108 protein-coding genes, 5 tRNA genes and 3 pseudogenes (1 of these 116 only partly in view) are annotated in these 110,724 nt (G+C 64.3%); 56 read left to right on the plus strand and 60 right to left on the minus strand.

What is annotated here, in order from left to right:
* Nucleotides 1–24: 24 nt before the first annotated feature.
* Both N0B28_RS21605 and N0B28_RS21610 read right to left on the minus strand, forming a co-directional pair.
* Nucleotides 25–1,419, minus strand: a complete 1,395-nt coding sequence (locus N0B28_RS21605) for a PhoH family protein (RefSeq protein WP_275728653.1) — start codon at nt 1,417–1,419, stop codon at nt 25–27.
* Between the two features lie 337 nt (nt 1,420–1,756).
* Nucleotides 1,757–2,875, minus strand: coding sequence for a polysaccharide deacetylase family protein (locus N0B28_RS21610; protein ID WP_054914928.1), 1,119 nt, complete (start codon nt 2,873–2,875; stop codon nt 1,757–1,759).
* A gap of 132 nt (nt 2,876–3,007) precedes the next feature.
* Here N0B28_RS21610 and yaaA point away from each other — a divergent pair, with 132 nt between their 5' ends.
* The 17 genes from yaaA (at nt 3,008) to N0B28_RS21695 (ending at nt 23,462) form a co-directional block, all read left to right on the plus strand.
* Nucleotides 3,008–3,787 (plus strand): peroxide stress protein YaaA, encoded by a 780-nt coding sequence (yaaA, locus tag N0B28_RS21615; protein WP_275728657.1) that lies wholly within the window; start codon nt 3,008–3,010, stop codon nt 3,785–3,787.
* Nucleotides 3,788–4,583: 796 nt separating this feature from the next.
* Nucleotides 4,584–5,900, plus strand: coding sequence for a UDP-glucose/GDP-mannose dehydrogenase family protein (locus N0B28_RS21620; RefSeq protein WP_043861007.1), 1,317 nt, complete (start codon nt 4,584–4,586; stop codon nt 5,898–5,900).
* A 71-nt stretch (nt 5,901–5,971) separates the two neighbouring features.
* Nucleotides 5,972–7,453 (plus strand): mannuronan synthase, encoded by a 1,482-nt coding sequence (gene alg8, locus N0B28_RS21625; RefSeq protein WP_043861006.1) that lies wholly within the window; start codon nt 5,972–5,974, stop codon nt 7,451–7,453.
* Between the two features lie 36 nt (nt 7,454–7,489).
* Complete coding sequence (locus N0B28_RS21630) at nt 7,490–8,656, plus strand: alginate biosynthesis protein Alg44 (protein ID WP_043861005.1); 1,167 nt, start codon at nt 7,490–7,492, stop codon at nt 8,654–8,656.
* A 103-nt stretch (nt 8,657–8,759) separates the two neighbouring features.
* Nucleotides 8,760–10,148, plus strand: a complete 1,389-nt coding sequence (gene algK / locus N0B28_RS21635; protein ID WP_185061899.1) for an alginate biosynthesis TPR repeat lipoprotein AlgK — start codon at nt 8,760–8,762, stop codon at nt 10,146–10,148.
* Entirely contained in the window at nt 10,145–11,629 is a 1,485-nt protein-coding gene (locus N0B28_RS21640; RefSeq protein ID WP_275728666.1) for an alginate export family protein, read from the plus strand. The genes algK and N0B28_RS21640 overlap by 4 nt, the downstream gene beginning before the upstream one ends.
* An 18-nt stretch (nt 11,630–11,647) precedes the next feature.
* Nucleotides 11,648–13,207, plus strand: coding sequence for a mannuronan 5-epimerase AlgG (algG, locus tag N0B28_RS21645; protein WP_058540862.1), 1,560 nt, complete (start codon nt 11,648–11,650; stop codon nt 13,205–13,207).
* A gap of 11 nt (nt 13,208–13,218) precedes the next feature.
* Entirely contained in the window at nt 13,219–14,661 is a 1,443-nt protein-coding gene (locus tag N0B28_RS21650) for an alginate O-acetyltransferase (protein ID WP_058540861.1), read from the plus strand.
* A 7-nt stretch (nt 14,662–14,668) separates the two neighbouring features.
* On the plus strand, nt 14,669–15,775 hold the full coding sequence (locus N0B28_RS21655; RefSeq protein WP_275728669.1) for a mannuronate-specific alginate lyase: 1,107 nt from the start codon (nt 14,669–14,671) through the stop codon (nt 15,773–15,775).
* Between the two features lie 127 nt (nt 15,776–15,902).
* A complete protein-coding gene (locus N0B28_RS21660; RefSeq protein WP_058540860.1) occupies nt 15,903–17,360 on the plus strand; it encodes an MBOAT family protein in 1,458 nt (485 codons plus the stop codon).
* Between the two features lie 11 nt (nt 17,361–17,371).
* The gene (locus N0B28_RS21665) at nt 17,372–18,535 is read left to right on the plus strand and encodes an alginate O-acetyltransferase (RefSeq protein WP_054914853.1); all 1,164 of its coding nucleotides are present in this window, start codon (nt 17,372–17,374) and stop codon (nt 18,533–18,535) included.
* A gap of 12 nt (nt 18,536–18,547) precedes the next feature.
* Nucleotides 18,548–19,195: an alginate O-acetyltransferase AlgF gene (locus tag N0B28_RS21670; RefSeq protein WP_043860998.1), complete on the plus strand. Its 648-nt coding sequence runs from the start codon at nt 18,548–18,550 to the stop codon at nt 19,193–19,195.
* A gap of 33 nt (nt 19,196–19,228) precedes the next feature.
* The gene (locus N0B28_RS21675) at nt 19,229–20,680 is read left to right on the plus strand and encodes a mannose-1-phosphate guanylyltransferase/mannose-6-phosphate isomerase (protein ID WP_043860997.1); all 1,452 of its coding nucleotides are present in this window, start codon (nt 19,229–19,231) and stop codon (nt 20,678–20,680) included.
* Nucleotides 20,681–20,816: 136 nt separating this feature from the next.
* Nucleotides 20,817–21,281 carry a hypothetical protein gene (locus N0B28_RS21680; RefSeq protein WP_043860996.1) on the plus strand — a complete coding sequence of 155 codons (465 nt, stop codon included), beginning with the start codon at nt 20,817–20,819 and terminating at the stop codon, nt 21,279–21,281.
* Between the two features lie 76 nt (nt 21,282–21,357).
* The gene (locus tag N0B28_RS21685; protein ID WP_158255577.1) at nt 21,358–21,837 is read left to right on the plus strand and encodes a thioredoxin family protein; all 480 of its coding nucleotides are present in this window, start codon (nt 21,358–21,360) and stop codon (nt 21,835–21,837) included.
* Nucleotides 21,728–22,552, plus strand: coding sequence for an SDR family oxidoreductase (locus tag N0B28_RS21690; RefSeq protein WP_054914855.1), 825 nt, complete (start codon nt 21,728–21,730; stop codon nt 22,550–22,552). Before N0B28_RS21685 ends, N0B28_RS21690 begins: the two co-directional genes overlap by 110 nt.
* Nucleotides 22,553–22,793: 241 nt before the next feature.
* Nucleotides 22,794–23,462 carry a TetR/AcrR family transcriptional regulator gene (locus N0B28_RS21695; RefSeq protein ID WP_052504232.1) on the plus strand — a complete coding sequence of 223 codons (669 nt, stop codon included), beginning with the start codon at nt 22,794–22,796 and terminating at the stop codon, nt 23,460–23,462.
* On the opposite strand, the gene N0B28_RS21700 is transcribed toward N0B28_RS21695, so the two are convergent.
* Nucleotides 23,451–24,356 (minus strand): CoA ester lyase, encoded by a 906-nt coding sequence (locus N0B28_RS21700; protein WP_043860993.1) that lies wholly within the window; start codon nt 24,354–24,356, stop codon nt 23,451–23,453. The two genes, N0B28_RS21695 and N0B28_RS21700, sit on opposite strands and share 12 nt — an antisense overlap.
* 45 nt (nt 24,357–24,401) lie before the next feature.
* On the minus strand, nt 24,402–25,142 hold the full coding sequence (locus N0B28_RS21705; RefSeq protein ID WP_088515553.1) for an SDR family NAD(P)-dependent oxidoreductase: 741 nt from the start codon (nt 25,140–25,142) through the stop codon (nt 24,402–24,404).
* Between the two features lie 465 nt (nt 25,143–25,607).
* On the opposite strand from N0B28_RS21705, the gene N0B28_RS21710 reads away from it, so the two are divergent.
* From N0B28_RS21710 to N0B28_RS21725, 4 genes are all read left to right on the plus strand, one after another.
* Nucleotides 25,608–26,021: an acyl-CoA thioesterase gene (locus N0B28_RS21710; protein ID WP_275728675.1), complete on the plus strand. Its 414-nt coding sequence runs from the start codon at nt 25,608–25,610 to the stop codon at nt 26,019–26,021.
* 71 nt (nt 26,022–26,092) lie between these two features.
* Entirely contained in the window at nt 26,093–27,235 is a 1,143-nt protein-coding gene (locus N0B28_RS21715) for an acyl-CoA dehydrogenase family protein (RefSeq protein ID WP_275728677.1), read from the plus strand.
* Between the two features lie 114 nt (nt 27,236–27,349).
* Entirely contained in the window at nt 27,350–28,711 is a 1,362-nt protein-coding gene (gene paaK / locus N0B28_RS21720; protein WP_054914859.1) for a phenylacetate--CoA ligase PaaK, read from the plus strand.
* A 40-nt stretch (nt 28,712–28,751) separates the two neighbouring features.
* On the plus strand, nt 28,752–30,443 hold the full coding sequence (locus N0B28_RS21725; RefSeq protein WP_043860987.1) for a thiamine pyrophosphate-binding protein: 1,692 nt from the start codon (nt 28,752–28,754) through the stop codon (nt 30,441–30,443).
* Nucleotides 30,444–30,488: 45 nt separating this feature from the next.
* Here N0B28_RS21725 and N0B28_RS21730 read toward each other — a convergent pair whose 3' ends face one another.
* The 5 genes from N0B28_RS21730 to N0B28_RS21750 all read right to left on the minus strand — a co-directional run bounded on the left by N0B28_RS21730 (nt 30,489) and on the right by N0B28_RS21750 (nt 36,599).
* On the minus strand, nt 30,489–31,283 hold the full coding sequence (locus tag N0B28_RS21730; protein WP_043860986.1) for an SDR family oxidoreductase: 795 nt from the start codon (nt 31,281–31,283) through the stop codon (nt 30,489–30,491).
* A 75-nt stretch (nt 31,284–31,358) separates the two neighbouring features.
* Nucleotides 31,359–32,849 (minus strand): efflux transporter outer membrane subunit, encoded by a 1,491-nt coding sequence (locus N0B28_RS21735; protein ID WP_275728681.1) that lies wholly within the window; start codon nt 32,847–32,849, stop codon nt 31,359–31,361.
* On the minus strand, nt 32,846–33,922 hold the full coding sequence (locus tag N0B28_RS21740; protein WP_043860984.1) for an HlyD family secretion protein: 1,077 nt from the start codon (nt 33,920–33,922) through the stop codon (nt 32,846–32,848). Before N0B28_RS21740 ends, N0B28_RS21735 begins: the two co-directional genes overlap by 4 nt.
* Before the next feature lie 20 nt (nt 33,923–33,942).
* Nucleotides 33,943–35,496: an MFS transporter gene (locus N0B28_RS21745; RefSeq protein ID WP_043860983.1), complete on the minus strand. Its 1,554-nt coding sequence runs from the start codon at nt 35,494–35,496 to the stop codon at nt 33,943–33,945.
* A gap of 191 nt (nt 35,497–35,687) precedes the next feature.
* A complete protein-coding gene (locus N0B28_RS21750) occupies nt 35,688–36,599 on the minus strand; it encodes a LysR family transcriptional regulator (RefSeq protein WP_043860982.1) in 912 nt (303 codons plus the stop codon).
* Between the two features lie 170 nt (nt 36,600–36,769).
* On the opposite strand from N0B28_RS21750, the gene N0B28_RS21755 reads away from it, so the two are divergent.
* Together N0B28_RS21755 and N0B28_RS21760 are read left to right on the plus strand one after the other, a co-directional pair.
* On the plus strand, nt 36,770–37,222 hold the full coding sequence (locus N0B28_RS21755; RefSeq protein WP_043860981.1) for a universal stress protein: 453 nt from the start codon (nt 36,770–36,772) through the stop codon (nt 37,220–37,222).
* Nucleotides 37,223–37,260: 38 nt separating this feature from the next.
* On the plus strand, nt 37,261–38,037 hold the full coding sequence (locus N0B28_RS21760) for an enoyl-CoA hydratase (RefSeq protein ID WP_043860980.1): 777 nt from the start codon (nt 37,261–37,263) through the stop codon (nt 38,035–38,037).
* A 26-nt stretch (nt 38,038–38,063) separates the two neighbouring features.
* Here N0B28_RS21760 and N0B28_RS21765 read toward each other — a convergent pair whose 3' ends face one another.
* From N0B28_RS21765 to N0B28_RS21780, 4 genes are read right to left on the minus strand one after another with little or no spacing between them, the layout of a single operon-like run.
* The gene (locus N0B28_RS21765) at nt 38,064–38,921 is read right to left on the minus strand and encodes an HlyD family secretion protein (RefSeq protein ID WP_043860979.1); all 858 of its coding nucleotides are present in this window, start codon (nt 38,919–38,921) and stop codon (nt 38,064–38,066) included.
* Nucleotides 38,922–38,932: 11 nt separating this feature from the next.
* On the minus strand, nt 38,933–39,133 hold the full coding sequence (locus tag N0B28_RS21770; RefSeq protein WP_043860978.1) for a DUF1656 domain-containing protein: 201 nt from the start codon (nt 39,131–39,133) through the stop codon (nt 38,933–38,935).
* Nucleotides 39,123–41,309 carry an FUSC family protein gene (locus tag N0B28_RS21775; protein ID WP_054914863.1) on the minus strand — a complete coding sequence of 729 codons (2,187 nt, stop codon included), beginning with the start codon at nt 41,307–41,309 and terminating at the stop codon, nt 39,123–39,125. The genes N0B28_RS21770 and N0B28_RS21775 overlap by 11 nt, the downstream gene beginning before the upstream one ends.
* Complete coding sequence (locus tag N0B28_RS21780; RefSeq protein WP_043860976.1) at nt 41,306–42,817, minus strand: efflux transporter outer membrane subunit; 1,512 nt, start codon at nt 42,815–42,817, stop codon at nt 41,306–41,308. Before N0B28_RS21780 ends, N0B28_RS21775 begins: the two co-directional genes overlap by 4 nt.
* Nucleotides 42,818–43,003: 186 nt before the next feature.
* Here N0B28_RS21780 and N0B28_RS21785 point away from each other — a divergent pair, with 186 nt between their 5' ends.
* On the plus strand, nt 43,004–43,951 hold the full coding sequence (locus tag N0B28_RS21785; protein WP_043860975.1) for a LysR family transcriptional regulator: 948 nt from the start codon (nt 43,004–43,006) through the stop codon (nt 43,949–43,951).
* 73 nt (nt 43,952–44,024) lie between these two features.
* Nucleotides 44,025–44,996, plus strand: a complete 972-nt coding sequence (locus N0B28_RS21790) for a D-glycerate dehydrogenase (protein WP_058540854.1) — start codon at nt 44,025–44,027, stop codon at nt 44,994–44,996.
* Nucleotides 44,997–45,033: 37 nt separating this feature from the next.
* Here N0B28_RS21790 and N0B28_RS21795 read toward each other — a convergent pair whose 3' ends face one another.
* Entirely contained in the window at nt 45,034–45,948 is a 915-nt protein-coding gene (locus N0B28_RS21795) for a DMT family transporter (protein WP_054914866.1), read from the minus strand.
* A gap of 136 nt (nt 45,949–46,084) precedes the next feature.
* Here N0B28_RS21795 and N0B28_RS21800 point away from each other — a divergent pair, with 136 nt between their 5' ends.
* Nucleotides 46,085–46,960 carry an AraC family transcriptional regulator gene (locus tag N0B28_RS21800; RefSeq protein WP_058540853.1) on the plus strand — a complete coding sequence of 292 codons (876 nt, stop codon included), beginning with the start codon at nt 46,085–46,087 and terminating at the stop codon, nt 46,958–46,960.
* Nucleotides 46,961–47,025: 65 nt separating this feature from the next.
* Here N0B28_RS21800 and N0B28_RS21805 read toward each other — a convergent pair whose 3' ends face one another.
* The 6 genes from N0B28_RS21805 to N0B28_RS21830 all read right to left on the minus strand — a co-directional run bounded on the left by N0B28_RS21805 (nt 47,026) and on the right by N0B28_RS21830 (nt 53,294).
* Complete coding sequence (locus N0B28_RS21805; RefSeq protein ID WP_275728687.1) at nt 47,026–49,440, minus strand: TonB-dependent receptor; 2,415 nt, start codon at nt 49,438–49,440, stop codon at nt 47,026–47,028.
* Between the two features lie 103 nt (nt 49,441–49,543).
* Nucleotides 49,544–50,524: a FecR domain-containing protein gene (locus N0B28_RS21810; RefSeq protein WP_275728689.1), complete on the minus strand. Its 981-nt coding sequence runs from the start codon at nt 50,522–50,524 to the stop codon at nt 49,544–49,546.
* Nucleotides 50,521–51,084 (minus strand): RNA polymerase sigma factor, encoded by a 564-nt coding sequence (locus tag N0B28_RS21815; protein WP_054914869.1) that lies wholly within the window; start codon nt 51,082–51,084, stop codon nt 50,521–50,523. The genes N0B28_RS21810 and N0B28_RS21815 overlap by 4 nt, the downstream gene beginning before the upstream one ends.
* Before the next feature lie 4 nt (nt 51,085–51,088).
* Complete coding sequence (locus tag N0B28_RS21820) at nt 51,089–51,415, minus strand: DUF3325 domain-containing protein (RefSeq protein ID WP_043859708.1); 327 nt, start codon at nt 51,413–51,415, stop codon at nt 51,089–51,091.
* Nucleotides 51,415–52,992 (minus strand): PepSY-associated TM helix domain-containing protein, encoded by a 1,578-nt coding sequence (locus N0B28_RS21825; RefSeq protein WP_275728693.1) that lies wholly within the window; start codon nt 52,990–52,992, stop codon nt 51,415–51,417. Before N0B28_RS21825 ends, N0B28_RS21820 begins: the two co-directional genes overlap by 1 nt.
* Nucleotides 52,989–53,294, minus strand: coding sequence for a DUF3649 domain-containing protein (locus N0B28_RS21830; protein ID WP_043859706.1), 306 nt, complete (start codon nt 53,292–53,294; stop codon nt 52,989–52,991). Before N0B28_RS21830 ends, N0B28_RS21825 begins: the two co-directional genes overlap by 4 nt.
* A 201-nt stretch (nt 53,295–53,495) precedes the next feature.
* Here N0B28_RS21830 and N0B28_RS21835 point away from each other — a divergent pair, with 201 nt between their 5' ends.
* From N0B28_RS21835 to N0B28_RS21855, 5 genes are all read left to right on the plus strand, one after another.
* Entirely contained in the window at nt 53,496–53,996 is a 501-nt protein-coding gene (locus N0B28_RS21835) for a sigma-70 family RNA polymerase sigma factor (protein WP_054914873.1), read from the plus strand.
* Nucleotides 53,993–54,922 carry a FecR family protein gene (locus N0B28_RS21840; protein WP_275728698.1) on the plus strand — a complete coding sequence of 310 codons (930 nt, stop codon included), beginning with the start codon at nt 53,993–53,995 and terminating at the stop codon, nt 54,920–54,922. The genes N0B28_RS21835 and N0B28_RS21840 overlap by 4 nt, the downstream gene beginning before the upstream one ends.
* An 89-nt stretch (nt 54,923–55,011) precedes the next feature.
* Nucleotides 55,012–57,342 carry a TonB-dependent Fe(3+) dicitrate receptor FecA gene (gene fecA, locus N0B28_RS21845; RefSeq protein ID WP_275728701.1) on the plus strand — a complete coding sequence of 777 codons (2,331 nt, stop codon included), beginning with the start codon at nt 55,012–55,014 and terminating at the stop codon, nt 57,340–57,342.
* A 248-nt stretch (nt 57,343–57,590) separates the two neighbouring features.
* Entirely contained in the window at nt 57,591–58,004 is a 414-nt protein-coding gene (locus N0B28_RS21850) for an HPF/RaiA family ribosome-associated protein (RefSeq protein ID WP_043860410.1), read from the plus strand.
* A 136-nt stretch (nt 58,005–58,140) separates the two neighbouring features.
* Nucleotides 58,141–58,449 (plus strand): DUF3509 domain-containing protein, encoded by a 309-nt coding sequence (locus N0B28_RS21855; protein ID WP_054914876.1) that lies wholly within the window; start codon nt 58,141–58,143, stop codon nt 58,447–58,449.
* 7 nt (nt 58,450–58,456) lie between these two features.
* Here N0B28_RS21855 and N0B28_RS21860 read toward each other — a convergent pair whose 3' ends face one another.
* Nucleotides 58,457–58,927 (minus strand): phosphate-starvation-inducible PsiE family protein, encoded by a 471-nt coding sequence (locus N0B28_RS21860; protein ID WP_043860412.1) that lies wholly within the window; start codon nt 58,925–58,927, stop codon nt 58,457–58,459.
* A 255-nt stretch (nt 58,928–59,182) separates the two neighbouring features.
* On the opposite strand from N0B28_RS21860, the gene N0B28_RS21865 reads away from it, so the two are divergent.
* Nucleotides 59,183–59,446 (plus strand): YebG family protein, encoded by a 264-nt coding sequence (locus N0B28_RS21865; protein WP_043860413.1) that lies wholly within the window; start codon nt 59,183–59,185, stop codon nt 59,444–59,446.
* 3 nt (nt 59,447–59,449) lie between these two features.
* Here N0B28_RS21865 and N0B28_RS21870 read toward each other — a convergent pair whose 3' ends face one another.
* Nucleotides 59,450–60,472: a Glu/Leu/Phe/Val dehydrogenase dimerization domain-containing protein gene (locus tag N0B28_RS21870; protein ID WP_054914877.1), complete on the minus strand. Its 1,023-nt coding sequence runs from the start codon at nt 60,470–60,472 to the stop codon at nt 59,450–59,452.
* Nucleotides 60,473–60,588: 116 nt separating this feature from the next.
* Here N0B28_RS21870 and N0B28_RS21875 point away from each other — a divergent pair, with 116 nt between their 5' ends.
* Entirely contained in the window at nt 60,589–61,395 is an 807-nt protein-coding gene (locus N0B28_RS21875) for a tetratricopeptide repeat protein (protein WP_043860415.1), read from the plus strand.
* A 77-nt stretch (nt 61,396–61,472) separates the two neighbouring features.
* On the opposite strand, the gene maiA is transcribed toward N0B28_RS21875, so the two are convergent.
* The 3 genes from maiA to hmgA are packed head-to-tail and all read right to left on the minus strand — an operon-like array spanning nt 61,473 to nt 64,708.
* Nucleotides 61,473–62,099, minus strand: coding sequence for a maleylacetoacetate isomerase (gene maiA / locus N0B28_RS21880; protein ID WP_275728709.1), 627 nt, complete (start codon nt 62,097–62,099; stop codon nt 61,473–61,475).
* Nucleotides 62,100–62,111: 12 nt separating this feature from the next.
* Nucleotides 62,112–63,404, minus strand: coding sequence for a fumarylacetoacetase (gene fahA / locus N0B28_RS21885; RefSeq protein WP_043860417.1), 1,293 nt, complete (start codon nt 63,402–63,404; stop codon nt 62,112–62,114).
* Between the two features lie 2 nt (nt 63,405–63,406).
* The gene (gene hmgA, locus N0B28_RS21890) at nt 63,407–64,708 is read right to left on the minus strand and encodes a homogentisate 1,2-dioxygenase (protein ID WP_043860418.1); all 1,302 of its coding nucleotides are present in this window, start codon (nt 64,706–64,708) and stop codon (nt 63,407–63,409) included.
* 118 nt (nt 64,709–64,826) lie between these two features.
* On the opposite strand from hmgA, the gene N0B28_RS21895 reads away from it, so the two are divergent.
* Entirely contained in the window at nt 64,827–65,606 is a 780-nt protein-coding gene (locus N0B28_RS21895) for an IclR family transcriptional regulator (protein ID WP_275728714.1), read from the plus strand.
* Between the two features lie 293 nt (nt 65,607–65,899).
* Here the strand turns inward: N0B28_RS21895 and N0B28_RS21900 are convergent, their stop codons facing one another.
* From N0B28_RS21900 to N0B28_RS21915, 4 genes are all read right to left on the minus strand, one after another.
* Entirely contained in the window at nt 65,900–66,811 is a 912-nt protein-coding gene (locus N0B28_RS21900) for an SDR family oxidoreductase (protein ID WP_054914880.1), read from the minus strand.
* 111 nt (nt 66,812–66,922) lie between these two features.
* A complete protein-coding gene (locus N0B28_RS21905; protein WP_275728718.1) occupies nt 66,923–67,828 on the minus strand; it encodes an alpha/beta hydrolase in 906 nt (301 codons plus the stop codon).
* 192 nt (nt 67,829–68,020) lie between these two features.
* Entirely contained in the window at nt 68,021–68,707 is a 687-nt protein-coding gene (locus N0B28_RS21910; protein ID WP_043860422.1) for an LrgB family protein, read from the minus strand.
* On the minus strand, nt 68,697–69,083 hold the full coding sequence (locus tag N0B28_RS21915) for a CidA/LrgA family protein (RefSeq protein ID WP_275728721.1): 387 nt from the start codon (nt 69,081–69,083) through the stop codon (nt 68,697–68,699). Before N0B28_RS21915 ends, N0B28_RS21910 begins: the two co-directional genes overlap by 11 nt.
* A 96-nt stretch (nt 69,084–69,179) precedes the next feature.
* On the opposite strand from N0B28_RS21915, the gene N0B28_RS21920 reads away from it, so the two are divergent.
* Nucleotides 69,180–70,067 carry a LysR family transcriptional regulator gene (locus tag N0B28_RS21920; protein ID WP_043860424.1) on the plus strand — a complete coding sequence of 296 codons (888 nt, stop codon included), beginning with the start codon at nt 69,180–69,182 and terminating at the stop codon, nt 70,065–70,067.
* Here the strand turns inward: N0B28_RS21920 and N0B28_RS21925 are convergent, their stop codons facing one another.
* Nucleotides 70,068–70,523: a flavodoxin gene (locus N0B28_RS21925; protein ID WP_043860425.1), complete on the minus strand. Its 456-nt coding sequence runs from the start codon at nt 70,521–70,523 to the stop codon at nt 70,068–70,070. It abuts the gene before it with no gap.
* A 150-nt stretch (nt 70,524–70,673) separates the two neighbouring features.
* Here N0B28_RS21925 and N0B28_RS21930 point away from each other — a divergent pair, with 150 nt between their 5' ends.
* Together N0B28_RS21930 and N0B28_RS21935 are read left to right on the plus strand one after the other, a co-directional pair.
* Nucleotides 70,674–71,135 carry a PAS domain-containing protein gene (locus N0B28_RS21930; protein WP_275728726.1) on the plus strand — a complete coding sequence of 154 codons (462 nt, stop codon included), beginning with the start codon at nt 70,674–70,676 and terminating at the stop codon, nt 71,133–71,135.
* Between the two features lie 69 nt (nt 71,136–71,204).
* The gene (locus tag N0B28_RS21935; protein WP_043860427.1) at nt 71,205–71,813 is read left to right on the plus strand and encodes a hypothetical protein; all 609 of its coding nucleotides are present in this window, start codon (nt 71,205–71,207) and stop codon (nt 71,811–71,813) included.
* A gap of 85 nt (nt 71,814–71,898) precedes the next feature.
* Here the strand turns inward: N0B28_RS21935 and N0B28_RS21940 are convergent, their stop codons facing one another.
* Nucleotides 71,899–72,849, minus strand: a complete 951-nt coding sequence (locus N0B28_RS21940) for a MerR family transcriptional regulator (RefSeq protein WP_043860428.1) — start codon at nt 72,847–72,849, stop codon at nt 71,899–71,901.
* Nucleotides 72,850–73,078: 229 nt separating this feature from the next.
* On the opposite strand from N0B28_RS21940, the gene N0B28_RS21945 reads away from it, so the two are divergent.
* The 4 genes from N0B28_RS21945 (at nt 73,079) to N0B28_RS21960 (ending at nt 75,093) form a co-directional block, all read left to right on the plus strand.
* Nucleotides 73,079–73,651: an antibiotic biosynthesis monooxygenase gene (locus N0B28_RS21945; protein WP_043860429.1), complete on the plus strand. Its 573-nt coding sequence runs from the start codon at nt 73,079–73,081 to the stop codon at nt 73,649–73,651.
* 86 nt (nt 73,652–73,737) lie between these two features.
* Entirely contained in the window at nt 73,738–74,436 is a 699-nt protein-coding gene (gene folM / locus N0B28_RS21950; RefSeq protein ID WP_054914885.1) for a dihydromonapterin reductase, read from the plus strand.
* A gap of 26 nt (nt 74,437–74,462) precedes the next feature.
* Nucleotides 74,463–74,759, plus strand: a complete 297-nt coding sequence (locus tag N0B28_RS21955; RefSeq protein WP_043860431.1) for a DUF1244 domain-containing protein — start codon at nt 74,463–74,465, stop codon at nt 74,757–74,759.
* Entirely contained in the window at nt 74,752–75,093 is a 342-nt protein-coding gene (locus N0B28_RS21960; RefSeq protein WP_275728732.1) for a HopJ type III effector protein, read from the plus strand. The genes N0B28_RS21955 and N0B28_RS21960 overlap by 8 nt, the downstream gene beginning before the upstream one ends.
* A 42-nt stretch (nt 75,094–75,135) precedes the next feature.
* On the opposite strand, the gene N0B28_RS21965 is transcribed toward N0B28_RS21960, so the two are convergent.
* The 3 genes from N0B28_RS21965 to N0B28_RS21975 all read right to left on the minus strand — a co-directional run bounded on the left by N0B28_RS21965 (nt 75,136) and on the right by N0B28_RS21975 (nt 77,102).
* The gene (locus N0B28_RS21965; RefSeq protein ID WP_275728736.1) at nt 75,136–76,068 is read right to left on the minus strand and encodes an alpha/beta fold hydrolase; all 933 of its coding nucleotides are present in this window, start codon (nt 76,066–76,068) and stop codon (nt 75,136–75,138) included.
* 14 nt (nt 76,069–76,082) lie between these two features.
* Nucleotides 76,083–76,223 (minus strand): nucleotidyltransferase family protein, encoded by a 141-nt coding sequence (locus N0B28_RS21970; protein ID WP_116055232.1) that lies wholly within the window; start codon nt 76,221–76,223, stop codon nt 76,083–76,085.
* Between the two features lie 90 nt (nt 76,224–76,313).
* Nucleotides 76,314–77,102 (minus strand): SDR family oxidoreductase, encoded by a 789-nt coding sequence (locus tag N0B28_RS21975; RefSeq protein WP_275728738.1) that lies wholly within the window; start codon nt 77,100–77,102, stop codon nt 76,314–76,316.
* Between the two features lie 138 nt (nt 77,103–77,240).
* Between N0B28_RS21975 and N0B28_RS21980 the strand changes: the two genes are divergently transcribed.
* Together N0B28_RS21980 and N0B28_RS21985 are read left to right on the plus strand one after the other, a co-directional pair.
* Nucleotides 77,241–77,810, plus strand: coding sequence for a TetR family transcriptional regulator (locus N0B28_RS21980; protein WP_275728740.1), 570 nt, complete (start codon nt 77,241–77,243; stop codon nt 77,808–77,810).
* A 109-nt stretch (nt 77,811–77,919) separates the two neighbouring features.
* On the plus strand, nt 77,920–78,693 hold the full coding sequence (locus N0B28_RS21985; RefSeq protein WP_054914890.1) for a ParA family protein: 774 nt from the start codon (nt 77,920–77,922) through the stop codon (nt 78,691–78,693).
* 27 nt (nt 78,694–78,720) lie between these two features.
* On the opposite strand, the gene arsH is transcribed toward N0B28_RS21985, so the two are convergent.
* The 10 genes from arsH to N0B28_RS22035 form a co-directional block, all read right to left on the minus strand.
* Entirely contained in the window at nt 78,721–79,422 is a 702-nt protein-coding gene (arsH, locus tag N0B28_RS21990; RefSeq protein ID WP_043860437.1) for an arsenical resistance protein ArsH, read from the minus strand.
* 12 nt (nt 79,423–79,434) lie between these two features.
* A complete protein-coding gene (locus N0B28_RS21995) occupies nt 79,435–79,905 on the minus strand; it encodes an arsenate reductase ArsC (RefSeq protein WP_043860438.1) in 471 nt (156 codons plus the stop codon).
* Nucleotides 79,906–79,936: 31 nt separating this feature from the next.
* Nucleotides 79,937–81,220 (minus strand): arsenic transporter, encoded by a 1,284-nt coding sequence (locus N0B28_RS22000; protein WP_275728744.1) that lies wholly within the window; start codon nt 81,218–81,220, stop codon nt 79,937–79,939.
* A gap of 15 nt (nt 81,221–81,235) precedes the next feature.
* Nucleotides 81,236–81,583 carry a metalloregulator ArsR/SmtB family transcription factor gene (locus tag N0B28_RS22005; protein ID WP_043860440.1) on the minus strand — a complete coding sequence of 116 codons (348 nt, stop codon included), beginning with the start codon at nt 81,581–81,583 and terminating at the stop codon, nt 81,236–81,238.
* A 98-nt stretch (nt 81,584–81,681) separates the two neighbouring features.
* Entirely contained in the window at nt 81,682–82,380 is a 699-nt protein-coding gene (locus tag N0B28_RS22010) for an epimerase (RefSeq protein WP_275728748.1), read from the minus strand.
* A 41-nt stretch (nt 82,381–82,421) separates the two neighbouring features.
* Nucleotides 82,422–83,279 (minus strand): SDR family NAD(P)-dependent oxidoreductase, encoded by an 858-nt coding sequence (locus N0B28_RS22015; protein ID WP_043860446.1) that lies wholly within the window; start codon nt 83,277–83,279, stop codon nt 82,422–82,424.
* A 62-nt stretch (nt 83,280–83,341) separates the two neighbouring features.
* Entirely contained in the window at nt 83,342–84,187 is an 846-nt protein-coding gene (locus tag N0B28_RS22020) for an SDR family NAD(P)-dependent oxidoreductase (protein ID WP_275728752.1), read from the minus strand.
* 58 nt (nt 84,188–84,245) lie between these two features.
* Nucleotides 84,246–84,815: a TetR/AcrR family transcriptional regulator gene (locus N0B28_RS22025; protein ID WP_275728755.1), complete on the minus strand. Its 570-nt coding sequence runs from the start codon at nt 84,813–84,815 to the stop codon at nt 84,246–84,248.
* Between the two features lie 144 nt (nt 84,816–84,959).
* A complete protein-coding gene (locus tag N0B28_RS22030) occupies nt 84,960–86,405 on the minus strand; it encodes a DUF6765 family protein (RefSeq protein WP_054914895.1) in 1,446 nt (481 codons plus the stop codon).
* A gap of 212 nt (nt 86,406–86,617) precedes the next feature.
* Nucleotides 86,618–86,830, minus strand: a complete 213-nt coding sequence (locus N0B28_RS22035; protein WP_275728757.1) for a hypothetical protein — start codon at nt 86,828–86,830, stop codon at nt 86,618–86,620.
* 547 nt (nt 86,831–87,377) lie between these two features.
* Here N0B28_RS22035 and N0B28_RS22040 point away from each other — a divergent pair.
* Nucleotides 87,378–87,854 carry a hypothetical protein gene (locus N0B28_RS22040; RefSeq protein ID WP_275728759.1) on the plus strand — a complete coding sequence of 159 codons (477 nt, stop codon included), beginning with the start codon at nt 87,378–87,380 and terminating at the stop codon, nt 87,852–87,854.
* Between the two features lie 791 nt (nt 87,855–88,645).
* On the opposite strand, the gene N0B28_RS22045 is transcribed toward N0B28_RS22040, so the two are convergent.
* Together N0B28_RS22045 and N0B28_RS22050 are read right to left on the minus strand one after the other, a co-directional pair.
* Nucleotides 88,646–89,008: a hypothetical protein gene (locus N0B28_RS22045; protein ID WP_275728761.1), complete on the minus strand. Its 363-nt coding sequence runs from the start codon at nt 89,006–89,008 to the stop codon at nt 88,646–88,648.
* 199 nt (nt 89,009–89,207) lie between these two features.
* Nucleotides 89,208–90,369, minus strand: a pseudogene (locus N0B28_RS22050) (IS3 family transposase).
* Nucleotides 90,370–90,514: 145 nt separating this feature from the next.
* On the opposite strand from N0B28_RS22050, the gene N0B28_RS22055 reads away from it, so the two are divergent.
* The 3 genes from N0B28_RS22055 to N0B28_RS22065 all read left to right on the plus strand — a co-directional run bounded on the left by N0B28_RS22055 (nt 90,515) and on the right by N0B28_RS22065 (nt 92,780).
* Nucleotides 90,515–91,099: a hypothetical protein gene (locus N0B28_RS22055; protein WP_275728763.1), complete on the plus strand. Its 585-nt coding sequence runs from the start codon at nt 90,515–90,517 to the stop codon at nt 91,097–91,099.
* 308 nt (nt 91,100–91,407) lie between these two features.
* Nucleotides 91,408–91,794, plus strand: coding sequence for a TIR domain-containing protein (locus tag N0B28_RS22060; RefSeq protein WP_275728764.1), 387 nt, complete (start codon nt 91,408–91,410; stop codon nt 91,792–91,794).
* Nucleotides 91,794–92,780, plus strand: a complete 987-nt coding sequence (locus N0B28_RS22065) for a caspase family protein (protein ID WP_275728767.1) — start codon at nt 91,794–91,796, stop codon at nt 92,778–92,780. Before N0B28_RS22060 ends, N0B28_RS22065 begins: the two co-directional genes overlap by 1 nt.
* A gap of 615 nt (nt 92,781–93,395) precedes the next feature.
* Here N0B28_RS22065 and N0B28_RS22070 read toward each other — a convergent pair.
* The 4 genes and pseudogenes from N0B28_RS22070 to N0B28_RS22085 form a co-directional block, all read right to left on the minus strand.
* Nucleotides 93,396–93,488 (minus strand): annotated as a pseudogene (locus N0B28_RS22070) (integrase); the annotation flags it as partial.
* Nucleotides 93,489–94,415: 927 nt separating this feature from the next.
* Nucleotides 94,416–95,351: pseudogene (locus N0B28_RS22075) on the minus strand (site-specific integrase); the annotation flags it as partial.
* Between the two features lie 250 nt (nt 95,352–95,601).
* Nucleotides 95,602–95,677, minus strand: a tRNA-Thr gene (locus tag N0B28_RS22080).
* A 56-nt stretch (nt 95,678–95,733) separates the two neighbouring features.
* Nucleotides 95,734–96,162 carry a pilin gene (locus tag N0B28_RS22085; protein ID WP_275728770.1) on the minus strand — a complete coding sequence of 143 codons (429 nt, stop codon included), beginning with the start codon at nt 96,160–96,162 and terminating at the stop codon, nt 95,734–95,736.
* Nucleotides 96,163–96,378: 216 nt separating this feature from the next.
* On the opposite strand from N0B28_RS22085, the gene N0B28_RS22090 reads away from it, so the two are divergent.
* The 4 genes from N0B28_RS22090 to yacG are packed head-to-tail and all read left to right on the plus strand — an operon-like array spanning nt 96,379 to nt 99,279.
* Entirely contained in the window at nt 96,379–97,587 is a 1,209-nt protein-coding gene (locus N0B28_RS22090; protein ID WP_275728772.1) for a type II secretion system F family protein, read from the plus strand.
* A 2-nt stretch (nt 97,588–97,589) separates the two neighbouring features.
* Nucleotides 97,590–98,459 carry an A24 family peptidase gene (locus N0B28_RS22095; RefSeq protein WP_275728775.1) on the plus strand — a complete coding sequence of 290 codons (870 nt, stop codon included), beginning with the start codon at nt 97,590–97,592 and terminating at the stop codon, nt 98,457–98,459.
* Nucleotides 98,456–99,079: a dephospho-CoA kinase gene (coaE, locus tag N0B28_RS22100; protein ID WP_078479476.1), complete on the plus strand. Its 624-nt coding sequence runs from the start codon at nt 98,456–98,458 to the stop codon at nt 99,077–99,079. Before N0B28_RS22095 ends, coaE begins: the two co-directional genes overlap by 4 nt.
* Nucleotides 99,076–99,279, plus strand: a complete 204-nt coding sequence (gene yacG, locus N0B28_RS22105; protein WP_043860325.1) for a DNA gyrase inhibitor YacG — start codon at nt 99,076–99,078, stop codon at nt 99,277–99,279. The genes coaE and yacG overlap by 4 nt, the downstream gene beginning before the upstream one ends.
* Here the strand turns inward: yacG and N0B28_RS22110 are convergent.
* The gene (locus tag N0B28_RS22110) at nt 99,276–99,965 is read right to left on the minus strand and encodes an energy-coupling factor ABC transporter permease (RefSeq protein ID WP_043860324.1); all 690 of its coding nucleotides are present in this window, start codon (nt 99,963–99,965) and stop codon (nt 99,276–99,278) included. The two genes, yacG and N0B28_RS22110, sit on opposite strands and share 4 nt — an antisense overlap.
* Before the next feature lie 129 nt (nt 99,966–100,094).
* Here N0B28_RS22110 and N0B28_RS22115 point away from each other — a divergent pair, with 129 nt between their 5' ends.
* The 3 genes from N0B28_RS22115 to N0B28_RS22125 all read left to right on the plus strand — a co-directional run bounded on the left by N0B28_RS22115 (nt 100,095) and on the right by N0B28_RS22125 (nt 102,452).
* Nucleotides 100,095–100,724 (plus strand): DUF1780 domain-containing protein, encoded by a 630-nt coding sequence (locus N0B28_RS22115; RefSeq protein WP_043860323.1) that lies wholly within the window; start codon nt 100,095–100,097, stop codon nt 100,722–100,724.
* 168 nt (nt 100,725–100,892) lie between these two features.
* Nucleotides 100,893–101,066 carry a DUF3094 family protein gene (locus tag N0B28_RS22120; protein WP_043860322.1) on the plus strand — a complete coding sequence of 58 codons (174 nt, stop codon included), beginning with the start codon at nt 100,893–100,895 and terminating at the stop codon, nt 101,064–101,066.
* Nucleotides 101,067–101,156: 90 nt separating this feature from the next.
* Complete coding sequence (locus tag N0B28_RS22125; RefSeq protein WP_236176793.1) at nt 101,157–102,452, plus strand: NAD(P)/FAD-dependent oxidoreductase; 1,296 nt, start codon at nt 101,157–101,159, stop codon at nt 102,450–102,452.
* Nucleotides 102,453–102,679: 227 nt separating this feature from the next.
* Here N0B28_RS22125 and N0B28_RS22130 read toward each other — a convergent pair.
* From N0B28_RS22130 to rluD, 7 genes are all read right to left on the minus strand, one after another.
* Nucleotides 102,680–102,756 (minus strand) — tRNA-Pro (locus tag N0B28_RS22130).
* 99 nt (nt 102,757–102,855) lie between these two features.
* A tRNA-Lys gene (locus N0B28_RS22135) sits at nt 102,856–102,931 on the minus strand.
* 5 nt (nt 102,932–102,936) lie between these two features.
* A tRNA-Pro gene (locus N0B28_RS22140) sits at nt 102,937–103,013 on the minus strand.
* Nucleotides 103,014–103,023: 10 nt separating this feature from the next.
* Nucleotides 103,024–103,099 (minus strand) — tRNA-Asn (locus N0B28_RS22145).
* A gap of 302 nt (nt 103,100–103,401) precedes the next feature.
* A complete protein-coding gene (gene clpB / locus N0B28_RS22150; RefSeq protein ID WP_043860320.1) occupies nt 103,402–105,966 on the minus strand; it encodes an ATP-dependent chaperone ClpB in 2,565 nt (854 codons plus the stop codon).
* 125 nt (nt 105,967–106,091) lie between these two features.
* Nucleotides 106,092–106,832, minus strand: coding sequence for a peptidoglycan editing factor PgeF (gene pgeF, locus N0B28_RS22155; RefSeq protein WP_100633439.1), 741 nt, complete (start codon nt 106,830–106,832; stop codon nt 106,092–106,094).
* Nucleotides 106,829–107,791 (minus strand): 23S rRNA pseudouridine(1911/1915/1917) synthase RluD, encoded by a 963-nt coding sequence (rluD, locus tag N0B28_RS22160; RefSeq protein WP_043860318.1) that lies wholly within the window; start codon nt 107,789–107,791, stop codon nt 106,829–106,831. The genes pgeF and rluD overlap by 4 nt, the downstream gene beginning before the upstream one ends.
* A gap of 150 nt (nt 107,792–107,941) precedes the next feature.
* Between rluD and N0B28_RS22165 the strand changes: the two genes are divergently transcribed.
* Entirely contained in the window at nt 107,942–108,964 is a 1,023-nt protein-coding gene (locus tag N0B28_RS22165) for an outer membrane protein assembly factor BamD (protein ID WP_043860317.1), read from the plus strand.
* A gap of 98 nt (nt 108,965–109,062) precedes the next feature.
* The gene (locus N0B28_RS22170; RefSeq protein ID WP_043860316.1) at nt 109,063–109,299 is read left to right on the plus strand and encodes a PP0621 family protein; all 237 of its coding nucleotides are present in this window, start codon (nt 109,063–109,065) and stop codon (nt 109,297–109,299) included.
* A gap of 40 nt (nt 109,300–109,339) precedes the next feature.
* On the opposite strand, the gene thiO is transcribed toward N0B28_RS22170, so the two are convergent.
* Complete coding sequence (gene thiO / locus N0B28_RS22175; RefSeq protein WP_275728792.1) at nt 109,340–110,437, minus strand: glycine oxidase ThiO; 1,098 nt, start codon at nt 110,435–110,437, stop codon at nt 109,340–109,342.
* Between the two features lie 29 nt (nt 110,438–110,466).
* Nucleotides 110,467–110,724: the 3' portion of a type IV pilin protein gene (locus tag N0B28_RS22180; protein WP_043860314.1), read on the minus strand. The gene runs 153 nt beyond the window's last position; the window shows 258 of its 411 coding nt (coding positions 154–411); its start codon lies beyond the right edge, outside the window; its stop codon occupies nt 110,467–110,469.

Raw genomic sequence — 110,724 nt, forward strand, 5'->3', positions numbered from 1 at the left:
ACAAGGCCGCCCGGTGGGCAGGGGTTACAGGTGGGATTCGGCGTATTCGGCCAGGATCGAACGCGGCACGCCCTGCAGGGTGATGTGCACGCCGTTGGGGAAGTCCTTGAAGCGCTCGGTCAGGTAGGTCAGGCCCGAGCTGGTGGCGGACAGGTAAGGGGTGTCGATCTGCGCCAGGTTGCCCAGGCAGATCACCTTGGAACCGGCCCCGGCACGGGTGATGATGGTCTTCATCTGGTGCGGGGTGAGGTTCTGGCATTCGTCGATCAGGATCAGGCTCTGCTGGAAGCTGCGACCGCGAATGTAGTTGAGCGACTTGAACTGCAACGGCACGCGCTCGAGGATGTACTCGACGCTGCCATGGGTGTTCTCGTCGTCCATGTGCAAGGCTTCGAGGTTGTCGGTGATCGCCCCCAGCCAGGGCTCCATTTTTTCCGCTTCGGTGCCCGGCAGGAAGCCGATTTCCTGGTCCAGCCCCTGCACGCTGCGGGTGGCGATGATGCGCCGGTAGCGCTTGCTGACCATGGTCTGCTCGATGGCAGCGGCCAGTGCCAGGATGGTCTTGCCCGAACCTGCGGCACCGGTGAGGTTGACCAGGTGGATGTCGGGGTCGAGCAGGGCGAACAGCGCCAGGCCCTGATGGATGTCACGCGGTTTCAGGCCCCAGGCTTCCTGGTGCAGCAGTGGCTCCTGATGCAGGTCGAGCAGCAGCAACTCGCTGTCACGGATGCCCTTGACCCAGCCGACGAAGCCCTGCTCGTCGATGATGAACTCGTTGATGTGAACCGCCGGCAGGTTGTCGGCCAGCTGCACGCGGTGCCAGGTGCGCCCGCGCTCCTGGCGGGTCTCGACCTTGTTGACGCGGTCCCAGAACGAGCCGCTGACCGAATGGTAGCCCTTGGGCAGCAACGAAACGTCGTCGACCAGCTGATCGGTACTGTAGTCCTCGGCGGCGATACCGCAGGCGCGGGCCTTGAGGCGCATGTTGATGTCTTTGGTCACCAGCACCACGTCCAGTTCCTTGCGCCGGCTACGCAGCTCGAGCAACTGGTTGATGATGATGTTGTCGTTGAGGTGTTCTGGCAGCAGCCGGTTGGGTTCGGCGCGTGGGGTCATCAGGATCGACAGGAAGCCCTTGGGGCCGCTCTTGCCGCGCTGGATCGGTACGCCCTGCTCGACATCCTCGGGCGTGGCATCGCCCAGGGTCTGGTCGATCAGACGAATGGCCTGGCGGCATTCGGCGGCGATCGTGTGTTTGCCGGTCTTGAGTTTGTCGAGCTCCTCGAGCACGGTCATCGGCAGCGCGACGTGGTGTTCCTCGAAATTCAGCAAGGCGTTCGGATCGTGAATCAGAACATTGGTATCGAGCACGTAAAGGATTGGCTGGTTGGAAGAAACGTTACGTCCTTGATCATCCATACTCGGTCACCTTTGTAGGGGCCAGACGACGCAATACCTGGGCGGTGCTGCGCCGCGAAGTGACCGCCGGTCTCCCCCTGGCCGCGTCGTTACGGTAGGGAAGCTGCGAACAAAGGAGGGGCCATTAGTACGCCACCTGTGCTGCAGGGTTCGGCGGTCTGACTTCTTGATACCGCAAAACCCGTGACGATAAAAAGCGTTTTTACGTTTTTTTGAAGTTTATTTTTCGTTGTGCGGTCAAGCCCTTGGCGTGAGCCGCAAGCACCACTACAGTTAATGATCAAACCCCGATGAACGCCTGGCGATTTTTTCCGCCGGGTGCCGCCGCGCCCAGCGATTACGGGGTTTCGGCAAATTCCCGGCAGTTGCCCCAGCCAATCCCGCTCTGGGCCGTGTGCTGCAGCAACCAGTCGATCGCCGCCTGGGCCCTGGGCTGGCCGTCATGAAACTGGATCACCCCGCGGCGCCACAGCAGCATCAGGCTCAGCACCCGCTGCGCCGACTGCTCGGCATTCAACCCGGCCTGGTCCTGGGCGTCGATATCCCACAACATCACCTGCAGCTGCTGGCCGGCGAAAAACGCCGCACTGTCGGCGCGGCGCTGCCCGTAGGGCGGGCGAAACAGCGGCACGAATGCCTCGGGCAGGCTGCTCTGTACCAATGCCCGGCTGGAGACCACCGAGTCCTGCCAGCCGGTCCACTGCGCATGCGAGCTGTACTGCCAGCCCTGCAGCCCCACGCACTGCCCGGCATACAGTTGTTGCAGCGCCGCGGCCGAGGTCTGGTCGCGGCGCGCCTGCAGGTTCTTGCCCACCACGAAGAACAGCCCGCCAAGCTTCTGCCGGCGCAGGTAGTCGGTCAGCGCCTCGGTAGCCGGCCCCGGGCCGCCATCGAAGCTGAGCACGAACAGCCGGTCGTTGAGTGCCTGGCCATCGCGCTCCTGGTCGGAAAACCGCTCCACCTCGCTGGAGGTCTGGGTAAACAGCGCCGCCTTGCGCAACTGCTCGTTCAGGTAGTACTCGTGAAAACGCCGGCTTGGCTGCGCCCAACCGGCGTAGAACGAATCGTCTGCAACACTGAACTTGCCCGCCTGCTGGCGCAGGTCCGGCAGGCTGTCGATGGCGTAGCAGAACGAGGCGTCCTGCTCGCAGCTCTGCTGGGCCAGGTCATAGTTGCGCCACAGCCGCTGCCACAGGCGCTGACGCAAGGCATTTAGCGTCACCAGGTTGACCTGGCGAAGGTTCAGGCGCTCGGCCAGCTGCGCCTCGCTCAGGGCCTCGCTGTCATACAGCACGCGGGCAAAGCTGAGGATTTCGGCACGCGAGGCCACATCGAACAGGGCCGGGCTGTCGAGTTGTTCGGGCCACACGCTGCGGTCGAACCGGGCCAGCTCGACCGGGGCAGCGTGCACCAGCGTGCTCAGCAGGCCGGCCAGTAAAAGAAGGGCTATGCGCACGATCACACTCTCCATTTTCTCGCCGCGCACTATAGCGCCAAGCGCCGCCAGGGTCTTGGCTATTGGCGCGATAGCTGGAGATCGGCGCCCCCCGCCCGTAGAATCGACGCCACGATTCAAGGAGCCGACCTCATGCTGACGGTGATCTCACCCGCCAAGACCCTCGATTACGACACCCCGCCCGTTACCCAGCGGCACACCCTGCCGCAATACCTGGACGACTCCCAGGAACTGATCCTGCAACTGCGCGAACTTTCGCCGCAGCAGATCAGCGACCTGATGCACCTCTCGGACAAGCTGGCCGGCCTCAATGCCGCGCGCTTCGGCAGCTGGACCCCGAACTTCACTCCGGCCAACGCCAAGCAGGCGCTGCTGGCGTTCAAGGGCGACGTGTACACCGGCCTGGATGCACAGAGCCTGAGCGAAGACGACTTCACCTATGCCCAGCAGCACCTGCGCATGCTGTCGGGGCTGTACGGCCTGCTGCGTCCGCTGGACCTGATGCAGCCCTACCGGCTGGAGATGGGCACCAAGCTGGCCAACGCCCGCGGCAAGGACCTCTACGCCTTCTGGGGCACGCGCATCAGCGAGTGGCTGAACCAGGCGCTGACCGAGCAAGGCGACGACCTGCTGCTGAACCTGGCCAGCAACGAGTACTTCTCGGCGGTCAAGCGCAGCGCATTGAAGGCGCGGGTGATCAACACCGAGTTTCGCGACTTCAAGAATGGCCAGTACAAGATCATCAGCTTCTATGCCAAGAAGGCGCGGGGCATGATGACCCGCTTCGTGACCCAGGAGCGCATCAACGACCCCGAGCGGCTCAAGCAGTTCGACGTGCAGGGCTACTACTACAGTGCCGAGCAGTCCAAACCGGACAACCTGGTGTTCCTGCGCGACCACCCGGCCGAGTAGAAAGCATCGCGGGTCCCCCCGCTCCCCCCGGGATCACCTGAATCCTTGCGGGCGCGGGCTTGACTCGCGATGGCGTCCTCACAGCCCGCCAGGCGCCAATCCCGTGGCGCCAAAAAACCACCCCCTCTAGCCATATCGCCAAACGTCATAAGACCGTTCGTAGTTTTCTGACGAAATATCCTGAAATTTTTTTTCATGCTGGCATAAAAACATCCCCCTCCAAGTTTGCCCTACAGACACGGGACGAAACTGCCGTGTGCTATCAAAGTGAAAGTATCGTCAACTGTTGAAATATTAAAAAATCCTTCACGGCGACTCGGGCGAGCCTGGAACTTATCCCCTTGAGGCTCGCTCATACCACCGGTACGGATTATCTCGTGATGGATGTGAGAGATGACGTACATGACAAATGGACAGTATCAGGAAGTTTTGAAAGCACTTTTTTGTCCGCGCAATTGTTCGACAAGATTACGCGTCCAAGCCAGGAGAGAGCACCCTTAAAAATCGTCCTAGTGGTTGATTTCAAAGGATTTAATCCACTTGAAATAACAAGCACAGCAGTACGCGCAGTGGGTACTGCAATAAAGACGGATACCGTCCAGGGCTCACCCCCTAATGTAAATGGCCATTAGCCGCCAACTTGAGTGCCTTTTATTTTTCGCACTCCAATTTAATTTGCCTGCCGGCAGTTAGCGGTTTAACCGTGACACTTCCGTGCACCCTGAATTTGCTGGTTAACCAACCCGGTCTGGCGCTTAGTTGTGCGCCGACATGATAAACACATGAGGTGAATGCGATGCGTATCAGCATCTTTGGTTTGGGTTATGTAGGTGCGGTCTGTGCGGGCTGCCTGTCCGCCCGGGGCCATGAAGTGATCGGCGTGGATGTATCGGCGACCAAGATCGACCTGATCAACCAGGGCAAATCCCCCATCGTGGAACCGGGCCTCGAAGCCCTGTTGCAGCAAGGCATTGCCAACCAGCGCCTGCGGGGCACCACCGATTTTGCCCAGGCCATTCGCGACAGCGACGTGTCGATGATCTGCGTCGGTACGCCGAGCAAGAAGAACGGCGACCTGGGCCTGGAATACATCGAGTCGGTGTGCCGCGAAATCGGTCTGGTACTGCGCGACAAGAGCAGCCGCCACACCATCGTGGTGCGCAGCACCGTACTGCCGGGCACCGTCAAGAACGTGGTGATCCCGATTCTCGAAGACTGCTCGGGCAAGAAGGCCGGCGTCGATTTCGGCGTGGCGGTCAACCCCGAGTTCCTGCGCGAAAGCACCGCGATCAAGGACTACGACCAGCCGCCGATGACTGTCATCGGCGAACTCGACCGCGCCAGCGGCGACGTGCTGCAGGCCCTCTACGAAGAGCTCGACGCCCCGATCATCCGCAAGGACATCGAAGTGGCCGAGATGATCAAGTACACCTGCAACGTGTGGCACGCCACCAAGGTCACCTTCGCCAACGAGATCGGCAACATCGCCAAGGCCTGCGGCGTCGATGGCCGCGAAGTGATGGAAGTGGTGTGTCAGGACAAGGCCCTGAACCTGTCGCAGTACTACATGCGCCCAGGCTTCGCCTTCGGCGGCTCGTGCCTGCCCAAGGACGTGCGCGCCCTCACCTACCGCGCCGGCAGCCTGGACGTGAAGGCGCCGCTGCTCAACTCGCTGATGACCAGCAACGAGTCCCAGGTGCAGAACGCCTTCGACATCATCGAAAGCCACGACAAGCGCAAGGTTGCCCTGCTGGGCCTGAGCTTCAAGGCCGGCACCGACGACCTGCGCGAGAGCCCGCTGGTGGAACTGGCCGAACGCCTGATCGGCAAGGGCTACGAGCTCAACATCTACGACAGCAACGTCGAGTACGCCCGCGTGCACGGCGCCAACAAGGACTACATCGAGTCGAAGATCCCCCACGTCTCGTCCCTGCTCAACGCCGACTTCGAGCAAGTGATCAACCACGCCGACGTGATCGTGCTGGGTAACCGCGACGAGAAGTTCCGTGCGCTGGCGCAACAGGCCCCGGCCGGCAAGCAGGTCATCGACCTGGTCGGCTTCATGGGCAAGCCGACCTGCCCCACCAGCCGCACCGAAGGCATCTGCTGGTAACAGCAGCCACTGCACGGGGTCGCCCCAGCCCCGTGCAGTTCCTTCCCATTCATTCGCTACGGATGCACACCATGCAAAGGCTCAAGCACGGCCTGCTACAGGTCGCCGGATGGCTGTTCTACGTGAGCCTGCTCATGCTGATCGCCCTGGCCTTGCCCAAGACCGTTTTCGACCCCGACTCCAAGGACTTCATCTTCCTCATCGGCGCTGTCGGAATCTGGCGCTATTCCATGGGTGCCACGCACTTCGTGCGGGGCATGCTGTTCCTCTACATCGTCTACCCGATGCTGCGACGCAAGGTGCGCAAACTGGGCAGCGCGGCCGACCCGTCGCACGTGTACCTGATGGTCACCAGCTTTCGCATCGACGCCCTGACCACCGCGCAGGTGTACAGCTCGGTGATCCGCGAGGCAATCGACTGCGGCTACCCCACCACCGTGGTCTGCTCGCTGGTGGAAATGAGCGACGAACTGCTGGTGAAAAGCCTGTGGGCCAAGTTCAACCCGCCCGACCGCGTGGCCCTGGACTTCGTGCGCATCGCCGGCACCGGCAAGCGTGACGGCCTGGCCTACGGCTTTCGCGCCATCTCGCGCCACCTGCCCGACGAGAACGCGGTGGTCGCGGTGATCGACGGCGACACCGTGCTCGGCGAAGGCGTGGTGGCCAAGACCGTGCCCTGGTTCAAGCTCTACCCTAATGTCGGTGGCCTGACCACCAACGAATTCTGCGAAGTGCGCGGCGGCTACATCATGAGCGAGTGGCACAAGCTGCGCTTTGCCCAGCGCCACATCAACATGTGCTCGATGGCCCTGTCCAAGCGCGTGCTGACCATGACCGGGCGCATGTCGGTATTCCGCGCCGCCGTGGTGACCAACCCCGAGTTCATCAAGGACGTCGAGAACGACTCGCTGCAGCACTGGCGCCTGGGCCGCTTCAAGTTCCTCACCGGCGACGACAAGTCCAGCTGGTTCAGCCTCATGCGCCTGGGCTACGACACGTTCTACGTGCCGGATGCGGCGATCAACACGGTCGAGCACCCGCCGGAAAAGAGCTTCATCAAGGCCAGCCGCAAGCTGATGTACCGCTGGTACGGCAACAACCTGCGCCAGAACTCCCGCGCCCTGGGCCTGGGCGTTCGCCGCCTCGGCCTGTTCACCAGCGTGGTGCTGTTCGACCAGCGCGTGTCGATGTGGACCAGCCTGCTCGGGCTCACCGTGGCGCTGATCGCCAGCCTCAAGTTCGGCCCTGCCTTCCTGCTGGTGTACCTGCTGTGGATCGGCATCACCCGCCTGATCCTGACCCTGATGCTGATGTGCTCGGGGCATGCCATCGGCCCGGCCTACCCGCTGATTCTCTATTACAACCAGATCGTCGGCGCAATCATGAAGATCTACGTGTTCTTCCGCCTCGACAAGCAGTCCTGGACCCGCCAGCCCACTGCGCTCAAACGCGACCTCGCGAGCTTTCAACAATGGTTCAACACCTGGTCTTCGCGGACCATGACCTTCTCGGCAGCCAGCATCTTCGTCGCTGTGCTGTTCATGGTCGTGTGAGCCGCCGCCCTACGGAATAAACAGGAACATATCGCCATGAATACCGCCGTGAATGCCAATGTCGTGCATGAGTCCGAAGCCCAGCGTCAGCACGCCCGGGTAAAGATCCCCGCCAAGCTGCGCTACCTGGGGGCCAACCGCGAGACCCTCGAAGTCAAGGTCGAGGACCTCTCGGCCGGTGGCCTGAGCTTCTACACCCGCCACCCGCTGAAGGTCGGCGAAGTGGTGCGCGGCCGCCTGCAGTTCGTGGTCGACAACCTGGGCCTGGCCATCGACATCGAGTTCCAGGTGCGCTCGCACAACGTCGCCGACGGTCGTACCGGCGTGCAGTTCCAGAACCTGGAACAGCGCGACATCGCCACCCTGCGCCACATCATCACCTCGCACCTGTCGGGCGAGCTGATCAGCATCGGCGACGTGCTCAGCACCCTGCAACGCGACAACTTCACCAAGGCGCGCAAGCAGAAGGACACCGGCGGCGGCCTGAGCGCTTTCGGCCGCCTGCGTGCGGTCACCTTCAGCCTCGGCGTGTTCGTGGTCGGCGTGGCCGCGTTCGGCTTCATCGCCAAGTCGGTGTACGGCCTGTACTTCGTCAGCCATGCCGAGGCCGGGGTGGTCAGCGTCCCCACCACCAACGTCACCATGCCGCGCGACGGCACCGTGCAGAGCCTGGTGAAGGCGGACGGCCCGGTGGTCAAGGGCGCGCCGCTGGCCTCGTTCAACACCAGCATGCTCGACCTGCTCAAGGGCCACCTGGACGACCAGCAACTGGAGCCGGCGCGGGTCGAGGAACTGTTCGGCAAGCAGCTCAGCGGCACCCTCACCAGCCCGTGCGACTGCGTGGTGGCCAGGCAACTGGTTGATGACGGGCAATACGCGAGCAAGGGCGCAGTGATCTTCCAGCTGATCCCGCGCACCACCAACCCGATCATCGAGGCCCGTTTCAGCTACCGCCAGTTCGACGAAGTGCAACCCGGCACCCGCGTCAACTTCCAGGTGGCCGGCGAAGACGACGTGCGCCAGGGTCGCATCGTCAGCAGCACCAGCCAGAACAGCGACGACCTGTCTTCGGACATTCGCGTGCAGATCAAGCCGGATGCGCCGATGCCCAGCGAGCTGGCCGGGCGCCCGGTGTCGGTCAACAGCGACCGGGGCCCGTCGATGGACTGGCTGATCGACAAGGCCGTGGCCCGTGGGCTTTGAAGAGGACATGCCGGTGACTACCCAACACACCGCGATCCCTGTAGGAGCCGGCCTTGCCGGCGAATCGTGCAGCCCCCTTCGCCGGCAAGGCCGGCTCCTACCGATGGGTGCACTGGCCCTGGCCGTCAGCCTGGCCGGTTGCGCCGGCCTGCCCGACCAGCGCCTGGCCAACGAAGCCCTCAAGCGCGGCGACACCGCCCTGGCCGAGCGCAACTACCAGCAACTCGCCGACCTGGGCTACAGCGAGGCCCAGGTAGGCCTGGCCGATATCCAGGTCGAAACCGGTGACCCGGCCAAGCTCAGGCAGGCCGAGGCCACCTACCGCGCCGCCGCCCGCACCTCGCCCCGCGCCCAGGCCCGCCTCGGCCGTCTGCTGGTGGCCAAGCCCGACAGCAGCGAGGCCGAGCGCCACGAGGCCCAGGGCCTGCTCAAGCAGGCCTTCGCCGCCGGCGAAAGCAACACCCTGATCCCGCTGGCCATGCTCTACCTGCAATACCCGCAGAGTTTCCCCGACCTCGATGCCCAGCAGCAGATCGACCAATGGCGCGCCGCCGGCTACCCCGAGGCGGGCCTGGCCCAGGTGCTGCTGTACCGTACCCAGAACACCTACGACCAGCACCTGGACGAGGTGGAACGTATCTGCAAGGCCGCACTGGCCAGCACCGACATCTGCTATGTGGAACTGGCCAGCGTGTACCAGAAGCGCGCCCAGCCCGAACAACAGGCCGCGCTGATCGACCAGCTCAAGGCCGCCTATGCCCGCAGTGCGGTACCGGCCAGCCGGGTCGACAGCGTGGCCCGCGTACTGGCCGACCCCAGCCTGGGCCAGACCGACGAGAAAACCGCCCAGGCCCTGCTCGAACAGGTCGCACCGAGCAACCCCGCGTCCTGGGTCAGCCTGGCGCAACTGCTCTACAGCTTCCCCGAGCTGGGCGACAGCGACCAGTTGCTGGCCTACATCGACAAGGGCCGCGAGGCCGCACAACCGCGCGCCGAGCTGCTGCTGGGCCGCCTCTACTACGAAGGCAAGGCCGTTCCGGCCGACGCGAAAAAAGCCGAGACGCACCTGCAGTCCGCCGCCGATGCCGGCGAAATCAGCGCCCACTACTACCTCGGCCAGCTCTACCGCCGTGGCTATCTGGGCCAGGTCGAACCGCAGAAAGCCGTCGATCACCTGCTGCGCGCCGCCCGTGGTGGCCAGCTCAGCGCCGACTACGCGCTGGCCCAACTGTTCAGCGAAGGTCGCGGCATTCGCCAGGACCTGGTCAACGCCTGGGTGTTCGCGCAACTGGCGCAGGCCAACCCCAGCGAGCAATCGACGGCGATGGCCGGCGAGCTCGACCAGCAGCTATCCGCCCCGCAGAAGGCCCAGGCCCAGCGCCTGTTGCAACAGGAGCGCCAGGCCCGTGGCGCCATGGGTCAGGGCCCCGGCGCCCAGGCCATGCAGGCCCTGCAGGACACCACCGAACAAGACGGCGAGGAATCCCTATGACACTCAACCCGTGGATGAAGGCCGGCCTGGGCCTGGGCTGTGCCCTGCTCTGGTCGTGCCCGACCCTGGCCGCGATGACCGCCGAGAAGAACTTCGGCCTGGAAGTGAAAGTCACCGGCCAGTCCGAGGATGACCGCGACCTGGGCACCCGCTCCGGCGGCGACGTCAACGGCCTGGGCCTGGACCTGCGCCCCTGGGTGTATGGCGAGCGCGGCAACTGGAGCGCCTACGCCATGGGCCAGGCGGTCACCGCCACCGACACCATCGACACCGACACCCTGCGCCAGGCCGACGACGACAGCCAGGTCGAAACCCGCCGCGCCAGCGGCCGCGAGCAGGACAAGAGCTACCTGGCCATGCGCGAGTTCTGGGTCGGCTACAGCGGCCTGACCGCCTACCCCGGCGAGCAACTGCGCCTGGGCCGCCAGCGCCTGCGCAGCGACGACGGCATGTGGCGCGACACCAACATCGAGGCGCTGAACTGGACCTTCGACACCACCCTGCTGCGCGCCAACGCCGGCGTGGCCCAGCGTTTCAGCGAGTACCGCACCGACCTCACCGACCTGGCCCCCGAAGACAAGGACCGCCTGCACGTCTACGGCGACGTGGCCGCGCAATGGACCCCAGGCCACTGGGTCGGCCTGCGCGCGCACCGCACCCACGACGACGGCAAGCTGAAGAACCCGGGCGAGACCCTCGACCCGCTGGACAAGACCCGCAACGGCGACCTCACCTGGCTGGGCCTTGAGGCCAACAGCGACGCCTACAACTGGCGCAACCAGAACACCGTCAACTACTGGGGCAGCGTCACCTGGCTCACCGGCGACCGTGATCGCCTGAGCGCCACCACCCTGGCCAACGGCGACCAGCTGGCCACGCAAAAGCAGAGCGGCGATGTCAACGCCTGGGCCACCGACCTGGGCATCCGCCTGCGCCTGGACCCCAACTGGCAGGTCGGCGCGGCCTATGCCCGCGGCAGCGGCGGCGGTGGCAGCGACGGCTCGGGCAACTTCGAACAGACCGGCCTTGAGAGCAACCGCTCCAACTTCACCGGCACCCGCTCGCGTGTGCACCGCTTCGGCGAGGCCTTCCGTGGCGAGCTGGGCAACCTGCAGGCCGCCACCCTGTTCACCTCCTGGCAACTGCGCGACGACTACGAAGCAAGCCTGGTGTACCACAAGTTCTGGCGCGTCGACGGCAAGCAGAACATCGGCAGCAGCGGCATCAACGCCGTGGTCGATGATGACGGCATCAACCGCCCGCTGATCCAGGGCGAAAAAGACCTCGGCCAGGAGATGGACCTGGTGGTCACCAAGTACTTCAAGCAGGGCCTGCTGCCGGCCGCGCTGAGCCAGTCGATCGACGAACCGTCGGCACTGGTGCGCTTTCGCGGTGGGGTGTTCAAGCCAGGCGACGCCTATGGCAAGGAAGCGGACTCGTACATGCACCGCGCCTTCATCGACGTGATCTGGCGTTTCTGATGCCTGGAGTGCATTGACATGAACCTTTACCCGCTCAACACGCTGATCGCCGGCAGCCTGCTGCTGGCCAGCAGCATCGCCCTGGCCAACGGCCTGCCCGTGGCCAGCCCGGCCAAAGAGCTGCAGCACGCCAAGACCTACACCGTCAGCAGCGCGCCGATCGAGCCGTTGCAGATCCCGGCGCCGACCCTGCCCGACCTCAGCGGCTACACCGCCGAAGCGGTGCAGGCCAAGATCCAGCGTGCACGCAAGGGCAAGGTCACGGTACGCCGCATGCTGCAGGAAGACGCCCTCAAGGAGTTCATCGGCGGCGACAACAAGATGGCCGAATGGGTAGCCCGCCAGCACGGCATCCCGCAGGCGATCTTCGTCGATGACGGGCATGTCGACTTCACCGAGCTGAGCAAGCACGTGCCGGCCCAGTACCTGCGTGAAACCGCGCCGGGGGTATACCTGTCGCGCCTGCCGATCGTGGTGGGGCAAAAGGGCGTGCTCGAGATCGATGCCAAGGTCAAGGAACTGCGCCTGTCCCAGGAAGGCGGTGCGTTCATCGTCAACGACGGCAAGCTGTTCGTCAGCCACACCCGCGTCACCGGCTGGCGCGAAAAGGACAACGGCCCGGCGACCTTCCGCACACCCAAGGAATTTCGCCCGTTCCTGCTCTCGTGGGGCGGCACCGAGACCTACATCGTCAACACCCGCATGGCCAGCTTCGGCTATGCCCAGAGCAAGTCCTACGGCGTGAGCATTTCGCAGTACACGCCCAACATGGCCAAGCAGATGGGCCGCCCCGAACCCACCGGCTGGATCATCGGCTCCGAGTTCAGCGACATGTGGTACGGCTTCTACTGCTACGAGACCAGCGACTTCGTGGTCAAGGACAACACCTACCGCGACAACATCGTGTACGGCATCGACCCCCACGACCGTTCGCACCGCCTGATCATCGCCGGCAACACCGTGCATGGCACCAAGAAGAAGCACGGCATCATCGTCTCGCGCGAGGTCAACGACAGCTGGATCATCAACAACAAGAGCTACGACAACAAGCTCTCGGGCGTGGTGATCGACCGCAACAGCGTCAACAACCTGATCGCCTACAACGAGATCTACCGCAACCACACCGACGGCATCACCCTGTACGAAAGCGGCGACAACCTGATCTGGGGCAACAAGGTCATCAGCAACCGTCGCCACGGCATCCGCGTGCGCAACAGCGTGAACATCCGCCTGTACGAAAACCTCGCCATGGCCAACGGCCTGGTGGGCGTGTACGGGCACATCAAGGACCTGTCCGATACCGACCGCGACATCGACCTGGACCCGTTCGACACCAAGGTGTCGTTGATCGTGGTGGGCGGTGAACTGGCGGCCAACGGCAGCGGCCCGCTGTCGATCGACTCGCCCCTGAGCGTGGAGCTGTACCGGGTGTCGATGCTGGCCCCGAGCAAGTCCAGCGGCATCAGTTTCTCCGGGGTGCTGGGCGATCGCCAGGACGAGATTCTCGACCTGATGGTTCGCCAGGGCAAAGCCGTACTGATCGACCCGGTCGAACGCCAGACCGACATGGCGGATTGAGGAAACCTGACATGACCCCACACCTGATGAAACTGCTTGGCCTGAGTGCGGCGCTGCTGGCGATCAGCAACGGCGTGCGTGCCGACGAGGTGCAGGCGCCCAGCTTCACCGCCCAGCCGTGCTGCCAACTGTGCCCCGAAGCCCACGATGCCAGCCGCTACACCACCCGCTACCAGCAGAACTTCACCACCCTGGTGCAAGCCCAGGGCGACTGGCTGTTCCGTACCCGCGAAGACCTGCGCACCGAATTCAGCACCACCCCGGCCGGCTACAAACGCCTGCAGCAGGTGCACGATGCGTTCAAGGCGCGCGGCGTGGAACTGGTGGTGGTGTACCAGCCCACCCGTGGCCTGGTGAACCGCAACATGCTCAACCCGGCCGACAAGGCCGCGTTCAACTACGAGAAGGCCCTGCGCAACTACCAGGCCATGCTCAAGCGCTTCGCCCAAATGGGCTACAACGTGCCCGACCTGTCGCCGCTGACCAACGAACAGTTGCCGGCCGCGCAGCAGGGCAAGGACTTCTACTTCCGCGGCGACCAGCACTGGACGCCCTATGGCGCCGAGCGTGCGGCAAAAATCGTGGCCGACACCGTGCACAGCATGCCGGCCTTCGCCGACATCCCGCGGCGTGAATTCGAAAGCCACCCGTCCGGCCGCATGGGCAAGACCGGCACCCTGCACAACGTCGCCGGCCAACTGTGCGGCACCAGCTACGCAGTGCAGTACATGGACCAGTTCGTCACCGAGCCCAAGGGCGAGAGTGGCGGCGACGACCTGTTCGGCGACTCGGGCAACCCGCAGATCACCCTGGTGGGCACCAGCCACAGCGGCAAGAACTACAACTTCTCGGGTTTTCTGCAGCAGTACATCGGCGCCGACGTGCTCAACGTCGCGTTCCCCGGTGGCGGCCTGGAAGGTTCGATGATCCAGTACCTGGGCAGCGAGGAGTTCCAGAACAACCCGCCCAAGATCCTGGTGTGGGAGTTCTCGCCGCTGTACCGCCTGGACCAGGAAACCATCTGGCGCCAGATGCTCGCCCTGCTCGACAACGGCTGCGAAGGCAAGCCTGCGCAGATGAGCGTCAGCACCTCGCTCAAGCCGGGCACCAACGAGCTGCTGGTCAATGGCAAGAACGGCGTGATCAAGAACCTGGTCAACGGCCGTCATCAACTGGACATCCAGTTCGAAGACAAGTCGGTCAAGACCTTGCAGGCCACCCTGTGGTACCTCAATGGTCGTCACGAGGACCTGAAGATCGAAAAACCCGAAACCTCCGACACCGACGGACGCTTCGCCTTCCAACTGCGCGAGGACGAGGACTGGGCCAACCAGACCTTGCTCGCGGTGGAAGTGCAGGGTCCCGAAAGCGGCAGCCAGAAGGTCCAGGCCAGGCTGTGTACACGCAACCCGATCGCCGGCGCCGGGCAGCATGCTGCCCAGGCCGGCCTGTGAGGCGCACATGACATCCATCCGCACCCTTGCCACCCCCGCCCTGCTCGCCCTGGCCCTGTTCGGCCCGGCGGTGCAGGCCGGCGGGCTGGTCCCGCCGCAGGGCTACTACGCCGGCATCGAGAAACCCAAGACCAGCCCCAACGACTTCACCTGTGAGGCCGTGCCCAAGCCCTACACCGGCGCGCTGCAGTTTCGCAGCAAGTACGAAGGCTCGGACAAGGCCCGCGCGACGCTGAACAAGGCATCCGAACAGGCCTTTCGCGATTCCACCGCCAGCATCACCACGCTGGAGCGCGGGGTCAGCAAGCAGGTGATGCAGTACATGCGCGACGGCCGCCCGCAGCAGCTGGACTGCACCCTGCAGTGGCTGGGCACCTGGGCGCAGACCGATGCGCTGATGTCCACCGACTACAACCACACCGGCAAGTCGATGCGCAAATGGGCGCTGGGCAGCCTGAGCTCGGCATACCTGCGCCTGAAGTTTTCCAACGCACAGCCACTGGCGGCGCACCAGGCCCAGGCCGAACAGATCGAGAAATGGTTCGCGCGCCTGGCCGAGCAGACGGTCAAGGACTGGAGCGACCTGCCGCTGGAAAAGATCAACAACCACTCGTACTGGGCCGCCTGGTCGGTGATGGCCACGGCGGTGGCGACCGATCGCCGCGACCTGTTCGACTGGGCCGTGAAGGAGTACCGCGTGGGTGCCAACCAGGTCGATGCGCAGGGCTTTCTGCCCAACGAGATGAAGCGCAAGCAGCGCGCCCTGGCGTACCACAACTACGCACTGCCGCCGCTGTCGATGATCGCCAGCTTCGCCCAGGCCAACGGCGTGGACCTGCGCCCGGAAAACAACGGCGCGCTCAAGCGCCTGGGCGAGCGGGTGTTGTCCGGGGCCAGAGACCCGAGTGCGTTCAAGGCGCGCAATGGCCAGAAGCAGGACATGGACGATCTGAAGATCGACAGCAAATACGCCTGGCTTGAGCCGTGGTGCAGCCTGTACCAGTGCGACGCCGATGCGCTCAAGCGCAAGCACGCGATGCAGCCGTTCAAGAGTTTCCGCCTGGGCGGCGACCTGACGCGCGTCTACGACCCGCAGGCAGAACAGAAGAAGTAGCAACGACCGCAATCCCTGTGGGAGCGGGCTTGACCCGCGATGCGTTTGATCTGGTTCCCCCGCAATTTCAGCGGGGGGTTTGGGGGGCTGCTGCCCCGATTGTGGATAACGACAAGGAGAGATCGGGATGGTGTTCTCGTCCAATGTGTTCCTGTTCCTGTTCCTGCCGATCTTTCTCGGCCTGTACTACCTGAGCGGGCAACGCTACCGCAACGCCCTGCTGCTGCTGGCCAGCTACGTGTTCTACGCCTGGTGGCGGGTGGACTTCCTGGCGCTGTTCGCCGCGGTCACCCTGTGGAACTACTGGATCGGCCTCAAGGTGGGCGCCGCCGGCGTGCGCACCAAGCCGGCCCAGCGCTGGCTGCTGCTGGGGGTGGTGGTCGACCTGGGTATCCTGGGCTACTTCAAGTACGCCAACTTCGGCGTCGACAGCATCAACGCGATCATGACCTCGTACGGCCTGGAGCCGTTCATCCTCACCCACATCCTGTTGCCCATCGGCATCTCGTTCTACATCTTCGAGTCGATCAGCTACATCATCGACGTGTACCGCGGCGACACCCCGGCCACCCGCAACCTGATCGACTTCGCCGCGTTCGTGGCGATCTTCCCGCACCTGATCGCCGGCCCCGTGCTGCGCTTTCGCGACCTGGCCGACCAGTTCAACCACCGCACCCACACCCTGGACAAGTTCTCCGAAGGCTGCACGCGGTTCATGCAGGGCTTCATCAAGAAGGTATTCATCGCCGACACCCTGGCGGTGGTCGCCGACCACTGCTTCGCCCTGCAGAACCCGACCACCGGCGACGCCTGGCTGGGCGCACTGGCCTACACCGCGCAGCTGTACTTCGACTTCTCCGGCTACAGCGACATGGCCATCGGCCTGGGCCTGATGATGGGCTTTCGCTTCATGGAGAACTTCAAGCAGCCCTACATCAGCCAGTCGATCACCGAGTTCTGGCGGCGCTGGCACATCAGCCTGTCCACCTGGCTGCGCGACTACCTGTACATCACCCTGGGCGGCAACCGCGGCGGCACCTTCGCCACCTACCGCAACCTGTTCCTGACCATGCTGCTGGGCGGCCTGTGGCACGGCGCCAACTTCACCTACATCATCTGGGGCGCCTGGCACGGCATGTGGCTGGCGATCGAGCGCGCACTGGGCCTGGACACCAACCCGCAGCGCTTCAACCCGGTCAAGTGGGCCTTCACCTTCCTGCTGGTGGTGATGGGCTGGGTGATCTTCCGCGCCGAAAACCTGCACGTGGCCGCACGCATGTACGGCGCCATGTTCAGCTTCGGTGAATGGCAGCTGTCGGAACTCAACCGCGCCAGCCTCACCGGCCTGCAAGTGGCCACCCTGGTGATCGCCTACCTGAGCCTGGCGTTCTTCGGCCTGCGCGACTTCTACCGCAATGCCAAGCCCACGGCCAAGGCCAGCCCGGTGGCCGTGCATGGCGACGGCAGCGTGAGCCTGGACTGGGGCCTGTACATGACCCGCGCGCTGGTGCTGCTGCTGTTCGTGGCCTCGATCCTCAAACTCTCGGCGCAAAGCTACTCGCCGTTCCTCTACTTCCAGTTCTGAGCGAGCCGACCATGACCCGATCATTACGCAAACTCTACGCCGTGCTGTTCATGGCCCTGCTGCTGGGCCTGGGCATCTGGTCGCTGGGGGGCCTGGGCAGTTTCCAGCGCACCGCGCAGATGTCCCTGCTCGACGGCAAGCTGGCCAAGGCCGCCGAAACCCACTACGACGCGCAGTTCCCGATCAAGCGCCTGGGCACCAACCTCTGGGCGGCGCTGGACTTCAAACTGTTCAACGAAGGCCGCCCGGGTGTGGTGCTGGGCCGCGAGCAATGGCTGTTCAGCGATGAAGAGTTCAAGCCGGTGGCCGGCAGCGAACAGTTCGAGGCCGAGAACCTCGCACTGATCCGCGGCGTGCGCGACACCCTCAAGCAGCACGGTGTGCAACTGGTGCTGGCGATCATTCCGGCCAAGGCCCGCCTGTACCCGGAGTACATCGGTGAGCAGACGCCCGCCAGCCTGCATGCCGACCTGTACAACCAGTTCCATGCCAAGGCGCGCCAGGCCGGCGTGTTCGCCCCGGACCTGCTCGGCCCGCTGCAGGCGGCCAAGGCCCAGGGCCAGGTGTTCCTGCGCACCGACACCCACTGGACACCACTGGGCGCCGAGGTGGTGGCACGCCACCTGGCCGAAGCCGTGGCCCGCCAGACCCTGCTCAGCGGCACGCCGCAGCAGTTCGTCACCGAAGCCAAAGCCGCCACACCGTACAAGGGCGACCTCACCAACTTCCTGCCGCTGGACCCGTTGTTCAGCCACCTGCTGCCGGCCCCGGACAGCCTGCAGCAACGCACCACCCGCCCTGCCCGGGCCCAGGACCAGGCCGACAGCGACGACGCGCTGTTTGCCGACAACGAGATCCCCGTGGCGCTGATCGGCACCAGCTACAGCGCCAACCCGCACTGGAACTTCCTCGGTGCGTTGCAGCAGGCGCTGCGCAGCGACGTGGTCAATTACGCCGAGGACGGCCATGGCCCGCTGCTGCCGATGCTCAAGTACCTGCAGACCGACGCCTTCAAGACCAGCGCCCCACAGGTGCTGGTATGGGAGTTCCCGGAACGTTATCTGCCAATGAAAAACGACCTCAGCGCCTTCGATCCGCAGTGGATCGCCCAGCTGAAGCAAACCCGTACCGCCAATCAAGACATGGCCCTGTCGTCCAATCGGACGCAACACTGAGAGGAACTGCACATGACCACCAAGCACCGCATTGCCAAAGCATTCGCCCTGACCGCCGGCATGAGCCTGCTCTCGCTGCAGGCCTGGGCCGGCGCCGATGCCGCACTGTATGGCCCCAGCGCGCCCAAGGGCTCGACCTTCGTGCGCCTGTACAACGCCGGCAACCAGCCGGTGGCCGCCAGTGTCGGCAACACCCAGATCAGCGAAGTGGCCGCCCAGGGCAGCAGCGATTTCAGCTTCATGCCCCAGGGCGACTACAGCGCCAAGGTCGGCAGCCAGACCGTACCGGTCAAGCTGGCGGGCGATCACTACTACACCCTGGTCAACCACGGCAGCGGCCAGCCGCAACTGGTCGAGGAACCGCCGTTCAAGAACAAGCAGAAATCCCTGGTACGCGTGCAGAACCTGAGCGACCAGGCCCTGACCCTGAAGACCGCCGATGGCAAGACCGAAGTGGTCAAGCCGGTGGCGGCCAAGGCTCGCGGCGAGCGCGAGATCAACCCGGTCAAGGTCAGCCTGGCGCTGTATGAAGGCGACAAGAAAGTCAGCGACCTCAAGCCCGTTGCGCTCGAACGTGGCGAAGCGGCCGTGCTGTATGTGACCGGCAGTGGCAGCAACCTGTCGCCGGTCTGGGTCAAGCGCCCTGTGTCCACCCGTTAATCAACTGCCCCTTTCAACGTTCGGAGATTACCCATGATTCCAGTCATCCTGTCCGGTGGTAGCGGCTCGCGTCTGTGGCCCCTGTCGCGCAAGCAATTCCCCAAGCAGTTCCTGGCCCTGACCGGTGAACACACGCTGTTCCAGCAAACCCTGTCGCGCCTGGTGTTCGACGGCATGGACGCGCCCATCGTGGTGTGCAACAAGGACCACCGTTTCATCGTCAACGAGCAGTTGGCCAACCTGAACCTGGACACCCAGGCGATCCTGATGGAACCGTTCGGGCGCAACACCGCGCCGGCCGTGGCGCTCACGGCCATGAAACTGGTCAACGAAGGCCGCGACGAGCTGATGCTGGTGCTGCCGGCCGACCACGTGCTGGACGACCAGAAGGCCCTGCAACGCGCCCTGGCCCTGGCCACGGTGGCCGCCGAACGCGGCGAAATGGTGCTGTTCGGGGTGCCGGCGACCAAGCCGGAAACCGGCTACGGCTACATCAAGTCGAGCCAGGACGCCCTGCTGCCCGAAGGCATCAGCCGCGTGGCACAGTTCGTTGAAAAACCGGACGAAAAACGCGCCACCGAGTTCGTCAAAAGTGGCGGCTACTACTGGAACAGCGGCATGTTCCTGTTCCGCGCCAGCCGCTTCCTCGAAGAGCTGAAAAAGCACGACCCCGACATCTACGACACCTGCCTGCTGACCCTGGAGCGCAGCCTGGAAGACGGCGACAGCATCAGCATCGACGAGGCCACCTTCGCCTGCTGCCCGGACAACTCCATCGACTACGCGGTGATGGAAAAGACCCAGCGCGCCTGCGTGGTGCCGCTGAGTGCGGGCTGGAGCGATGTGGGCTGCTGGTCGTCGCTGTGGGACGTGCACGAGAAGGACACCAACGGCAACGTGACCAAGGGCGACGTGGTGGTGCAGGACAGCCACAACTGCATGATCCACGGCAACGGCAAGCTGGTATCGGTGATCGGCCTGGAGAACATCGTGGTGGTCGAGACCAAGGACGCCATGATGATCGCGCACAAGGACAAGGTTCAGGGGGTCAAGCAGATGGTCAACACCCTGGACGCCCAGGGCCGCAACGAAACCCAGAACCACTGCGAGGTGTACCGCCCGTGGGGCTCGTATGACTCGGTGGACATGGGCGGGCGCTTCCAGGTCAAGCACATCACGGTAAAACCCGGCGCCAGCCTGTCGCTGCAGATGCACCACCACCGTGCCGAGCACTGGATCGTGGTGTCGGGCACGGCCGAGGTGACGTGCGACGAGAACGTGTTCCTGCTGTGCGAGAACCAGTCCACGTACATCCCGATCGCCTCGGTGCACCGCCTGCGCAACCCGGGCAAGATCCCGCTGGAGATCATCGAGGTGCAGTCGGGCAGCTACCTGGGCGAGGACGACATCGAGCGTTTCGAGGACATCTACGGGCGCTCCACGCCAGTGGAGCGCGGGGTGTCGATCAAGACCATCGCACAGTGATCTGAAGCCCGGAGGGCCCTTTCGCGGGTCAAGCCCGCTCCCACAACGGTCGCCATCGAACCTGTGGGAGCGGGCTTGACCCGCGATGCTTTTATCAGGGTAGGATGATCCTTCATCCGCACCCAAGGCGCCCTCCATGTTCATCGGTATCCTGCTCATCCTCACCTGGCTGGTCCTGCTGCTGCGCTACCCGGCCAAGGCCTTGCCGATCTCCATGGCCGCGCTGCTCGGCCTGGGCCTGGTGGGCCTGTGGGTGGTGTGGCTGGACAACCGCGAGGCCAGCCAGCTGGCCCGCCTGGAACTGCGCCTGGACTACGCCCCCGACGCCTGCCCGGCCGACCGGCCGCTGCGCGTACAGATAAAGAACGCCAACCGCGTGCCGCTGGTCGAGCTGCGCTGGCGCGTGGCCGCCTACGCCCCCGGCGACACCGTCAACCTGGCCGAGAACACCTACGCCGCACCGCGCTACCGCGGCCCCGGCGACCTGCAGCCCGAGGCCAGCTGGCACGACTGCCTGCCCCTGCCCCCCCTGCGCTCAGGCTACCGCCCGCAAACCCTGGAATTTCGTGCCGAGCACCTGCAGGGTGGCTTTGCCAACTAGTATTTTTGCCAGTTACCTGAGACACGCCAGCCGGGGTTGAATGGAGCGCACCGCAATTCTTGCAGGAGGCACCACCATGTCACTCAGGCCCGTGACCCGCCTCGACCAGCTCCAGGCGCTGCTCGACGATTGCACACGCCAACGCCCGGCCATGGTCATGGTGGGCTCGGCCAGTTGCCCGCCTTGCCGCACGATGCATCCCGATGTTGCACGGCTTGGCAGTCAACATCCTCAGGTCGACTTCCACTATTTCAACGTCGACCTGTTCGAGGATCACCCGCAAGAACCGGCCCTGACCTGCCTGTTCCAGAGCCTGTCGCTGCACTACCTGCCTTCACATATCCTGTTGCCCGTCGCCGGCCCCAACCTCGTGGTGTGCGCCACGAGCATCACCCGGCTGATCGACGCCCTGACCGAACACCACATTCTGAGGAGAGCCCCCTTCCATGCCCGTCGTCCTGATCACCGGTTGCTCCAGCGGCATCGGCCGCGCCCTCGCCGACAGCTTCAAGTCCGCCGGCTACGACGTGTGGGCGACTGCGCGCAAGGCCGATGACGTCGCCACGCTGATCAAGGCCGGCTTCAGCAGCCGCCAGCTGGACGTCAACGACGAGGACGCCCTGGTGCGCCTGGCCGACGCCATCGAAACGGCCCATGGCGGCCTCGACATCCTGATCAACAACGCCGGCTACGGCGCGATGGGGCCGCTGCTGGACGGCGGTGTCGAGGCCATGCAGCGCCAGTTCGAGACCAACGTGTTCGCACTGATCGGTGTGACCCGTGCACTGTTCCCCTTGCTGCGACGCAATCGCGGCCTGGTGGTGAACATCGGCAGCGTGTCGGGTGTGCTGGTCACCCCGTTCGCCGGCGCCTATTGCGCATCCAAGGCGGCGGTGCATGCGCTCAGCGATGCGCTGCGCCTGGAACTGGCGCCGTTCGGCATCGGCGTGATGGAAGTGCAGCCCGGCGCCATCGCCTCAAGCTTCGCCAGCAATGCCGGGCGCGAGGCCGAGCAGGTGCTGGCGCAAGACTCGCCGTGGTGGCCATTGCGCGAGCAGGTGCGCGCCCGCGCCCGCGCCTCGCAGGACAGACCGACCCCCGCCAGCGCGTTCGCCCAGGGCCTGCTCAAGGCCGTACAGCAGCGTACCCCGCCCGACCTGCTGCGCCTGGGCAACGGCAGCCGCGCCTTGCCGCTGCTGGCCGGCGTGCTGCCCAAACGGCTGTTGGAAAAGGTGCTGAAGAAACGTTTCGGCCTCGACCGCAGCCTGTGATCTGCCCGGTTTGCGGGGGCCTGCGCCGGCGATAGCTGACCCTATCGCTAACTATAAAGTGCACACCAGAGCATTTTCCAAAGCGTCTCCAAGGCCAAGAATCGCCCTCGTACTGGATCGGCTGCATTGCCACAGCGGCGGCGCGCTCCAGGCAATCAGGGAGAAATCTCCAAGGTCGGAGCACCGCTGCCTGCTGGCAGCCTTTCTCACAAATGCAATCAGGCCCTTTCTGGAGACATTCGTGAAACACCTTAACCTTCCGCGCAAGATCCCCACCCAGGCCCGCTCGCGGATGATGGTCGAAACCATCCTCACCTCCACCGCCAAGGTGGTGGTCAAGCATGGCTACCAGGGCACCAACACCAACCTGGTGGCCCAGCGCGCCGGGGTCAGCGTGGGCTCGGTCTATCAGTACTTCCCGAACAAGGATGCATTGATCGCGGCGTTGCATGAGCGCCATGCGCAGGCCATGAACCGGGTGATTCTGGAGGTCGCCGGCGCCCACGAGGTGGCCGACCTGCCGGCCCACCTCAGGCTGCTGGTGCAAGCCCTGCTGCACCTGCACCAGCAGGAACCGGAGCTGCACCGGCTGCTCGACACCGACCTGGCCAACCTGAGCCGCAGCGTCGACGACCTGCAGCACAAGGCCCGCATCACCCTGTCCATCGAGCGCCTGCTGGACCGCTGGCGGGCCACGCTGGCTCACAGCAACCTGCACCTGGCCGCCTGGCTGGCGGCGCAGGTGATCACCTCGATGGTCAAGGCCTACATCCTCGACTCGCCGCAGATGAGCCAGGCGCAGATCGAGGATGCGATCAGCAGCTCGCTGATCGGGCTGTTGTGCCTCCCGCCGGCCATGCCGCTGGCCACCGCCCGCGCCCGCGCGCAGCCGCACAGCTCAGCGGCGTAGCGCCTGGCGCGCCTGCAACTGCTCGTAACGCTCCAGCAAGCGCAGCGCCTGCAGGTAGCTGGGCACTTCCACCACCAGGCCATCGACTTCGGCACGCACGTTGCCGCCCTGGGCAGCCGCCTCGAACGCCGCCACCTGCCGGCGCGCCAGTTCGGCGTCCGCGTCAGCGGGGGTGAGGTAGCGATTGGCGACCGCCACGTGCGCCGGGTTGACCACACCCTTGGCCTGGTAGCCGATGGAGCGGGCGAACTGCATGTCGGCTTCGGCACCCTGCGCGTCGGCAAAGGTGTAGGGCGAGTCGATGGCCAGCACCCCCGCCGCCGCGCATTCGAGCAGAAAGCGCGAGCGCGGGTAATACAGCTCGGTGCCGGCGCGGCTGCGCCCGGCGCCCAGGTCGGCCACCATGTCCTCGGTGGCCACCAGCATCGCCTTGATACGCGGGCTGGCGGCGGCGATCTCGATGGCGCGCACCACGCCCAGCGCGGTCTCGATGTTCGGCACGATCAACGTGCTGCCGGCAGCGATGCCATGGCGCCCCTCAAGCTCGGTGATCAACTGGTCCAGCTCGATCATCTGCTCGCGGCGCTCGACCTTGGACATCATCACCACCTGCGGGCGGCCAGCCATCACTGCCGCCAGGTCCTCGTGGCCACAGGTTTCAAACGGGTTGATGCGCACCGCACTGACCCGCCCGCAGGCGCGCCAGCGCTGCAGGATATCCACCGCCAGTGCACGCGCCTCGGGGCGTCGCGCCGGTGGGGTGAAGTCCTCCAGCTCCTGCACCAGCACGTCGCCATCGCCGTCGAGTGCCGCCAGCAACGCGCGCTCGTCGGCGCCGGGAATGAAGAAAAAGGTGCGGCAAAGCGCCAGTGGGTTGTCCTTGGAAACTGCCATGGTTGACGTCCTGTACAGAGAAGAAAAGGAAGAAAAGAAAGCGCCTCAGAGCATCGCCAGGCCGCCGTCCACGGCGATGGTGGTGCCGCTGACGAACGAGGCCTTGCCCGACAGCAGCCAGGCGATCACCTCGGCGGCTTCCTCGGCACGGCCCTCGCGGCGCAAGGCGGTCATGCCGTGCAGCTGTTCGAGCTTGCCGGCGACGCGCGTGGTGTCATCGAGCATCGGCGTGCGGATCACCGCCGGGGCAACGCAATTGACGGTCAGCCCGCGCGGGCCCAGTTCGCGCGCCAGGCCCTTGCTCAGGGTGATTACCGCGCCCTTGCTGGTGGCGTAGCCGAGCGTGCCGGCCAGGCCGCCGCCGCGAATGCCGGCGACGCTGGCCACGGTGCAGATATGCCCGCCGGCGCGCATCAAGGGCACGCTGTGCTGCACCACGCTGAAGGTGGCAAGCAGGTTGACCTCCAGCAACTGGCGCAGGCGCGCCACGCTCAGGTCGTCGAATGCCGTGGTGTCGACCACCCCGGCGCAGGTGGCCAGGCCATCGATGCGCCCGCGCCACCGGGCGATTTCGGCGAACACCGCGGCCACTGCCTGTTCATCGCACAGGTCCAGGGCGAACGGCCGATGGCCTGGGCCCAGCGCATGCAGGGTGCGATCCAGGCCGCCCTCGTCACGGTCCAGGCACGCCACCTGAAAACCCTCCCGTGCCAGCTGCAGGGCGGTCGCCGCGCCAATACCGCTGGCCGCACCGGTGACCACCGCCACCCTGTCTTGATTGGTCATGAACACTGCACTCCCTGAATGGCGATACAGGGCCGCTACAACAACGGCGCCTGAGTGGCGGCCATGCTAAAAGAATGCCTGCCGAACAACTACTCGCATTAAAAACCCCACACACAAGAGCCGTGCCCGTGTACCCGCCGTGGATTGCTCGCATTGCCAGGAATATTAAATATTCATGACCAAAGTTCGTTGTCGGCGGCGAAATGCGAGCAATTCAACGCCACCCTCAAGGCCGCCCCCACAAACGAACCATGGCGTACAACCAGCAGCCAGCAACCCCACGACAGACAAGCGCTGCAGCGCGAAAGCGAGTTCCCTGCAAACAAACGCGAGTAGCCTTGCAAGTTCAACTTGCCTAGCATTTGAAACAACTTGAAACCCACTTTCAAGGGACCGACCAAGTTGCCGAGAAGTTTCAAGAACATTTCGCCAACTTCAAACAGAACAAACAAAAGGAAGTGCACCATGAGCCAGAAAGGCTTTGAGACCGTCATTGAAATCAAATACCGCGACACCGACTCGATGGGCCATGTAAGCAGCCCCATCTATTATGACTACATGCAACATGCCTACCTCTGCTACATGCACCACCTGCTGCAACTGCCAAAGAGCGAAAAACTGCCGCACATCATGGTGCGCAGCGAGTGCGACTACCTCAAGCAGGCCATGTACGGCGAAACCCTGGTGGTCAGCAGCGCCGTGGTGAAATTCGGCACCAAGAGCTTCGAGATCGAGCACACCATGCGCCGCCAGGACGATACCCACGAGGTGGTGGCCAGGGCCAAGTCGTACCACGTGATGTTCGACTACGACAAACAGGCCACCGTGCCTGTGCCCCAGGTATTCAAGGATCAGGTCCTGGCTTTCCAGGAAGGCTGAGCCGGCGCTCAGGGACGAACCGTTCGCCGACGCTCAGGCGCCCCGGCGAACCGACTGCAAAGGTACGCTCAATGAAACTCTCCTGGACTCCACAGCAGCTCGCGCTGCTGTCGACCTACCGCGCCATCGGCGTGGAACTGGCCGAGGCGCGGCGCAGCGCCGCCCCCGGTTTCGATCACTACGGCTGGCAGCGCCTGTGCGACGCGGGCCTGTGGAAGCTGGTCATCCCGCTCGAATACGGCGGCCTGGGTGAAGACTGGTGGGGCTTCAGTGCCGCGCTGGAAGGCCTGGCCTCGTCGATCCGCACGCCCGAGCTGCTGCTGTCGGTGATTGCCCAGGCCGGCATGGTCCGTGCCCTGATGCTCTACGGCAGCGACGCCCAGAAGGACCGCTACCTGAGCGCAATCCTGGCCGGCGCGCTGAGCGCCACCGGCATCGCCGAACCGGGCACCGGCACCGACGTGCGCAGTATCCACAGCCTGCTGACCCCGTGCGAGGACGGCTACCGGCTGACCGGCAGCAAGTTCAACATCGCCCATGCACCGGTGGCCGACTTCCTGCTGATCGTGACCCGCCTGGCCACCGACTCCAAGCACAACATCGCCCTGGTGATCATCGACAAGGACACCCCCGGCCTGACCCGTGGCGAGCCGGACGACAAGCTGGGCAACAAGCACCTGCCCACCGGCCCGCTGCACTTCGACAACCTGCCGGTGCCGGCCGAACAGGTACTGGGCGAGCCGGGCCGCGGCCTGCAGCAACTGATCAGGATCATCTCGCTGGGGCGTGCGTACTACGGCCTGGTAGCGGCCAACCTGCCCACGCCGTTCCTGGCCGAGGCCATGCACTACGCGGCCAACCGCCAGAGCTTCAACAGCGCCATCGACACCCACCAGTACGTGCAGAAGCGCCTGGTGGACATCGCCATGGGCATGGAGCGCAACCGCTGGATGGTGTACGCCGCGCTCGACCAGCTGCTGGGCAACGACCCCCAGGCGCTGATGAGCTGCTCGATCGCCAAGCTCGGCGCCGCGCAGGACTTCATCCACAGCGCCATCAGCCTGCTCAAGCTGTACGGCAGCCTGGGCTACCACGAAGGCGACATCGCCACCCTGGTCAAGGACGCGCTGGGCTTTGCCAGCGTGGGCGGCACCGAAGAGATGCACCAGAAGAACATCTTCAACCAGCTGCTGCGCCTGAACCAGGCCGGCTGATCCCGCAGCGCCCGCCCCTGCCACCTGCGCGCCCGGCCCCACCCGGCGCGCGGGCATGGCAGCGCGAGCGTGGGCGCCCTTGACCACTCCCCTTCCTGGTAGAGAACAGACCCGATGCCGATCGAATCGACTTTACTGCACGCAAGCCCTGTCGCCGCCCTGGCCCCGGTGCCCTTCGCCCAACCGTTCGATGACCACCTGGAACAGGCCGGCCTCGACGAGTTGCGCCAGCACCAATTGCTGCGCCTGCGCCAGACCCTGCTGCATGCCTATACCCATGTGGCCTGGTACCGCGAGCAGTTCCATGCACTGGACGTGCACCCCTACGACCTCAAGCACCTCGACGACCTGGCGCACTTCCCGCTGACCAGCAAGGCACAGTTGCGCGACCACTACCCCTTCGGCCTGTTCGCCGTGCCGATGGACCAGGTGCTGCGCCTGCATGCCTCCAGCGGCACCACCGGCCAGCCCACCGTGGTCGGCTACACGCGCAACGATATCGACGTGTGGGCCTCGCTGGTGGCGCGCTCGATCCGCGCTGCGGGCGGGCGGCGCGGCGACCGCATCCATATCGCCTATGGCTACGGCCTGTTCACCGGAGGCCTGGGCGCACACTACGGCGCCGAGAAACTGGGCTGCACGGTGATCCCGATGTCGGGCGGGCAGACCGCACGCCAGGTGCAGCTGCTCAAGGACTTCCAGCCGGACATCATCATGGTGACGCCGTCCTACATGCTCAACATCGCCGAAGAGATCGAACGCCAGGGCATCGACCCGCAGTCGCTGTCGCTGCGCGCCGGGATCTTCGGCGCCGAGCCGTGGGGCGGACAGATGCGCGGCGAGCTGGAACAGCGCCTGGGCATCAAGGCCCTGGACATCTACGGCCTGTCGGAAGTGATGGGCCCGGGGGTGGCCATGGAGCACCTCGACACCCAGGACGGCCCGACACTCTGGGAAGACCACTTCTACCCCGAGATCATCGACCCGGTCACCGGCGCGGTGCTGCCCGACGGGCAGTTCGGCGAACTGGTGCTGACCACCCTGAGCAAGGAAGCGCTGCCGATGGTGCGCTACCGCACCCGCGACCTCACCCGCCTGTTGCCCGGCAACGGTCGCGCCATGCGCCGCATCGACCGCATCACCGGGCGCAGCGACGACATGCTGATCATCCGCGGGGTCAACGTGTTCCCCAGCCAGATCGAGGAGCAACTGCTCAAGCTGCTGATGTTCAGCCCGGTGTACCAGTTGCATGTCAGCCGCCAGGGCAACCTCGACGTGCTGGCCGTACACGTCGAGCTGCGCCCGGAACACAGCGGCCTGAGCGCCCGGCAGCAACAGGCCGCCTGCCAGCAGCTGAGCCACCAGATCAAGGTGCACGTGGGCATCAGCACCCACATCCAGCTGCACCCGTGCCACACCCTCAAGCGTTCCGAAGGCAAGGCCGGCAACGTCATCGACCTGCGCCGCCAGCCCTAGCGGCGCACCCTCTCTCAAGGATCACGAGGCTTCCCTACTCATGGACATGACCATTGGCGATTTTCTGCTGCGCCGCCTTCAGGAATTCGGCATCCGCCACCTGTTCGGCGTGCCCGGCGACTACAACCTGACCCTGCTCGAACAGGTCGAGGCGCTGCCCACGCTCGACTTCATCGGCAACTGCAACGAACTCAACGCGGCCTACGCGGCCGACGGCTACGCCCGCACCCAGGGCTTCGGCGCGGTGCTGACCACCTACGGGGTGGGCGACCTCAGTGCACTCAACGGCATCGCCGGCGCCTATGCCGAGCGGGTGCCGGTGATCATGGTGTCGGGCATGCCGCCGCTGCACGCGATCATCGACCGGGCCCTGATGCACCACACTCTGGGCGACGGCAACTACGACAACATCATGGTGACCCTGCGCCAGTTCACTGTGGCCCAGGCGCGCATCACCGTGGAAAACGCCGCCATGGAAATCGACCGCGTATTGCAGACCTGCTACCGCGAACGCCGCCCGGTGTACCTGCAACTGCCCAGCGACCTGGCCACCTTGCCTATCGAGGTGCCCGACACGCCGCTGCAACTGAGCGAGCCGCGCAGCGAGCCGGGGCAACTGCAGGCGGTGGTACGGGCGCTGGTGGCACGCCTGGATGCCGCCAGCTCGCCGGTGCTGCTGGTGGACATGGACGTGGCGCGCTTTGGCCTGGTGCCCCAGGTGCTCGAGCTGATCGAGCGCTTCGACCTGCCCTTCGCCTGCCTGCCGCCGGCCAAGGCCATGCTGCCCGAGTCGCACCCGCTGTTCCTCGGCACCTACGCCGGTGCCGGCTCCGCGCCCGGCGTGCGTGCGGCACTGGAGCAATCCGACTGCGTGATCAGCCTTGGCGCACGCTTCACCGACACCAGCACCGCGCTGTTCTCCCACAGCTTCATGGACGGCGCGCTGATCCAGCTGCACGCCTACGCGGCCTCGATCGCCAGGCAGCACTACACCGCCGTGAGCCTGGGCCAGGTGCTCCAGGCGCTGGGCCAACAGGCGCTGGCACGCGAGCGCCGCGCCCAGCGCATCCCGCCGTTCAGTGCCAGCCCGGCGTTCGCCGCGCTGTCGGGCAAGCCGCTGAGCCAGCTGCGCTTCTGGCAGCGCATCGGCCACCTGATCGAAGCCGACGACCTGGTCATCGCCGAAAGCGGTACCTCGTCGGCGGGCATCAGCGGCCTGCGCCTGCCGACCGGGGCAACCTGCATCACCCAGCCGATCTGGGGCTCGATCGGCTACACCCTGCCCGCGCTGCTGGGCAGCCTGCTGGCCGCACCGACACGCCGCCAACTGCTGTTCATCGGCGACGGCTCGTTGCAGATGACCGTGCAGGAGCTGTCGACGATTCTGGCGCACAACCTCAAGCCGGTGATCTTCCTGATCAACAACGATGGCTACACCATCGAACGGCTGATCCTGGGCGAGCATGCCAGCTACAACGACGTGAACCCCTGGCGCTATGCGCAACTGGCCAGCGTGCTGGACACCCGCGAGCGCTCGCGCAGCTTCACCGTGCACACCGAGGACCAGCTCGAAGATGCGCTGGCCCAGGCCGCACAGGCCGACACGCTGGTGTTCATCGAAGTGGTGATGGAACGCATGGACGCGCCCGAATCGCTCAAGCGCTTTGCCCGGCTGTTCGCCGAGTTCGACTACGGGCTGCAACCGGCCAGCCTGCCGGCGATTGCCGGCTGAAGGCCGCGCCCGGGCGAGTCGCTCGCCCGGGCGCGGCAGGGTGCATCAGGCGATGGAACGAACCACGCCGCCATCCACGCGCAGGGCTGCGCCGGTGGTGGCGCTGGCCTGGCGCGAGGCCAGGTAGACCACCATGTTGGCGACCTCCTCGACCGTGGCCAGACGCTTGATGACCGAGCTGGGGCGGTGCTCGGCAATGAACCGGGCCTCCAGCGTCTCGCTGTCCACCCCCTGCTCCCTGGCCATCTGGCTGAAGTAGCCGCCCACGCCTTCTGAGCGGGTCGGGCCCGGCAGCACCGCATTGACGGTCACGCCGGTACCGGCCAGGGTCTCGGCCAGCCCGCGGGAAATCGCCAGCAGGGCGGTCTTGGTGGTGCCGTAGTGCACCATCTCGGTCGGGATCTGCAGCGCCGATTCACTCGACAGGAACAGCACCCGGCCCCACTCGCGCGTGGCCATGCCCTTGGCGTAATGGCGCGACAGGCGCACCGCGCTCATCACGTTGACCTCGAAGAAGCGCTGCCAGTCCTCGTCGCTGATCTCGAAGAAGCCCTTGGGCTCGAAGATGCCCAGGTTGTTGACCAGGATGTCGGTTTCCGGCTCCTTGGCAAACAGGATGTCCGCCCCCTCGGCCGTGCCCAGGTCGGCCGCGATGCCCTTGACCTTGGCCCCGGGCAACTTGCGCTGGATCTGTTCGACGGCGCGCGTGACACGGGCCTTGGTGCGCCCGTTGACCACCACCTCGGCACCGGCCTCGGCCAGCCCGTGGGCAATGGCAAAGCCGATACCGGCGGTGGAGCCGCTGACGATCGCACGCTTGCCGTGCAAGGAAATATTCATACCTGCGTCCTTTTCTGGATGACATGTGAACCCCGGCGCGGCGCCGGCCGTGCCGGGGCACGGCCGGCGCAGGCCTCATGGGTGCTTTGACCGCTGCCCTCGATCGAGTTCAGCGCTGGCCTGGGCCGGTGGGGCAAATGACTGCCAGCCCCCACCCAGGGATTTGTACAGGCCGACCATGGCCAGCGACACCGCCGCCGAGCTTTCGACCCACTGCTCCTGGTTGGCCAGCAAGGCGCTCTGCACGGTCAGCACGTTGAGGAAGTCGACCGCGCCCTCCACGTACTGGTTGCGCGCGGTGTCCAGCGCCACCCGGCTCTGGCGCACCGCTTCGTCGAGCAGGTCGCGGCGCAGCTGGCTGGCGTTGTACAGGCGCAGCACATCGTCGATCTCGTGCCAGGCGCGCAGCACCACCTGCTGGTACTGCACAGCCGCTTCCTGCTGCTGCGCCTCGCGCAGCTTGAGCACGCCGGTCAGGCGCCCGCCTTCGAAGATCGGCAGGCTCAACTGCGGGCCGATGGCAAACCGGCGCGAACTCCAGTTGCCGAAGTCCGACAGTTGCAGCGACTGGAACCCCGCGCTGCCCGACAGGCGGATGCTCGGATAGAAGTTGGCCTTGGCCACCCCGATGCTGGCCGTGGCGGCGTGCAGTTGCGCCTGTGCCTGGCGGATGTCGGGGCGCCGCTCGGCCAGTTCTGAGGGCAGGCCCATGGCAAAGCGCTGCGCGGTCTGCGGCATCGGTGCCGGTTGCAGCAGTTCGTTCTGCAGGCTGCGTGGCGGCTCGGCCAGCAGCAGGCTCAGGGCGTTGATCAGTTGCGCCTGGCGGTCTTCCAGGGTGGGCAGGCGCGCCTCGATGGACGCCACCTGCGCCTTGGCCTGGGCCACGTCGAGGTTGGTCGCCACGCCATCGTTCAGGCGCATCTGCGACAGGCGCAGGCTGTAGCGCGACACGTCGAGGTTCTCGCGGATCACCGCCAGGGTGCTCTGCACCGCACGCAGCTGGATATAGTCGTGGGCGGTCTCGGCCAGCAACGACAGCAGCACGCCCTGGCGGTCGTTTTCGGCCACCTCGACGCTGGCGTCGGCGGCCTCCACCTCACGCCGCACCCGGCCCCACAGGTCCAGTTCCCAGGCAGCGGTGAAGTCGCCCTGCCACAGGTTGAAGGCCGACTTGCCGTTCTTGCCGGACGGGTCGTTGAGGCCGTCCTCGCTGTTGCGGGCGCGGCTGTAGTTGCCGTTCAGGTCGACCGACGGGTACTGCTCGGAGGCAATGCTGCTGCGCACCGCGCGGCTCTGCATCAGCCGGGCGGTGGCCACCTGCAGGTCCAGGTTGCGTTCGACCGCGCGCTGTACCAGTGACGACAGCTGCGCATCGTTGAACTGCTCCCACCAGCGCGCCTGCAGCGGTGTCGCCTCGGGCTGGCTGGGGCCGGCCTTGTCCTGCAGGGTCGGCCAGGCCGACGGCGCGGTCGAGCGCGGCGCTTCGAAATCGGGGCCCAGGCTGCAGGCGCCGAGGGTCAGCGTGGCGCCCAGCAGCAAGGGCGAAGTAGCCTGTGCGAAGTTCATCGAGCGCTGACCTCGTTGCCGGCCTGGGCCCTGGCCGGGCTCTGGGTATCAATTTTGGCGATCACCGACATGCCCACGCGCAGGCGGCTGAGCAATGGCTGGTCGGCGTCGAGCACGATCTTCACCGGGATGCGCTGCACCACCTTGGTGAAGTTGCCGGTGGCGTTGTCCGGCTTGACTGCGGCAAAGGTCAGGCCGGTGGCCGGGGCCACGCTCTGCACATGGCCGCGCAGCTGTTCACCGGCAAAGGTATCCACGCTCACCAGCACTGCCTGGCCTGGCTGCACGTGGGTCAGCTGGGTTTCCTGGAAGTTGCCGACCACGTAGGCCTGCGCCAGCGGCACCACCGAGAGCAGCCGTGCGCCCGGGTTGACGTAGGCGCCCACGCGCACGGCGCGCTCGCCGACCATGCCGTCGATGGGTGCGACGATCTGCGTGTAGGACAGGTCCAGGCGGGCACGGTCCAGCGCGGCCTCGGCATGCTTGAGGCCGCCCTGGGCCGCCTCCACCTGCGCGGTAAGAATGTCCACCTGCTTGCGTGCCGCGGCCAGCGCCGCACGGGTGTTGGCCAGGCGAGCCTGGGCCTGATCGACCCGGCTGCGCGCCTGCTGGGCGTTCTGCACGGTGCCGGCGCCCTGCTCGGCCAGGCGGGTGTGACGGGTCAGTTCATGGTTGGCGAACGCCAGCGCCGCCTCGTCGGCAGCCACCGTGGCCTGGGCCTGGGCAATCAGCGAAGCCTGGCGTTCGAGGGTGGCGCGGGCGTTCTGGTACTGCGCGCGGGACATCAGCAACTGCGCGTCGGCGGCGGCCAGCGCCGCCTGGAAGTCGCGGTCGTCGATCTGCGCCAGCACCTGGCCGGCCTTGACCTGCTGGTTGTCCTCGACGTGGACCGCCTTGATGAAGCCCGACACCTTGGGCGCCACCACGGTGTAGTCGGCCGTGACGTACGCATCGTTGGTGGACTGCGTGCCGCCGCTGCCGAACAGCGCGGGCAGCGCCACATAGGCCAGGCCGGCGACGACGATCACCGCCACGGCGATCAGGGTGAGTCTGGAAGTTTTACTTGAGGTCATGTCTTTCTCTCTCGACGGGACTAGGCCACTGCACGCGGCGGGTAGATCCGGGTAGGCACAAAGGGAATCAGCACGATCAGCGCCAGTGCCAGCAGCGCCATGCACAGGTAAAGGTCGGCCGAGGTCAGCACCACGGCCTGCTCATGGATGCGCCTGGCCAGCCCCGGCGCATCGCTGGCAGCCAGCGGCGAGTTGCCCAGGTTGTCCACCAGCATGTTGGAGTGGAAATGCCGGCGCACCGTGGTCAGGGCCTCCAGCACCCCGGCAGCCACCACCGAAGCCAGGCCCTTGATGGTGTTGAACCAGGCCGAAGCGAACGGGCCGTCCTGCGGGGTCATGCCGCCGGTGGCGAGCATCAGCAGCGGGATCACCGCCATCGGCTGGCCGAAGATCTGGAACAGTTGCAGCACATAGAAGTTTTCGCGCACCCACTGCGAGGTGATCTGCGTGCCGCCCAGGCATGACATGGCGAGCATGCCCAGGCCGATGGCCAGCACCCAGCGGCAGTCCACCGCGCGGATGTTGCACAGCGCCGCGGTCAGCGGCAGCGCCAGCAGTTGCGGCAGCGCCACCAGCAGCATCACCGGGCCGCTGTGCACGGGCCGATAGCCCTGGACCTGGGCCAGGTAGTTGGTGGGGATGATGATCACGGCCGACAGCACCACCAGCACCCCGCCCAGGGTGATCAGGGCGTGGGTCAGGTTGCGGTTGCGCAGCATCTGCAGCTTGAAGAACGGCAATGGGTGCGACCATTCGTTGATCATGAACAGCACCAGCAGCACCACCCCGCCGCCCAGCAGCCAGCAGATCAGCGGCGAGTTGAACCAGCCCATGCGGTCGCCCTGGGACAGGCCGATCACGATCGAGCAGATGGCCGGCAGCCCCAGCAACAGGCCGCGCCAGTCGAACTGCTTGAAGCGCTCCAGGCGCAACGGGTCCTGCGGCAGGCCCCAGGCCACGCAGCCCATGGCCACCAGCGAGGGCAGGATGATCTGCCAGAACGCCCACTGCCAGCCGACATACTCGGTCCACATGCCCGCCAGCGGCAGGCCCAGGCTCGGCCCGAAGGTCGCGGTCAGGGCGTAGCCGGCCAGGCCGTAGAGCTTGATGCCGGGGGGCAGAAAGCGCAGCGCCACGCTCATCAGCATCGGCGGCAGCGCGCCCCCGGCAAGGCCTTGCAGGGTGCGCAGCAGCATCAGGCTTTCGAGGTTGGGTGCAAACGGGCAGAGCAGCCCCAGTACGGCAAAGGCGCCGATGGCACACAGGGTGAAGCGGCGCAGCGAGAAGGTCACCGAACACCAGGGCGCAAAGGCCATGGCCGACACCGAGGTGGCCGAGTACAGCGCCACCAGCCAGGCCCCTTCGTCGGCGCCGATGTGCATCCCGCCACGGATGTCGGCCAGGGCCATCTTGGTGACCATCTCGTTGAGGCCGGCGCACAGCACCGCCAGCAGCACGCCGACCAGGCCCACCACGATACGCAGGCCGAAGGCAGCCGGGGCGGCCGGTTTGGCAGGCGCCGCAGCGGGCGCCGGGGTGGCCCCCAAGGGCGCCTGGGCCGCCAGCGACGTCATGGCCGGCCCCCGCCCACAGGCGCTGAAGCACGGCAGAAAAAAGGCACACACATGGCAGGAGGACTCCGGGTAGTTAAGTACCCGGCAAGTCTATGGAGGCCAATAGATGACGAAAACTGACATATTCGCAGTTTATTGCTGCGTCAAACGCAATCCACAAAAGCCACCGATAACGCGTGCCTGCCCCGGGCTCAGGCGTAGTGCCTGGAGCAGCACTCCTTGAGGGTCTGGCGCAACCAGCGGTGGGCGGGGTCGTTGTCGAAGCGCGGGTGCCAGGCCTGCATGATGGTTACCGCCTCCAGCGCCATCGGGATGCGGAACGAGCGCAGCGGCAGGCCGAGCCGGGCCACGCTCATCAGCACGTGCTCGGGTAGCGCCAGCAGCAACTCGGAGTCGGGCAGCGAGAACATCGCCGAATGAAAGCTCGGGGTGATCAGCGCCACGCGCCGCTGCAGGCCCATGCCGGCCAGCGCCGCATCGATCGGGCCGGCGGCGCGGCCACGGCGCGACACGCTGATCTGCTCGTAGCCGGCGAAGCGCTCGGGGGTGATCTCGTCATCGAAGATCGGGTGATCGACCCGCGCCAGGCCGACGAAGGTGGTGGAGAACAGGCTCTGCACCTTGATCTCGGGGCCGAGGTTGCGCGTGGCACTGATGTACAGGTCCAGGCGCCCGTCGCGCAGTGCGGCGTCCTCGTCGCCGCCCTCGCCTTCGGGCACGAAGCGCAGCACCGTGTGCGGCGCCTGTTCGCGCATGGTTTCCAGCAGGGGCGCGGCAAAGGGCGCGATGAATACATCGTTGGCGCGCAGGTTGAAGGCCCGTTCCAGGCTCTGCAGGTCGACCTCGTCACTGGAACTGAACACCTGGTTGGCCTGCTCCACCACGCTGCGCACCTGACTGCGCAGGGCCATGGCCTTGGGCGTGGGCACCAGGCCGCGGCCGGCGCGCACCAGAATCGGGTCACCCACCGCATGGCGAATGCGCGTCAGGGTACGGCTCATGGCCGCGGGGCTCAGGTTCATCCGCCGCGCCGCGCCGACCACACTGCCTTCATCGAGCAGCGCATCCAGCGCGACCAGCAAATTCATATCTGGAAAGTGCATGGCAAGCATCCATTCATTGCTTCGTTGAGTCCGGGGCAAAGCTTAACAGTTTCCGCCGCGCTCACAGCCCCTGCATGTGGCGCAACTAGTCATTGCACGCTGCACCATTTACCGCGCCGCATGCTTTTTTCAAGAATGCTGCTCTTTGCACAGTGAGTGGACCCTGCCCCATGTACAGCGTCGTTTTGATCGCCATCGATGGCTCGCCACGCAGCCACGGCATCCTGGAAACCGTCAGCACGTTCTGCGAGCAGACCCGTCATCGCCTGCATGTGCTGCTGGCGGTCGACCGTGCCTACGCACTGCCCGAACAGGACGGCCACATCAGCCCGCAGGACGAAACCGAATACCCGGCGGCCAGCCATGAACAGCAGGTGGCCGACATGAGCATGCTGCAGGCGGTGACCCACCTGCGCGAACGCGGCTTCCAGACCGAAGGCAACCTGGTCAATGGCGACCCGGTGTCGAGCATCGTCGCCGAGGCCAAGCGCCTGGGCAGCGACCTGATCGTGATGGGCCACCGCCACCTGTCGCGGCTGGACCGCATGTTCGACCCCTCGATCAGCAGCAAAGTCATCGACAAGGCCGGTTGCCCGGTACTGGTCGATGCGCGTCATCTCTGACGCCCCCTTGCCCTCACCCCTTGAACGAGACTACACGGATGAAACTCGATTACCTGCTGCTGGAACAGATTGACGCGGTGGCGCTGATTCGCCTCAACCGGCCGCTGTCGCTCAATGCCCTGTGCGCCGAACTGGCAGCGGAGCTGGCCGGCGTGCTCGACCGCCTGGAACAGGACCGCAGCGTGCGCGCCGTGGTGCTGACCGGCACCGACACGGTGTTCGCCGCCGGGGCCGACATCATGGCCATGCGCAACCGCAACTACATCGACGTGTACACCAGCGACTTCGTGACCGTGGACTGGGAGCGCCTGGCCAGCTTTCGCAAGCCGGTGATCGCCGCGGTGGCCGGCTACGCACTGGGCGGTGGCTGCGAGATGGCGCTGATGTGCGACTTCATCATCGCCGCCGAGAGCGCGCGCTTCGGCCAGCCGGAAATCAAGCTGGGGACCATCCCCGGTGCCGGCGGCAGCCAGCGCCTGGCGCACTTCATCGGCAAGGCCAAGGCCATGGACATGGTGCTCACCGGGCGCACCCTGGACGCCCACGAAGCCGAGCGCTGCGGCCTGGTGAGCCGGGTGGTGAGCGACGCGGCGCTGCTCAACGAAGCCTTGCGTGTCGCGGCGCGGATCGCCGGCTACTCCGGGCCGGTAGCGATGATGGCCAAGGAGGCGGTGAACGGCGCCTTCGAAACCACCTTGAGCGAAGGCGTACGCCAGGAGCGCCGGCTGTTTCATTCCACCTTCGCCATCGAAGACCAGAAGGAAGGCATGGCCGCCTTCGCCGAGAAGCGCGAGCCGCAGTTCATGCACCGCTGAACGTTCGCCATGGCAGCGGCACGCGCTCAATCGCGCGGCTTGACCACCACCGTGCAGGTGGTGCCCGCTGCCAGCAGGAAGCCTTCGGGCACCTCGTCGATGTGAATGCGCACCGGTACCCGCTGGGCCAGGCGCACCCAGTTGAAGGTGGGGTTGACGTCGGCGATCAGCTCGCGGCTTTCAGGGTTGTCGCGGTCATAGATGCCGCGCGAGATGCTCTCCACATGCCCCTTGAGCACCTCGCCGCTCATCATCTGCAGGTCGGCCTGATCGCCCACCTTCACGTGCGGCAGCTTGGTCTCCTCGAAGAAGCCGTAGACCCAGAACGAGTCCTTGTCGACCACCGCCATCTTCGGCTCACCGGTGCGCGCATAGTCGCCGCGGTGCACGTTGAGGTTGGTCACGTAGCCGTCCACCGTGGCCAGGATGCGCGTGCGCTTGAGGTCCAGCTCTGCCGCCGCCAGCTGCGCCTGGGCCTGCTGGTAGTCGGCCAGGGCCGAGTTGGCGATGTTGCTGGCGTCGTCGCGGTTCTCCCGCGAGATCACCAGGTTGTCCATGTCGGCACGCCGGTGCGCATTGACCTTGCGCATCTCCCAGGTGGCCTTGCGCGAGGCTACCAGCGCCTGCGCCTGCCTGACCGCCACCTCGTAGTGCTCGGGGTCGATCTGGATCAGCAGGTCGCCCTTCTTCACCAGCTGGTTGTCGCGCACCGGTACGTCCACCACATAGCCGGGCACGTCGGCGGCCACGTTGATGATGTCGGCGCGCACCCGCCCGTCGCGGGTCCAGGGCGTGTTCATGTACTGCACCCACAATTGCCGGCCGATCGCCACGGCAGCTGCCAGTACCAGCAAGGTGGCGATCAGGCTGAAAAACTTTTTCATCGACTAGGGTCTCAACGGTAGACGGTCAGCGCCATGGCGCCAAAGAGGCAAATGAACAGGCACAGGCGCAGCAGCGCCGGGTGCCAGAAAAAACGGTAGCCGTCATGCCCGGCAATGAACCGGTCCAGCCCCCAGGCAAGCCCTGCGGCGAACAGGAACATCAAGGTCATGGTCGGCATGTACAGGCCGTGGAAGGCGATTTCACGGGGCATCGGGCAGTCCTTGCGTCGCGGGCAGGTGGGCCAGCGGCGATTGTGGGTCGAGCAGCGAGGTACGGATGAAGTGCAGGTAGCTCTGCACCCGGCGCAGGGCCGAGGTGTCGAAGTGCCGGGCGAAAGGTTCGTCGGTGGCCTGCACGCGGCTGATCGCATGGTCCACTGCCACCAGCGCACGCTCGTGGTTGCTGGCGGTGGGCTGCAGGAACAGCCGCGCCAGCGCCCGGCCCATCACGCGGATCGCCTGGCGCCAGGGCTGGGACTCGGCATAGCACGGGTGCACCGGGAGTATCGCCTGTTCCTTGCGCAGCTCGATGATCGCGTGGCCCACCTCCAGCACCACGAACATCCAGCGCAGCAGCTTGCTCTGCACCTGGGGCTGGCCCACGGCCAGGCCATAGGCCTGGTGCAGCAGGTCACGGGTGCGGCTCTCGAACGCCGAGCCCAGCCCGCGCAGGCGCCCGCTGATGGCGAACAGCACCTGGCCGCGCAGGTCCTGCTCCAGGCGACTCCACAGCCAGCGGCTGTTGGGCGGCAGGATGATCGCCCCGGCCGCCGCGCACACCAGCATGCCGATGACCATGGCGATGTAGTCGTTGACGAAGGTGTAGGGGTTGTACACGGTGAGGTTGTCGGGCACCGAGCCGGTCGAGAAGAAGATCAGCAGGCCCAGGCCATAACCGGCGTAGGCCGGGCGCGAGGCCAGGAACGCGCCCACCACGAACACCGGCGCCAGCACCATGCACAGCAGCGGGAAGCCGTCGATCCAGGGGAACACGAAGAAGGTTTCGAAGAACCCCACCAGCGCGCCGAACAGGGTGCCGCAGGCCATCTGGAACGACATGCGCTTGGGGTTGGGGGTGGCCGCCGACAGGCCCACGGTGGCCGCCGCGATCAGGGTCATCATGGCCCCGCTGGGCCACGCCGTGGCCAGCCAGAAGCTGCCCAGCACCAGCAGGATGAACGCGGCCCGCACGCCGGCAGCCAGCGACACCAGCCAGTTGGTCTGGGCCACGTAGGGTTCGTCCCATTGCTCACGGGCGTGGCTGTGCTCGGCCAGCGAGGCGTGGGTCTGGGCATAGCTGTGCAGGTCGTCGACGAAGCGGTACAGCAGTTCGTAGGCGGTGTGAAAGTCGAGCAGGTCGGCGTCGCTGGGCGCGGTGTCGAGGTAGGCGGCGCGCAGGCTGCGTACCCGCTCGGGCAGGTCGTCCTTGTAGGCGGCCAGTTGCTCGGCCAGGCGCGCGGCATCGGCGTGGGTCAGCGAGCGCCCGGCATAGCCGTCGAGCAGGTTGGCCAGGGCATCGAGGCCCGGCTCGATGGCCGTGACGATCTGCAGCGGGCCGCGCTGGCGCAGGCGCTCGAGCAGTTGGTGCAGGGCGTTGAAGCGCGTGGTGATGGCCATGAACTCGCTGTTCATGCGGCCCAGGCGGCCGTTGCGCCGGCGCATGTGCGGGTCTTCGAAGGCGGTCACGCTGCGCAGGCTTTCCAGGCCCACCGCCTCGGCGATGAAGCGCACGTTGCTGCTTTCGAAACGGTCGCGCTGGCTGTCGCCGCGCAGGCCTTCGGCGACGAAGCCGGCGAACACGCCAAAGCGCTGGTACAGGGCGTTGCGCATCGAGGCACTGGCCGACTGCGGCAGGATCGCGGCGCTGACCAGGGTCGACACCAGGATGCCCAGGGAGATCTCCAGCACCCGCCACACTGCCGCCATGAATGCACCGTCGGGGTGCTGCAGGGCCGGCAGGCCGACCATGGCCGCGGTGTAGCCGGCCAGCACGAAGCCATAGGCGCGAAAGTTGCGGTAGCGCATCGCCCCCGCCGAGCAGATGCCCACCCAGATCGCCAGGCTGGGCAGGAACAGCTCGGTGTTCTGCGGGAAGATCGCGATCAGCGCGACCATCACCGACGAACCGGCCAGAGTGCCGAGCAGGCGGTAGAAGCTCTTGGCGAACACGTGGCCGCTCTGCAGCTGCATCACGATGAACACGGTGATCATCGCGGTGCGCGGCTGCGGCAGCTCCAGACGCATGGCCAGCCACAGGGTGAGAAACGCCGCGCTCAGCACCTTGAAGATGTACACCCAGGTGACGCCGTCGCTGCGCGCCCATTCGAAGAAGCCGCGACGCCATTCAAGTGATGCCAGCCAGCGAAACGGCAGGGTCATGGCGCTCATTTGTCGAACACCGCCAGGGTGCGCGGGGTGGCCGGTGCGGCCTGCTTATCCGGCGTCGGCACATCGTTGCCGGCGCCCAGCCCACCGCCCAGGGCGGTGACCAGTTCGGCATGCGCGGTCAGGCGCGCGGCCTGCACCTGCTGCTGGATCTGCTGCTGGCGAAACAGCAGGGTCTGCGCATTGAGCACGTTGAGGTAGTCGGTGAGGCCGCGCTGGAACGCGATCATGGCGATGTCGTAGGTCTTCTGCGCCGAGGCCACCGACTCGGCGGCAAAGTGTTGCTGCTCGTCCATCGAGTGACGGCGTATCAACTGGTCGGACACCCCCTTGAGGGCCTCGACCACGGTCTGGTTGTAGCGCGCCACGGCGATGTCGTAGCCGGCCGAGGCCACGCCCAGTTGCGAGCGCAGGCGGCCACCGTCGAACACCGGCAGGCTGATGGCCGGGCCGACGTTGTAGTTGAACTTGCGCCCGGTGAGAAACTCCAGCGCACCGCCGCCGGTGGCCATGAAGCCGAGCCCGCCGACCAGGTCGACGTTGGGGAAGAAGCCGGCATGCGCCACATCGATACCGCGCGCCTGGGCCGCCACCTGCCAGCGGCTGGCAACCACGTCGGGACGCTGCCCCACCAGCTCGGCAGGCAGCGCCGACGGCAGCTTGAGCGCGGTGGCCAACGAGAGATTGGGCCGCTGCAACTGCGCGCCCTCGCCCGGGCCCTTGCCGGCCAGCGCGGCCAGCTGGTTGCGCGCCAGGGCGATTTCTTCATCGAGGCTGTCGAGCTGGCGATGGGTTTCGGGCAGCGGCGTCTGCGCCTGGCTGACCTCGAAATGGGTGCCGATGCCGCCGGCCAGGCGCCGTTCGGCCAGGGCCAGGATCTGCTCCTGCTGGGCCAGCTCGGCCTTGACGATGTCGCGCTGGGCAAAGTGCAGCGACAGCTGGATGTACACCTTGACGATGTTGTTCTGCAGTTCGAGCTGCGCCTGGCGCGCCTGGGCCACGCTCATGTGGGCCATGTCCACGGCCTGCTCGCTGGCATTGCGCTCGCGTCCCCACAGGTCCAGCGCATAGCTCAGGCCCAGGGTGGCATTGTTGTCCCAGGTGTTGGCACCGGACAGCGCGCCGGGGCCATAGAACTGGTCTTCGGGCCAGTTGTGGCGCTTGAGGCTGGACTGGCCGTTGACCTGCAGTTTTTCGTCGGCCTCGATCACCCCGGCCATGGCCCTGGCTTCACGCACGCGGGCAGCGGCCATGGCCATGGTCGGGCTGCCCTGGAGCGCCAGGGCGATCCAGCGCGCCAGTTGCGGGTCGCCATAGGCTTGCCACCATTGCTGGTCGGGCCAGTGGGCATCCTGCGCGGCTGCTCGGATGGCCGCGTCGGTGGTCAGGGTATTGGCTTGCAGCGTCTTGCTTTGCGGGGCGATGCCCCAGGTTCCGATACAGCCGCTCAAGGTCAAGCTAAAGGCACAGACACTGAGCGCATTCAGCGCTCTGATGATGCGACGCGGCACAGCTGCGAGTTCCCGACTAGAAGGTGGATGACGCTAGGTGACGCAATTCTAGGGGGCCGCCGCACTGGCGATAAGCGTGCTTTACTGCGAATCTTTGTTACGAAAACCGCGATAATCCGGCTTTAGTCTGAAGACTGCTTTGGTTACTTCATGTCACAATTCTGTCGTCTTCCTTGAGAGCGCCCCATGGACACCCTGCAAAACATGCGTGCTTTCAGTTGCGTCGCGCAAGTCGGCAGTTTCACCGCCGCTGCCGTGCAACTGGATACGACCACCGCGAACGTGTCGCGGGCGGTTTCCAATCTTGAAGCGCACCTGCAAACCCGCCTGCTCAACCGCACCACCCGGCGCATCGCACTGACCGAAGCGGGCAAGCGCTACCTGATGCGCTGCGAGCAGATCCTCACCTACGTGGAGGAAGCCGAGGCCGAGGCCAGCGACGCGCATGCGCGCCCGGCCGGGCAACTGAAGGTGCACTCGATGACCGGCGTGGGCCAGCATTTCGTCATCGACGCCATCGCCCGCTACCGCGAAACCCACCCCGACGTGACCTTCGACCTGACCATGGCCAACCGCGTGCCCGACCTGCTGGACGAGGGCTACGACGTGTCCATCGTGCTCGCCAGCGAGCTGCCGGACTCGGGTTTCGTGTCGCAGCGCCTGGGCATCACCTACAGCATCGTGTGCGCCTCGCCCGAATACGTGAAGCGCCACGGCGTGGCGCACAAGCCGGCCGACCTGCTCAAGCACGCCTGCCTGCGCATGGTGAGCCCGGTGATCCCGCTGGAAAAATGGCTGTTCGACGGCCCCGAGGGCCAGGAGGTGGTGAACATCACCCAGGCGCCCTTCCAGGTGAACTCGGCCGATGCCATGAAGGCGGCGATCCGCAGCGGCATGGGCGTGGGCGTGCTGCCGATCTACTCGGCCATCGACGGCCTGCGCGACGGCAGCCTGGTACGGGTGATGCCCGAGTACCGCCTGCAGGAGCTGAACCTGTACGCGATCTACCCTTCGCGCCAGTACCTGGATGCGAAGATCAAGACCTGGGTCGAGTACCTGCGCAACTCGCTGCCGGAGATCCTCGCGGCCCACGAGGCCGACCTCAAGACCCACGAGCTGCTCATCGCCACCTGAAATCTTGCTGCACAGGGGCGGCGGAGAATGATAGCGTGCTACCCATTCTCCCCTGCCCGCAGCGAGTTCGCCGATGAAAAAGACCGTACTGGCCTTCAGCCGCATCACCGCCCCGATGGTCGAGCGTCTGCAGCAAGACTTCAACGTGATCGTGCCCAACCCCAAGCTGGGCGACATCAATGCCCAGTTCAACGAAGCGCTGCCCCAGGCCCACGGCCTGATCGGGGTGGGGCGCAAGCTAGGCGAAGCGCAATTGCACAACGCTGAGCAGTTGCAGGTGGTGTCGAGCGTGTCGGTGGGTTACGACAACTACGACCTGGCCTACTTCAACCAGCGCGGCATCGCCCTGACCAACACCCCTGACGTCCTCACCGAAAGCACCGCCGACCTCGGCTTTGCGCTGATCATGAGCGCAGCGCGGCGGGTGGCCGAGCTGGACGCCTGGACCAAGGCCGGCGAATGGAAAGCCACCGTGGGCCCGGCACACTTTGGCAGCGACGTGCATGGCAAGACGCTGGGCATCGTCGGGCTGGGCAACATTGGCGCGGCGATTGCGCGGCGTGGCCGGTTCGGCTTCAACATGCCGGTGATCTACAGCGGCAACAGCCGCAAGACCGCGCTGGAGCAGGAACTGGGTGCGCAGTACCGCAGCCTGGATCAACTGCTGGCCGAAGCCGACTTCGTGTGCCTGGTGGTGCCGTTGGGGGCCAACACCAGGCACCTGATTGGCGAGCGCGAACTGAAGCTGATGAAGCCCAGTGCGTTTCTGGTCAACGTGTCGCGCGGGCCGGTGGTGGATGAGGCGGCGCTGGTGGCGGCGTTGCAGCAGGGCACGATTCGCGGTGCAGGGCTGGATGTGTACGAGAAGGAGCCGCTGAGCGAATCGCCGCTGTTCCAGCTGGCCAATGCGGTGACCTTGCCGCATGTGGGCTCGGCCACGGCCGAAACCCGCGAGGCGATGGCCAACCGTGCCATCGACAACCTGCGCGCGGCACTGCTGGGCGAGCGCCCGCGCGACCTGGTGAACCCGCAGGTGTGGAAGTAAGGCTGCCATTCGCCAGCAAGGCGGGCTCCTGCAAGGGTTACGCGGCCCTGGTAGGCGCCGGCCTTGCCGGCGAAGGCGTCACCACCCGCCCCTTCCGGAACACCAGCACATTGCCCAGCATCACCAGCACCAGCCCGCCCAGCGCCGGCGCTGTCCACTGGTACCCCTCGTAGAACGCCGACACGTTCAGCGCCACCAGCGGGAACAGCACCGTGCAGTACGCCGCACGCTCCGGCCCCATGCGCCCCACCAGCGTCAGGTACGCGGTAAAGCCGATCACCGACCCCGGGATCACCAGGTACAGCAGCGACCCCACATACCGCACATTCCATTCCATCGCGAACGGAATACCGCTGACCACGCAGTACAGCGCCAGCATTCCGGCCCCGTAGAGCATGCCCCAGGCATTGGTGGTCATCGGCCGCAAGCCGGCCTTCTGCTGCAGGCTCGAGAGCATGTTGCCCGCCGAGAAACACAGCGTACCCAGCAACGCCAGGCCCAGGCCGATCAGGGTTTCGCGGCTGGCCGCATGCCCGGCCAGCTCCGGCCAGAACAGCAGCCCCAACCCGCCCAGCCCCAGCGCCCCACCCGCCAGCACGTTGGCCGCCACCTGCTGCCCGAAGAACACCCGCGCATTGAGTGCGTTCCATAGCGTGGCGGTGGAGAACACCACCGCGATCAGGCCGCTGGGGATCCACTGGCTGGCCGTCAGAAAGCACATGAAGTTCACGCAGAACAGGCACAGCCCCTGGGCCAGGCAGATCAGGTGCCCGCGCCGGTTCATCACCTGCAGGCGCCGCCCGATCAACAGCACGGCAAACAGCACCAGCGCCGCCAGGGCAAAGCGATAAACGATGGACACCGGGATGGCCACCACCCCCAGTTGCAGTTTCAGGGCGATCCAGGTGGTGCCCCAGATCAGCACGGTCAGCAGGTACAACGACAGGTTCATGGCATGCACTCCTCACGACAGCCTGAAGTGTCCGGCGCGGGCCGCCCCGTGCGCTTGCACAAACTTGCGGTTTTTTGCTGGGCGGGGCTGTCAGGCCCGGTGGCCGCGAGTAGGATGGCCGACAGAGGTAGACCCCATGACGCCGCTGGACCAGTTGCAAGTCTTTCAAGCCATGCACGCCTCGCCCAATGCCCGCCTGGAACACAGTGCGCAGCTCGGCGACGAGCTGGTCGCAGCCCTGTGGAACAACCGCCACGACGCCCGCGACTACGAAGCGCCCAGCCACCACACGCTGTCGTGCTATATCGCCGGCGGCACCGGCACCTTTCGCCGGGATCGCCCCGCCGCCAAGGGCGGGCCCGGCAAGCTGTGCATCCTGCCGGCCGAGCACGCCTCGAACTGGGTGATCAATGGCAGCATCCGCCTGGCGCACCTGTACATCAGCCAGGCGCAGTTCGCCCTGGCCTGCACCCGCCTGCTGGACCGCGAACCGCGCGAGGTGCAACTGCACGAAGCGACCTTCATCGACGACCCGGAGCAGGCGCTGCGCTTTGGCCGGCTGATCGAGCTGAACTGGGACGAGCCCGGCGAGCGCCTGCTGACCAGCAGCCTGGCCCACGAGATTCTCGACCATGCGGTGCTCAACCAGGTGGGGCTGCGTCGGGGGCTGCGCCTGAAGGGCGGGTTGGCGACGCATCAGCGCCGGCTCCTGGCCGACTACATCGAGGCGCACCTTGAGCAGGCGATCAGCCTGGGTGAGCTGGCGTTGCTGTGCAACCTGTCGCACTACCACTTTGCACGGATGTTCCGCGCAAGCTTCGGCCTGCCGCCGCACCAATACCTGCTGGCGCGGCGCCTGGCCCGGGCACGCCAGTTGCTGCGCTGTGGCGACGGGGCGTTGGGCGAGGTGGCATTGGCGTGCGGGTTTGCCAGTGCCAGCCATTTCAGCAATCGCTTCAGGCAGGTGGTGGGGGCCACGCCGGGGGATTATCGGTTGGCCATGCGCCGCTGATCGCGGGTCAAGCCCGCTCCCACAGGGCCCCCACCGCCCTCACGGTGGGTGTTCTTCCTGTGCTCTCAGAACTCCAGCGTACTCGACAGGCTCACCTGCCGCGCATCCCCCACTGCCACGAAGTAGCGGTTCACCGCCGAGCTGTAGTAGGTCTTGTCGAACAGGTTCTTCACGTTCAGCTGAAAGCGCACCTTGTGCTCATCCAGCCGGGTTTCATAACTGGCGAACGCATCCGCCACGGTGTACGCCGGCAGGTCGAAATCGTTCTCCGCATTGCCGGCCCGCTCGCCCACATAGCGCGCCCCGGCGCCGACCCGCAGGCGATCACCACCGAACAGGCTGCCCACGTCATACACCGCCGACAGCGACCCGGTATGCCGCGCCACGTTCTGCAGGCGGTTACCCTTGAGCTTGGGGTCCTGGGACACTTGGGCATCGGTGAAGGCATAGCTGCCGATCAGGCTCCAGCGCTCGCTCACCTGCCCGGTGAGGTCCATCTCCAGGCCGCGCGACTTCACTTCGCCGGCGCTGCTGTACAGGGTGTCGCCGGTGGCCGTGTCGAAATTGGCCACCAGCACGTTCTGCTTGGTGATGTCGAACAACGCCACGCTGCCGGTGATCGCCCCCGGCAGGTCGAGCTTGGCGCCCAGCTCCCACGACTTGCCCTCTTCGGGGGCAATCGAGGAATCCAGCACCAGGCCACCGGTCATCGGCGCGATGCTGGAGTTGGGCTTGAACGACTCGGTGTAGCTGCCATAGAACGACAGCGTGTCGTCGACCTTGTACACCAGCCCCGCACGCGGCACCCAGGCCTGGCCGCTGTTGTCGGTGTTGGCCTTGAACGGCCGGCCGCGACCGGCGTACTGGTCGAACTGCTGATAGCGCGCACCGGCCACCAGAATCCAGTGCTCGTCGAGGTGGATCGAGTCCTGGAAGAACAACGCGTTGCTGCGCAGCTTGTCGGTCTGGTCGCTGTCGCTGTCGCGCACGGCGGTGCCGGGCTGGACCTGGCCGTACACCGGGTCCAGGTAATCGAAGGTGTTGCGGGCGCCGCGAATCAGGTCGGCACGAAACACCTTGCGGTACTCGTCATCCACCCCCACCAGCACGTCGTGCTGCATGCCTGCCAGTTGCAGCTTGCCGTCCAGGCTGACAGTGGCGAAGCGGTCGCTGCTCAGGGCGCCACGGGTGCCGTCCAGGTTGCGCGTGAGGGTGCCCTTGGCAGGGTCAACCGCGGTGACGCGCACCTGGCTGGCATCGTAGGTTTCGCGGTTGAAGCTGTAGCCGAAGTGGAGTTTCCAGTCATCGGCAAGCTGATGGTCGACCTCCAGGCGGTACAGGTCCGAGCGCCCTTCCATGTTGTTGAAGGGCTCGTCCAGCCGACGTGTGCTGGGGATGTTCAGCGGGTGGTTGGTGCGCGGGTCGATGGCCGTGCCGCGGTCGAACGGATACAGGAACTCGCGGTGCTCATAGGCCAGCTGCACCTGGGTGTCTTCACCGAACCAGGCCAGCGACGGCGCCACCAGCGTCTCGCGGTGGGTGCCGAAGTTGCGCCAGTAGTCTTCGTCCTCGTGGTCGAGCACCAGGCGGTAGGCGAAGTTGCTGTCGCCCAGCGCGCCGGTACTGTCGAGCCCGCCGCCGCTGCCGTTCTTGCCGCTGCCATAGCTGGAGCCGCGCAGGTTCACGGCGTTGTAGCGCTGCAGTTGCGGGCGCTTGCTGACCACGTTGATCACCCCGCCCGGGTCCTGGATGCCGTACAGCAGCGAGGCCGGGCCCTTGAGCACTTCGACCCGCTCGGTGCTGGCATTGAGGCTGCGCCCCTGCACCAGCGGCATGCCGTCACGCATGATCGAGCCGTCGCGGTTGTCGCCGAAGCCGCGCTTCATCACGGTGTCGGCGGTGGCGCCGAAGTTGTTGCCCTGGGTGATGCCGCTGACGTTGCTCAGCGCATCGTCGAGGTTGCGCGGCGCCTGGTCGGCGAGCACCTGGGCCGGCACCACGTTGATGGCCTGGGGGATCTCCAGGTTCGGCACCTGGCTGCGCATGATCGCGCTGGTGGCCGGCGGCTGGTAGCTGCCGACGCTGTCCTGCTGGGACGAGACCGTGGTGGGCTCGAGGTTGAGTGCACCGGCCTGGGCCAGCGGTTCAACGGTGAGGGTGCGCGCATTCACGCGGCGGTAGGTGAAGCCGCTGTTGCCCAGCAGGCGCTGCAGGGCCTGCTCGGCACTGAACGTGCCCGTCAGGGCCGGCGCGGCAAGGCCGGGCAGCTCGACGGTGTAGACCACGCTCAACCCGGTGACCCGGCTGAAGTCGTTGAGCGCCTGGGGCAAGGGTTTGCTGGGCTGGGCAAAGCGGTACACCTGCTCGACCTGCTGCGCCGCCACCGCCTGGCTCACGCCCGCCCCCAGCGGCAGCCACGCTGCCGCCCCAAGCCCGATTGAAACGCAACGCACCAACGATGATTTTGCCCTGAACTTCATGCCGTCGACCTGTGAGTGAACCTGTTTCATGCGAATGAATCGCACTTTCAATCACTACACGATTGCCGCACGTACTTACCTCACTGGGCCGTGAAAATATTTTTCAGCGCAGCAGCGTGACCCGCCCGAGCAGGGTCTTGCGCTGGAAGCCGGCCACCGCCCCCAGGGCGTCCAGCGCCGCCAGCGGGTCGGCGGCGGGGAAGCTGCCGCTGACCGTGCGCGCCGCCAGGGCGTCGTCCAGCAGCACGATGCGCCCGGGGTAATGCCGGGCCAGGTCGTCGACCACCTGCGCCAGCGGCGCCTGGTAGTAGTTGAGCCAGCCCTGGCGCCAGGCCAGGCGGTTCTCGCTGTCCACGCCCTGCACTGCACCGGCCAGGCCCTGGGCGTACTCCACCTGCTGGCCGGCCGTGAGCACCTGCTGCGCCTGCCCCGACGCCGGCGTGACCCCGACCTTGCCCGAGAGCACGGTAACGGTGGTGCCCTGGGGCTGGCGACGCACCTCGAACCGGGTACCCATCACCCGCACCTCGCCGCCATCGGCCTGTACGGTGAACGGCGCACCGGTATGCGTGACCTCGAAGAACACCGCACCGCGCCGCACCTGCACGCGACGCTGCCCACCGCTGAAGTCCACGTCGATGGCGCTGTCGGCATCCAGCAGCAGGTGCGACTGGTCGGCCAGGGTCACGGCCTTGAGCTCGCCCACCGCGGCCACGTAATCGGCGCCCAGGTCATCGACCCAGTTGGCCGGGTGCCAGCCCGCCCCCATCGCCACGCCCAGTACTACGCTGGCAGCCAGTGCCAACCCGGCCACACGGGCCGGCCAACGGCGCCGAGGCCGGTCCATCGCGCGCAGGTAGGCCTCCAGTGCCGGGGCGTCTTCGGCGGCCAGGCGTGCTGCAGGCGCGGCGGTCTGCTGCCACAGCGCCTGGGCCTGGCGCCAGGCCTGCGGGTGCGCAGGGTCGGCCAGCAACCAGCGCTTGAACGCGGCGCCCTCGGCACGCGCGGGCTGCTGGTTGATCTGGCCGAGCCAGGCGAGCGCGGCCTGCTGCTGTTCGGCGGTAGGTGGGGCTGGAGCGTTCATCGCGGGGCATTCCCTGGCTTGCGGGGCACGGCAGGCTCGGCGGCGATACTCGCCTTGCAGGCCTCGAGGGCACGCATCATATGTTTTTCCACGGCGCTTTGGGACAGGCCCATGGCCCGCGCAATGTCGGCATAGGTGCGGCCGTGAACACGGTTGAGCAGGAAGATCTGGCGGGTGCGCTCGGGCAGCTCGCGCAGGGCAGCCTCGATCCGACGCAGGTCGCTGCCGGCCTCCAGCGCGGCCTCGGGCTCGCTGGCATGGTTGTCTTGATGCGGCGCCAGCAGGCTGTCGTTGATCCGCTCGCGGGCGCCTTGGCTGCGCAGGTGGTCGATGGCGATATTGCCGGCGCAGCGCAGCAGGTAGGTGTCCAGCGCCTCGACCTCGACCTGCGGGCGACGCCAGAAGCGCAGGAACAGTTCCTGCACCAGGTCGGCGGCGGTGGCCCGACAGCCCACGCGGCGGCTGACCAGGCGCTCCATGCGCGCACGCTGGGCCACGAACACCTGCACGAAACGTGCGCGGCCCGGGGCGTCGTCGTGGCTGTCGAGCGGCTCGCTCATCGTTTCAGTACGGCGCCAGCAGTGCCAGCGGCGCCAGCACCAGGCTGGCCGCGGCCAGGCCCAGCAGCAGGCGCGGGGCGTAGGGAAGGACGAACACCCACGCGCACAAGCCGCCCATCACTACCGCGCTCAGCTCCACCAGGCCCATGGCCCAGCCGCTGTGACGCACCGCCAGCCCCAGTGCCACGGCGATCAGCAACCAGCCGCCCATGCGCAGGCCACGCAGGCGGCGGGGCGTAGGCTTGTGCCCCAGCAGGTCGGTGTAATGGCGCTCCATGGCCAGGCACAACGCCGCCACTGCGGCAAAGCCGAACAACGCGATGGCCAGCATCACTGCACCTCGCTTTCGATCAGCGGTGCGGCCCTGGGCGTGCGTGCCGCGCGCTTGGGCGCCAACACCTGCGGGCGCAGCATCTTGCGCGCCATCCAGGCCAGCAGCAGGCCACAGCCCAGCGCCGTGAGGTCGAACCCGGCAATCATCCAGTCGCCCTGGGCGATCGCAGGCAGCAGGCCGGTGCCGGTGGTCAGGGCGTTGAGCACCGGCAAGGCGGCGAACAGTACCGCGCCCAGCAGCAGTTGCTCGCCCCAGGCGCGGCGCCCGGGGCGCAACAGTGCGTGCAGCAGGGCCAGGCCCCAGACGGCAAAGAAGCTGTCGACCTCAAGATCGGCACGTCCTTCAAGGGCCACCGGCAACAGGCGGTTGGCCCAGAAGAACGCCGCCACGGCGAGGATCAGCCCGCTCATGCTGGCGATGTTGAGCACCTCGACCAGACGCAACTCGAAGGGCTGGGTGCCGCTCTTGGCGTGCTTGAGCTGGCGCTTGCCCAGCCACATCACCAGCCCCGTGCCGATCACGGCAGTGCCGGCCAGGCCGAACACGAAGTACAGCCAGCGCAGCGTCGGGCCGGCGAAGTGGCCCATGTGCAGGCCGTACATGCCGGCGGCAATCACCAACGGTGTGCTCTGCTCGCCCGGGGCCTTGAGCGGGGTGCCCTGCACGCCGTCGAACAGCCAGCCGGTGCCGCGGTTCTGGGCGATGCCCTCGTTGCTGGCACGCACCAGGCGCACCCGTGCGTTGAGGTCACCGGGGTTCTGCACCTCGACCCAGCTGATCTCGCTGCCGGGCGCCTGCTGGCGCGCCTGGGCATACAGCTGCGCCAACGGCACCAGCGGTGCCGGGGTGCCCGCCGGCTTGACCGGCTCGTCGCGCGAAAACAGCTCGTTGTAATAGGCCTGGAGGTTGTCGCCATACATCGTGCTGATGCTGGCCGGCATCACCATGGCCATGAAGATCACCAGGCTGCTGTAGCTGATCATCAGGTGGAACGGCAGCACCAGCACGCCGATCGCGTTGTGGCCATCGAGCCAGGAACGCTGGCCCTTGCCGGGGCGGAAGGTGAAGAACTCCTTGAAGATCTTCTTGTGGGTGATGATGCCGGTGACCAGCCCCACCAGCATCATCAGCGCGCAGAAGGTCGACAGCCAGCGGCCCCACGGGTAGGGCATCTGCAACTGGAAGTGGAAGCGGTAGAAGAACTCGCCGCCGCTGCTGTCGCGCGGGTGCAGTTGATTGCCGGTGGCGGGGTCGAGGATCTTTTCGTTGAAATCGCGCCGGCCAGCGCCGGGTGCACGCCAGCCCACGCGCAGGGTCGGGTCGCGCGCTTCGGGCAACTGGATGAACCAACTGCCGGCATCGGCGGCGTTGGTTTGCAGGTAGCGCTGCGCCAGGCTCAGGCTGGCGGTGGTGTCGAGGGTGCGGTACGGGATCTCCGGCTGGGTCCAGTGGCTGATTTCGCTCTTGAAGTACGACAGCGTGCCGGTGAGGAAGATCGCGAACAGCAGCCAGCCGAAGATCAGCCCGGCCCAGGTGTGCAGCCAGGCCATGGCCTGGCGAAAGCCTTCTTTCATGGGGTTTGCATCCAGTAGGCCAGGCCGTTGATGGCGGCCAGCGCGGCGCCGGGCAGCAGCACCCCGAGCCAGGCATGCCAGGCGCTGCGACAGGCGAAGCACCAGAGGATCGCCACCAGGTAGAACAGAAACGACAGCATCATGCCGGTAACGACCGCGTCGGCCTTGGGCATGGGCAGCAACAAGGTGATGCACACGCTGGCCATGGCCGCCAGCAGGTAACCGCCGAGCAGCGCCGCGAGGCTGCGCGAGGTCACGGCCAGGCGATAACTGAAGGGCAGCCCGGCGGCTTTGCTTTTCATGACAGCGGGTCCAGTGTGAAGAGGGGCGTAATATTAATGATTAATATTCGCAGATGCAAAGACACCGCTTCAAACGGCCCTGAAGAAGCAGATCGGTGGTATGGCCGCTTGCAGCGGGTGGCTTGAAGCCTGTGGCGTCAAATCCTACAATGCGAACAATTCTTATTCTTTTGCGCATCCCCCGGCGCCGGAGTTGTCACGGTGCCCAGTGCCCAGCCCGCCCCTGCTTCGCTCGAAGGCCTCTACAGCGCCCATCACAACTGGCTCACCGGCTGGCTGCGACAGCGCCTGGGCTGCCCGCACAGCGCCGCCGACCTGGCCCAGGACACCTTCATGCGCCTGCTGCAGGCGCGCGAAACACCAACGCTCAACGAACCTCGCGCCTTCCTCACCACGGTGGCCAAGCGCGTGCTGTTCAACCACTACCGCCGCCAGGACCTGGAACGCGCCTACTACCAGGCACTGGCCCAGCTACCCGAAGCGGTGGCGCCTTGCGAAGAACATCGCGCGATCATTCTGGAAACCCTGATCGAACTCGACCGGCTGCTCGACGGCCTGCCCGTGGTGGTCAAGCGCGCCTTCCTGATGGCCCAGGTCGACGGCCTGGGCTACGCCGACATCGCCCGGCAGCTGGGCATTTCGCTGGCCACCGTGAAGCGCCATCTGAACAAGGCGGCCATGCGCTGCTACTTCGCCCTGTGAACGCCCAGGAATTCTCGCCAAAGGTGGCAGAACAGGCGGTGCACTGGCTGATCGAACTGCAGGGCGGTGCCCTCGACAGCCGCCAGCAACTGGCCATGGAGCGCTGGCTGCAGGCCAGCGAAGAACACCGCCGCGCCTGGGAACACATACAGCGGGTCAATCAGCGCCTGCGCGGGCTGTCTTCGCCACTGGCGCACGCCGCCCTGCAGGCGCCACGCTCGGCCAGCCGGCGGCGCGCGCTCAAGGCGCTGTTGCTGCTCGGGGTGGGCGGCGCCTGCGGGCTGGCCCTGCAGCAGCACAACCCGCTGCCGCCCCTGCTGGCCGACTACCGCAGCCCGCTGGGCCAGCGCCGCCAGATGCGCCTGGACGACGGCACGCATCTGCACCTGAACACCGCCAGCGCCGCCGACGTACGCCTGGACCGCGAACAGCGGCTGATCCACCTGCTCGAAGGCGAACTGCTGCTCAATGTGGCCGACGACCCCCGCCCCCTGCGCGTGGTGACCGGCAACGGCCTGCTGCAGCTGTCGAGCGGGCGCTTCAACGTGCGCCAGTGGGCCGACCACAGCCGGGTGGCGGTGCTGCAGGGCCGGGCGCTGCTTGCCGGGCATGCGCTGGAAGCCGGCCAGCAGGCGCGTTTCGACGGGCCACGCTGGGGCGCCACCCATGCGGTGGATGCCAACACCGGTGCCTGGGTCGACGGCATGCTGGTGGCTGCGCATACGCGCCTGGGGGACTTCATCGACGACCTGGCCCGCTACCGTCGCGGCCAGCTCACGTGCGATCCGGCGGTGGCCGACCTGCTGCTGTCGGGCAGCTACCCGCTGGCCGACAGCGAACGCATCCTGGACCTGCTGGAGGTGTCGCTGCCGGTGCGCGTGCGGCGCTTCACCCGCTACTGGGTCACGGTAGAAGCCCGCGCCTGAGATTATTTTCAGAACCTTGAGCCGTTTTTTCATCTCGCGTGACAGAGAAGGCAGAACCCTTTGCCCCGACCTTCTCAAGGACCCTTTGCATGCCGCTTCGCCTAAGCCCCCTCGCCCATGCCCTGCTGCTGGGCGCCAGCCTCACCTTCGGCGCCGTTGCGCCCCTGCACGCCGCCCAGGCACGCACCTACCACATCGCCCCGATGTCGCTGGAAGACGCCCTGAACCAGTTCGGGCGTGAAAGCGGCGTGCTGATCTCGTTCGGCTCGCAGGTGACCCAGGGCGCGAAAAGCCGCGGCCTGGAAGGCGATTACTCCATTGCACAGGGCTTGGCCGCGCTGCTTGAAGGCACCGGCCTGCAGGCCCGCGCCGAAGGCGACAACGCCTACAGCCTGCAACCGCTGGCCCCGGCCGCCGGCGCGCCGCTGGAGCTGGGCAGCTCCAGCGTGGTCGGCGACTGGCTGGGTGAAGCCACCCAGGACAACGTGTTCGAACACCCCGGCGCACGGGACGTGATCCGCCGTGAAGAGTTCGAACGCACCGGCGCCAGCAGCGCACGGGAAGTGCTCAACCGCATCCCCGGGGTGAATGCGCCGGAAAACAACGGCACCGGCAGCCACGACATGGCGCTGAACTTCGGCATTCGCGGGCTCAACCCGCGCCTGGCCTCGCGCTCAACGGTGCTGATGGACGGCATTCCGGTGCCATTTGCGCCCTATGGCCAGCCACAGCTGTCGTTCGCGCCGATCAGCCTGGGCAACATGGACGCGGTGGACGTGGTGCGTGGCGGCGGCGCCGTGCGCTACGGGCCGCAGAACGTGGGCGGCATCGTCAACTTCGTGACCCGCGCGATCCCCGACGAACCCACGCTGAAGGCCGGCCTGCAGACCCAGACCAGCCCCTCCTCCAGCCATGACGGTTTCAAGAGCAGCGCCAACCTGCTGGCCGGCGGCACCGCCGACAACGGCCTGGGCGGCGCGATCCTGTATTCGGGCACCCGCGGTGGCGACTGGCGCGAGCACAGCGACACGCAGATCGACGACCTGATCCTCAAGGGTAAGCTGCAACTGGACGAGGCCAACAGCCTGCACGCCATGGCGCAGTACTACGAGGGCGAGGCGCAGATGCCCGGCGGCCTCAACGTGGCCGACTACGACGCAGACCCCTACCAGTCGACCCGCCTGCAGGACAAGTTCTGGGGCCGGCGCACGATGTTCAACGCCGGTTACGACTACAAGGAAGGTGAGCGCCAGTTCAGCGTCAACAGCTTCTTCACCAAGACCCTGCGCAGTGGCTACCTGGTGCAGAACAGGTCGATCTCGCTGTCGCCGCGCGAGTACTGGGTGCGCGGCATCGAAACCCGTTTCACCCAGGGCTTTGCGCTGGGCGACAGCCACCACGAGGTGGGCCTTGGCTACCGCTACATCAACGAGGCCGGGCACGAGCTGCGCTACATGGAGAGCGTCAGCGCCGGCCAGTTGCCGACCACCTCCAGCCCCAACGACCGCGACACCCGTGGCGGCACCGATGCCCATGCGCTGTTTCTGGATGACCGCATCGACATCGGCCAGTGGACCATCACCCCGGGTATCCGCTACGAGATGATCAAGTCGCAGCAGAGCAACAAGCTCAAGGGCCTGGAATACAAGGGCGACTACAACACCGCGTTGCCGGCGCTGAACGTGATGTACCACCTGAGCGACAGCTGGAACCTCTACGCCAACACCGAGGGTTCGTTCGGCAGCGTGCAGTACAGCCAGATGCCCAACCGCGTGAACCAGGGTGAAGTGAAGCCCGAGAAGGCCCGCACCTGGGAGCTGGGCACGCGCTACGACAACGGCAACCTGCAGGCCGAGGCCGGGCTGTTCCTGATCAATTTCGACAACCAGTACGAAAGCAACCAGACCACCGACGACGTGATCGCCCGTGGTGAAACCCGCCACCAGGGCCTGGAAACGAGCGTGAAGTACGCGCTGGACGGCCTCACGCCGGCGCTGGCCGGGTTCGATGTGTACGCCAGCTATGCCTTCGTTGACGCGACCATCCGCGAAGATGGGCCGAACAAGGGCAATCGTGTGCCGTTCTCCTCCAGGCACAAGGGCACGCTGGGGCTGGGTTACACCGATGGGCCGTGGAAGCTGAACCTGGACAGCACCTACCAGAGCAACCAGTTCGCCGACAACGCCAACACCTCGGCCCAAAGCGCAGACGGCGCGGCCGGGCGCATCCCGGGCTACATGCTGTTCAGCAGCCGCGCCGGCTATGACTTCGGGCCGCAGCTGTCGAACCTGAACGTGGCGGTGGGGGTGAAGAACATCTTCAACCACCAGTACTTCACGCGCTCGTTCGACGACAACAACAAGGGCAAGTATGTGGGTGAGCCACGGACGGTCTATGTGCAGACATCGGTCGCTTTCTGATCGGTAGCGCCTGCTTCGCCGGCAAGGCCGGCTCCTACAGGAGCGCACCTTGCCGGGGGGCCGCGCATTGACTCAGGACACCCCCAGACAACCTTTCACCTGTTTAATTGCCACAAAATATTTTTCTTCTTCAAGCACTTGAAAAGTTCTGCCAACTGCCTGACCTTGTAGTCAAGAGGCGATGATTTCCACAGGCCGCAATGGCCCGCATCGTTCTCTTGCGAGCTAGCTGAATAAGGGATTGAACTATGCAAATCCAAGTCAACAGCGACAACCATATCCAAAGCAGTGCCCGTCTCGAAGAGTGGGTACGCACTACGGTAGAAAGCACGCTCGAACGCTACGAAGAAGACCTCACCCGCATCGAAGTCCACCTGCGCGATGAGAACGGCGACAAGCCAGGCCCCCACGACATGCGCTGCCAGATGGAGGCACGCCCCAAAGGCCATCAACCGATTTCCGTCAGCCACAAGGCCGATAGCCTGGAGCAGGCCATCGAAGGCGCCGCGACCAAACTCGAGCATTCCCTCGAGCACCTGTTCGGCAAACTGCGCGGCAAACGTGGTGTGACCCAGAAGGTCGCAACCGCCCCGGCAGCCGATGCCCTGCTGCAGGAAGAATTCCTGGAGAACGAGCAAGCCCTGCAGGCCCGTCAGGCCTGACAGCCAAGGCAATGAAAGAAGGCGAGCCACGGCTCGCCTTTTTTATTGACCACTCGGCACCTGCCCCGCAACGCCACCTGAACCAACCTGGCAAGGGCCCGGTCAATCAGAACATGTCTTTGCCAGGTACAGCCCCATGGTCAACCCCTTCCAACAGATCAACGCTGCATTTGCCGACACCTACCGGGTCAACCTGAGTATCGAGCGGCTCGATGGCAGCATCATGCTGACCCTGTCCGACGATCAGGGCGTGGTGGCCAAGCGCCTGATCAGCCCGGCCCAGCGCAATGACCCCAAGCGCCTGGCGCGCCTGATCGAGAGCGTGCGCTTTGGCATTGCCATCGAGCAGGGCCACAGCGCCATGGAGATTCTGGCCAGCATGACCCGCGACGGTGCACGCACCCCGGGCCTGCGCGCCGCCAGCGAGCGCCGCGCGGGGGCGTGAGCCAAGGCTACTTGGCCTCTTCGATTTCCTTGCCGCTGGCGTCGATGGCCTTGGTGGAGGGGTAGCGCGACGAGGCGTAGCGCACCACCAGGATCGAGAACGACAGCAGCAGGATCCCGCCGCACACATACAGCAGGCCCACGTCGGGGGCCTTGTGGTGCGACACGTCGCCGATCAGCAGGCGCGTAAGCGCGGTGATCGCCACGTACAGCAGGAAGCGGATGGGCATGTGGTTGGTCTTGAAGTAGATCCCCACCATCGCCCCCAGCTCCAGGTAGATGAACAGCAGCAGGATGTCATCGACGCTCACCCCACCCTTGCCGATCATCTCGATGAATGCCGACACCGCTGCATAGGCGGTGATGGCACCGATGCCGAACAGTGCCAGGTAATGAAAGGCCTCCACGCACAGGTTGCCCAGCGAATCCGCCGAGCCATGCAGGCCCTTGCGCACTTTTTCAGCCCATTTGATGTTCACGATGCGAATTCCTTGGAAACGACGAAGGGAGGATGCGCCACCCAGGTGACGCTTTGCCTGCATGCAGTAAAAAGGCCAGCGGCACAGCTTGAGAAGGCGACCGATTGCCGCAAGACACCCGCCACCCCACCATTGCGAGCAAATTGGGCTATAAAAATGCCACTACCCAAACGTGGTGGTTTGCCTTATGCTTTTACCTGTATAAAAACACAGTACTCGTACACATCAATTATCGAAAGGCATGTGAGGTGATGAATGGCCGTCGAAGTGGTATACCGCAGCAGCCGCGATCTGGAGCGCTTGTTCATGGATAAAGCTGAAGCAGACCGTCACGACAAGATGCTCGAGCTGGCCGAACTGCTCGCCGAGGTGCTGCAGAAGGCCGTGCCGTCGCTGAGCGAACAGCAGGTCGAGGAAGCGGGTATCTACATGGCGAAGAACCGCGATGTGTTCGCCAAGGCCTTCAAGAGCCAGCCCGACGCGTTGTCCGAGCTGCTTGCCGAGCAGCCCGCCGAGTAGGCATCAGGCGTTGTACACCAGCTTCTCGGCCAGTTGCTGGGCCACGCGGGCCGGCGAGCTCTTCTCGGCCTGGGCGTGGGCGAAGACCTCGGTCAGCCGCGTGGGAATGCGCGCCAGGTGCGCAGTGATGGTGCCAAGGTCCTGGCCCTGGTGGGTCAGCGCCACGTAGATCAGCCCGCCGGAATTGATGATGTAGTCCGGGGCATACAGAATGCCGCGGGTTTCGAGCTGGTCGGCGACCTGAAGGTGGGTCAGCTGGTTGTTAGCCGAGCCGGCCACCGCGGCACAGCGCAGCTGCATGACGCTCTGGCTGTTGAGCACCGGGCCCAGCCCGCACGGCGCGAAGATGTCGCAAGGCGTGCTGACCAGCGCTTCGCTGGCCACCGGCAGCGCATTCAACTGCTCCATGGCCAGTTGCACCCGCCCCGGGTCATGGTCGCTGACCAGCAGTACCGCCCCCGCCGCATGCAACTGCTCGGCCAGGGCAAACCCGACATTCCCCAACCCCTGCACAGCCACGCGCAACCCTTCCAGGTTGTCGGTGCCCAGGCGCGCCATCGCCGTGGCGCGGATGCCGGCGAACACGCCCATGGCCGAATGCGGCGAAGGGTCGCCGGCGGTGGTGGTACTGGTGACGTGCCGGGTGCTCTGGGCGATGCAGTCCATGTCCAGGGTCGAGGTGCCGCTATCGGTCGCGGTGATGTAGCGCCCCTCCAGGCTGTCGACGAAGCGCCCGAAGGCCTCGAACAGCGCAGCGCGGTTTTCCACATGGGGGTTGCGGATGATCACCGCCTTGCCGCCGCCCAGCGGCAGGCCCGCCAGGGCAGCCTTGTAGCTCATGCCCTGGGCCAGGCGAATGGCATCGGTCATTGCGGTGTCGTCGTCCGGGTAAGGCAGATAGCGACAACCGCCCATGGCCGGGCCCAGCCGCTGGTTGTGAATGGCGATCACCGCCTTGAGGCCCGTGGCCGGGTCGACGCACAGGTGCAGTGAGTGGGTGCGCGTGCTTTGCATGAGAGCGAACATTGCCCAGCCCTCGTGAGTCAGTGCTCCCACCAGTATAGGCGGCGCGAAGGCACACGTTGCGGCACTGGACGAACGCCCCTGCCGGCGCTACAACAGAAGCTTGAGCGGAGACTGCCATGACCCCACGCCAAGCCTGCCTGGCCTGCCTCGAACGCAACCCCGCCGCCCTGTTCGAGGCGGCGCTGTGGATCGCTGCCGAACACGATGCCAGCGTGCAGCCGGCCCAGGTGCTGGGCGAATTGCAGCTCGTGCAGCAGCAGGTCAGCCAGAGCCTGCCCATGCTGCCGGTGAGCGAACTGGCGCAGCCGTTGCTGCGGGCGCTCAGCGCGGCGGGCTTCCAGCAGGACGAATACCACCCATTGCGCCCGCAGGCGGCGCTGCTGAACAAGGTGCTGCAACGTCGTCGCGGACAACCGCTGGCACTGGCGATCCTCACGCTGGAGCTGGCCCGCGGGCTGTCGATACCACTGGAGGGGGTGAATTTTCCGGGGCATTTCCTGTTGCGCGTGCCGGGGGCCGATCACCTGCTGGACCCCTGCGGCGGGCGCCGGTTGTACCCGGCCGATTGTCGCGAGTTGCTCAGCCGCCAGTTCGGCCCGCAGTTGCCGTTGAGCGCCGAGCATCTGGTGACGGCCAGCGCACAGCAGATGCTGCAACGACTGTCGCGCAACCTGCGTCAGTTGCATGCGAGCAATGATGATGACCTGGCGGCGTTGAAGGATGCCGAGCGGGTGTTGTTGCTGGGCTCGGCCAGCGCCAGCGATTACCTGGCGCGGGCGACACTGTATCAGCGGCTGGATTGCCCGCAGGCAGAGCGGTTTGACCTGGAGCATGCGCTGATGCTGACGGATGACCCGATCCAGCGGTTGCGCCTGACCGAGCGGCTGAGCCACCTGCCGCCGCCGACGCCTTCGGTGCACTGAAAGCTTCGCCGGCCAGGCCGGCTCCTACACGGGCCGCGCAGCGCCTGCAGGAGCCGGCCTGGCCGGCGAATGGGCCATCAGGGGGTATCCGGCTGATGCGAAGGATGCGCCTGCACGAACGCATCATGCTCACCGGCCAGCGCCACCACCCGGCGAATCCGTGGCCAGCCCGACAGGTCCACATTGAACCGTTCGGCCGCATACACCTGCGGGATCAGGTACACATCCGCCAGCCCCGGCTCATCGCCGAAACAGAACCCCGCCTCGCCGATCATCTGCTCCACCGCCGCCAGCCCCTGGGTGATCCAGTGGCCGATCCAGGCGTTCACCTGGGTGTCGTCATGCCCCAGCTCACGCAGCTGGTTGAGCACGCTGACATTGTGCAGCGGGTGGATGTCGCAACCGATCAACGCCGCCACGGCGCGCGCCTGCGCCCGCGCCACCGGCGACTGCGGCAACAGCGCAGGCTGTGGATAAACCTCCTCCAGGTACTCGATGATGGCCGGCGACTGCACCAGCAGCTCGCCCGAGTCGATACGCAGCGCCGGGATGCGCCCCTGGGGGTTCAGCCCCAGGAACTCGGCCTCGCGCTGCGCGCCCTTGAGCAGATTGACCGGCAGCGACTGGTAATCCAGCTGCTTGAGCGCCAGCGCAATGCGCACGCGGTACGACGAGGTAGAACGGTAGTAGGTATACAGTTCCATGCTCGTACCCTCTCAATGTGCCGGCAGGATCTTGCCGCGGCACTCGCCAAAACCGATCGACGCCACGCCATCACGCTTGCAGCGCGCGCGCAGGATGATCTCGTCGCCGTCTTCGAGGAACCTGCGCACCTCGCCACTGGCCAGTTCGATCGGCACCTTGCCGCCCTCGGTAATCTCCAGCAGGCTGCCGAACTGGCCAGGCTTGGCGCCCGACAGGGTGCCCGAACCGAACAGGTCGCCTGGCTGCAACTGGCAGCCGTTGACACTGTGGTGCGCAACCATCTGCGCCACGGTCCAGTACATGCTCAGGGTGTTGCTCAGGGTCAGGCGATGCGCCGGCAGGTTCTGCTCGCGCATGCGCTCGGTCAGCAGCAGCACTTCCAGCTCGATGTCGAACGCGCCACCCGCCTGGTCACGGGGGTCGAGCAGGTACGCCAGCGGCTGCGGATCGCCTTCGGGGCGTGCCGGCTGGGCGCAGCGGAACGGCTCCAGCGCTTCGGCGGTGACCACCCAGGGCGACACGGTGGAGATGAAGCTCTTGGACAGGAACGGGCCCAGCGGCTGGTATTCCCAGGCCTGGATGTCGCGGGCCGACCAGTCGTTGAGCAGGCAGTAGCCGGCAACGTGTTCGCCTGCCTGCGCTACCGGGATGGCATCGCCCATGGCATTGCCCTGGCCGATCCAGATGCCCAGCTCCAGTTCGTAGTCCAGCCGCGCGCACGGGCCGAAGCTCGGCTCGGTTTGCCCGGCGGGCAGGGTCTGGCCGTTGGGCCGACGGACATCGGTACCCGACGGGCGAATGGTCGAGGCACGGCCGTGGTAGCCGATCGGCACGTACTTGTAGTTGGGCAGCAGCGGGTTGTCGGGGCGGAACAGCTTGCCGACGTTCTTGGCGTGCTCGATGCCTACATAGAAGTCGGTGTAGTCGCCGATGCGCGCCGGCAGGTGCAACTGGCACTCGGCGGCCGGGTACAGGGCCGGCTTCAGTGCAGCCTGGTGCGGGCTGTCGGCACCCAGCAGTTCGAGCAGGCGCTCGCGCAGGGCCACGCGGGCCTCACGGCCCAGGGCGAAATAGGCGTTCAGCGCACCACCGCGGGTGGCCTGCACCGCATTGCGGGCCTGGCCGTCGAACAGCCCGGCAGCCAGTACCGCGTCGAGGTCCAGAATCGCGTCACCGATGGCCACACCGCAGCGACGCTCGTCGCTGCCACGGCTGAAGATACCCAGCGGCAGGTTCTGCAGCGGGAAATCGCTATGCCCGTTGGCGTGCTCGACCCAACTGCGGGCAATGGCGGACTGATTCATGGTTATCTCCGATTCGGGGTGAAGGTGCTCGGCAAGGTGGCCCAGCACGTGTCGTAGTCGGCCTGCAGTTGCGGGCATTCAAGCGCATGGCGGGTCGGGCGCAGCACCTGGCTGGTCTCGAACATGAACGCCATGGTGTTGTCGATCTTGCTCGGTGCAAGGTCGGCGGCAATCGCCCTGGCGCAGGTTTCGGCGTCCGGGCCGTGGGCGCTCATGCAGCTGTGCAGCGAGGCGCCGCCGGGCAGGAAGCCTTCGGCCTTGGCGTCGTACTCGCCCTTGATCAACCCCATGAACTCGTTCATCAGGTTGCGGTGGAACCACGGTGGACGGAAGGTGTTCTCGGCCACCATCCAGCGCGGCGGGAAAATCACGAAATCGATGTTGGCCATGCCCGGTACGCTGGTGGGCGAAGTGAGCACGGTGAAGATCGACGGGTCGGGATGGTCGAAGCTGACCGTGCCGATGGTGTTGAAACGGCGCAGGTCGTATTTGTACGGCACGTTGTTGCCGTGCCAGGCCACCACGTCCAGCGGCGAGTGCTGCAGTTCGCAGCCCCACAGCTCGCCGAGGAACTTCTGTACCAGCGGCACCGGGCCCTGCTGCTCTTCGTAGTGGGCCACCGGCGCGAGGAAGTCGCGCGGGTTGGCCAGGCCGTTGCTGCCCAGCGGGCCCAGGTCCGGAATGCGCAGCGGCGCGCCGTGGTTCTCGGCAATGTAGCCACGCGCCTGACTGTCGAGCAGCTCGACGCGAAACTTCAGGCCACGGGGCAGCACGGCGATTTCCAGCGGCTCCACGTCCAGCACGCCCAGCTCGGTGACGAGGCGCAGGCGACCCTGCTCGGGTACCAGCAGCAGTTCGCCATCGGCGTTGAAGAACACCCGCTCCATGGAACGGTTGGCGCGGTAGTTGTAGATGCTGATGCCGGCCGGCTTTTGCGCCGCCGAGTTGGCCGCCATGGCCACCCAGCCGTCGATGAAGTCGGTGGGCTCGGCCGGGATGTCCAGCGGGCTCCAGCGCAGCCGGTTGGGGGTTACCGGGCCCAGCGGGCCGCCGCTCAACTGGCGCTCGAGGCGTTCGAATGCCGGGTGCAGTGCCGATGGCCGGATACGGTACAGCCAGGTACGCCGCTGCTCGCTGCGCGCCATGGTGAATGCGGTGCCGGAAAACAGCTCGGCATACAGGCCATACGGGGCTTTTTGCGGGGAGTTCTGGCCAACCGGCAGGGCGCCGGGCAATGCCTCGCTGGCAAATTCGTTGCCGAAGCCGCTCTGGTAAGCGAGGGCGGGAGTGGAATCGACGTTCATCGAGCCTCCAGTCAGGTAGCGTTATTATTATCGTAAACTGATTACGCATAACGTAATTTGATACCTGTAACCCGTCAAGCTATAAAGACGCCCACCTGTCAACACGGACCCCTTTCCCATGGGCAAAACCAGCACCGCCGACAGCAACGGCAAACAGAAGGTCCGCTCGGCGGAGGTCGGTACCGACATTCTCAAGGCGCTGGCCCAGCTCTCGCCGGCCACCTCGCTGTCGCGCCTGGCCGAGCATGTGCAGATGCCCGCGAGCAAGGTGCATCGCTACCTGCAGGCCCTGATCGCCAGCGGCTTTGCCGAGCAGAACCCGGCCACCAACCACTACGGGCTGGGCCGTGAAGCCCTGCGCGTGGGCCTGGCCGCGCTGGGCGGGATGGACGTGCTCAAAGTGGCGGCCATGCCGTTGTCACAGCTGCGTGACGCGCTCAATGAAAGCTGCTTTATCGCGGTGTGGGGCAACCAGGGCGCAACGGTGGTGAACATCGAACCTGCGGTGCGCGCCGTGACGGTGGTGACGCAGATCGGCTCGGTGCTGCCGTTGCTCAGTTCGTCCACCGGGCTGGTGTTCGGGGCCTACCTGCCCCAGCGCGAGACCATCGAGTTGCGCGACCAGGAACTGCTTGCCCTGGGCCAGGACGCCGCAGACTACGAAGCGCTGTTTGCGCAGATCCGCGCACGCGGCCTGCACCATGTGCATGGCCTGCTGATGCCGGGGGTGGATGCTCTGTCGGCACCGGTGTTCAACGCCATGGGCAACATCGCTGCCGTGCTGACCGTGGTGGGCCCGACCTCGATTTTCCATGCCGATGAACAGGGCCCGGCGGCGCAGCAGCTGCAGGCGGCGGCGCAGGCAATCAGCTGGCGCATGGGCTATGAACCACAGTGACCTGTTTTGGTGCACTGTTACCCACTTTGCAACAGTGAATGTCCGAAACGTCTATTTTTTTCGGTAAGGGGGCTGGCTATGCTGGCCGGGCTTGCAGCGAAACGCGGTTTCGCCAGGCGCTGGGCCGATGGTTTGGCGGTTAATGTCAGGTTAATCCTCTCCCCCTAGAGTAACCACCTGACACGTTGAACCCTCCCCCTTCAGGTTCACCGACGTTGATTTTGAAGCTCCTTGATCTACGTCTTGCTTGGCCGCTGCTTTTGCAGCGGCCTTTTTTATTTGTGCTGCCCGGTTCAGCCTGCGTGCCTGTGCAGATTGGCCATCATCTGCTGCAACGCCTCGAGGCTGTCCTGCGGGTGCACCGCGCCCTCGAAATCGCCGATCGCATCCCAACTTGCGGCGATGTCTTCCACGCTCATGCCCTGGCGCGGGTCGAAGCCCACCCCCAGGCTGCGTTCCCAGCGCACCTTGCCCACCCAGCCGCCACCGACCTCGTACAGCCCGCCGGTGTCCTGGCAGCGATCACTGCCCAGGTACACCACCAACGGGCTGATCAGCTCGGGCTTGAGCTGTTCGAACACCTGCGGCGGAATCAGCCCCTCGGTCATGCGCGTGCCACCGGTGGGGGCGATGGCATTGACCAGGATGCCGTGCTTGCGCCCCTCGAGCGCCAGAGTGCGGGTCAGCCCGTACAGGCCCAGCTTGGCCATGCCGTAGTTGGCCTGGCCGAAATTGCCATAGATGCCCGAGGTGGACGAGGTGAAGATCACCCGCCCCGCGTTCTGCTCGCGCAGGTGCGGCCAGGCGGCGCGGGTGAGCTTGTAGGCACCCTCCACATGCACGCGGTACACCTGGTCCCAGTCGCTGTCCTCCATCTTGTGAAAAGTCTTGTCCCGCAGGATGCCGGCGTTGTTGACCAGCACATCCACGCGACCGAAGGTGTCCAGCGCCTGCTGGACGATACGCTCGCCATCGGTGACCGAGTCATGGCTGGCCACCGCCGTGCCGCCCGCCTCGCGAATCTCGGCCACCACACGGTCGGCCGCCGATGCGCTGGCGCCTTCACCATGGGTGGAGCCTCCCAGGTCGTTGACCACCACGTGGGCACCATGACGGGCGAACAGCAGCGCATGGGCACGCCCGAGGCCCCCGCCAGCGCCGGTCACAATCACTACTTTTTCATCCAGGCGAATCGACTCGGTCATCTCGGCACTCCGTTAACTGCAAGGAATATGGCAGCCAGTGTCAGCCAGCGCCCGGCCCCGGACAATCAACCGGGCGGACGCTGAATGGCAGGCAATAAGGCAGCGGGATGATCAGGACCAGGCGACCTTGTGCGCCAGGCTTGGCAGAGGTTGCTGCCGAAATGCCAGGTAGTGGCACAGCACCTGTACCGGTGCCTCGGTGTGCGGATAATGGCCGATGCCCTGCAGGGTCACGGTGTCGGGTTGGGGCACCAGTTCGCAGTAGCGCGCCACCACATGCGCACCCGATACCGGGTCGGCGGCGCCATTGATAAGGCGCAGCGGTACGCCTGACTGCTGCAAGGCCGCCACCCAGCGCTCGCGCCAGGTGACGCGTTCGGGTACATAGGCTGCCAGCTTGTGCAGGATGCGATTGCCGCGGTTGGAGGCGATCAGGCTCCAGCAGTCATCCAGCACGCTTTCACTGGGGCGTGTGCTGCGGCCATAGAGGTGGGTGACATTCCTGACCAGGTCGTCGCGCCCGAACGAGCGCGCCACCAGCCAGCCAAGCCGGCTGAGCAGGAGCTTGTGCACCAGCAACGCACGGTGGCACTCCGGGAACAGGCCGGCGTTGAGAAACGCGCAACTGGCCACCTGGGCCGCCCCCTCGTGGTGACGGGCCAGCAGTTCCTGGGCCACCGTGGCGCCATAGTCATGGGCCAGCAGGTGCACCGGCTCCTGAACCTGCAGGTGTTCGAGCAGGGCCTGCTGTACGTCGGCCTGTTCCAGCAGGCTGTAGGTGTGGTGCAACGGCTTGGACGAGTCACCGAAGCCGAGCATGTCGCAGGCGATCACGCGAAAGCGCTGGGCCAGGGGTTGCCACAGGTAGTGCCAGTCCCAGCTGGCGGTGGGGAAGCCGTGCAGCAGAAGCAGGGGCTCGCCCTGCCCTGCGCTCCAGTAGCGAATCGATTGCTGGCGAAACGTGAAACTGCGACCACGGGTACGCCAGACACTCAAGGGAATCTCGGCGAGGGGCATCACGCAGGTCCTGGTTCGGGGCTGCAACTTCCTGGGGGCAGCGCGTTGTCGGGCAAAGGGTTGGCGGCGGTCATTGCAATCACCTCGGCACATGGGTGTGCTCTGCTGCCGCTCAGTCTAGAGGCGCGACTCGATAGCGGGTGTTGCATTGCCAGCCAGCTTATTGGCCCACCGGGTCAGGGCAGTAAATAGTTACAGCAGGTGACGTAACAGTGGCGCCATGAACAGGTTGAAAATGCCCGTCAGCACCATCACCAGCCCCGCCACAGAGCCCTCTTCGCCGCCCACCTCATGGGCTCGGCTGACCCCGGCGCCGTGCGCCCCCACCCCGAACAGCGCCCCGCGTGCCAGCGGCGTGCGCAAGGGCAGGTACTTGAGCAGTACCCCGCCCATCAGTGCACCGAGCACCCCGGTGAACATCACGAACACCGCGGTGAGTTCCGGCACACCGCCCAGGTCGTGGGCCAGCGGCATGGCAAAGGGTGTGGTGATCGAGCGTGGCAGCAGCGACAGGCTCACCTGATTGTCCAGCGACAACGCATGGGCCAGGGCCCACGAACTGCCGATGGACGCCGCGCTGCCCACCAGCATGCCCAGCGACAGGGCCGGCCAGTGGCGTGCCAACAGCGCCCGCTGCTGCCAGATCGGCACCGCAAAGGCCACGGTGACCGGGCCCAGCACCGACATCAGCCAGTGGGTGTTGCGCGCGTACTCGGCGTAACCGGTGTGCAACGGCACCGCCACCGCCAGCAGCACCACCGGGACCAGGATCAGCGGCGACAGCAGGTAGCGCCCGGTACGTCGGTACAGCCAGCGGCTACCCAGGTAGGCCAGCAGGGTCAGCGCCAGCCAGAACAGCGACATCGGCTCAAGCGTCATGGCGCAGCCTCCAGCGGCACGCCCACTCCACCGTGAAGGCAGTGGCGAGCATCACCAGCAGCGTGCTTGCACCGATCACCAGCAGAATGCGCCAGCCTTCGCTGCGCAGCAGCGGGCCGTAGTCGAGCAGGCTCATCAGCGCCGGAATGAAGAACAGCAGCATCTCTGCCATCAGCAGGGTGGCGCCGGTCTGCAGGGTGGCCGGATTGACCCGCCCGGTGGCGAACACCAGCAGCAACAGCGCCATGCCCACCACACCGCCCGGGATCGGCCAGTGCAGCCAGGCCGATAGCTGGCAACCGAGCAGGTACAGCACCAGCAGCACGCCCAGTTCGGCGAGCAGGCGCGAAAATTTCTTGAATGAAACGGCAGTCATCGAAGGGGTCCTCTGAGGTCTGCAGTTTAAAATCCCGCTGCCCATGCAAAAAGCGAATTGTTAGACTGGCCTGCATTCCATAATGGAATTCAGGCAATGGAATTCAAGCAACTACGCAGTTTTGTCGAAGTGGTTCATCGCGGCGGCTTCACCCAGGCCGCGCAGACCCTGCATATCAGCCAGTCGGCCGTGAGCAAGCAGGTGGCGCAGCTGGAGCACGACCTGGGCATGGCCCTGCTCGATCGCCATGGCTCGCAGTTGCACCTGACCGACGCCGGCAAGATCGTGCTGGCCCGCGGCGAGGCCATGCTGCGGCTGCGCCAGGAACTGCACAACGAACTCGACGACCTTGGCCAGCTGGCGCGGGGCGAGTTGCGCCTGGGGCTGCCGCTGCTGGGCAGCGACGCGCTGTTTGCCGGGTTGTTCGCCGAGTACCGGCGGCGCTACCCGAACATCACCGTGCAACTGCTCGAAGGCGGCAGCCTGAACGTGGAGCACGCCGTGCGCAGCGGCGAGCTGGAGCTGGGCGGCAGCCTCACGCCCACCACACCGGGCTTCGAGTGCCAGCCCTTCTGCAACGAACCGTTGGATGCACTGCTGCCGGTAGCCCACCCACTGGCCACTGCCGGCAGCATCAACCTGGGGCAACTGGCCGACACGCCGTTTCTGCTGTACCAGCGCAGCTTCGTGCTCAATGATCGCCTGCTGGCGGCCTGCCAGGCCTATGGCTTTACCCCGAAGGAAGGCGGACGCAGCGGCCAGGCGGATTTTCTGGCGGCACTGGTGGCGGCAGGCCAGGGCGTGGTGTTGCTGCCACGGGTGGTGGCGCGGGGCCTGGAACGGCCGGGGGTGGTGCGTGTGACCTTGAGCGAGCCCAGCGACCTGCGCTGGGACATCGCCTTCATCTGGCGCCAGGGCGCCTACCTGTCACGGGCGGCGCAGGCCTGGCTGGCGCTGCTGCGCGAGCGCCCGCAACCGCTGTGATCAGCCGCGCAGCCTGGCGATGAACTCGGCCAGCCAGGGCTCTGCATCGGTTTCGGGAGTGACGGTTTCACTGGCGTCCAGACGCAGCATCGGCTGCACTTCGTCGAGGCCCAGTTCGGCGAACAGCTCGCGCAATTGCTCGCCGCCGCCGCAGTAGGTGTCGCCATAGCAGGAGTCGCCCAGGCCGATCACCGCACCGGGCAAGCCGCGCCAGGCACCTGGCAGCACATCGCGGATCTCGCTGTACAGCGGCACCAGGTTGTCGGGCAGCTCGCCCATGCCGGTGGTGGACGTGATCGCCAGAAAGGCCTGCGGAGCAAACCCCTGAACGTCCTGCAGGTTGGCACGGTTGGCCAGCAGGGTCTCGAAACCCGCCGCCTGGAGCAGCGAGGCGGCATGGCGTGCAACTTCCTCGGCAGTGCCGTAGACCGAGCCGGAAAGAATGGCAACTTTCATAACTAATCCCGAAGCTGAGTAAAAGCGTAGGATACTACCACCTGATGCGGGTACCGGACGCTGGCAATTGGCCCGCATGCAGATGCCGACCGCTCGGCAATCCACTAGAATCCTTCGCCTGGGTGCCCCTTTCACATTCGGTTCGACACGATGATCAACGCCAAGCTGCTGCAACGCATGATTGATGCCTCCAACGACGGGATCGTGGTAGCCGAACAGGAAGGCGACGACGACACCATCCTGATCTATGTGAACCCGGCCTTCGAACGCCTGACCGGCTACGCGGCCAACGACATTCTGTACCGCGACTGCCGCTTCCTGCAGGGCGAGCCGCGCGACGATGCGGCCCGGGCACGCATCCGCGACGCCATCCGCAGCGGCCAGCCATGCCGGGAAGTGCTGCTCAACTACCGCAAGGACGGCACGCCGTTCTGGAACGAGCTGTCGATCACCCCGGTGTTCAGCGAGGCCGACCAACTCAAGTACTTCATCGGTATCCAGAAGGACGTGAGCCGCCAGGTGGCCGCCGAGCAGCGGGTGCTGGAACTGGAGCAGGAACTGGCCCGGGCGTACGCCAAGCTCGACGCGCAGAAACCCGACGGACGGTCTTAACAAAGCCAGCGAATCGTTGTCCATCACCCACGAAGAAATGATTCCCGATTGAAATTGCCGAGTTCGCCCATGCAATCAGATGCCCTCCTGACCCAGGATGAGCTGGATTTCATTCAGACCATGCACCGTTCGCCACAGCTGAACCTGACGGACGTCACCTCCAGCCTGCGCCTTGATGGCGGCAGCGAGGTGCAGCAACTGTTGACCCGGCTGGTGGCCCAGGAGCAGGTGACCCTGCAGGCGAATTTCGAGAACCAGCAGATGAGCTTTCCGCTGCAGCTGGTGGAAGACGAGTTCCATGCGGTGAGCCTGCAACTGGGCGCACCGAGCATCTATGAAGACGGGCCGATGATGCGCCCCTGGCGCCTCACGCTGGAGCCGCCGGTTGCGCTGGACGACGAGCTGGGCCTGAGCACCGACCTCAAGGTGTGCGAGATGTCGTTTCGCGGTGTGCTGGTGCAGGTACCGCGCAATCGCAAGCCGCCCAAGACCTTCAACCTGTGGTTCAGCCCCGAGGCCGACGCGCCGATCAACCTGCAGGGCACCTTGCAGCGCAAGACGGCCGACGGGCTGGCAGCGTATCGGCTGAGCCAGCACCAACCCCAAGAGATCGAGCGGTTGCGCCAGTACATCCTGCGCCAGCACCGGTTGGCGCATCCCGAATTGCATCCGGATTAACACCGCAGCGCGGCTTTCGCCGGCAAGGCCGGCCCCTGCAGGGTTGCAACTGCCTGCAGGAGCCGGCCTTGCCGGCGAAGGGGTTTCAGGTATCCAGGTGCTCTGCCAGGTACTGCTGCAAGCGCCGACGCATCAAGCGCCCCTCACTGCCCAGGCACGCCACTTGCGAGCGCATCAGCGCATCCTGGGCCAGCTCCGCCGCCTCCCCCGCGAACAGCAACGGGCAATCCAGGCCCTGGGCCAGGCGCATCAAGCGCTTGGGCAGCTCGGCCGTCGGTGAATGGTTGGAGAACAGCACCAGTGCCTGCGGCGCCATGCGCTCGCACACCAGGCTCAGTTCCTCCAGCGGCTGCCCCACGGCCAACACCCTGATCACCACCTCGCTGCTGCCCAGCATCAGGGCCGCCACCAGCAACTCAAGCTCGCGGCAGTGCCCCGGCATCGCCGCCAGCACCACGCTTACCTCCTGCTGTTCGCGGGCCAGTTGCAGGCGCTGCAAGGCCCGGGCACGCAGGAAGCCATCGAGAAACAGCCACTCGCTTTGCGCACCGAATGCCTCGCCGGCCGCGCACAGGTCGTGCCATACCGGCATCAGGATGTCCTGGAACACCACCACCAGCGGATAGCTGGCGAAGACCTGCCCGTACACCTGCTCCAGGCGCCTCTCGTCGAATGCCTTGACGGCCTGGCGCAGCTGCACCTGCCACTGCTTCCAGTCCGCCTGGGTGCCGGGCGCCTGGGCCGAGGGGGCTTGCTGCTGGGTCGCCTGGTTGCGCGCAAGGATCTTGCCGACCTTGCTCACCGCCACGCCGCGCTCGATCCAGCCCAGAATGCTGCGCACGTCATCGATGTCGGCCTGGGAATACAGGCGGTGCCCACTTTCGGTGCGTACCGGCTGGATCAGCCCATAACGGCGCTCCCAGGCACGCAGGGTGACCGGGTTGATGCCGGTCAGGCGCGCCACTTCACGGATGGGGAAAAGCTCCTCCTGGCGGTGGGGAGCATCAGGGAGGGAAGCCGAATCAGGCTCGATCATCGCCGTAAAGACCGTGATTGCGTAGTGAAAGGCAATTCTACTCTCCTTGTACCAGCCCGCCGCAAGCACCATGCGCCGGGCAGCCGACACATCAGCACTGACGAGTCAGCTTATTTGCGGAATAATCCTTGCTTGTTCCCACACGAACACTCGAACGCCACCCACCACCCCGGGCAGCGTTGCATGGCCGTGGCTACCCGCCGCGCCGGTTTTTACCAGGAGATACACGATGTCTACCCCTCCGGTTACCTTGATGGTGGCGCGCCGCGTTGCCGAGGGTCGCTACGAAGACCTGATCGCCTGGCTGCGCGAAGGCGAACAGCTGGCTACCGACTTTCCCGGCTACCTGGGTTCCGGCGTGCTGGCCCCGCCGCCCAACGACGACGAATTCCAGATCATCTTCCGCTTCGCCGACGAGAAAACCCTGCATGCCTGGGAGTTTTCTGCCTCGCGCAGCGCCTGGCTGGCCCGCGGCAACGGCCTGTTCCAGCAGCCCCACGAGCACCGGGTCAGCGGCATCGACGGCTGGTTCGGCCCGGCCCTGGCACAACGTCCACCGCGCTGGAAACAGGCCGTGGCCATCTGGCTGGCGTTCTTTCCGGTGTCGCTGGCCTTCAACCTGCTGTTCGGCCACTGGCTGGGCGAGCTCGGCCTGGTGCCACGGGTACTGCTGAGCACCCTGGCCCTGACCCCGCTGATGGTCTACCTGTTCATCCCGCTGTCGACCCACCTGCTGGCCAGCTGGCTGCACCCCAAGCCTGCCCCGCAGAGCGTTGCCGCGCCGCCCGTGGGCACCCGCTGACGCAGCGCCCCGGGGCGTGCAACGGCGGCGAGTTCGGGTATGCTGGGGCCTACCCAAGCGAATATCTGAAGTTGACCGCCCATTACATGAACAGCCCAATTCTTGTTACCGGGGCCAGCCAGCGAGTCGGGCTCGCGCTGGCCATCAAACTGGCGCAGGCCGGCCACACGGTCGTCAGCGCCAGCCGCAGCATCAGCGCGCAGGCGCCCCACCCGAACATCGTGCAGTTCCAGGCCGACCTGTGCCTGGAGCAGGACCGCCTGGCCCTGATCGACCACCTGCGCAGCCGCTATGACGGCCTGCGGGCGATCATCCACAACGCCTCGCTGTGGCTCGACGATGACCTGGCCAACCTGAACACCATGTTCAAGTTGCACGTGGAAGCGCCGTACCACCTGAACCTGGCACTGGGTGAGCAACTGCTCAAGCTGGACAAGTCGGACATCATCCACATCTGCGACGAAACCTCCTCGCGCGGCAGCAAGAGCCATATCGGCTATGCCGCCACCAAGGCGGCGTTGCAGAACATGGTGCTGTCGTTCGCCGAGAAGTACGCCCCCAGCGTGCGCGTCAACGCCATCCTGCCCGGCCTGCTGATCTTCAAGGAAGACGGCGACGAGCAGTACCGCCAGCAGGCGCTGAAGAAGGCCCTGCTTGAATTCGAACCCGGTGCCCAGCCGCTGATCGAGGCCGTGATGTTCCTGCTCGACAGCCAGTACAGCACCGGCAGCAACGTGGTCATCAACGGTGGCCGCCATTTGAAGAACCGCATCGCGGCCGGATGAGCCGCTGCACCGTGAAGGGAACCCCCATGGACCCGCAACAGCAACTCGAACTCGAAGCGGCGGCCTTCCGCCGCCTGGTAGCGCACCTGCGCGAGCGCACCGATGTGCAGAACATCGACCTGATGAACCTGTCCGGCTTCTGCCGCAACTGCCTGTCCAAGTGGTACAAGGCCGCCGCCGACGAGCGCCAGATCGACCTGAGCCTGGATGACGCCCGCGAAGTGGTCTACGGCATGCCCTACGCCGAGTGGAAAACCCAATACCAGAAAGAAGCCAGCGCCGAACAGCAAGCGGCGTTCGCCAAAGGAAAACCCCATGACTGACCTGAAGACCCTGCGCAGCCAACTCGACAGTGGCGAACATGTATTCGCCGACACGCTGGCGTTCATCGCCCAGGGCTACACCTACCAGCCACAGGCCTTCACCAATGGCGGTGTGGAAAACGCCGCCGGGCAGAACGAAGGGTCGTGCAAGACCCTGGGCCTGGCACTGCTCGAAGGCCTGAGCGACCAGCACGCGCTGCTGGCGTTCGGCGAGCACTACCGCTCGGTGCTGGCCACCCCCGAGGGCAGCGACCACGCCAATATCCGTGCGCTGATGCAGCACGGCCTGGCCGGCGTGACGTTCGCCGGCGCGCCGCTGCAACGCAAGGGCTGACGCCACACCGCTGCACAAGAACGGCCCACCTGGGCCGTTTTTTCATGCCTGGGGTTCGATCACCTGCCCGGGCACCTGCGCCGGCAGTTGCGCACTGCGCAGCCAGCCCAAGGCTATGGGCCACAGCTGCGCCTGAAAGCGGCTGTGAAAGAACGCGAAATGACCGACCCCCTTGGCATCGACCTGCTGCGCGGCGATGCGCAGGTGCGTGCACACGCTGGCGGTAAAGTAGCCCAGCAGGCGCTCGATGGCCGGCACCGTACCGAACGGGTCGTCGGTCAGGCTGATCGCCAGGATACTGGCCTGCACCTGGCCAAAGCCCAACGCCCCCAGCGCGCGACCGCTGGGCCGCTGTTCATAGGTAGCGGCGGGTGTCACCCAGTCGCGCACCACGCCGGCCGGGGTGTCTTCCATCCAGCCCAGGCGCTTGCCGGGAAAGTAGCCGAACACGCGGGTCAGCAGCGGCATTGCCAGGTGCCATTTGCACAGCAGCTGCCAGCGGCTGCCCGGGGCATAGTCACGCCAGTAGGCGAACTGCGCGCCCACCGTGACCACCCGCCGGATGCTCGCCGCCGACGCCGCCAGGCCCAGCGCGCAACCGCCGAAACTGTGCCCGACCACATCGATGGGCTGCCCAGGGAACTCGCGCCGGGCGCGCTGGAGCATCGCCTCGAAATCCAGCCGGCCCCAGTCCGACCAGCTGGCCTGAAAACCCCGCAAGGCGGCAGGGCGCGATTCGCCGATGCCGCGGTAGTCGTAGGTGATCACGTCGGCGCCATGGGCGAACAGGTAGTCGGCAAAACGCGAATAGAAACGGCAGCGCACCGAGGTGGCGGCGTTGATGATGACCACCGCCCGCGTGGGGTCCGCCGCGCCGTGGCGCCAGGTGAAGCCGCCCAGGCTGAAGCCGTCTGCCGCCTCTTCGCGAAACGGCTGGGCAACGCTGGGCGCCTGGGTGGTGAGGGGTTGATTCATCGGTGCCGGCTCCTTCAGGGCCCTTCGCAGCGCAGCATCGGCCAGCGGGTGGGCCAGCCCTTGTGGGTGATGCGCGAGGCGTAGACCGTCTGTTTCTGGCTAACGTAACGCGCGGTGCGGCGCAGTACCAGCCCGAACAGGTCATCCAGCCCCAGGGGCGCAGCGACTTATCATTGTGGGTTCGCCCACCGGCAGGTTGCGCGGGCGCTGGCCGCCGATCACCGGCGCGCCGGCCCGCGCCCGCCTCAGGCAAGCTCGGTGTAGCGCGCCGCCACCTCGGCCTGGCGGATGTCCGAGATCAGGGTGTGACGGGCCGCCTGGAAGGCCGTCCAGCGGGCGTCGTCATGCAACGGCGGGATGGTCACCCCCTCGCGGCGATCGAACCCCACCAGCGCCGCATCCACCAGGTGGTCCACCTCCATCACCTGCGTCAGGGTGTTGATGTCGATGCCCGAGCGCTCCCAGATCTCGGTACGCGTGGCCGCAGGCAGCACCGCCTGCACGTATACGCCGCTGGGCGAGAGCTCCAGGCTCAGCCCCTGCGACAGGAACTGCACGAACGCCTTGGTGGCGCCATACACCGTCATGCCCAGCTCCGGTGCCAGCCCTACCACCGAGCCGATATTGACGATGGCCCCCTCCCCGGCCTGCGCCAACCGTGGCGCGATGGCATGGGCCAGGCGCGCCAGCGCGAGGGTGTTGAGCGTGATGATGCGCGTGACGCTGTCGGCGCTCTGCTCGACGAAGGCCCCCGACTGCGCCGCCCCGGCGTTGTTGATGAGGACGCCGATGCGCGCATCTTCGCGCAGGCGGGTTTCGACCCTGGCAAGGTCTTGGGCCAGGGTGAGGTCGGCCTGCAACACCTCGACGGCCACGCCATGAGCCTGGGCCAGGCGGCTGGCCAGCCCGTCAAGGCGATGCCTGTCGCGGGCTACCAGCACCAGGTCATGGCCACGACGGGCAAAACGCTCGGCGTAGGTAGCGCCGATACCGGAAGAAGCACCAGTGATGAGAACAGTGGCAAGGGTAGTCATGGGGTTGCGCTCTGGATGGGTGGGTAACGAGCCGCTATGATGATGATCATAATCTTAACCGTCAACGGTTTTGATGACGGTTGACATCAATGTATAGTGGGCCCCTGACTGACGGCACACGCAGCGAGGAATCTGCACATGAGGGTCACCAAGGCACAGGCGCAAGCCAATCGCGCGCACATCGTCGAGACCGCGTCCGAACTGTTTCGCGAGCGCGGCTATGACGGGGTGGGCGTGGCAGACCTGATGGCGGCGGCAGGGTTTACCCACGGCGGCTTCTACAAGCACTTCGGCTCCAAGGCCGACCTGATGGCCGAGGCTGCTGCCTGCGGGCTGGCCAAGACCGCCAGCGCCGAAGAAGCGCTGGACGTGGCGCAATTTTTCCAGCGTTACCTGTCGCGCGAACACCGCGATGCACGCAGCACCGGCTGCACCATGGCCGCCCTGTGTGGCGACGCGGCGCGCCAGCCGGCCGCAATCAAGGCGACCTTTGCCGACGGCCTGGAGGGCCTGCTCAAGCGGGCTGAGCACGCAGGTGCCGAAAACGGCGGTCAAGACCCGCACACCGCACGCGCCAGGATGATCGAGCGCTTTGCCCAGGCGGTGGGCGCGATCATGCTGTCGCGGGCCTGCCCGGACGATGCGCCATTGGCCGACGAAATCATCGAGGTGTGCCGCAAGGCCATCGTTGCCCCGCTCGCCGACTGAGGTGCCCGCCCCGCAGCTGTCTTAAAACTGCAACCTTTTGGTCATAGTATGGAAGCTGTTCCCGCTGCAGCCCTGTTGCAGCGGGCCTTTGACAAGGACTCGAAACTCAATGCGCCGTGTCGTATTCAATCAGAAAGGGGGCGTGGGCAAGACCAGCATCGCCTGCAACCTTGCCGCCGTCAGCGCCGCCGAAGGGTATCGGACGCTGCTGGTGGACCTCGACCCCCAGGCCAACACCACCCACTACCTCACCGGCCTGCTCGGCGACGACATCCCGGCCGGCATCAGCGACTTCTTCAAGCAGACCCTCTCCAGCGCACCGGGCAGCAAGCGCGGGCGCGTGTGCATCACCCCCACCCGCTACGACAACCTCGACCTGGTGACCGCCAGCCCCGACCTGGCCGACCTGCAGCCCAAGCTGGAGAGCAAGTTCAAGATCAACAAGCTGCGCAAGCTGCTGGTTGAACTGTCCGAAGACTACGAGCGCATCTACATCGACACCCCGCCGTCGCTGAACTTCTACACCTTCAGCGCGCTGGTGGCCGCCGACCGCCTGCTGATTCCGTTCGATTGCGACAGCTTTTCGCGCCAGGCGCTGTACAGCGTGATCGAGCAGGTGGAAGAACTGCGCCAGGACCACAACGAGTCGCTGCAGGTGGAAGGCGTGGTGGCCAACCAGTTCGTCGCGCGCACCGCGCTGCACCAGAGCCTGGTGGACGAACTGCTGGCCGAGGGCCTGCCGGTGCTGCCGGTGTACCTGAGCAGCTCGGTGAAGATGCGCGAATCCCACGAGCTGTCGGTGCCGCTGGTGCACATGGCACCGCGGCACAAGCTGTCGCGCGAATTCGTCGACCTGCTGGGGGCGCTGGAGCGGGCTGCCTGAGGGCTGCCCGCCGGTTGCGCCCTGGCGTCAGATCGACGCCTGGCGCATGCGATCGGACAACGCCTGCGCCGTTTCCTTGCGCTCGGAATAGCGGTCCACCAGGTGCGCCTGGCTGTCGCGCAGCAGCAGCGTGAACTTGACCAGTTCTTCCATCACATCCACCACCCGGTCGTAATACGGCGAGGGCTTCATGCGGCCCTGCTCGTCGAACTCCATGTACGCCTTGGGCACGGACGACTGGTTGGGGATGGTGAACATGCGCATCCAGCGCCCCAGCACGCGCAGCTGATTGACCACGTTGAACGACTGCGAGCCGCCACACACCTGCATCACGGCCAGGGTCTTGCCCTGGGTGGGGCGAATGGCGCCGAGGGCCAGCGGCACCCAGTCGATCTGCGCCTTGAACACCGCCGACATCGCGCCGTGCCGTTCAGGCGAACACCACACCTGGCCTTCGGACCACAGCACCAGCTCGCGCAGTTCCTGAACCTTGGGGTGCTCCACCGGTACGTCGTCCGGCAGTGGCAGGCCGCTGGGGTCGAAGATGCGCGTCTGGGCGCCAAAATGCTGGAGCAGGCGCGCGGCCTCCTCGGTCAGCAACCGGCTGAAGGAACGCTCGCGGGTGGAGCCGTACAGCAACAGAATGCGCGGCTTTCGCTCGCCGGCCTGCAGGGCGGTAGGCAGGCCTTCGAACAGGCTCGGGTCGAGGTTGGGCAGGTCGTGGTGCATGGGGCCTCCGGGTCAGAGCGTGGCAATGCGGTCGAGTTCACGCTTGAGCGCGTGGGCATCGAGCTGGCTGAATGGCAGCGCGAAAAACGCCCGGCAGCGACGCTCGATACGCGCCAGCGCATGGTGAAAGTTCGCCTCCACCTCGTCGTCGGTGCCGGGTTGTTCGGAAGGGTCGGCCAGGCCCCAGTGGGCCTTGAGCGCCGGGCCGAAAAACACCGGGCACGCCTCGCCTGCGGCCTTGTCGCACACGGTGATGACGATATCCGGCGGGTTGGCCGCGAAGGCCTCGTTGCCCTTGCTGCTAAGGCCCGCGGTGCTGATGCCGGCCTGCTGCAGGGTCAGCAGGCTGCGCGGCAACACCTGCCCCCTGGGGAAGCTGCCGGCGCTCAGCGCCTCGAAGCCCGCCGGGGCGAGGTGATTGAACATCGCTTCGCAGAGGATGCTGCGACAGCTGTTGGCCGTGCACATGAACAGAACTCGCATGGTGGTGTACTCCCTTTGGCAGGCAGAATGGTCAAAGGCTCAGGCGCAGGGCCAGGGCCGAAAGCGTGATCAACAGCACCGGCACGGTCAGCAGCAGGCCGACCTTGAAGTAGTAGCCCCAGGTGATGCGCGTACCCTTGCGCGCCAGCACATGCAGCCAGAGCAATGTGGCCAGGCTGCCGATGGGGGTGATCTTGGGGCCCAGGTCGCAGCCGATGACATTGGCGTAGACCATCGCCTCGCGCACCACACCCTGGGCTTCGCTGGCGTGGATCGAAAGCGCGCCGATCAGCACGCTGGGCAGGTTGTTCATCACCGAGGACAGCACCGCGGCAAGCAGCCCGGTGCCCAGCGATGCGCCCCACACGCCGTAGGCGGCAAGACGGTCCAGCAACTGGGTGAGCAGGTCGGTAAGGCCGGCGTTTTTCAGGCCGTACACCACCAGGTACATGCCCAGCGAGAACACCACGATCTGCCAGGGCGCATCGCGCAGCACGCGCCGGGTGGAGATCACATGCCCGCGTGCAGCGACAATGAACAGCACCACTGCACAGGCCGCCGCTACGGCGCTGATCGGGATGCCCAGCGGCTCGAGCAGGAACAGGCCCACCAGCAGCGCCACCAGCACGCCCCCGCCCACGCGGAAGGTGGCGCGGTCGCGGATCGCCAGCACCGGCGCCTTCAGTGCCTGTACTTCGTACACCACCGGTATGTCGCGGCGAAAGTACAGAAACAGCACCAGCAAGGTGGCCGCCACACTCACCAGGTTCACCGGCACCATCACCGATGCGTATTCGCCAAAGCCCAGGCCGAAGTAATCGGCCGAGACGATGTTCACCAGGTTGGAGACCACCAGCGGCAGGCTGGCAGTGTCGGCAATGAAGCCTGCGGCCATGACGAACGCCAGGGTCGCAGCCGGGGAGAAACGCAGCGCCAGAAGCATCGACATGACGATAGGGGTAAGGATCAGCGCCGCGCCGTCGTTGGCGAACAGCGCCGACACCGCAGCGCCCAGCAGCACGATGAAGGCAAACAGCCGGCGCCCGTTGCCGCGCGCCCAGCGGGCCACGTGCAGGGCTGCCCATTCGAAGAAGCCGGCCTCGTCGAGCAGCAGGCTGATGACGATGATCGCAATGAAGGTGGCGGTGGCGTTCCACACAATCGCCCACACCGTGGGGATGTCGTGCAGCGACACCGCGCCCAGCGCCAGGGCCAGCAGTGCGCCGAGGCTGGCGCTCCAGCCGACGCCCAGGCCGCGGGGTTGCCAGATGACCAGGGTCAGGGTGAGCAGGAAAACAGCGATGGCAGTCAGCATCGGGGGGCTCCTGGCTCAGCAGCAGGCAGCAGCACGAACGGGGCGACCGTCCATGTTGTGCAAGCGTGTGGTGTTGTCCTTGAGCCAGTCGGCATTGGCGCGCAGCGTCACCTGCAGCAGGTCGTGCACCCAGCCGGGCAGTTGCGGGTTGAGACGGTAGTACACCCACTGCCCCTGGCGACGGTCGAGCAGCAGGCCGCTGGTACGCAGCTGCGCCAGGTGGCGGCTGATCTTGGGCTGGCTGTCGCCCAGGGCGCACATCAGCTCGCACACGCACAACTCGCCCTGCTCTGCGATCAACAGTGCAGCGCGAGCGCGGGTTTCGTCGGCCAGGCTCTTGAACAGCTCGGGTGGGGTAATCATTGTGGGCGGCCCTTACATATGGATAACCGAATATACGGATATCCATATGTTATCTGCAACCGGATTTTTCAGCGCCTGCCATCAACCACCCCAGCGCGTCACCCGCAGTTGGGGGCCGGTTTTTCGCGCAAGGCCGTGTGGTAGATCTGCGCCGAATCGAGCACGGGCTGGGTGGCACCATGGCGGGCGATCGACAGCATTGCCTGGCCGATGACCTCGGTGCTCAGCACCTTTTCGGGCAACAGCGCACGCGCCAGGCTCAGCAGCGGGCCGGTGAGCCGGTAGAACACGCGGTACGCGCGGGTTCTGGAGATGGCCCCATGCAACGGCTGAATCACCGCCGGGCGCAGGATGTGCACGCGCCTGAACGGCAGGCGCAGCAGGCTGTTCTCCGTCATGCCGCGCACCCGCGCCCACATCGTCGAGCTGGTTTCGCTGCTGTCGGCGCCCGCCCCGGAGACGTAGATGAAGGTGGCATGCGGGTTGAGCTCGCACACGCGCTGGGCCACCGCCAGGGTCAGGCGGTAGGTCATGTGGGTGTACTGCGCCTGGGTCATGCCCGCCGCCGAAACGCCCAGGCAGAAGAAACACGCATCCACATCGCGCAGGTCGTCGTCGAGCAGCGTGGACGGGTTATCGGCGAAGGCCGGCCTGACCACCTGCCGGAGCTTGGGGTGCTGGGCGTTCAGGCGTGAGCGCCCGATCAAGCGAACGGACTCCACATCCTGCGCCGCCAGGCATTCGCGCAGCACCCCGCTGCCGATCATGCCGGATGCACCAAAGATCACTATGTTCATAACGTAGGCTGGCCTCGCTCAGTCTGAAGGGTGCGCCGGCTTCATGCCGACGGCCATTGCGGCGGTGCCGTGCCGAAATCGGCCGCGAGGCTGACCGGCTTCCAGCGCTGCATCGCTTCGCTGCGGGCGGCCTCTTCCACCTCGACCACATACAAGGCGTCCGACCCCAACAGTAGACGCGACGGCAGCCCTTCACGAGCGGCCAGCGCCACGATCAGCTGTGCAATGCGCTCGGGGTCGCCCACTTCGTTGCCCACGTAGGACTCGATCAAGGCCTTGAACGCGGCCATCGACGCCATGTAGTCCGGGGCCAGCTCGGTGAGCGTGCTGCGGGCCTGGTGGCCCCAGTCGGTACGCATGCCGCCGGGCTCCAGGGTGCACACCTGGATGCCGAACGGCGCGACCTCCTTGCCGACCACGTCGCTGAACCCGCCCACGGCCCATTTGGCCGCCTGATAGGCCGACAGGCCCGGGCTTGCGATGCGACCGCCGGCCGATGACACCTGAAAGATATGGCCGCGGCCCTGGGCGCGCATCACCGGAATGGCCGCACGGGTGAGGTTGACCACGCCGAACAAATTGGTCTCGACCTCGGCTCGAAAATCATCGGTGGGGATGTGCTCGAACGGCTGGATATGGCCGAAGCCCGCGTTGTTGACCAGCACATCCAGCCGGCCAAAACGGCGCACGGCCTCGGCCACGGCGTGCCTGGCCTGCTGTTCGTCGGTCACGTCCAGTTCGAACGTGGCCAGGTTGGCGCCATACTGCGCCTGCAGCTCGACGAAGCGTGTGATGTCGCGTGCAGTGGCCAGCACCTTGGCGCCGCTGTGCAGCGCCGCCTCCAGAATGGCGCGCCCCAGGCCTCGGGACGCACCGGTAATCAACCAGACTTCAGACATGATCATTCAACCTTTTCAACGCGCCGACCGCAGCGCATGGGCAACATAAAAGAGGGGACTGCTCACTCGGGCCGAAAGCCGGCCTTGCCTTCCAGCATCACCGACTCGGCAAGCGCCTTCTGTGCCTGAATGTCCGCCAGGCTGCGTGCATAGCCGGCCTCCAGCGCCGCATAGGCATCCCCGCCGAGCACGGTGCGCAGCGGCGGCTTGTGCAGCTGGCTGAGGGTGTAGATGGCGTCGGCCATTTTCAGCGGGTCGCCCGAGGCGGTGTCTTCGCCATGCTGTTCGATCCACCCGCGCAGGTTGCCGACCGCACTACCCTTGTAGGCGTCGAGCTGCTCGGTCCAGCGGATGTTGGCCACGAAGCCGGTCTTGATCGAACCTGGCTCGATGATCAGGGTGTTGATGCCGAACTCGGCCAGCTCTTGCGCCACCGCTTCGGCGAAGCCTTCCAGACCGTACTTGGCCGCGTGATACAGCGAGCCGCCCGGGTAGGCGGTACGGCCGCCGACACTGCTGACATGGATGAAGGTACCGCGCTGCTGTGCGCGCATCGCCGCCATGAAGGCGCGGGTGACCTGTATCGGCGCCATCAGGTTGAGCGCGATCTGCTGCTCGACTTCGGCGTCGGTCATCTCTTCCATCGCACCGATCACCGCCCCGCCCGCGTTGTTGACCACCACCTCCACATCGGGATGGCGGGCAGCAACGGCACGTACCTGTTCGCGGTCGGTCACGTCGAGCGCTTCCACATGAAGGCGCTTTGGATACGCCTGTTGCAACGCCTGCATCGCCTCCACACGACGCACTGCGGCGACCACGGCATGCCCCTGGGCCAGCGCCTTCTCGGTAAGGGCCAGGCCCAGGCCACCCGAAGCACCGGTAATGAACCACTTTTGAACAGCCATGAAGATACTCCTGTTACAAATTGTGAGTGATTAATCACTCAGTTAAAAGGCAAGGCTTTTACGCCGTAATGGCGCGCCACAGCATATGGAAGCCCAGCTGGCGGTGGCCTTCGGCCTCCTCCGGGGACTTCTCGATGTGTTCGATGGTGGTGGTGGCGATACTCTCGATCACGGAAGAAATGAAGCTGATCGGGGCATCGATCAGCACGCCGTCCTCTACCCCGCCCTCCATCGTCCTGGACACGGCCTGGAACGGCTGTGCGCCCAGTGCGCGGGTGTCTGCGGTCACCTGCCCCGACGCCGACAGCCGTGCCAGCACCACGCGCTCCAGGGCATTGTTCAGGCCCCAGCTGACATAGCGATTGAAGATGTACTCCATGCGCTGGCGGTAGTCGGCCTGGGCCGGGAAGTCCGACATCATGGCCGTCACCAGGCTTTGCTTGAGGTGCAGGTAGAGCTCCTGGAACAGCACCTCCTTGCTGCTGAAGTAGGTGAACAAGGTGCCGTCGGCAACCCCGGCGCGCCGCGCAATGCTCGACGTGCTGGCCATCACGCCCAGCTCGGCGACTGCCTGCATCGCAGACAACAGCAAGGCTTCACGTTTTTCGGGGCTGAGGGGACGTGCCATGGAGGGAGGTTCGCTTAAGAAGACTGAGTAATCAGTCAACTATATTCCTGACCCTTGGCCGAATGCAAGGGGCGGATGGCGCGACGGTGCCGAACGGCAAGCCCCCCGGCATGGCACCGGGGGGTTGATAGCCGTTATCCGGCGCTACTCGAACAGGTTGACGATGGCGTCGGACAACGTACTCCGCTGCCGGGACCACGAGCTTGTGAAGTGATAGATATCATTGGCCTGGACGTAGTGCTTCACGAACTGGAAGTGATAGTCGGCGGCAATCTGGAACAGGTACAGATCGCTCTGGATATTCACGTAGTTGGTGCCGAAGCGATGGATCTCGGTACTGATCTGGACCATGCCCTCCAGAACCGCATGGGTGTCAGGCTCCAGGTCCACATTGATTTCCGAAGTTGGCTTTTCGGTAAGAATGCGCTTCCAGGCGAGCTCCGAACTCTTTCTTCCCGAGGTGCCCTTGGTAAGGTCGCAGGGGGCCTCGATGGCCTGGCGGGCTTTGCTCATTTCGTCTTTGATGCGGTCATCCAACTGCAACTTCCTGCCTGTTTTTACCTGGCAAAACAAACTGGTCAACTCGAGCCAGGCGGATTCATATTCCTTGGGGTTATCGCGCTCGACCATCTGCTTGGGGTTGGACCAGCAAGGCTTGTACCTGAACTTGGCGAAACTGTAGTCGGGGAAGTGCCCGAGCCAGCCGTGGCCCAGATAACTGGTACCGCTGGGGGCCGCTTCGAAGTTGGGGTTCGCGAACGGCACGCCCTTGGTGTCGGATGACTTCAGGACTTTCCTGTTCCAGTTTTTCGACGAGCCGTCCATGTAGTAGATGGCCTGTGGGCCGTAGCCCATCTTGGACCATTCCCAGGAGTCCGGGTCGTAGTCCGCATCCCAGTAGGTGTTCATCACGTTGTCGAGGCCGCAGTGGTCCTGGTGGGCCCAGGTGTCGGCGATCACATGCGCCCTGACCCCCAGCAGGATCAGCCTGAACCTGCGCAGCACGTCTGCACGATTGTCCTTCAGCACCTCTGCCCCGCCGATGGCCAGGCTGATGATCTTCTCCAACCGGTCGTCATCGGTGGCGCAGAGCACGGCATCTTGAACAAGCCTGCGCGAGAGTGCGCTTTGCGGCCGGTTGAGCATCTTGCCGTATTGCAGATCCTTCACCTTGCTGGCGTTGTATTTTCTCAGTATCTGCTCGCCGCCGAAGGTGTCGCGCTTGATGAACTTGGGCAGGTAGTTGGCCACTTCAGCGCCATGGGTTTCTTCTCGGCTGGGCGTGCCGGCCGGGTCGTTGTAGTTGCCGGGGATGAAGTGGTACGAGCACCACAGGCCATCTTCAGGCTCCCCCATCGTGCCCAGCAGCCCGCCCTGGTAGGTGTAGCGAGGGTTGTCCATCTTGGCGACGACGTTGTACTTGGCAGATTTTTGGGTGTCGCTGACCAGGCTCCAGTAAGAGGCATAGGTGCTCTCGCTGAAGAAGTCGATGAAGTTGGCTGCCTTGGCAATAAGGGTTGCATCGTCCTTGTTGAAGCCGCCGCACAGTGCTGAGTGGTAAGTACCGTAGAAGTGAAAATCCTGATCCATGCCGCTTTCCCCTAAACAGTTTTTGTTTAACAAAAAAAGACCGCAAGGGTTTATAGGCACAGCTTTAAATAGTGTCAAATGGCCATTAGTCAATGATAATTGTTATTTTTATTTCGTGTATTAACGTTGGGAAACTGCGGTTTGATGGGCATGGCGATATAGAGCGGTTCTATTTAAATTCATGGCCAATGGAGCCAGTCTGCGCTCAGTAATCAGTCGTCAGGCTTGAGCAACTTTCCACACTGCTCACTGGCCAACTGGCTGATGATCCGGATGGCCTGATGAATACCCGCCGTGTTGCGAAAGCTCAGCTGCGGGTTGTGCTCGCACTCCAGCACCTCGTCATGCTGGACGAGCGCTTCACCGAGTAGTTCGAGGGTCCAGGCGTAGCGTTGGATGGTGGACAAGCGTTCTTGGTTGGTCATGGGGATACCTGCGCTAGGACCTGTATCAGGGTTGCTGAGGTTCTTGTCGCGGAGATCGTCCCGTTATTGCGCTCGAAAGGCCACGGTATTTAGGACCCATTTCGTGACGTTGGACGATGGGCAGGCGATCATAGGGATGCCCGCCCTGTAGCCGGTAGGGGACTGACGTTGAGGTGGAGTGGAAGTCTTGCAAGGAACACGCCGTCGTCATACTGTGGCCGAGAGAGAATGCGGAAGTCCTGCTCAGAATGCGAATAGGCATGCATGACGCCCAAGTTTTAGCTTGGAGAGTGTCTAGGAAACCAGGGGCGATTCAGCAGTCGATAACGGACATCGTGTGGCCCTCAATGTGATGGTGCTCAACGTGACGAGCTGAGCGCCGGATTATCTGATAACTTTCCAGTAGCCGGGTAGTTGGCCCTGGGACGACTGGCCACCTTGGCCTGCTTGACGTAGGGGTGGGGTTTCACCACTCAGTGAACAATCCTATTCAGACGCATGCGCTAATATAACCCCGCACATCCAAACCAATTCGGAGCTCGACAATATGGAAATCCCCTCCCCCTTCGATGGTCTTCACCTTGATCGAGAGCTCATTTGCGAGTTCTTTGCTGTTTTCTCAAGGTTTGAATTCGCGCTAAAGGAATCTAACTTTGTGCGAGAAGGTAAAAATTTAGTCGAGCCCGCATGGCGGAGGTATGGTGAAGATGTGGCCAAGGTGCTAATCGTTGAGCGAGGCTCGTCCGTAGACGAGGCCATCACATATTTGTGCACTGAGCCACCTCTGTTTCAAGTCGGCGCCCAACGATGGGAGCACCGCCCTCTGCATGGCAATAGTAAAGTTGAACAGGCGTTAGATGCTGCTAAGCAAGTGCGAAATAATCTGTTCCACGGTGGTAAACACACGCCGCACTCACCACCTGGGCGAGACAACAAATTGGTGGAATCATCTCTGGTCGTTCTTTACGCATGCCTTGCGGCCGATGAAAAAACGCGGGATGTGTATATCCAAAACCGATTCTGAGGTCGGGTCACCTTGGTCGCCCCCTCCTCAGATTTTGTCAGGTTCGGGACTGCCCGGTTATCCCTTGACGAACATGCGCGGAAATTTTTGACGGCCGCCGCTCCCGCAGAGCCACCCTGTTTGGCTACAGCCCTTGTGCAGCAAGGCTTACAGCCGATTATGCTTAAGCTCGAGCGGCCCAATCCGTCAAGCGTGGTCAAGAATTTCCGTCAAGGACTGTCAAGGGCGGGTCTAGGGTGCGAACCATTCTGGACAGCAATTCGGCCAAGACCCAACGGCACCGGTGCGCAGCTCATTGCCGACGCGCTCCCTGGCCCAGCTGGCCATCACCAGGCCCCTGAATCCGTCCAGAGCCTGTCCAGAATTCATCCCTCGGCATAAAACAGGATTGCCCGCACCAGCCCGTCACGTATAGGGGCAGGCCAAGCCCGGATAGTGATCCAGCGAATGGGGCCATCGACCACCGTCTATTGCGGTCTAGTGCTGGTCTAGTTTCAAGGAGTTTTTTGACGAGGTTGTGTCCGGAGCATACCCTCGTTAGGTCGCCAGCCCAGACGTCACAAGCCATCGCGACAATTGCGCTCCTGTCGATCCGTCAAATTCCGTCAAGCGCCTGTCAAGAATCCGACTAAGGCCTGTCAGGGGTATGAGACGGCTAGGGCCTCGACTTTGACGGCCTCCCTCTTAGGCCGGGCCTCAAACGCCCAGCCGGCGGCAATTCCGTCTCATGCCTGTCTCACATTCCGTAAAGGCGGGGTAAAGGTACAGGCAAGGCAAGGCAACGCAATCCATCATTGCTCATCAATAGGCTTGGTATCTATGACGGTAACGTTTGTAGATATCCGGAGTAGCCTTTGAACTTCAGATGCCGAATAACCCTTTGCGTGGAACGCCTCACCCGCCTCTGTATAAATGATTACTTCTCGGCTTTTTCTCGCCTCAATCCACGCAACCACAACCTTCGCGATTGCATTCCAAGGCATCGCGTCAGACAAAGCAGTAATAGCTTCGACAAGCCCCGAATTCTGAGGAGCACTTGAATACATCCGGACGGGGCCATGAGGAATACCTGCCTCATCCAATGCGACCAAAAATGATTTCGCGCTGTGTTTGAAGAGCGTTAAGTGAACCAATGCACATTCCTGAGTACTCATCCTATTCTCGCTGGCTGATTTGAAGAGACTGCCGAATGTCGGCGGCAATTGCGGACGTGAATATTACTCGATGCCTTCTAGCTCAAGGCTAAAACCGTGAAAACCTCAGTGGAAACCACCGCCTGGCAACCTCAACATTTCTCAACAGGCAGCTAGCCCAGCTTCGTGCCGGCACTGCGAATTGAATGGAGTGTAGTGGTCAACTAATCCCGGACACTGCGTTAAGTTTTTCCTCAGCAACAGCGGGCGCCAGCCCGCTGTTGAACTGATGCGGTCGCTGCCAGTTGTAGCGTTGCATCCAAAAGCGGCCGATATCCTGCTGTGCCAGCCAAGCGCTCATTTAGCCCGTGGTCGCTACCCATTCTGTTTTCAGGCTGCGAAACAACCGCTCCATTCGGGCATTATCGTGACAGTTTCCTCGTCGGCTCATGCTCTGCTTGAAGCGATAACGCCACAGACGCTGACGGAAGCTACGACTGCCATATTGACTGCCTTGTTCCGAATGAAATAGTACGTTCTGAGGGCGGCCGCGCTTTTCATAGGCCATGTCCAAAGCCTTGGTCACTAGGTCAGCATCGGGCTTCGATGAAAACGCCCAGCCCACCACGCGACGGGCGAATAGATCGATGGCGGTAGTCAAATAGTGCCAGCGACCTTGCGCCCAGACATACGTGATATCTCCGCACCAGACTTCATTCGGCGCCGCCACCGTGAACGCTCGATCCAGCACGTTCTGGATGTCTGGCCGCTCCACCGTCGCCTTTTTGTAGGTGTGTGAGCCGGGCTGTTTGCTAATCAGCTTCATCTCTTTCATCAGCCTGCGAACCTTGAATCGCCCAATCGCCATCCCGTCCTCGCGCATCATGAGCATGATGCTTCGGCTGCCCGCTGCGCTGCGGCTTTGGGTAAACAGCTCGTTGACGCGGCAGCGCAACACCAGCCGCTTACCGTCCGGAGATCGACGCTTGCGACAGTATGCGTAATAGCAGGACCGGGGCACTTCAAATACCGAGCACAACAGATCAAAAGGCTCTTGAGCGCGGAGCAGATCAATTAACGCGAAGGCTCGTGTTCCTCGGCCATCAAGAGCGCGGTGCCTTTTTTAAGATCGATTTCTCCCGCTCAAGCCGATTGATCCGGGCTTCTAACTCTTGGATTTTTTGCTGTTCGGGCGTCAGCGCTTTACTGGTTGGGGTCACACCGTTTCGCTCTTCCTGGAGCTGGTTTACCCATCGACGCAGGGCCGACTCCACCAAGCCGAGCGAACGGGCTGCTTCGATGTGGCTGTAGCCTTGGTCGAGCACCAGGCTGGCAGCTTCGCGTTTGAACTCGGGCGTAAAGGTACGACGTTGCTTGGTCATCAGACACCTCTCTATGGCGAGCATTCTCGCCTAAATGGGTGCCCGGAATCATTAGACCACTACAGTCCGACCCGTAAAAACCCCTAGCAATGCATGGCGTTTTGATACTACTATCAAGCTTTGGCTAAATGATAGTAGTAAGAAAATGAAGTCTGACGACGAAGAGTACAAACTCTACGAAAAAATTTATCTTGCAGAAGCCGAGCGTAAAGAAAAGTTGCTGGCACGCCTAAACTTGCCATTGGCTATGATAGTAGCGCTGTTGAGTTATCTTTCATATCTACTCTCGAAAGCTCCGGACGTAGATAGCACAGAAGGGGTTTTCTTCTGGATCACATACCTAATGGCTGGTGTCTATCTGTTAGTTGCGGCGGCTCATTTTTCTAAAGCTTGGCGAGCCCGAAAAGATGACTTAGTCATCCCAACCGCCGAAGACCTTGAAGGTCACCGAAAAATCTTGATCAAGTATTTCGATGGAGACATTTCAAAAGCCAACGGCCAATTTATGCAAATCATGATGGACTATTACATCATGGGCGCAACAAGAAACGCGAATAACAATGATAGCCGCAGCACTCAACTAGACCAATTTTCGAAATACGTCATTTACTCTGTAATAGCCTCAATTATCGCTTTCGTCCCAGTGTACTCAGCAACTCACAACAAGGAGAATTGTGATGTCCGACCAAAAGCCGCCACCGCCACCGCCACCACCGATGCGCAATGTTAGAGGTGATGTTCCATTACCACGTCGCGAGCCGCCGCCACCTCCACCACCTAAAAAAGGCTAAGTAAAAATAAGATCGGGGCTACATCCATGACCAAATCTGTACATCAGTTGGGATGTACCCGATCTCTAAAAAGGAAATTTTGCGCAAAATAGTCGGCGCACAAATTTTTGCGACATTGAAAATAATGAAACACCAGAGCATAACAACAATACAAGGACAATAAAGTAAACCAACTCAACTATCTTAAAATCCAAAAAACAGATGACATAGCCACAGCCATTAAGTGCAAATACATGGAGTTACTGCAATGAAAAAACGCGTATTCATTTCTTTCGATTATGACAACGATGTAACCTTGAAGACCTTTTTAGTGGGGCAGGCAAAACTTGATGACAGCCCATTCGATTTAGCAGATTGGTCTATCAAAGAGCATATTGATGACAACTGGAAGGCCAAAGCGAGAACGAGGATTAAAGCCGTTGATGTCGTTTGCGTAATTTGTGGCAACAACACTGACACGGCTGTCGGAGTAAGCGCCGAAGTGAAAATCGCTCAGGAAGAAGGAATACCATATTTCCTTCTAAATGGCTACTCTGATAAAACGTGCATAAAACCTAAAGCTGCGCTATCCAGCGACAAGTTGTATAAGTGGACTTGGCCCAACCTCAAGTCGCTAATCGGCGGGAGCCGATAATGAAAAAAGCCTTAGTCATCGGTATAGATGATTACCCAGCCGCACCATTAAAGGGCTGCGTCAATGACGCAGTTGCGATTTCTGAACTATTAGAAAATGACGGGAGTGGCGACCCAAACTTTTCTGTCATCAAACTAGTCAGTAACGAACAACAAGTCACAAGCGAGCTACTGATAAACTCCATCGCTGAGCTTTTTAGTGGGGAGGCTGATACAGCCCTCTTATATTTCGCTGGGCACGGAATAATTGTTCCTGAAACCAATGCCGGGTACATTGTAAGCAGTGATGGGCGACGTGGCGCATGGGGCACCTCACTGTCAGAAATACTCGCACTGGCAAATAAATCCCACCCCAAGATTAAGTCCTGCGTGATAATTCTCGATTGTTGTCATTCGGGCTACGCAGGAGAAGTGGCGGGAGTAGACGGAAATGCATCAGTGATTGGTACTGGAGTAACGATCTTAACTGCTAGCCATCGTGAAGGTGGTGCGATGGAGGAAGATGGCCGAGGGATCTTCACTGACATATTACTTGACGGCCTTAGAGGTGGATGCTCAGACATTCTTGGAAACATCACACCAGCCGCAATTTACTCCCATGTTGATCAAACGCTCGGACCATGGGAACAACGCCCCATGTACAAAGCGAACGTACAGCACTTTGTCACTTTAAGAAAAGTAGATCCAAAGGTACCAAAAGAAGTATTACGGAGACTTGTAAAATACTTCCCAAGCAAAACTGATATTTTTGCACTAGACCCATCCTTTGAGCCTGACAGAGAAAATATTCCAGACGAGTTCAAACATATCCCTGTAAGCGAAGAGAACGTAAAAATATTCAAAGAACTCCAACAATGCAATCGCTACGGCCTTGTGGTTCCAGTAGGTGCGGACCATATGTTTTATGCCGCAATAAATTCGACGGGATGCAAGCTTACTGGACTAGGAGCCCACTACAGAAAACTAGCAGAGATGAAAAGAATATAAGACCTATCGCTATTTCCTAATTCTTGGAGAGCGTTTTCACAAACCTCTCCAAGCCAAACCCTACGAATAAAGCATCAATCCAAACCTATATTATTTATAATAAACTTCAAATACCCCATCACTTGTTCCCTATCGCTTTCCTTTTCCGCTTCCGTAAGATTATGGTAAGGTGTTTTTATCTGCCGCTCCCATCTCATTACAAGTTCGTTAGGAATTGTCAAGGAGCCGTCGTCATTTCGAGAACACTTAGAATGAAGATATCTTTGCCAGTGCGCCCAGCGCTCGTGCTCCATTTCGGCAAGCGGCTCCAATAACTTAAGCAGATGCGACGCTGACATTTAATTTCACCATTTCAATTCAGTCAACTTATATTCTAGCAGCTATTGCAAAATCTGCCGAACTCCGCCCAGATAAACACGCGCATCAACGCTCGCAAGAATCCAAATTAATGCTTTCCCTTGAAAATGATCCATGTACCTCTTCCTGTTCTCCATAGTATATCGAGCGCAAACATCCAACTCTACCTGTGTTTAATTTTCGAACGCACATTGAATGACCATGTCTTTCCCAATCGAATTTGGGATCAACCGTGCAGTCAGAAAATAGTAATATCGAGCCACCGCCGAACATATCTTTCAGCGCCTGCGGCCCTGCGTAGCTCAATTGCCTGTCGTAACCGAAATTACGACCATCGTGTCTGCCCACCAATGAGCCATATCGCTCCCCTCATCTTCTGCTCTCCAGTTCTCGCCCCACGTCATCCCGCCAAGAATGCTGAGTGTTATCAGGGATCAAGGCCCCTGCGACCTTTAGAGATGTCCTCTAACGCGGTACTGGCGGCTCCTTACGCCCGGGAGCAAGGGCATCTCAGGATCTGGCCTCCTGAACACCGTTACCGGTAGGCGGGTGGAGGCTGCATTGGCTGACGAGACTAGTGCCGCGAGGTCCTGAGCCATGTGCAAGCAGCAAGCAATGCGATGACTGGGGCATGCTGACTGTCATTTAAGTGCAGTCCATTCCTTGGTCTGCGGCACCATCACCTACATGGCTATTGCTGGTGAAATCGGAGTTCGTCACACCGATTGTCACGAGGGGATTGCCGCAAAGCCACATGCGATCAGGGCTGCAGCAGTGTTAGAAGTGTCCGTCTCTTTCCAGGAGGAAGAGACGAGCACAGGTTGGCGCAAAAAATTGGCCAAGCGGATAGGTTGCTGCAGGGCAGCGAGGAAGGTGTATTTGGCGCACGAGCGCCAAAGGTGTAAAAGCATCCATCCCATGGGTAGTGACCGGGTGAGCTGCCGGATGCAAATCGCCTTTGGGGAGAACCACCGTGAGAGCGACGTGACCTTGAAGGCTCGGGTCACTTGGGGTGCTGTCAAAGACAGCCTTTGCACTTTCTTTTCTACGCCCGCAACCCCAGAGGGTCAAGTAACACGCCCGCTGGATTATCCGGTTGAAAATGGTATTAGGCGTGTATGGAATCCCGTGGTTTCCAGCGGCCGATTTGATGCATTTTATTTTATAGGTGAGGTCCATCCAAACAGGGCAGCTGTGCAGCCCTGTTTGGATGGACCAGCATAGAAAGCGGATAACCGAAATTTCAAAGCCGTGCGCTCCCTCGACTGCGCCAAGCGTTGATCTTAGGCTAGAAACGTTTGCACCGGTCTGATTCGCGAACTCATGCGGCGAGATATGCTCCTGCCGGTTCGCTTCGAGGTATCGGTTCCACCAACTCATGATCATTCGCCGCTCCTCCAGGAACTCGGCCTTGTGGATATACGCCGCCCGAACGTTGTTGCGCTCCCTTTGGCTCATCTGCCGTTCGATAGCGGTCTCTGACCAAAGCCCGGATTCGACCAAGGCACTGCACGCCATGGACCGGAAACCATGCCCACAGATTCCGGTCTTGGTGTCGTAAACCATGTTCCGCAAAGCGCTGTTGACCGTGTTCTCGGACATAGGCTTCCACGAGCGAGCGTCACTGATGAACACCAGGTCGAAGTATGCCGTGATCGCATGAATCTGTTCGAGCAACGCCACCGCTTGCGGTGACAGAGAGACTAAGTGGATATCGCCCGCCATCTTCGTCCCTCTGGTCGAATACGGAACGCCATCCAACGCAGGTCGTGTGTCTGGTATCTCCCAGATGCCGCGCTTAAGGTAGAACTCACTCTAACGTGCGAAGCGCAATTCGCTGGACCATACGAACACATGCAACGACAGCATGACGGCCAGCCGAGTGAGAGTGCGCCCGTTGTAGTTCTCGATGCGATTCATCAACTCAGGCAGACTTGACAGCGGGAGTGCATGTCGGTGTGTAACCCGTGGCGCGCTGATGAAGCCCTCAAGATCATATGCCGGGTTCACAGTGAGCAGCCGCAGCCGCCTCACCTCACGCATGATGCTTTGAAGGTAGTTTTGTACCCTCAAAGCCACATCGATCGTGCCGCGTTTCTTGATCTCTTCCAGCGGTTGTATGAGGTCGAAGGTATCCAGATCAACAATGGCGCGTGCGCCTAGCAGCGGGAATACGTGAGTCTTCAATCGACTCGACACGGTCCTCGAATGGCCAACCATCACCGTCGAAAAGCTTCTAGGGGTGGTCAGTAGGTTTGGCTGAACGGCAGGCGGTGTGTAAGTGGAGCAGTAGTACGAGCCATAAGGGTAAACCCCTTTATCGAATCGACTTTATCCCAAACGTTACCCCTAAATCGGCTGGCAGCTGTCGGATTCCGACGGAACGCCATAACGAAAAAACCCGCCATAAGGCGGGTTTCACGGGGGTTCCAGAGATTTTGGTAGCCTTCGCTGGAACCTGAACTGGTGCCGGAGACAGGAATCGAACCTGCGACCTTCGCGTTACGAGTGCGCTGCTCTACCGACTGAGCTACACCGGCGTGGCGACAACGCTACCATTGCCGCCACGCTTTCGCAAATCACTGTTTATCAACAGCTATTGCCCAGCACTCGCCTGCACCGCGGTGCACCCGGCCGGGGCCAGGTCGGCCTCGATATCGGTGCTGCACGCCCAGCCCGTGGCCGAACGGGCCCAGGTCAGGTGCTTGCCCGCCACCGGCGCCGGCGCATCCACCAGCACGCATGCAAGGGTGCCCACACCGGTCGCCGCCACGCCCTGCGCACTCAAGGTGCAGTTGGCCGTTGTCGGCTGGCCGCCAAGGGCGACGACATCGGCCACGTCCTTGCCCTGGTTGATCTGCACTTCGAAGGCGGTCTTCAATGCCGACACCTCGGCCAGCGCCGCCGTGGCCTTGGCCCGCGCCTGGTGGTTGGTGTACATGGGCATGGCAATGGTCGCCAGAATGCCGATGATCGCCACCACGATCATCAACTCAATCAATGTAATACCGCGCTGTCCCTTCATGGGCACTCCCCTCGCAAAAACTCACAAATCCCGCCACGGGCACCGCCGCAGACCAGCGCGCCAGTAGGCCCGAACAGACACCTTTTGTCACCCTGCGGGTACTTAACCCAGCACCGCGCTCGACTACTCTAGTGGCCACCGGGCGGGATTGCCCGAGCCTATCACCCTGAAGCTGTTACAGGGTTTGTGACTGTCCACCGCTGCAGGGAGGTAGCGATGAACCACAAGACAAAAACCTATGCCTGGCAAGGCATCGACCGCTCCGGCGCCCACGTGAGCGGGCACAGAAGCGGGCAGAACAGTGCGCTGGTGAAGGCGCTGCTGCGCGGTCGCGGCATACGCCCTACCCAGGTGAACGCGGCACGCCGTATTACCCTGCAATTGCCCGCTTCGCTCGGCGCCAAGGACATCACCCGCTTCAGCCGCCAGCTGGCAACGTTGTTCAAGGCCGGCGTGCCGCTGCTGCAAGGGCTGGGCATGATCGCCGAAGGCATCAACAACCCACCGCTGCGCCGCCTGCTGGGCACCCTCAAAAACGATATCGCCGCCGGCTGCGGCCTGGCCGATGCGCTGCGCAGGCACCCGCGCCAGTTCGACAGCCTGTATTGCAACCTGGTGGCCGTGGGTGAACAAACCGGCTGCCTGGACAGCCTGCTCGACCAGTTGGCAACGCTGCAGGAGAAACGCCAGGCGCTGCGGGCCCGGCTGAAAAAGGCCATGGTCTACCCCGCGCTGGTGCTGCTGGTGGGGTTGGGGGTGGCGGCGCTGCTGTTGCTCAAGGTGGTGCCGCAGTTTCAGGCCATGTTCGCAGGCTTCGGCGCGCCGTTGCCGGCCTTCACCCAGGCTGTCATCAACCTGGCCGACTGGCTGGGGCAGTATCTGCTGTGGGTGCTTGGGGTAATGCTGGCCACGGGATTTGCCCTGCGCCGCGCCTTCGAGCGTGAGCAGGCGGTGCGTTTGTGGATGTTGCGCCAGGGGCTGCGCATGCCGGTTCTGGGCGCAGTGATGCAGCATGCGGCGCTGGCTCGTTTTGCGCGCACCCTGGCGACGTCGTTCAGTGCCGGCGTACCGCTCACCGAAGCCCTGGGGCCGGTGGCCGCCGCGTGCGGCAATACGCTTTACGAGCAGGCCGTGCTGCGCCTGCGCCAGGCCATCGGCAACGGCCTGTCGATGAGCGCGGCGATGCGCAACGAGCCGCTGTTCCCGTGCCTGGCGGTACAGATGTGCGCCATTGGCGAGACATCCGGCACGCTCGACGATATGCTCGACCGGATCGCCAGCCACCACGAAACGGCCGTCGACGAATGGCTCGACAACCTGGCCAGCCTGCTGGAGCCGATGATCGTGCTGATTCTCGGGCTGGTGGTGGGCAGCCTGGTGGTCGCCATGTACCTGCCGATCTTCCAGCTGGGCGATGTGATCTGACTATGGACCTGTTCGAAACCCTGGCCCGCCAGCCGCTGGCCTACCAATGCTTCGCCCTGTTGCTTGGCCTGATTGTGGGCAGCTTCATCAATGTACTGGTGCATCGCCTGCCAATGATGCTGGAGCGCCAATGGCGCAGTGAGGCCCGTGAAGTGCTGGAGCTGCCCAGCCCGGCCGAGCCACGTTTCGACCTGATGCTGCCCCACTCCCACTGCCCGCACTGCCAGCACCGCATCCGCGCGTGGGAGAACATCCCGGTGCTGAGTTACCTGTGCCTGCGCGGGCGCTGTTCGGCCTGCAAGGCATCGATCAGCCCGCGCTACCCACTGGTGGAGCTGGCCTGCGCAGGGCTTGGCCTGTTCGCGGCCTGGCATTTCGGCTTCAGCGCCAGCGCGGCGGCGTTCATGCTGTTGAGCTGGGGCCTGCTGGCAATGAGCCTGATCGATATCGAGCATCAGTTGCTGCCCGATGTGCTGGTGCTGCCGCTGCTGTGGCTGGGGCTGATACTCAATGCCTTCGAGGTGTTCGTGCCGCTGGACCAGGCGCTGTGGGGCGCCGTGGCCGGCTACCTGAGCCTGTGGACGGTGTACTGGCTGTTCAAGCTGGTCACCGGCAAGGAGGGCATGGGCTATGGCGATTTCAAGCTGCTGGCCATGCTCGGCGCCTGGGGCGGCTGGCAGATCCTGCCGCTGACGCTGCTGCTGGCCTCGCTGGTGGGCGCGCTGCTGGGCCTGGTACTGCTGCGCCTGCGCAACCAGCAGGCGAGCACGCCGATTCCGTTTGGGCCCTATCTGGCCATTGCGGGCTGGATCGCGCTGCTCTGGGGTGGTCAAATGACCACTTCCTATCTGCAATTTGCCGGACTGCAATGACCACACCCGCCTTCACACCCTGGATTCTCGGCCTCACCGGTGGCATCGGCAGTGGCAAGAGCGCCGCGGCACAACGCTTCATCGAGCTGGGCGTGCACCTGGTGGATGCCGACCAGGCCGCACGCTGGGTGGTCGAGCCCGGGCGCCCGGCGCTGGCCAGCCTGGTGGAGCATTTCGGCCCCGGCGTGCTGCAAAGCGACGGGCAACTGGACCGCGCCGCGCTGCGCCAGCTGATCTTCAGCGACCCGGCGCAACGCCGCTGGGTGGAAGCCCTGCTGCATCCGCTGATCGGCCAGGAGATCTTCAGCTACCTGGCCAAGGCCGAGTCGCCCTATGCGGTGTTCGTTTCACCGTTGATGATCGAGTCGGGCCAGTATCAGCGCACCCAGCGCCTGCTGGTGATCGACGCGCCGCAGGCCTTGCAGATCGAGCGTACACTGCAGCGCGACCAGACCAGCCCCGAACAGGTGCAGGCCATTCTCAAGGCGCAGACCAGCCGCGAAGAGCGCCTGCGCCATGCCCACGACGTGATCGTCAACGACCGCGACCTGGCCTGGCTGCATTCGGAGGTCGACCGCCTGCATCACTTTTACCTGACTTTGCGTGGAGGCCAAGCATGAGCCAACCCCTGACCGTAGACTGCCCGACCTGTGGCGCCCCTGTTGAATGGAGTGCCACAAATACCTATCGGCCATTCTGCTCCGACCGCTGCAAGCTGATCGACCTGGGTGCCTGGGCCGCTGAAGAGCACAAGATTCCGGTGGCACCGGATGCCGAAGACGAGCTGTTCTCCGGCGACTTCAACCCGCGCGAACACTAACCGCGCGGTTCGTCGTCCTTCCACGGGGCCTGCAGGTAGCGGGTCCGGTTGAAGGTTTCCAGCCACTCGGGGCAGAACACCACCAGCGCACTGATTACCATGCCGTTGATGAAGGCCTCGGGGAAGATGATCAGCCACAGGTAGCCGATGAAGTCCGACAGCCATTCGGGCATCACGAAGATACCGTCCAGCCACAGCCAGCCAAGGCTGGCCAGCAGGCACAGCAAGGTCGCCAGCGCGGCGGCGAAAAACCCCGAACAGAAGATGTACACGAACAGGTTTTTAGGCTGTGCGCGCTCCACCAGTATGGCCACCCCCTCCGTCACCAGCACCGGCAGGCCAATCAGCAGCAGGCCGTTGACGCCCATCGCCGCCAGGTCCTGACGCCCCAGCGCCACCAGCCCCACCTGCGCCACCAGGCCACCGACGATTGCCAGCGGCCAGTCCAGCAGCAGGGTCACGGCGGTCATGCCGATGAAGTGGTACGACACGCCGGTGTCGAAGTCGCGGCGTACCAGCCACAACGCGAACAGCGCGAAGATGGTGCCGAACAGCAGGTGCTGGCGCCGCCGGTCGGTGAACAGCTCGACCCACGGCGCGCGCCAAACCGCCCACAGCAGCAGCGGCACATAGCACAGCCAGCCCAGCAGCAGGCTTTGTTCCGATAACACTTGTGCGCCAATCACGGCTGTCTGCCCCTTGTGTGCATTGCGCCCGACGATGGCTCATTCTACACACCGTTCCACGGCCTGTTGCCGCCATCCACCGGGCCTGGAATGCAGCGTTGTCATGATTTGGGCGCTAAGCTTGTGCCCATGGATGACTCAGACTACCTGCGCCTGCTAACCATTCAGGCCGAACAAGCCAATGCGTTCCTGTCCAATGCCCGCAAATGGGAGCGCGAGCGTTGGGTATGCCAGCGCCTGCTGCAAGGCCTGAACATCCCTTACCGCAGCGAGGACTTCACCGCCGCCGGTCAGGAGCCACCCGACGTGCTGTTTCGCGATGCCGCCTTCGAGGTGTTCTTCGTGCTCGACGAAGGGCGCCGGCTCAACGACGAATGGCGCGAAGAACTGCAGCGCCGGCGCAGCGCGTTTTCCCTCGCGCAGCTGGTAAGGCGCGAGGCCCGGCCGCGACGCATCAGTGCGCAGGAGCTGCTGCAGCGCCTGGCGCCCACCCTGCGCAAGAAGTCGCACAACTACCGCGAACGCAACCTGGACCTGGGCGAACTGGACATCATTGCCTTCGCCAGCCTCAAGCGCGAAGTGCTCGACCTCAACAGCCACTTCCCGCCGCCCACAGAATACCTGCGCCAGGGCTGGCGCTCGCTGTCGCTGGTGGGCCCGACCTTCGCCCGGGTGCTGTTCGCCCACCCCGATGCGCCGGATTTTCTGCGCGCCAACCTGGGGCGCAGCATCGTCTTCGATGTGGGGATCAGCCTGTGATCGCCGCCCCCTGCCAAAGCGGGATGGCATAAATGCGGCGCGGGTGATACAAAGCGCAATCATTCGCTGTCACGAGCGCTTCGATCCCCCAGGTAAGCCTTTGGCGACGGACTACAGTGAACACTGTAGCGTTCCCACAGTCCTATGCGTCTACCTGACGAGGCCTCCATGACCAGCCGCCTGAACCCCGAAGACCAGCGACGAGTCGATGAATACCTGCGTGCCCCCCAACACCAAGTCGAGCGCAAGCCTTTCAGGCCATGGCTGCTCCTTGCTCTGGTGGTGGGCGTGACGATCAGCCTTGGCCTGTTGAGCCGCCTCCTGAGCCACCTGGTGCTATGAGCTGCCTTGCGCTCGCCCAAACCGCCCGCCCTGCGCGGCCGGCCACTCAGGACCCAACCCAGAATTCCGCAAACCTTATGAGATATCCCCATGACTCACCGTATCGTGATTGTCGGCGGCGGCGCCGGCGGCCTGGAACTGGCGACCCGCCTGGGTAAGACCCTGGGCAAGCGCGGCACCGCCGCGATTACCCTGGTCGATGCCAACCTGACCCACATCTGGAAGCCGCTGCTGCACGAAGTGGCGGCCGGTTCGCTCAATTCCTCCGAAGACGAGCTCAACTACGTGGCCCAGGCCAAGTGGAACCACTTCCAGTTCCAGCTGGGGCGCATGAGCGGCCTGGAGCGTTCGAGCAAGCAGATCCAGCTGGCCGCCACCCTCGACGAGGACGGCCGCGAGCTGCTGCCGGCGCGCACCCTGGCGTATGACACGCTGGTGATCGCGGTGGGAAGCAACACCAACGACTTCGGCACCCTGGGTGCGGCGCAGCATTGCCTGTTCCTCGACACCCGCAAGCAGGCCGAGCGCTTCCACCAGCAGTTGCTCAACCACTACCTGCGCGCCCACGCCGGCGACCTTGCCAGCGAGAAGATCAGCGTGGCGATCGTGGGTGCCGGTGCCACCGGCGTGGAGCTGGCGGCGGAGCTGCACCATGCCGCCCACGAACTGGCCGCCTATGGCCTGGACCGCATCCAGCCCAAGGACATGCAGATCACCCTGATCGAGGCCGGCCCACGGGTGTTGCCGGCACTGCCCGAGCGCATCAGCGTGCCGGTGCACAAAACCCTGGAAAAACTCGGCGTGACGGTGCTGACCAACGCGTCGGTGAGCGAGGTCACCGCAGACTCGCTCAAGACCGCCAACGGCGAGGTGATCCACGCCAGCCTCAAGGTGTGGGCGGCCGGTATCCGCGCCCCGGCGTTCCTCAAGGACATCGACGGGCTGGAAACCAACCGCATCAACCAACTGGTGGTGCGCCCTACCCTGCAGACCACCCTGGACGATGACATCTTCGCGTTCGGCGACTGCGCCGCCTGCCCGCAGCCGGGCAGCGACCGCAATGTGCCGCCGCGCGCCCAGGCCGCCCACCAGCAGGCCTCGCTGCTGGCCAAAGGGCTCAAGGCGCGCCTGGAGGGCAAGCCGTTGCCCACCTACGCGTACCGCGACTACGGCTCGCTGGTCTCGCTGTCGCGCTTCTCGGCAGTGGGCAACCTGATGGGCAACCTCACCGGCAGTGTGATGCTCGAAGGCTGGCTGGCGCGGATGTTCTATGTGTCGCTGTACCGCATGCACCAGATGGCGCTGTATGGCACCTTCCGCACGCTGATGCTGATGCTCGGCAGCCGTATCGGCCGCGGTACCGAACCCCGCCTCAAGCTGCACTGACGGCTACCCCCGTCCGCCCCGGCGCCCTGCCGGGGCCGGATGGGCGCCAGGCCACTGGCGTGCGGTTGACCCGGGGCGAGTTGTATTTCGACGAGGCGCGGATGCGCGCACTACAGCCCCCTGCAGGAGGTGCTGGGCATAGGCAGTACCGCCAGCTGGCTGCACACGCGCTAAACCCCGCGCAAACGAAAAAGGGCACCTTTTGCAAGGTGCCCTTTTTCTGAAGATGGTCGGGGTAAGGGGATTCGAACTCCTGACATCCTGCTCCCAAAGCAGGCGCGCTACCGGACTGCGCTATACCCCGGTAAAAAAAAGACACCGATTAAGGTGCCTTTTTTAATGGCTGGACGCTAATGGCGTACCAACCTTTTAAGATTCAAACCCAGCGAACCGGATTCAAAAATGGTGGGTCGTGTAGGATTCGAACCTACGACCAATTGGTTAAAAGCCAACTGCTCTACCAACTGAGCTAACGACCCAAATATGGTCGGGGTAAGGGGATTCGAACTCCTGACATCCTGCTCCCAAAGCAGGCGCGCTACCGGACTGCGCTATACCCCGGTTTGAAATTTGGCTCCGCGACCAGGACTCGAACCTGGGACCCAATGATTAACAGTCATTTGCTCTACCGACTGAGCTATCGCGGAACTATCAATTTCAAGTACAACTTGCTGCAATTTCGAAAACTGTATCGCTACCGCTTCGAACTCTTTGACCTTGTGCATCGCTGCGTTCATGTCTCTGAGGCGCGCTATTCTACAATCTTCAAAACCCTTGTCAACCCTTAATTTGCATTCAACACACTGATTTGCAACTTTTTTTCAGATTCCCACTTCTGCCGGAAACCTGCGGGGTGACATACAGCGGGGCGCACTTTACAAGCACTCGAAGCAAAATGCAAAGAAAAAAGGCCTCGAAAATCGAGGCCTTAGCGTAACCCGCCGAAAACTCAGGCAAAGACGATCTCTTCGCCCTCCAGCTTGGCGGTGATGCTGCTGCCCGGCATGAACTGACCCGACAGAATCAGTTGCGCCAGCGGGTTCTCGATCCAGCGCTGGATCGCCCGTTTCAGCGGCCGTGCGCCATACACCGGGTCGTAACCGACCGCGATCAGCTTGTCGAGGGCCTCGGGGCTCAGCTCCAGGCTCAGCTCGCGTTCGGCCAGACGGCTGCGCAGACGCGACAGCTGGATCTGGGTGATACCGGCGATCTGGTCGCGACCCAGAGGCTCGAACACCACCACTTCGTCGATACGGTTGACGAACTCGGGGCGGAAATGCGAACCCACCGCATCCATCACCGCAGCGCGCTGCGCCTCGCGATCACCCACCAGTTCCTGGATCTGTGCCGACCCCAGGTTGGAGGTCATCACGATCACCGTGTTGCGAAAGTCCACGGTACGGCCATGACTGTCGGTCAGGCGACCGTCTTCAAGCACTTGCAGCAACACGTTGAACACGTCCGGGTGGGCCTTCTCGACCTCGTCCAGCAGCACTACCGCATAGGGTTTGCGCCGCACGGCTTCGGTCAGGTAGCCGCCCTCTTCGTAACCCACGTAGCCTGGCGGTGCACCAATCAGCCGCGCCACGGAATGTTTCTCCATGAACTCGGACATGTCGATACGCACCATGGCCTCTTCGGTGTCGAACAGGAACTCGGCCAGGGCCTTGCACAGCTCGGTTTTACCCACACCGGTAGGGCCCAGGAACAGGAACGAACCACTTGGCCGGTTAGGGTCGGACAACCCGGCCCGCGAACGACGCACCGCGTTGGCCACGGCCACCACGGCCTCTTCCTGGCCGATCACGCGCTGGTGCAGCAGGCTTTCCATCTTCAGCAGCTTCTCGCGCTCGCCTTCGAGCATCTTGGATACCGGGATACCGGTCCACTTCGACACCACCTCGGCGATCTCTTCCTCGGTCACCTTGTTGCGCAGCAGCTGGTTTTCGGCCTTGCCATGCTGGTCGACCATCTGCAGGCTGCGCTCCAGGTCCGGGATCACCCCGTACTGCAGCTCGGCCATGCGGCTCAGGTCGCCCTTGCGGCGGGCGGTTTCCAGCTCCTGACGGGACTGCTCGATCTTTTGCTGGATCTGCGCAGAGCCCTGCACTTCGGCTTTTTCCGAGGTCCAGATCTCTTCCAGGTCGGAGTACTCACGCTCCAGCCGCACGATCTCCTCGGTCAGCTTCTCGAGGCGCTTGAGGGCCGCCTCGTCGTCTTCCTTCTTCAGCGCCTGGGATTCCACCTTCAGTTGAATCAGGCGACGCTCCAGGCGGTCGAGCACCTCGGGCTTGGAGTCGATCTCCATGCGGATGCGGCTGGCCGCCTCGTCGATCAGGTCAATGGCCTTGTCGGGCAACTGACGATCGGTGATGTAGCGATGGCTGAGCTTGGCCGCGGCAATGATCGCGCCGTCGGTGATCGCCACCTTGTGGTGCACCTCGTAACGCTCCTTGAGGCCACGCAGGATGGCGATGGTGTCTTCCTCGCTCGGCTCCTCTACCAATACCTTCTGGAACCGACGCTCCAGCGCCGCATCCTTCTCGATGTACTGGCGGTACTCGTTCAGCGTGGTGGCACCGACGCAGTGCAGCTCGCCGCGCGCCAGCGCAGGCTTGAGCATGTTGCCGGCATCCATCGAGCCTTCGCCTTTACCGGCGCCGACCATGGTGTGCAGCTCGTCGATGAACAGGATGATCTGGCCTTCCTGCTTGGACAGCTCGTTGAGCAGGCCTTTGAGGCGCTCTTCGAACTCGCCGCGGAACTTGGCGCCGGCAATCAGCGCGCCCATGTCCAGCGACAGCAGGCGCTTGCCCTTCAGACCATCGGGCACTTCGCCATTGATGATGCGCTGGGCCAGGCCTTCGGCGATGGCAGTCTTACCCACGCCAGGCTCACCGATGAGCACCGGGTTGTTCTTGGTACGGCGTTGCAGCACCTGGATGGTGCGACGGATCTCGTCGTCACGGCCGATCACCGGGTCGAGCTTGCCGTCTTCGGCACGCTTGGTCAGGTCGACGGTGTATTTGTCCAAAGCCTGACGCGATTCCTCGGCGTTGGGGTCGTTCACCGCTTCGCCGCCGCGCAGGTTGCTGATGGCGTTTTCAAGCGCCTTCTTGCTCACGCCCTGGCCGAGCAGCAACTTGCCGAGCTTGCTGTTCTCGTCCATGGCCGCCAGCAGCACGAGCTCGCTGGAGATGAACTGGTCGCCCTTCTGCTGGGCCAGGCGATCGGCCTGGTTGAGCAGGCGTGCCAGGTCCTGCGACATGTTGACGTCGCCGGTAGGGTTCTGGATTTTTGGCAACTGGTCGAGTTCTTTGCCCAGTTCCTTGCGCAGGCTGTTGACGTCGAAGCCCACCTGCATCAACAGGGGCTTGATCGAACCACCCTGCTGGTCGATCAGCGCCTGCAACAGGTGCGCAGGCTCGATCGCGGGGTGATCCATGCCAACCGCCAGGGACTGGGAGTCGGATAACGCCAGTTGCAGCTTGCTGGTCAAACGGTCTATTCGCATAACTTACCTTCCTTTAATGGGCAGGCCGGAGCGATGGACACACCTGATGAAGAAAAACCTGCCTGAGATACCCCTATAGATAAGGGTGATTGTGGAAGATTCAAGCGTAGCGGGCTTGATCCAGGTCAGCGAGGCGCCAGCCAGATCAGCGAAGCGAAGCGCCCGGTAACGGGGCTGCGACGGTAGGAATAGAAGCGTGGGTCGCTCACGGTGCACAGGCCGCCGCCATACACGGCAGTGATGCCACGGGCCGCCAGGCGAATGCGCGCCAGTGCATAGATGTCGGCCATGAACTTGCCGGGCTGCGCCCCCGCCACGAAGGCGCTGGCACTTTCCGGATGAACGGTCATGAAGGCTTCGCGCACTTCGCCGCCCACTTCGAACGCCTGGGGCCCGATGGCCGGGCCCAGCCATACCAGCACCTCGCTGGCCGGTACGCCCAGCGCATCGAGCGTGGCCTCCAGCACACCGCCCACCAGCCCGCGCCAGCCGGCATGGGCAGCGCCCACGCGGGTGCCGGCACGGTCGCAGAACAGTACCGGCAGGCAGTCGGCGGTCATGGACGTGCAGGCGATGCCGGGGGTGCTGGTGCAGCTGGCGTCGGCTTCGGCAACCCGCGCCGGGTCGGCCTCGACCACATCGATGCCGTGCACCTGCTTGAGCCAGGCGGGCTGGATGGCGAACTGCGCGGTCAGGCGCCGACGGTTCTCGGCCACTGCGGCCTGGGCGTCACCGACGTGGTCGCCCAGGTTCAACGAATCGTAGGGCGCCAGGCTCACGCCGCCGCCCCGGGTGGTGACGCACGCCTTGACCCAGGCTGGCGCAGGCCAGTCGGGGGTCAGCAGGTGGTGCGTCAGCGGGCTCATCCGACGAAGGCCTCGCGGTCCTGCTTGAGCAGCGACAGCAGCCATACGAAGTCGTCCGGCAGGGACGACTCCCAGCCCATGCGCTCACCGGTCACCGGGTGATCCAGCTCCAGGAAGCGTGCGTGCAGGGCCTGGCGCGGGAAGGTCTTGAGCGCGTCGACCATGGTCACGCTGGCCGCCGGCGGGATGCGGAAGCGCCCGCCGTATACCGGGTCGCCGACCAACGGGAAGTTGACGTGGGCCATGTGCACGCGGATCTGGTGGGTACGCCCGGTTTCCAGCTTGACCCGCACGTGGGTGTGCGAACGGAAGCGTTCGAGCACGCGATAGTGGCTGACGGCCTGCTTGCCGCCCTCCATCACCGCCATGCGCTGGCGCTGCTGGCCGTGACGACCGATCGGGGCGTTGATCTTGCCGCCTGCGGTAACCACGCCGATCACGATGCATTCATAGATGCGGCTGACGCTGCGACTTTGCAACTGGGCTACCAGCTGGGTCTGCGCCTGAATGGTCTTGGCCACCACCATCAGACCGGTGGTGTCCTTGTCGAGGCGGTGCACGATGCCGGCGCGCGGCACGTTGATGATGTCCGGCACGTGGTGCAGCAGGGCATTGAGCAGGGTGCCGTCGGCATGACCGGCAGCCGGGTGCACCACAAGCCCGGCCGGCTTGTTGATGACCAGGATGTGCTCGTCTTCGTAGACGATGTCCAGTTCGATGTCCTGCGCCACCCACTCGCCCTGGGCTTCCTGCTCGGCGTCAAGCGCCAGCAGGGCGCCGCCATGGACGATGTCGCGCGGACGCACGACGTTGCCATCGACGGTCAGTAGGCCTTCTTTGATCCAGGCGGAAAGGCGCGAGCGCGAGTGCTCGGCAAACAGTTGGGCGGCGACTTGGTCGAGGCGTTGCCCGCCCAATTCGGACGGTACCTCTGCGCGAAGTTCAATTTTCTCGGACATGCTCGAATCAGGCGGAGGCACAGCCTTTGGTTTCAGCTGCACGCTTGTGGTTAAATACGGCGTCTTTTGCCCCGAGGGTTCCAACGGGGTGCTCATCATAACAGGACGGCCTCGCCCAAGACAGCAGCCGTCATAGGGACGCAAGCCGCCATGCAAGTGAAACACCTGCTGCTGATCGCCATCCTCGGACTCACCGCTGCTTGTTCTTCGAAGGAAGTCGTCGACGAAAACCTCAGCGAAACCGAGCTGTACCAGCAGGCGCAGGCCGACCTGGACAACCACAGCTATACCAGCGCCACCTCCAAGCTCAAGGCCCTGGAGTCGCGGTACCCGTTCGGCCGCTATGCCGACCAGGCGCAGCTGGAGCTGATCTACGCGAACTACAAGAACGCCGAGCCCGAGGCTGCCAAGTCGGCGGCCGAGCGCTTTATCCGCCTGCATCCGCAGCATCCGAACGTCGACTACGCCTATTACCTCAAGGGCCTGACCTCGTTCGACCAGGACCGCGGCCTGCTGGCGCGCTTCCTGCCGCTGGACATGACCAAGCGTGACCCGGGCGCAGCGCGTGACTCGTACAACGAGTTCGCCCAGCTCACCAGCCGCTTCCCCAACAGCCGCTACGCGCCGGACGCCAAGCAGCGCATGATCTACCTGCGCAACCTGCTGGCCTCCTACGAGATCCACGTGGCCGACTACTACCTGACCCGTCAGGCGTATGTTGCCGCTGCCAACCGTGGCCGCTACGTGGTGGAAAACTTCCAGGAAACCCCATCGGTCGGTGACGGCCTGGCGGTGATGACCGAAGCCTACATGCGTCTGCACCTGGACGAACTGGCAGCCACCAGCCTGGAAACCCTGAAACTCAACTACCCCGATCACCCGAGCCTGAAAGACGGCCAGTTCGTGCCGCAGCAGGACGAGGCGGACAACCGCTCGTGGCTGTCCAAGGCCACCCTGGGCCTGATCTCCAGCGCGCCGCCGCTGCCGCCAGGCCAGACCCGCGCCAACCAGGACGTGCAGAAGCAGTACCAGGACGCCAAAGACGCGATCCCGCAGGAACTGCTGCCCAAGGACGAAAATGGCGACGTGATCGAAGAAGAAAACCACGAAGCCGAAGGCAACAACGAAGACCGTTCGTGGTTCAGCTACATGACCTTTGGCGTGTTCGACTGACACGCCATACGGTGAATGAAAAAGGGAGGCCTGATGGCCTCCCTTTTTTGTTGCCAGGCCCTAAACTGGGGGCTCTTCATTCGACAAAGCTGGACACCATGGTTCGCCTAATTCTCTGGATTGCCCTGATTGCTGCTGCGTTCTGGTTGTGGCGCAAGTTCAAGGCCGGCACTGCTGCCGATACTCGCCCTACCCTCGATGACCCGCTGAAGATGGTGCGCTGTGCCCATTGCGGCGTGCACCTGCCCACCGACCGTGCCTTGCACCGGGGCCAGCTGTGGTATTGCAGCCCGGCGCATCTGGAGCAGGGGCCCAACGATACCCGCCAGGGCTGAGGGCCCTTCGCCGGCCAGGCCGGCTTCCACATGCCTGCTGTTACAGCAGGCGCGGCCCCGGCGCGTACGGCGCCGGGTCGATGATCGGCGCACGCCCCAGCAGCAGGTCGGCGAACAACCGGCAGGACGCCGGCGCCAGCACCAGCCCGTTGCGGTAATGCCCGCAGTTCAACCACAAGCCTTCATGCCCGGGCACCTGGCCGATGTACGGCACACCTTCCGGTGAGCCAGGCCGCAACCCCGCCCAATGCCCGACCGGCGTGGCATCGGCCAGCGCCGGCAGCAATTCGATGGCCGAGGCCTTCAGGCTCGCCAGCGCCGCTTCGGTGGGCGTCTTGTCATAGCCTGCATGCTCCAGTGTGCTGCCGACCAGAATGTGCCCGTCACGCCGTGGGATCGCGTAGCGCCCCTTGGCCAGCACCATGCTCGGCAGGAAATCCTTCGCGCACTTGAACAGGATCATCTGCCCTTTCACCGGCTCCACCGGCAGCTCCAGGCCCAGCGGGCGCAACAGGTCGCCACTCCAGGCCCCCGCCGTAAGCACCACCTGGTCGGCGCGGATCGGGCCATCGACGGTTTCAACGCCGCAAATACGCTCGCCCTCGCGGCTGAACCCGGTGATTTCACAATGCTCGCGAAGGGTCACGTTCGGCAGGGCCTGCAACGCCGCCTTGAGCGACTTGACCAGGCGCGGGTTGCGCACGTTCGCCACACCCGCCATGTAGATGGCCCGCTCGAAACCCGGCCCCAGCACGGGCACCGCCGCATAGGCGCGGGCCACATCCACTGCGCTCAACGGGCGCCCCTCGCGGGCCGCCCAGGCCAGCGCCTCGGCTTCATCGTCCAGGTCCAGCCAGTACAGGCCGGTGGTATGCACCTCGGGGTCTACACCGGTGCTGGCGAACAGACGCTCGCCCAGCTGCGGATAGAAGTCCTGCGACCAATGCGCCAGGGCGGTAACCGCCGGGCTGTAGCGCCACGGGTACAACGGCGACACGATCCCGCCCCCGGCCCAGGAAGACTCCTGCCCGAGCGCGCCCTTGTCGCACACCACCACCTGCTCGACATCGGCCGCCAGGTTGAACGCAGTCAGCAGGCCGATCACCCCACCGCCGACAATCACTACTTGCTTGGTCATCTATTGGTCCAGTACCCGTATGAAAGACGTCAGTTACCCCAGCAACCCCCGTCCGCCTCGTTGCTGGCGCCGGGGTTGCCGCGCACACCCTGCTGATCGAGCTCGAAGTCGCCACAGGCGTCGCCGGCCATCAGCCCGCCGGCATGACGCCGGGCCAGCAGGCTGAAACCCTCGGCCTCGCGGCTGGCGTGCAGGCTGTAATGGCCTGTGCCGGGGGGCAACGGGGTGATCACGGCGTCGGTATCGGCATACTGGCCCGTGCGGGCGCGGTGGCGCTCCAGGTGCTG

The sequence above is a fragment of the Pseudomonas sp. SD17-1 genome (genome assembly GCF_029201585.1).
In the GTDB taxonomy this organism is placed as follows: Bacteria; Pseudomonadota; Gammaproteobacteria; order Pseudomonadales; family Pseudomonadaceae; genus Aquipseudomonas; species Aquipseudomonas palmensis.

Bases quoted from the DNA above. Each gene is read 5' to 3' on its own strand.
- N0B28_RS21640 (WP_275728666.1), top strand. From the start codon at position 10,145: ATGACACTCAACCCGTGGATGAAGGCCGGCCTGGGCCTGGGCTGTGCC.
- N0B28_RS21655 (WP_275728669.1), top strand. From the start codon at position 14,669: ATGACATCCATCCGCACCCTTGCCACCCCCGCCCTGCTCGCCCTGGCC.
- N0B28_RS21850 (WP_043860410.1), top strand. From the start codon at position 57,591: ATGCAAATCCAAGTCAACAGCGACAACCATATCCAAAGCAGTGCCCGT.
- N0B28_RS21725 (WP_043860987.1), top strand. From the start codon at position 28,752: ATGGACATGACCATTGGCGATTTTCTGCTGCGCCGCCTTCAGGAATTC.
- N0B28_RS21815 (WP_054914869.1), bottom strand. From the start codon at position 51,084: ATGAGCGAGCCGCTCGACAGCCACGACGACGCCCCGGGCCGCGCACGT.
- N0B28_RS21710 (WP_275728675.1), top strand. From the start codon at position 25,608: ATGAGCCAGAAAGGCTTTGAGACCGTCATTGAAATCAAATACCGCGAC.
- fahA (WP_043860417.1), bottom strand. From the start codon at position 63,404: ATGAATCAGTCCGCCATTGCCCGCAGTTGGGTCGAGCACGCCAACGGG.
- N0B28_RS21740 (WP_043860984.1), bottom strand. From the start codon at position 33,922: ATGACCTCAAGTAAAACTTCCAGACTCACCCTGATCGCCGTGGCGGTG.
- N0B28_RS21830 (WP_043859706.1), bottom strand. From the start codon at position 53,294: ATGAAAAGCAAAGCCGCCGGGCTGCCCTTCAGTTATCGCCTGGCCGTG.
- N0B28_RS21945 (WP_043860429.1), top strand. From the start codon at position 73,079: ATGTCTACCCCTCCGGTTACCTTGATGGTGGCGCGCCGCGTTGCCGAG.
- N0B28_RS21620 (WP_043861007.1), top strand. From the start codon at position 4,584: ATGCGTATCAGCATCTTTGGTTTGGGTTATGTAGGTGCGGTCTGTGCG.
- N0B28_RS21755 (WP_043860981.1), top strand. From the start codon at position 36,770: ATGTACAGCGTCGTTTTGATCGCCATCGATGGCTCGCCACGCAGCCAC.
- N0B28_RS21765 (WP_043860979.1), bottom strand. From the start codon at position 38,921: ATGAAAAAGTTTTTCAGCCTGATCGCCACCTTGCTGGTACTGGCAGCT.
- N0B28_RS21955 (WP_043860431.1), top strand. From the start codon at position 74,463: ATGGACCCGCAACAGCAACTCGAACTCGAAGCGGCGGCCTTCCGCCGC.
- N0B28_RS21670 (WP_043860998.1), top strand. From the start codon at position 18,548: ATGACCACCAAGCACCGCATTGCCAAAGCATTCGCCCTGACCGCCGGC.
- N0B28_RS22095 (WP_275728775.1), top strand. From the start codon at position 97,590: ATGGACCTGTTCGAAACCCTGGCCCGCCAGCCGCTGGCCTACCAATGC.
- N0B28_RS21605 (WP_275728653.1), bottom strand. From the start codon at position 1,419: ATGGATGATCAAGGACGTAACGTTTCTTCCAACCAGCCAATCCTTTAC.
- N0B28_RS21805 (WP_275728687.1), bottom strand. From the start codon at position 49,440: ATGAAGTTCAGGGCAAAATCATCGTTGGTGCGTTGCGTTTCAATCGGG.
- N0B28_RS21905 (WP_275728718.1), bottom strand. From the start codon at position 67,828: ATGCCCCTCGCCGAGATTCCCTTGAGTGTCTGGCGTACCCGTGGTCGC.
- pgeF (WP_100633439.1), bottom strand. From the start codon at position 106,832: ATGAGCCCGCTGACGCACCACCTGCTGACCCCCGACTGGCCTGCGCCA.
- N0B28_RS21900 (WP_054914880.1), bottom strand. From the start codon at position 66,811: ATGACCGAGTCGATTCGCCTGGATGAAAAAGTAGTGATTGTGACCGGC.
- N0B28_RS21775 (WP_054914863.1), bottom strand. From the start codon at position 41,309: ATGAGCGCCATGACCCTGCCGTTTCGCTGGCTGGCATCACTTGAATGG.
- maiA (WP_275728709.1), bottom strand. From the start codon at position 62,099: ATGGAACTGTATACCTACTACCGTTCTACCTCGTCGTACCGCGTGCGC.
- N0B28_RS21810 (WP_275728689.1), bottom strand. From the start codon at position 50,524: ATGAACGCTCCAGCCCCACCTACCGCCGAACAGCAGCAGGCCGCGCTC.
- N0B28_RS21865 (WP_043860413.1), top strand. From the start codon at position 59,183: ATGGCCGTCGAAGTGGTATACCGCAGCAGCCGCGATCTGGAGCGCTTG.
- N0B28_RS21675 (WP_043860997.1), top strand. From the start codon at position 19,229: ATGATTCCAGTCATCCTGTCCGGTGGTAGCGGCTCGCGTCTGTGGCCC.
- N0B28_RS21935 (WP_043860427.1), top strand. From the start codon at position 71,205: ATGCAATCAGATGCCCTCCTGACCCAGGATGAGCTGGATTTCATTCAG.
- N0B28_RS22090 (WP_275728772.1), top strand. From the start codon at position 96,379: ATGAACCACAAGACAAAAACCTATGCCTGGCAAGGCATCGACCGCTCC.
- N0B28_RS21855 (WP_054914876.1), top strand. From the start codon at position 58,141: ATGGTCAACCCCTTCCAACAGATCAACGCTGCATTTGCCGACACCTAC.
- N0B28_RS21650 (WP_058540861.1), top strand. From the start codon at position 13,219: ATGACCCCACACCTGATGAAACTGCTTGGCCTGAGTGCGGCGCTGCTG.
- N0B28_RS21875 (WP_043860415.1), top strand. From the start codon at position 60,589: ATGACCCCACGCCAAGCCTGCCTGGCCTGCCTCGAACGCAACCCCGCC.
- N0B28_RS21965 (WP_275728736.1), bottom strand. From the start codon at position 76,068: ATGAATCAACCCCTCACCACCCAGGCGCCCAGCGTTGCCCAGCCGTTT.
- N0B28_RS21690 (WP_054914855.1), top strand. From the start codon at position 21,728: ATGCCCGTCGTCCTGATCACCGGTTGCTCCAGCGGCATCGGCCGCGCC.
- N0B28_RS22115 (WP_043860323.1), top strand. From the start codon at position 100,095: ATGGATGACTCAGACTACCTGCGCCTGCTAACCATTCAGGCCGAACAA.
- N0B28_RS21925 (WP_043860425.1), bottom strand. From the start codon at position 70,523: ATGAAAGTTGCCATTCTTTCCGGCTCGGTCTACGGCACTGCCGAGGAA.
- N0B28_RS21770 (WP_043860978.1), bottom strand. From the start codon at position 39,133: ATGCCCCGTGAAATCGCCTTCCACGGCCTGTACATGCCGACCATGACC.
- N0B28_RS21665 (WP_054914853.1), top strand. From the start codon at position 17,372: ATGACCCGATCATTACGCAAACTCTACGCCGTGCTGTTCATGGCCCTG.
- N0B28_RS21735 (WP_275728681.1), bottom strand. From the start codon at position 32,849: ATGAACTTCGCACAGGCTACTTCGCCCTTGCTGCTGGGCGCCACGCTG.
- N0B28_RS21940 (WP_043860428.1), bottom strand. From the start codon at position 72,849: ATGATCGAGCCTGATTCGGCTTCCCTCCCTGATGCTCCCCACCGCCAG.
- N0B28_RS22065 (WP_275728767.1), top strand. From the start codon at position 91,794: ATGAAAAAAGCCTTAGTCATCGGTATAGATGATTACCCAGCCGCACCA.
- thiO (WP_275728792.1), bottom strand. From the start codon at position 110,437: ATGACCAAGCAAGTAGTGATTGTCGGCGGTGGGGTGATCGGCCTGCTG.
- N0B28_RS22030 (WP_054914895.1), bottom strand. From the start codon at position 86,405: ATGGATCAGGATTTTCACTTCTACGGTACTTACCACTCAGCACTGTGC.
- N0B28_RS22120 (WP_043860322.1), top strand. From the start codon at position 100,893: ATGACCAGCCGCCTGAACCCCGAAGACCAGCGACGAGTCGATGAATAC.
- yaaA (WP_275728657.1), top strand. From the start codon at position 3,008: ATGCTGACGGTGATCTCACCCGCCAAGACCCTCGATTACGACACCCCG.
- N0B28_RS21985 (WP_054914890.1), top strand. From the start codon at position 77,920: ATGCGCCGTGTCGTATTCAATCAGAAAGGGGGCGTGGGCAAGACCAGC.
- N0B28_RS22025 (WP_275728755.1), bottom strand. From the start codon at position 84,815: ATGGCACGTCCCCTCAGCCCCGAAAAACGTGAAGCCTTGCTGTTGTCT.
- N0B28_RS22060 (WP_275728764.1), top strand. From the start codon at position 91,408: ATGAAAAAACGCGTATTCATTTCTTTCGATTATGACAACGATGTAACC.
- N0B28_RS22020 (WP_275728752.1), bottom strand. From the start codon at position 84,187: ATGGCTGTTCAAAAGTGGTTCATTACCGGTGCTTCGGGTGGCCTGGGC.
- yacG (WP_043860325.1), top strand. From the start codon at position 99,076: ATGAGCCAACCCCTGACCGTAGACTGCCCGACCTGTGGCGCCCCTGTT.
- N0B28_RS21910 (WP_043860422.1), bottom strand. From the start codon at position 68,707: ATGACGCTTGAGCCGATGTCGCTGTTCTGGCTGGCGCTGACCCTGCTG.
- N0B28_RS22165 (WP_043860317.1), top strand. From the start codon at position 107,942: ATGCAAGTGAAACACCTGCTGCTGATCGCCATCCTCGGACTCACCGCT.
- N0B28_RS21915 (WP_275728721.1), bottom strand. From the start codon at position 69,083: ATGACTGCCGTTTCATTCAAGAAATTTTCGCGCCTGCTCGCCGAACTG.
- N0B28_RS21700 (WP_043860993.1), bottom strand. From the start codon at position 24,356: ATGGCAGTTTCCAAGGACAACCCACTGGCGCTTTGCCGCACCTTTTTC.
- N0B28_RS21975 (WP_275728738.1), bottom strand. From the start codon at position 77,102: ATGACTACCCTTGCCACTGTTCTCATCACTGGTGCTTCTTCCGGTATC.
- N0B28_RS22000 (WP_275728744.1), bottom strand. From the start codon at position 81,220: ATGCTGACTGCCATCGCTGTTTTCCTGCTCACCCTGACCCTGGTCATC.
- paaK (WP_054914859.1), top strand. From the start codon at position 27,350: ATGCCGATCGAATCGACTTTACTGCACGCAAGCCCTGTCGCCGCCCTG.
- coaE (WP_078479476.1), top strand. From the start codon at position 98,456: ATGACCACACCCGCCTTCACACCCTGGATTCTCGGCCTCACCGGTGGC.
- N0B28_RS21820 (WP_043859708.1), bottom strand. From the start codon at position 51,415: ATGCTGGCCATCGCGTTGTTCGGCTTTGCCGCAGTGGCGGCGTTGTGC.
- N0B28_RS22085 (WP_275728770.1), bottom strand. From the start codon at position 96,162: ATGAAGGGACAGCGCGGTATTACATTGATTGAGTTGATGATCGTGGTG.
- N0B28_RS22010 (WP_275728748.1), bottom strand. From the start codon at position 82,380: ATGAACATAGTGATCTTTGGTGCATCCGGCATGATCGGCAGCGGGGTG.
- N0B28_RS21660 (WP_058540860.1), top strand. From the start codon at position 15,903: ATGGTGTTCTCGTCCAATGTGTTCCTGTTCCTGTTCCTGCCGATCTTT.
- N0B28_RS21930 (WP_275728726.1), top strand. From the start codon at position 70,674: ATGATCAACGCCAAGCTGCTGCAACGCATGATTGATGCCTCCAACGAC.
- N0B28_RS22015 (WP_043860446.1), bottom strand. From the start codon at position 83,279: ATGTCTGAAGTCTGGTTGATTACCGGTGCGTCCCGAGGCCTGGGGCGC.
- N0B28_RS22035 (WP_275728757.1), bottom strand. From the start codon at position 86,830: ATGACCAACCAAGAACGCTTGTCCACCATCCAACGCTACGCCTGGACC.
- N0B28_RS21785 (WP_043860975.1), top strand. From the start codon at position 43,004: ATGGACACCCTGCAAAACATGCGTGCTTTCAGTTGCGTCGCGCAAGTC.
- N0B28_RS21745 (WP_043860983.1), bottom strand. From the start codon at position 35,496: ATGACGTCGCTGGCGGCCCAGGCGCCCTTGGGGGCCACCCCGGCGCCC.
- N0B28_RS22055 (WP_275728763.1), top strand. From the start codon at position 90,515: ATGAAGTCTGACGACGAAGAGTACAAACTCTACGAAAAAATTTATCTT.
- N0B28_RS21825 (WP_275728693.1), bottom strand. From the start codon at position 52,992: ATGAAAGAAGGCTTTCGCCAGGCCATGGCCTGGCTGCACACCTGGGCC.
- N0B28_RS21685 (WP_158255577.1), top strand. From the start codon at position 21,358: ATGTCACTCAGGCCCGTGACCCGCCTCGACCAGCTCCAGGCGCTGCTC.
- hmgA (WP_043860418.1), bottom strand. From the start codon at position 64,708: ATGAACGTCGATTCCACTCCCGCCCTCGCTTACCAGAGCGGCTTCGGC.
- fecA (WP_275728701.1), top strand. From the start codon at position 55,012: ATGCCGCTTCGCCTAAGCCCCCTCGCCCATGCCCTGCTGCTGGGCGCC.
- N0B28_RS22125 (WP_236176793.1), top strand. From the start codon at position 101,157: ATGACTCACCGTATCGTGATTGTCGGCGGCGGCGCCGGCGGCCTGGAA.
- N0B28_RS21960 (WP_275728732.1), top strand. From the start codon at position 74,752: ATGACTGACCTGAAGACCCTGCGCAGCCAACTCGACAGTGGCGAACAT.
- N0B28_RS21795 (WP_054914866.1), bottom strand. From the start codon at position 45,948: ATGAACCTGTCGTTGTACCTGCTGACCGTGCTGATCTGGGGCACCACC.
- folM (WP_054914885.1), top strand. From the start codon at position 73,738: ATGAACAGCCCAATTCTTGTTACCGGGGCCAGCCAGCGAGTCGGGCTC.
- N0B28_RS21750 (WP_043860982.1), bottom strand. From the start codon at position 36,599: ATGCACTTTCCAGATATGAATTTGCTGGTCGCGCTGGATGCGCTGCTC.
- alg8 (WP_043861006.1), top strand. From the start codon at position 5,972: ATGCAAAGGCTCAAGCACGGCCTGCTACAGGTCGCCGGATGGCTGTTC.
- clpB (WP_043860320.1), bottom strand. From the start codon at position 105,966: ATGCGAATAGACCGTTTGACCAGCAAGCTGCAACTGGCGTTATCCGAC.
- algK (WP_185061899.1), top strand. From the start codon at position 8,760: ATGGGTGCACTGGCCCTGGCCGTCAGCCTGGCCGGTTGCGCCGGCCTG.
- N0B28_RS21895 (WP_275728714.1), top strand. From the start codon at position 64,827: ATGGGCAAAACCAGCACCGCCGACAGCAACGGCAAACAGAAGGTCCGC.
- rluD (WP_043860318.1), bottom strand. From the start codon at position 107,791: ATGTCCGAGAAAATTGAACTTCGCGCAGAGGTACCGTCCGAATTGGGC.
- N0B28_RS22040 (WP_275728759.1), top strand. From the start codon at position 87,378: ATGGAAATCCCCTCCCCCTTCGATGGTCTTCACCTTGATCGAGAGCTC.
- N0B28_RS22045 (WP_275728761.1), bottom strand. From the start codon at position 89,008: ATGAGTACTCAGGAATGTGCATTGGTTCACTTAACGCTCTTCAAACAC.
- N0B28_RS21790 (WP_058540854.1), top strand. From the start codon at position 44,025: ATGAAAAAGACCGTACTGGCCTTCAGCCGCATCACCGCCCCGATGGTC.
- N0B28_RS21980 (WP_275728740.1), top strand. From the start codon at position 77,241: ATGAGGGTCACCAAGGCACAGGCGCAAGCCAATCGCGCGCACATCGTC.
- N0B28_RS21715 (WP_275728677.1), top strand. From the start codon at position 26,093: ATGAAACTCTCCTGGACTCCACAGCAGCTCGCGCTGCTGTCGACCTAC.
- N0B28_RS21730 (WP_043860986.1), bottom strand. From the start codon at position 31,283: ATGAATATTTCCTTGCACGGCAAGCGTGCGATCGTCAGCGGCTCCACC.
- arsH (WP_043860437.1), bottom strand. From the start codon at position 79,422: ATGCACCACGACCTGCCCAACCTCGACCCGAGCCTGTTCGAAGGCCTG.
- N0B28_RS21995 (WP_043860438.1), bottom strand. From the start codon at position 79,905: ATGCGAGTTCTGTTCATGTGCACGGCCAACAGCTGTCGCAGCATCCTC.
- N0B28_RS21800 (WP_058540853.1), top strand. From the start codon at position 46,085: ATGACGCCGCTGGACCAGTTGCAAGTCTTTCAAGCCATGCACGCCTCG.
- N0B28_RS21630 (WP_043861005.1), top strand. From the start codon at position 7,490: ATGAATACCGCCGTGAATGCCAATGTCGTGCATGAGTCCGAAGCCCAG.
- N0B28_RS21870 (WP_054914877.1), bottom strand. From the start codon at position 60,472: ATGTTCGCTCTCATGCAAAGCACGCGCACCCACTCACTGCACCTGTGC.
- N0B28_RS21760 (WP_043860980.1), top strand. From the start codon at position 37,261: ATGAAACTCGATTACCTGCTGCTGGAACAGATTGACGCGGTGGCGCTG.
- N0B28_RS21680 (WP_043860996.1), top strand. From the start codon at position 20,817: ATGTTCATCGGTATCCTGCTCATCCTCACCTGGCTGGTCCTGCTGCTG.
- N0B28_RS22170 (WP_043860316.1), top strand. From the start codon at position 109,063: ATGGTTCGCCTAATTCTCTGGATTGCCCTGATTGCTGCTGCGTTCTGG.
- N0B28_RS22005 (WP_043860440.1), bottom strand. From the start codon at position 81,583: ATGATTACCCCACCCGAGCTGTTCAAGAGCCTGGCCGACGAAACCCGC.
- N0B28_RS21705 (WP_088515553.1), bottom strand. From the start codon at position 25,142: ATGACCAATCAAGACAGGGTGGCGGTGGTCACCGGTGCGGCCAGCGGT.
- N0B28_RS21920 (WP_043860424.1), top strand. From the start codon at position 69,180: ATGGAATTCAAGCAACTACGCAGTTTTGTCGAAGTGGTTCATCGCGGC.
- algG (WP_058540862.1), top strand. From the start codon at position 11,648: ATGAACCTTTACCCGCTCAACACGCTGATCGCCGGCAGCCTGCTGCTG.